This window comes from Thermovenabulum sp., from assembly GCF_049723235.1.
Taxonomy (GTDB): Bacteria; Bacillota; Thermosediminibacteria; order Thermosediminibacterales; family Thermosediminibacteraceae; genus Thermovenabulum.
On sequence record NZ_JBNARB010000009.1, the window covers coordinates 1 to 82,227 of the forward strand.

92 protein-coding genes and 2 other annotated features are annotated in these 82,227 nt (G+C 40.0%); of the genes, 50 read left to right on the forward strand and 42 right to left on the reverse strand.

Annotated elements, in window-relative coordinates:
* From ACPLOV_RS05975 to ACPLOV_RS06070, 20 genes are all read right to left on the reverse strand, one after another.
* The coding region (locus ACPLOV_RS05975) for a tetrahydrofolate dehydrogenase/cyclohydrolase catalytic domain-containing protein (protein WP_424910813.1) at positions 1–364 on the reverse strand (364 nt) is incomplete at its 3' end.
* Positions 365–378: 14 nt separating this feature from the next.
* Complete coding sequence (locus ACPLOV_RS05980; protein WP_424910814.1) at positions 379–1,014, reverse strand: cyclodeaminase/cyclohydrolase family protein; 636 nt, start codon at positions 1,012–1,014, stop codon at positions 379–381.
* 27 nt (positions 1,015–1,041) lie between these two features.
* A complete protein-coding gene (locus ACPLOV_RS05985) occupies positions 1,042–2,721 on the reverse strand; it encodes a formate--tetrahydrofolate ligase (protein WP_424910815.1) in 1,680 nt (559 codons plus the stop codon).
* Positions 2,722–2,790: 69 nt separating this feature from the next.
* A complete protein-coding gene (gene gcvH, locus ACPLOV_RS05990; protein WP_424910816.1) occupies positions 2,791–3,171 on the reverse strand; it encodes a glycine cleavage system protein GcvH in 381 nt (126 codons plus the stop codon).
* Between the two features lie 22 nt (positions 3,172–3,193).
* The gene (locus ACPLOV_RS05995; RefSeq protein ID WP_424909521.1) at positions 3,194–4,000 is read right to left on the reverse strand and encodes a formate/nitrite transporter family protein; all 807 of its coding nucleotides are present in this window, start codon (positions 3,998–4,000) and stop codon (positions 3,194–3,196) included.
* Positions 4,001–4,141: 141 nt separating this feature from the next.
* The gene (locus ACPLOV_RS06000; RefSeq protein ID WP_424909522.1) at positions 4,142–4,288 is read right to left on the reverse strand and encodes a hypothetical protein; all 147 of its coding nucleotides are present in this window, start codon (positions 4,286–4,288) and stop codon (positions 4,142–4,144) included.
* Positions 4,289–4,302: 14 nt separating this feature from the next.
* Positions 4,303–5,454, reverse strand: a complete 1,152-nt coding sequence (locus tag ACPLOV_RS06005; RefSeq protein ID WP_424909523.1) for a uroporphyrinogen decarboxylase — start codon at positions 5,452–5,454, stop codon at positions 4,303–4,305.
* Positions 5,455–5,524: 70 nt separating this feature from the next.
* The gene (locus ACPLOV_RS06010) at positions 5,525–6,217 is read right to left on the reverse strand and encodes a DUF1638 domain-containing protein (protein ID WP_424909524.1); all 693 of its coding nucleotides are present in this window, start codon (positions 6,215–6,217) and stop codon (positions 5,525–5,527) included.
* A 116-nt stretch (positions 6,218–6,333) separates the two neighbouring features.
* Positions 6,334–7,620 (reverse strand): adenylosuccinate synthase, encoded by a 1,287-nt coding sequence (locus ACPLOV_RS06015; RefSeq protein WP_424909525.1) that lies wholly within the window; start codon positions 7,618–7,620, stop codon positions 6,334–6,336.
* A gap of 12 nt (positions 7,621–7,632) precedes the next feature.
* Positions 7,633–9,024 (reverse strand): NAD(P)/FAD-dependent oxidoreductase, encoded by a 1,392-nt coding sequence (locus ACPLOV_RS06020; protein ID WP_424909526.1) that lies wholly within the window; start codon positions 9,022–9,024, stop codon positions 7,633–7,635.
* A gap of 115 nt (positions 9,025–9,139) precedes the next feature.
* Positions 9,140–10,486, reverse strand: a complete 1,347-nt coding sequence (dnaB, locus tag ACPLOV_RS06025) for a replicative DNA helicase (RefSeq protein WP_424909527.1) — start codon at positions 10,484–10,486, stop codon at positions 9,140–9,142.
* Between the two features lie 6 nt (positions 10,487–10,492).
* Positions 10,493–10,939 (reverse strand): 50S ribosomal protein L9, encoded by a 447-nt coding sequence (gene rplI / locus ACPLOV_RS06030; RefSeq protein WP_424909528.1) that lies wholly within the window; start codon positions 10,937–10,939, stop codon positions 10,493–10,495.
* Positions 10,940–10,965: 26 nt separating this feature from the next.
* Entirely contained in the window at positions 10,966–11,904 is a 939-nt protein-coding gene (locus ACPLOV_RS06035; protein WP_424909529.1) for a YybS family protein, read from the reverse strand.
* 48 nt (positions 11,905–11,952) lie between these two features.
* Complete coding sequence (gene rpsR, locus ACPLOV_RS06040) at positions 11,953–12,177, reverse strand: 30S ribosomal protein S18 (protein ID WP_068747684.1); 225 nt, start codon at positions 12,175–12,177, stop codon at positions 11,953–11,955.
* 24 nt (positions 12,178–12,201) lie between these two features.
* Positions 12,202–12,654, reverse strand: a complete 453-nt coding sequence (locus ACPLOV_RS06045; protein ID WP_424910817.1) for a single-stranded DNA-binding protein — start codon at positions 12,652–12,654, stop codon at positions 12,202–12,204.
* Positions 12,655–12,665: 11 nt separating this feature from the next.
* Positions 12,666–12,953 (reverse strand): 30S ribosomal protein S6, encoded by a 288-nt coding sequence (rpsF, locus tag ACPLOV_RS06050; protein ID WP_424910818.1) that lies wholly within the window; start codon positions 12,951–12,953, stop codon positions 12,666–12,668.
* Between the two features lie 69 nt (positions 12,954–13,022).
* Complete coding sequence (locus ACPLOV_RS06055) at positions 13,023–13,241, reverse strand: DUF951 domain-containing protein (protein WP_424909633.1); 219 nt, start codon at positions 13,239–13,241, stop codon at positions 13,023–13,025.
* A gap of 7 nt (positions 13,242–13,248) precedes the next feature.
* Complete coding sequence (locus ACPLOV_RS06060; RefSeq protein ID WP_424909632.1) at positions 13,249–14,055, reverse strand: mechanosensitive ion channel family protein; 807 nt, start codon at positions 14,053–14,055, stop codon at positions 13,249–13,251.
* A gap of 14 nt (positions 14,056–14,069) precedes the next feature.
* Entirely contained in the window at positions 14,070–14,645 is a 576-nt protein-coding gene (gene yedF / locus ACPLOV_RS06065) for a sulfurtransferase-like selenium metabolism protein YedF (protein WP_424909631.1), read from the reverse strand.
* Positions 14,646–14,660: 15 nt separating this feature from the next.
* Positions 14,661–15,236, reverse strand: a complete 576-nt coding sequence (locus ACPLOV_RS06070; RefSeq protein ID WP_424910819.1) for a CvpA family protein — start codon at positions 15,234–15,236, stop codon at positions 14,661–14,663.
* A 131-nt stretch (positions 15,237–15,367) separates the two neighbouring features.
* Between ACPLOV_RS06070 and yyaC the strand changes: the two genes are divergently transcribed.
* A complete protein-coding gene (gene yyaC / locus ACPLOV_RS06075) occupies positions 15,368–15,952 on the forward strand; it encodes a spore protease YyaC (protein WP_424909629.1) in 585 nt (194 codons plus the stop codon).
* Here the strand turns inward: yyaC and ACPLOV_RS06080 are convergent.
* The 17 genes from ACPLOV_RS06080 to rpmH form a co-directional block, all read right to left on the reverse strand.
* Positions 15,942–16,802, reverse strand: a complete 861-nt coding sequence (locus tag ACPLOV_RS06080; RefSeq protein ID WP_424909628.1) for a diacylglycerol/lipid kinase family protein — start codon at positions 16,800–16,802, stop codon at positions 15,942–15,944. The genes yyaC and ACPLOV_RS06080 overlap by 11 nt on opposite strands.
* Positions 16,803–16,829: 27 nt before the next feature.
* The gene (locus ACPLOV_RS06085) at positions 16,830–17,195 is read right to left on the reverse strand and encodes a bactofilin family protein (protein WP_424909627.1); all 366 of its coding nucleotides are present in this window, start codon (positions 17,193–17,195) and stop codon (positions 16,830–16,832) included.
* Between the two features lie 19 nt (positions 17,196–17,214).
* Positions 17,215–18,153 carry a peptidoglycan DD-metalloendopeptidase family protein gene (locus ACPLOV_RS06090; RefSeq protein WP_424909626.1) on the reverse strand — a complete coding sequence of 313 codons (939 nt, stop codon included), beginning with the start codon at positions 18,151–18,153 and terminating at the stop codon, positions 17,215–17,217.
* 15 nt (positions 18,154–18,168) lie between these two features.
* Complete coding sequence (locus tag ACPLOV_RS06095) at positions 18,169–18,681, reverse strand: DUF4446 family protein (protein WP_424909625.1); 513 nt, start codon at positions 18,679–18,681, stop codon at positions 18,169–18,171.
* A gap of 41 nt (positions 18,682–18,722) precedes the next feature.
* Positions 18,723–19,418 carry a DUF554 domain-containing protein gene (locus ACPLOV_RS06100; RefSeq protein WP_424909624.1) on the reverse strand — a complete coding sequence of 232 codons (696 nt, stop codon included), beginning with the start codon at positions 19,416–19,418 and terminating at the stop codon, positions 18,723–18,725.
* A 91-nt stretch (positions 19,419–19,509) separates the two neighbouring features.
* On the reverse strand, positions 19,510–20,937 hold the full coding sequence (gene hydG / locus ACPLOV_RS06105) for a [FeFe] hydrogenase H-cluster radical SAM maturase HydG (RefSeq protein WP_424909623.1): 1,428 nt from the start codon (positions 20,935–20,937) through the stop codon (positions 19,510–19,512).
* Positions 20,938–21,099: 162 nt separating this feature from the next.
* Complete coding sequence (locus ACPLOV_RS06110) at positions 21,100–21,945, reverse strand: ParB/RepB/Spo0J family partition protein (protein ID WP_424910820.1); 846 nt, start codon at positions 21,943–21,945, stop codon at positions 21,100–21,102.
* Positions 21,938–22,699 carry a ParA family protein gene (locus ACPLOV_RS06115; protein ID WP_424908247.1) on the reverse strand — a complete coding sequence of 254 codons (762 nt, stop codon included), beginning with the start codon at positions 22,697–22,699 and terminating at the stop codon, positions 21,938–21,940. Before ACPLOV_RS06115 ends, ACPLOV_RS06110 begins: the two co-directional genes overlap by 8 nt.
* Positions 22,700–22,785: 86 nt before the next feature.
* Positions 22,786–23,583, reverse strand: a complete 798-nt coding sequence (gene noc, locus ACPLOV_RS06120) for a nucleoid occlusion protein (protein WP_424910821.1) — start codon at positions 23,581–23,583, stop codon at positions 22,786–22,788.
* Positions 23,584–23,679: 96 nt separating this feature from the next.
* A complete protein-coding gene (gene rsmG / locus ACPLOV_RS06125; protein WP_424908249.1) occupies positions 23,680–24,405 on the reverse strand; it encodes a 16S rRNA (guanine(527)-N(7))-methyltransferase RsmG in 726 nt (241 codons plus the stop codon).
* Positions 24,395–26,290, reverse strand: coding sequence for a tRNA uridine-5-carboxymethylaminomethyl(34) synthesis enzyme MnmG (gene mnmG, locus ACPLOV_RS06130; protein WP_424910822.1), 1,896 nt, complete (start codon positions 26,288–26,290; stop codon positions 24,395–24,397). The genes rsmG and mnmG overlap by 11 nt, the downstream gene beginning before the upstream one ends.
* Positions 26,291–26,302: 12 nt before the next feature.
* A complete protein-coding gene (mnmE, locus tag ACPLOV_RS06135; protein ID WP_424910823.1) occupies positions 26,303–27,685 on the reverse strand; it encodes a tRNA uridine-5-carboxymethylaminomethyl(34) synthesis GTPase MnmE in 1,383 nt (460 codons plus the stop codon).
* Between the two features lie 51 nt (positions 27,686–27,736).
* Positions 27,737–28,351: an RNA-binding cell elongation regulator Jag/EloR gene (gene jag, locus ACPLOV_RS06140; protein WP_424908252.1), complete on the reverse strand. Its 615-nt coding sequence runs from the start codon at positions 28,349–28,351 to the stop codon at positions 27,737–27,739.
* A complete protein-coding gene (locus ACPLOV_RS06145; RefSeq protein WP_424908253.1) occupies positions 28,351–28,980 on the reverse strand; it encodes a YidC/Oxa1 family membrane protein insertase in 630 nt (209 codons plus the stop codon). The genes jag and ACPLOV_RS06145 overlap by 1 nt, the downstream gene beginning before the upstream one ends.
* A 23-nt stretch (positions 28,981–29,003) precedes the next feature.
* Positions 29,004–29,234, reverse strand: coding sequence for a membrane protein insertion efficiency factor YidD (yidD, locus tag ACPLOV_RS06150; protein WP_424908254.1), 231 nt, complete (start codon positions 29,232–29,234; stop codon positions 29,004–29,006).
* Positions 29,218–29,574 carry a ribonuclease P protein component gene (gene rnpA, locus ACPLOV_RS06155; RefSeq protein ID WP_424910824.1) on the reverse strand — a complete coding sequence of 119 codons (357 nt, stop codon included), beginning with the start codon at positions 29,572–29,574 and terminating at the stop codon, positions 29,218–29,220. Before rnpA ends, yidD begins: the two co-directional genes overlap by 17 nt.
* 54 nt (positions 29,575–29,628) lie before the next feature.
* On the reverse strand, positions 29,629–29,763 hold the full coding sequence (rpmH, locus tag ACPLOV_RS06160) for a 50S ribosomal protein L34 (protein WP_068747706.1): 135 nt from the start codon (positions 29,761–29,763) through the stop codon (positions 29,629–29,631).
* A gap of 167 nt (positions 29,764–29,930) precedes the next feature.
* On the opposite strand from rpmH, the gene dnaA reads away from it, so the two are divergent.
* From dnaA to dapA, 17 genes are all read left to right on the forward strand, one after another.
* Positions 29,931–31,277, forward strand: coding sequence for a chromosomal replication initiator protein DnaA (gene dnaA, locus ACPLOV_RS06165; RefSeq protein ID WP_424908256.1), 1,347 nt, complete (start codon positions 29,931–29,933; stop codon positions 31,275–31,277).
* A 254-nt stretch (positions 31,278–31,531) separates the two neighbouring features.
* Positions 31,532–32,641 (forward strand): DNA polymerase III subunit beta, encoded by a 1,110-nt coding sequence (gene dnaN / locus ACPLOV_RS06170; RefSeq protein ID WP_424910825.1) that lies wholly within the window; start codon positions 31,532–31,534, stop codon positions 32,639–32,641.
* A gap of 3 nt (positions 32,642–32,644) precedes the next feature.
* Positions 32,645–32,860, forward strand: coding sequence for a S4 domain-containing protein YaaA (gene yaaA / locus ACPLOV_RS06175; RefSeq protein WP_424908258.1), 216 nt, complete (start codon positions 32,645–32,647; stop codon positions 32,858–32,860).
* Between the two features lies 1 nt (position 32,861).
* Positions 32,862–33,929, forward strand: coding sequence for a DNA replication/repair protein RecF (recF, locus tag ACPLOV_RS06180; protein WP_424910826.1), 1,068 nt, complete (start codon positions 32,862–32,864; stop codon positions 33,927–33,929).
* A 4-nt stretch (positions 33,930–33,933) separates the two neighbouring features.
* Positions 33,934–34,419, forward strand: a complete 486-nt coding sequence (locus ACPLOV_RS06185; RefSeq protein WP_424908260.1) for a DUF721 domain-containing protein — start codon at positions 33,934–33,936, stop codon at positions 34,417–34,419.
* A gap of 5 nt (positions 34,420–34,424) precedes the next feature.
* On the forward strand, positions 34,425–34,682 hold the full coding sequence (gene remB / locus ACPLOV_RS06190; RefSeq protein ID WP_424908261.1) for an extracellular matrix regulator RemB: 258 nt from the start codon (positions 34,425–34,427) through the stop codon (positions 34,680–34,682).
* A 15-nt stretch (positions 34,683–34,697) separates the two neighbouring features.
* A complete protein-coding gene (gyrB, locus tag ACPLOV_RS06195; protein ID WP_424908262.1) occupies positions 34,698–36,605 on the forward strand; it encodes a DNA topoisomerase (ATP-hydrolyzing) subunit B in 1,908 nt (635 codons plus the stop codon).
* Between the two features lie 20 nt (positions 36,606–36,625).
* The gene (gene gyrA / locus ACPLOV_RS06200; protein WP_424910827.1) at positions 36,626–39,052 is read left to right on the forward strand and encodes a DNA gyrase subunit A; all 2,427 of its coding nucleotides are present in this window, start codon (positions 36,626–36,628) and stop codon (positions 39,050–39,052) included.
* A 19-nt stretch (positions 39,053–39,071) separates the two neighbouring features.
* On the forward strand, positions 39,072–40,490 hold the full coding sequence (locus tag ACPLOV_RS06205) for an aminotransferase class I/II-fold pyridoxal phosphate-dependent enzyme (protein ID WP_424910828.1): 1,419 nt from the start codon (positions 39,072–39,074) through the stop codon (positions 40,488–40,490).
* Between the two features lies 1 nt (position 40,491).
* On the forward strand, positions 40,492–41,124 hold the full coding sequence (gene tmk, locus ACPLOV_RS06210) for a dTMP kinase (RefSeq protein ID WP_424910829.1): 633 nt from the start codon (positions 40,492–40,494) through the stop codon (positions 41,122–41,124).
* A gap of 17 nt (positions 41,125–41,141) precedes the next feature.
* Positions 41,142–41,465: a cyclic-di-AMP receptor gene (locus ACPLOV_RS06215; protein WP_424908266.1), complete on the forward strand. Its 324-nt coding sequence runs from the start codon at positions 41,142–41,144 to the stop codon at positions 41,463–41,465.
* A gap of 14 nt (positions 41,466–41,479) precedes the next feature.
* A complete protein-coding gene (locus ACPLOV_RS06220; RefSeq protein ID WP_424908267.1) occupies positions 41,480–41,902 on the forward strand; it encodes a YaaR family protein in 423 nt (140 codons plus the stop codon).
* Positions 41,886–42,686 carry an ATP-binding protein gene (locus ACPLOV_RS06225; protein ID WP_424910830.1) on the forward strand — a complete coding sequence of 267 codons (801 nt, stop codon included), beginning with the start codon at positions 41,886–41,888 and terminating at the stop codon, positions 42,684–42,686. Before ACPLOV_RS06220 ends, ACPLOV_RS06225 begins: the two co-directional genes overlap by 17 nt.
* A gap of 4 nt (positions 42,687–42,690) precedes the next feature.
* Entirely contained in the window at positions 42,691–43,530 is an 840-nt protein-coding gene (locus ACPLOV_RS06230) for a PSP1 domain-containing protein (RefSeq protein ID WP_424908269.1), read from the forward strand.
* A gap of 55 nt (positions 43,531–43,585) precedes the next feature.
* A complete protein-coding gene (locus ACPLOV_RS06235; protein ID WP_424908270.1) occupies positions 43,586–44,293 on the forward strand; it encodes a zinc metallopeptidase in 708 nt (235 codons plus the stop codon).
* A 54-nt stretch (positions 44,294–44,347) separates the two neighbouring features.
* Positions 44,348–46,111, forward strand: a complete 1,764-nt coding sequence (locus ACPLOV_RS06240; protein WP_424910831.1) for an NHL repeat-containing protein — start codon at positions 44,348–44,350, stop codon at positions 46,109–46,111.
* Between the two features lie 5 nt (positions 46,112–46,116).
* Positions 46,117–46,992 carry a 4-hydroxy-tetrahydrodipicolinate synthase gene (gene dapA / locus ACPLOV_RS06245; protein WP_424908272.1) on the forward strand — a complete coding sequence of 292 codons (876 nt, stop codon included), beginning with the start codon at positions 46,117–46,119 and terminating at the stop codon, positions 46,990–46,992.
* Between the two features lie 101 nt (positions 46,993–47,093).
* Here dapA and hslO read toward each other — a convergent pair whose 3' ends face one another.
* Positions 47,094–47,966 carry an Hsp33 family molecular chaperone HslO gene (gene hslO, locus ACPLOV_RS06250; protein WP_424908273.1) on the reverse strand — a complete coding sequence of 291 codons (873 nt, stop codon included), beginning with the start codon at positions 47,964–47,966 and terminating at the stop codon, positions 47,094–47,096.
* 350 nt (positions 47,967–48,316) lie between these two features.
* Between hslO and rsmI the strand changes: the two genes are divergently transcribed.
* Positions 48,317–49,168, forward strand: coding sequence for a 16S rRNA (cytidine(1402)-2'-O)-methyltransferase (rsmI, locus tag ACPLOV_RS06255; protein ID WP_424908274.1), 852 nt, complete (start codon positions 48,317–48,319; stop codon positions 49,166–49,168).
* A 45-nt stretch (positions 49,169–49,213) separates the two neighbouring features.
* Here rsmI and ACPLOV_RS06260 read toward each other — a convergent pair whose 3' ends face one another.
* Complete coding sequence (locus ACPLOV_RS06260; RefSeq protein ID WP_424908275.1) at positions 49,214–49,462, reverse strand: AbrB/MazE/SpoVT family DNA-binding domain-containing protein; 249 nt, start codon at positions 49,460–49,462, stop codon at positions 49,214–49,216.
* A gap of 118 nt (positions 49,463–49,580) precedes the next feature.
* Between ACPLOV_RS06260 and ACPLOV_RS06265 the strand changes: the two genes are divergently transcribed.
* The 8 genes from ACPLOV_RS06265 to ACPLOV_RS06300 all read left to right on the forward strand — a co-directional run bounded on the left by ACPLOV_RS06265 (position 49,581) and on the right by ACPLOV_RS06300 (position 58,417).
* Positions 49,581–50,540, forward strand: a complete 960-nt coding sequence (locus ACPLOV_RS06265; protein ID WP_424908276.1) for a DNA double-strand break repair nuclease NurA — start codon at positions 49,581–49,583, stop codon at positions 50,538–50,540.
* Between the two features lie 21 nt (positions 50,541–50,561).
* Positions 50,562–52,397, forward strand: coding sequence for an ATP-binding protein (locus tag ACPLOV_RS06270; RefSeq protein ID WP_424910832.1), 1,836 nt, complete (start codon positions 50,562–50,564; stop codon positions 52,395–52,397).
* Positions 52,398–52,437: 40 nt separating this feature from the next.
* Positions 52,438–52,644 (forward strand) — a binding site (T-box leader).
* A gap of 55 nt (positions 52,645–52,699) precedes the next feature.
* The gene (gene metG / locus ACPLOV_RS06275; RefSeq protein WP_424910833.1) at positions 52,700–54,625 is read left to right on the forward strand and encodes a methionine--tRNA ligase; all 1,926 of its coding nucleotides are present in this window, start codon (positions 52,700–52,702) and stop codon (positions 54,623–54,625) included.
* 7 nt (positions 54,626–54,632) lie between these two features.
* A complete protein-coding gene (locus ACPLOV_RS06280; RefSeq protein ID WP_424908279.1) occupies positions 54,633–55,397 on the forward strand; it encodes a TatD family hydrolase in 765 nt (254 codons plus the stop codon).
* A gap of 93 nt (positions 55,398–55,490) precedes the next feature.
* Positions 55,491–55,800, forward strand: a binding site (T-box leader).
* Between the two features lie 48 nt (positions 55,801–55,848).
* Positions 55,849–56,358, forward strand: a complete 510-nt coding sequence (locus tag ACPLOV_RS06285; protein ID WP_424908280.1) for a tryptophan transporter — start codon at positions 55,849–55,851, stop codon at positions 56,356–56,358.
* A 121-nt stretch (positions 56,359–56,479) separates the two neighbouring features.
* Positions 56,480–57,070, forward strand: coding sequence for a TatD family nuclease-associated radical SAM protein (locus ACPLOV_RS06290; RefSeq protein WP_424908281.1), 591 nt, complete (start codon positions 56,480–56,482; stop codon positions 57,068–57,070).
* 19 nt (positions 57,071–57,089) lie between these two features.
* The gene (gene rsmA, locus ACPLOV_RS06295) at positions 57,090–57,932 is read left to right on the forward strand and encodes a 16S rRNA (adenine(1518)-N(6)/adenine(1519)-N(6))-dimethyltransferase RsmA (RefSeq protein WP_424910834.1); all 843 of its coding nucleotides are present in this window, start codon (positions 57,090–57,092) and stop codon (positions 57,930–57,932) included.
* A gap of 14 nt (positions 57,933–57,946) precedes the next feature.
* Positions 57,947–58,417, forward strand: coding sequence for a ribonuclease H-like YkuK family protein (locus ACPLOV_RS06300; RefSeq protein ID WP_424908283.1), 471 nt, complete (start codon positions 57,947–57,949; stop codon positions 58,415–58,417).
* Here the strand turns inward: ACPLOV_RS06300 and ACPLOV_RS06305 are convergent.
* Complete coding sequence (locus ACPLOV_RS06305) at positions 58,407–59,198, reverse strand: glycosyltransferase (protein ID WP_424908284.1); 792 nt, start codon at positions 59,196–59,198, stop codon at positions 58,407–58,409. The two genes, ACPLOV_RS06300 and ACPLOV_RS06305, sit on opposite strands and share 11 nt — an antisense overlap.
* A gap of 99 nt (positions 59,199–59,297) precedes the next feature.
* Here ACPLOV_RS06305 and yabG point away from each other — a divergent pair, with 99 nt between their 5' ends.
* The 17 genes from yabG to ACPLOV_RS06390 all read left to right on the forward strand — a co-directional run bounded on the left by yabG (position 59,298) and on the right by ACPLOV_RS06390 (position 73,738).
* Positions 59,298–60,158 carry a sporulation peptidase YabG gene (gene yabG, locus ACPLOV_RS06310; RefSeq protein WP_424908285.1) on the forward strand — a complete coding sequence of 287 codons (861 nt, stop codon included), beginning with the start codon at positions 59,298–59,300 and terminating at the stop codon, positions 60,156–60,158.
* Positions 60,159–60,176: 18 nt separating this feature from the next.
* Positions 60,177–61,571: a stage II sporulation protein D gene (spoIID, locus tag ACPLOV_RS06315; RefSeq protein ID WP_424910835.1), complete on the forward strand. Its 1,395-nt coding sequence runs from the start codon at positions 60,177–60,179 to the stop codon at positions 61,569–61,571.
* 137 nt (positions 61,572–61,708) lie between these two features.
* Positions 61,709–61,981 carry a Veg family protein gene (locus tag ACPLOV_RS06320; protein WP_424908287.1) on the forward strand — a complete coding sequence of 91 codons (273 nt, stop codon included), beginning with the start codon at positions 61,709–61,711 and terminating at the stop codon, positions 61,979–61,981.
* Positions 61,982–62,042: 61 nt separating this feature from the next.
* Positions 62,043–63,047 carry a hypothetical protein gene (locus ACPLOV_RS06325; protein ID WP_424908288.1) on the forward strand — a complete coding sequence of 335 codons (1,005 nt, stop codon included), beginning with the start codon at positions 62,043–62,045 and terminating at the stop codon, positions 63,045–63,047.
* 194 nt (positions 63,048–63,241) lie between these two features.
* The gene (locus ACPLOV_RS06330) at positions 63,242–63,898 is read left to right on the forward strand and encodes a CAP domain-containing protein (protein WP_424910836.1); all 657 of its coding nucleotides are present in this window, start codon (positions 63,242–63,244) and stop codon (positions 63,896–63,898) included.
* A 159-nt stretch (positions 63,899–64,057) separates the two neighbouring features.
* Positions 64,058–64,282 (forward strand): hypothetical protein, encoded by a 225-nt coding sequence (locus tag ACPLOV_RS06335; RefSeq protein WP_424910079.1) that lies wholly within the window; start codon positions 64,058–64,060, stop codon positions 64,280–64,282.
* A gap of 67 nt (positions 64,283–64,349) precedes the next feature.
* Positions 64,350–65,972 (forward strand): DUF3794 and LysM peptidoglycan-binding domain-containing protein, encoded by a 1,623-nt coding sequence (locus ACPLOV_RS06340; RefSeq protein ID WP_424910837.1) that lies wholly within the window; start codon positions 64,350–64,352, stop codon positions 65,970–65,972.
* A 149-nt stretch (positions 65,973–66,121) separates the two neighbouring features.
* Positions 66,122–66,976: a 4-(cytidine 5'-diphospho)-2-C-methyl-D-erythritol kinase gene (gene ispE / locus ACPLOV_RS06345; protein WP_424910016.1), complete on the forward strand. Its 855-nt coding sequence runs from the start codon at positions 66,122–66,124 to the stop codon at positions 66,974–66,976.
* Positions 66,977–66,993: 17 nt separating this feature from the next.
* Positions 66,994–67,689, forward strand: a complete 696-nt coding sequence (locus ACPLOV_RS06350; RefSeq protein WP_424910017.1) for a GntR family transcriptional regulator — start codon at positions 66,994–66,996, stop codon at positions 67,687–67,689.
* Positions 67,689–68,438 (forward strand): NTP transferase domain-containing protein, encoded by a 750-nt coding sequence (locus ACPLOV_RS06355; RefSeq protein WP_424910018.1) that lies wholly within the window; start codon positions 67,689–67,691, stop codon positions 68,436–68,438. The genes ACPLOV_RS06350 and ACPLOV_RS06355 overlap by 1 nt, the downstream gene beginning before the upstream one ends.
* A complete protein-coding gene (gene purR / locus ACPLOV_RS06360; protein WP_424910838.1) occupies positions 68,435–69,238 on the forward strand; it encodes a pur operon repressor in 804 nt (267 codons plus the stop codon). Before ACPLOV_RS06355 ends, purR begins: the two co-directional genes overlap by 4 nt.
* 92 nt (positions 69,239–69,330) lie before the next feature.
* Positions 69,331–69,588, forward strand: coding sequence for a septation regulator SpoVG (gene spoVG, locus ACPLOV_RS06365; protein ID WP_424909603.1), 258 nt, complete (start codon positions 69,331–69,333; stop codon positions 69,586–69,588).
* A 126-nt stretch (positions 69,589–69,714) separates the two neighbouring features.
* Positions 69,715–71,118 carry a bifunctional UDP-N-acetylglucosamine diphosphorylase/glucosamine-1-phosphate N-acetyltransferase GlmU gene (glmU, locus tag ACPLOV_RS06370; RefSeq protein WP_424910839.1) on the forward strand — a complete coding sequence of 468 codons (1,404 nt, stop codon included), beginning with the start codon at positions 69,715–69,717 and terminating at the stop codon, positions 71,116–71,118.
* Complete coding sequence (locus ACPLOV_RS06375) at positions 71,099–72,040, forward strand: ribose-phosphate diphosphokinase (protein ID WP_424909601.1); 942 nt, start codon at positions 71,099–71,101, stop codon at positions 72,038–72,040. Before glmU ends, ACPLOV_RS06375 begins: the two co-directional genes overlap by 20 nt.
* 106 nt (positions 72,041–72,146) lie before the next feature.
* Positions 72,147–72,779 (forward strand): 50S ribosomal protein L25/general stress protein Ctc, encoded by a 633-nt coding sequence (locus ACPLOV_RS06380; RefSeq protein ID WP_424909600.1) that lies wholly within the window; start codon positions 72,147–72,149, stop codon positions 72,777–72,779.
* A gap of 4 nt (positions 72,780–72,783) precedes the next feature.
* Complete coding sequence (gene pth / locus ACPLOV_RS06385; RefSeq protein WP_424909599.1) at positions 72,784–73,353, forward strand: aminoacyl-tRNA hydrolase; 570 nt, start codon at positions 72,784–72,786, stop codon at positions 73,351–73,353.
* A gap of 73 nt (positions 73,354–73,426) precedes the next feature.
* Positions 73,427–73,738, forward strand: coding sequence for a hypothetical protein (locus ACPLOV_RS06390; RefSeq protein ID WP_424909598.1), 312 nt, complete (start codon positions 73,427–73,429; stop codon positions 73,736–73,738).
* 49 nt (positions 73,739–73,787) lie between these two features.
* Here the strand turns inward: ACPLOV_RS06390 and ACPLOV_RS06395 are convergent, their stop codons facing one another.
* Positions 73,788–75,011, reverse strand: a complete 1,224-nt coding sequence (locus ACPLOV_RS06395; protein WP_424909597.1) for a dicarboxylate/amino acid:cation symporter — start codon at positions 75,009–75,011, stop codon at positions 73,788–73,790.
* A 390-nt stretch (positions 75,012–75,401) separates the two neighbouring features.
* Between ACPLOV_RS06395 and ACPLOV_RS06400 the strand changes: the two genes are divergently transcribed.
* From ACPLOV_RS06400 to ACPLOV_RS06420, 5 genes are all read left to right on the forward strand, one after another.
* Positions 75,402–76,766, forward strand: a complete 1,365-nt coding sequence (locus ACPLOV_RS06400) for a PTS mannitol transporter subunit IICB (RefSeq protein WP_424909596.1) — start codon at positions 75,402–75,404, stop codon at positions 76,764–76,766.
* A gap of 72 nt (positions 76,767–76,838) precedes the next feature.
* Positions 76,839–78,917, forward strand: coding sequence for a BglG family transcription antiterminator (locus ACPLOV_RS06405; RefSeq protein WP_424910840.1), 2,079 nt, complete (start codon positions 76,839–76,841; stop codon positions 78,915–78,917).
* A 16-nt stretch (positions 78,918–78,933) separates the two neighbouring features.
* Complete coding sequence (locus ACPLOV_RS06410) at positions 78,934–79,410, forward strand: PTS sugar transporter subunit IIA (protein ID WP_424910841.1); 477 nt, start codon at positions 78,934–78,936, stop codon at positions 79,408–79,410.
* Position 79,411: 1 nt separating this feature from the next.
* The gene (locus tag ACPLOV_RS06415) at positions 79,412–80,566 is read left to right on the forward strand and encodes a mannitol-1-phosphate 5-dehydrogenase (protein WP_424908881.1); all 1,155 of its coding nucleotides are present in this window, start codon (positions 79,412–79,414) and stop codon (positions 80,564–80,566) included.
* Positions 80,567–80,673: 107 nt separating this feature from the next.
* Entirely contained in the window at positions 80,674–80,958 is a 285-nt protein-coding gene (locus ACPLOV_RS06420; RefSeq protein WP_424908880.1) for a CC/Se motif family (seleno)protein, read from the forward strand.
* 4 nt (positions 80,959–80,962) lie between these two features.
* On the opposite strand, the gene ACPLOV_RS06425 is transcribed toward ACPLOV_RS06420, so the two are convergent.
* Positions 80,963–81,736, reverse strand: a complete 774-nt coding sequence (locus ACPLOV_RS06425) for a helix-turn-helix domain-containing protein (RefSeq protein ID WP_424910842.1) — start codon at positions 81,734–81,736, stop codon at positions 80,963–80,965.
* A gap of 140 nt (positions 81,737–81,876) precedes the next feature.
* On the opposite strand from ACPLOV_RS06425, the gene trxA reads away from it, so the two are divergent.
* Positions 81,877–82,191: a thioredoxin gene (trxA, locus tag ACPLOV_RS06430; RefSeq protein WP_068747755.1), complete on the forward strand. Its 315-nt coding sequence runs from the start codon at positions 81,877–81,879 to the stop codon at positions 82,189–82,191.
* Positions 82,192–82,227 lie beyond the last annotated feature (36 nt).

Consider the following 82,227-nt stretch of genomic DNA (forward strand, 5'->3'; position numbering starts at 1 on the left):
AAAAGCAGTCTACGTCTTTTTGGGGGTCTATGTGGTATTTTATCTGGTCTTCAGAAAGGTGGGAGGGCAGGGGCCTCATTATGAGTATGCCGTGAGTATCCGGATCGTCGTTTAGTTCTTTTATTTTGTTTATTAGTTCCTTTTGCGGGATTTGTTCGGGAAGCTGAAGTACGCTTCCTTTTATTCCTATTTCTTCGCATTTTTTGAGGGCGCCTTTTATGTAGGCTACGGAGTCGGGTTTTTCTCCTGCTATTATTATTTTTAATGAGGGTATGTAGCCTTTTTGTTTTAGCTGTTCTACTTCTTCTTTTAGCTGCTGTTTCAGGGCTTCGGCTACTTCTTTGCCGGAAAGTATGACTGCCATCTTTTTCTGCCTCCTTATTTTTGGATTATTAGTTTTTGCAGGACTAGGCGGTAGGTTTCGTCGGCTATGGCTTCTGCCATCCCGCTTATTTTTTCTATGTGTTCTGTTGTTTTTTCTTTGAATTCGCTGTCCTGTATGCCGCCCAAGTTTATGTATACGTTGAGTTTTCCGCTTAATACGGCGGCTTTTAGAAGGAGCGCTCCCACTCCGGCATCGCTTATTGCAAGTTTGTTGCCTATGTCGGCAAGCCTCCTTTGAAGTTTGAGGGCTTCTAAGGAGTATTCCATTATTTTAACGGGAACCTGGCAGGCTTCTTTTAAGGCTTTTTCTAAGGCTTGCTGTTTTTTTTCTTTTTCTTCTTCGGTGTTTTTGGGCATTTTGTAGGCGGCGGCTACGCTGCTGAATACTTTTGCGTCTTCGTCTATGAGCAAAAGGAGTTTTTCCTGCAGTTCCTGCGTTTTTTGTAATATTTGTTTTATTTCGGATTCTACGTCTTTGTATTTTTCTTTTCCTACCGTCAGGTTTGCTACCATGCTGCCCAGGGCATTACCGAGAGCGCCGGCTAATGCAGCGGCGCCCCCTCCCCCGGGTACGGGCTCCTTTGACGATAGAGCCTCAGTAAATTGTCTTACGGTTTTTTCTATATACATTGGCATCCCCCTATCCCATTTTCTACTTTAGAAAAGCCCGGAAATCCTTCCGTTTTCGTCCACATCTATATTCTCCGCCGCCGGCCTCTTGGGTAGCCCCGGCATCGTCATTATCTCTCCGGTCAGTACCACGACAAAGCCCGCTCCAGCCGATACTTTTACGTTCCTTACGGTTATCCTGAAACCGGTGGGCCGCCCTAATAGCGCCGGATTATCGCTCAAAGAATACTGGGTCTTGGCCATGCATACCGGTAGATTGCCGAATCCTAATTTCTCCAAGTTCTCTATTTCCTTCTGTGCAGCAGGAGTATAATCCACTCCATCGGCACCGTATATTTCTTTTGCAATCGTCTCTATCTTTTCCTTTATGGAAAGTTCGAGAGGATATAAGGGAGCGTATCCGTTTTCTCCTTCCTCTATCAGCCTCAACACCTCATTGGCAAGGTCCACTCCGCCTTCTCCGCCCTTTGCCCATACCTCGGATAATACCACGTTTACTCCTAAGGCTTTGCATTCTTCTTTTAATAAAGCTAATTCTTCTTCCTTATCCGTAGGGAATTTATTTAATGCTACAACTGCAGGAAGCTTAAATTTCTTTGTTATATTTTCTACATGTTTTAAGAGGTTTGCAATTCCTTTCTTTAACGCCTCTAAGTTCACTTCACTTAACTTATCTTTTGTTACTCCACCGTGATGCTTAAGCGCCCTTATGCTGGCAACTATAACCACTGCATTGGGTTTAAGTCCCGCATACCTTGCTTTTATGTCCAAGAATTTCTCCGCTCCCAAGTCCGCACCGAATCCGGCTTCGGTCACCACGTAGTCGGCAAGTTTAAGTGCAAGCTTTGTGGCCATTACGCTATTGCAACCGTGGGCTATATTGGCAAAGGGCCCTCCGTGAATGAAAGCCGGCGTGCCTTCTAAGGTCTGAACTAAGTTGGGCATCAGGGCATCCTTTAAAAGGGCAGTCATAGCCCCGTGGGCTTTTAAATCTCCCGCGGTAACGGGTCTTCCATCGTAAGTGTAAGCTACTATTATCCTTGAAAGCCTTTCTTTTAAGTCCATTAAATCCCTTGAAAGGCAGAACACCGCCATAACTTCCGAGGCTACCGATATATCAAAGCCATCTTCCCTGGGCACACCGTTGGCCTTCCCGCCGAGCCCGTCGACTATGAATCTCAGCTGCCTGTCGTTCATATCCATACAGCGTCTCCACACAATACGCCGGGGATCAATGCCCAGTTCATTTCCCTGATAGATATGGTTGTCTATCATTGCAGCGAGCAAGTTATTTGCTGCTGTAACTGCGTGAATATCACCGGTAAAATGCAGGTTTATATCCTCCATTGGGACCACCTGGGCATAGCCTCCGCCGGCTGCCCCGCCCTTCACTCCGAAAACAGGGCCGAGGGAGGGCTCTCTCAGGCATATCATGGCTTTTTTGCCAACTTTTCTGAGGGCATCCCCGAGACCTACCGTAGTAGTGGTTTTACCTTCTCCCGCCGGTGTGGGGTTAATCGCGGTTACAAGGATAAGCTTCCCGTCTTTTTTATCCTTTAACCTTGCAAAGACTTTTTCGTAATGTACCTTTGCTTTGTACTTCCCGTAGTATTCAATTTCTTCCTCGGAGAGGCCAATTTTTGATGCTATATCCTTTATATGCTCTAATTTGGCCTCCTGAGCAATTTCAATATCGCTTTTGTACATTTTGCATACCTCCATTTTTAGTAATTTTTTTGGTAAATATTAGAAAAATAATTGACACTAAGTCAATTATTAAATATTAATTTTTTCTAAATATTCCCGGCGTTCTAAAAGTTTTTCGAGTTCCGATGGTTCGCTTAGCTTTACTTTTATCAGCCAGCCTTTATCATACGGTGATTCGTTTACCAGTTCCGGACTATCTTCCAGCTCTTCATTAACCGCGATTACCTCCCCGCTCACCGGTGAATAAAGGTCCGATGATACTTTCCCGGATTCGATAGCACCAAAGATACCGTCTTTTTCTACCTTATCACCTGCTTGCGGTAAATCCACGTATAATATTTCTCCCAGCTCCTCCTGAGCATAATCCGTAATGCCTATAATACCCGTATCTCCTGTTACTCTAACCCAGGTATGTTCCGGATGGTACTTAATATCATCTGGAAAATGCATGATAAAACCTCCTGATATTAGTTTAAACATTTAGACTGGTTTTTTCATCCATTTTTTCTCGTTTTTTAACATAAGCTATATAATACATTAAAGGTACAAATATCGCTCCTCCCACTACATTTCCGAGAGTAACGGGAATGATGTTTTTAAATAAAATATCTCCCCAGCTTATGTTTAACCCTCCATATTTTGCAAGGGGCAAAAAGAACATATTGGCTACACTATGCTCGTATCCCGAAAGTACAAAAAGCATAATCGGAAACCAGCAGGAAAAGATTTTTGAAATTATATCCTGGGATGCGGTAGCCATTAAAACTGCCAGGACTACCAGGATATTGCATAAAATCCCTCTTATAAAAGCCTGAGTAATTCCCAAGGAAATTTTGCTTTGTGCGATGGAAAAGGCCATATTCATAACGTTATCCTTTATTAAGCCACTATTTGCAATTAAATACGCAAGTGCCACAGAACCCGCAAAATTTGAAAAATATACCGCAATCCAATTCCTGATAAGAGCGTAAAACGTTATTTCTTGCTTTAAAAATGCAAAGGTCATCAGGTTATTTCCGGTAAACAGCTCGGCTCCGCATACCACCACAAGCATAAGGCCTACCGGGAATACCATAGCGCCAAAAAATTTCATCAGACCCGCATCGATATTTTTCAATGTCTGCATTATAGTAATACTGCCAAAGCCTCCAAAGCCTATGTAGATTCCGGCGAATATACCCAGGGCCACCATCTGTTCGATGGAAAGCTGGGCTTTTTTAATACCATTAGTCACTGTCAAATTAATGGTTTCTTGAGGAGATAAAAATCTTTTTTCCAATATAAACCCCCTTTCATTTAAATATTTACATGTATATACATTTTCATGATATCACATAATTTTATAATTTGTCAATATTATAAAATTATTATAATTTTACAACATTGATATTATTCATTAATTAAAGCTATTTTTTACTCTTTACATCAGCAAAAACATAATAAAATTAAAAATCGAATCTTCTTCCCTTCGAATATTTGGTATAATGAAAGATTCCTCTTCCGGGGAAATTTTGTACTCCTCAATGTAATCCTTTTCACCTTTGTAATACTCCGAAAATATTTCCATTTGCTTTCGCCTCCTTAATAAACCGCATATTCCCTTACAAATCTGTTAACCGCAATTATATTCTCGGGTTTTGCATCTTTCAACGCCATGGGGAGCTTATCAAAGTTAAAAATAAACCCACCTCCCGGGGCTAAAATATCTACCAGTTCCCTGGCCACATTAACGCATTCCTGGGGAGTGCCCGTCCTCAATATGGAAATGGGATAAAGGCCCGTTATTATATATTTTTTGCCGAGCTTATTTTTAATTAAAAGAGGATCTCCGTATTCAAACCACATTTTTACTCCTCGAGGGAGCTCCGATAAGTAATCCAAGTATCGCATCCAATCCTGTTCTAAATAAAGGTCTACTCCCACATTTTTTTCCACAAGTCCTTCTACCAGCTTTTTAAAGGTAGGCCAGAATAATTTCTCAAAATCAGAAGTGCGAAGATAGGGAGGCATATGAAGGGGTATGAACGTCCTTTTATAAATCGAGGGTTCCCTGGGAATACCCGCTTTTATCATTAAGGGAAGAACCGCTTCACAGGCTTCTGACACTTTTTCGGGAATTTTTCTGATATCCCTCACCATCCCGGTAAACCCTCTTATTTGGTCGGCTATAAAATCAAAGGGGGCTTCTGTCAATGCGCTCATTCCCTCTATGCTCAAACCATATTTTTGAGCGGCTTTCGATGAGAACGTTTTTATTTTTATCGTGGAATTAATATATACCCTGTAAGCCTTTGCAAAAACCAAAGCTTTTTTTTCAGCGCTGTCGTTTAATTTCTCATATATTCTGGGAAGGACCTTTTCGATTATAAATTTATAGGGGTCCTGGATAAGTTCATCATATTCTTCTGCCTGCATTGCACTTACTTCGGGATGCTGAATGAAACCTTCCGAACCCATAACAAAGTTTTTAGCTCCCAGCAATCTGTACATCAGCGGAAACCTTAAAATTACCGTGGGCACCACATCGCTTTCTAAGTCTTTAGATACCCTGTCAATTACTTTTTCCAGTAAATCTAAATTCCACTGGGCTTCTTTTAGATCAAGTCCCGAATACTGGATTGCATAGGTTATCTCTACCTTTGTAGCTACAGGCACCCTTTTGGGTATTTTCCCTTCATATATGTCCTTAAAAATTTGAGTCCTTTCCTCAATCATCTTCTCTTTATCTTCCATACAGTCGGAGCTCACCTCCTTTGAATTATCATTATTTTTTGAAATCTCGCCGTACAATATGTGTAAAATTCTATAAGACTATTGAATCCTGATGAAAGGAGTCTTTATCCGTAAATCCAAAATGTTCTACCGTTACCTTTTCTCCTTTCTTCACCACGCAAAAATCTTGGTCATAAGGACCTTTCAAAAGTTTAACCAAAAACCAGATATCCCCTTTTTCCAGCACAAGTTTCAGCGAAGTCATTCTCGCGATTTCTTCAGCCTTTGGAATATATTCCGAAACATCGTATGCCCCCGTATCAATGAGCATTAAATACTTGTAGTTTTTAAGCATAATCTCAAAAATCATTTTAGTTTTTTTAAATCCGTATTTTTTTAAAGCATTTTCAAATTCTTTGCTAATGCTTTTGGAACTCTCTATCCACCCTTTGGTAAGAAAATAAGTTTCTTTTACCCTCTCGTACTTTTCGCCGGGCTTGCTCATGACCATTGAAATACAATCCTCAGTCTTGGGTATTATTAAATTGGCGGTGGAAGCGTGTATCCCCACAAGCCCATTTCCACAGCAGCCATATGCAAATAGCAGGTTATCGGCATCCTTTACCGAATCTACCGTTTCCTGAAGTTTTTTTCTAAGTTTATTAGGATCCGAATGATATTCGGAATCTAAAAAGATTACGGGATAAGTGCAGTTGGTCAATGCATAAGCTAAATTTAATTCATCCCTCAGGGTCTGGCAAGCTATTACTACATTATTCAACAATTATTCACCTCCGATATATCTTTATATTGTTTTCTACTTTAATAAAAAAAATTCCTGCAAGTAATCACTTACAGGAATTATATATTTATAAATTCGGCTTTATTCCATTTTTATATCTAAAAAAGATTCGTTATTTCAAAACCCTGCTCCCTTCCGGGCCCTATGGATATAAAGGCTGCTTTCACCCCGGTTAATTCTTCAATTCTTTTTACATATTTTATCAGGTTATCGGGCAGCTCTTCGATTTTTTTGATTCCTGAGACTCCTTCTTCCCAGCCCGGGAGCTCTTCGTAAACGGGTTCACATTCGGCAAGGACATTTAAACTTGCCGGGAAGTCGGTGAGGATTTTACCTTTATACCTGTATCCCACGCAGATTTTTACCGTGTTTATACCTCCCAGTGTATCAAGTTTAGTTATTGCAATATAGGAAAGGCCGTTGACCTTTACCGCATAACGAAGCATAACTATATCCAGCCAGCCGCACCTTCTTGGTCTTCCTGTAGTGGTGCCGTATTCATATCCTTTTTCCCTGATAAAATCACCGGTGGCATCAAATATTTCGGTAGGGAAAGGTCCTTTCCCCACGCGCGTGGTATAGGCTTTAACCACTCCCACAACTTTATCAATAAATGTCGGACCTACGCCGGCACCTATGCATACCCCTCCCGCCACCGGATGAGAAGAGGTTACATAAGGATATGTCCCCAGATCCACATCGAGAAGGGTCCCCTGAGCGCCTTCATACAGTATTTTTTTATCGTTTTTAGAAAATTCATATATTATTGATGTGGTATCGCATACCATTTCTTTAATTTCTTCCCCGGCTTTCAGGTAAAGGTCAATTATCTCTTCTTTATTCACGCCCTTTTTCCCGTATACTTTCTGAATTATCTCATTTTTTATCCTCAGGTTCTGTTCTACTTTTTCTTCAAAGTATTTTGGTTCCAAAAGGTCGCATACCCTTATTCCCATTCTTTCGGCTTTGTCCACATAAGCGGGGCCAATACCCCTTCGGGTGGTTCCCAGCTGATATTCTCCCTTATGTTCCTCTATAACTTCATCTAAAAGTTTATGATAGGGCATTATTAAATGTGCCCTGTCGCTAATTTTAAGTCTGCTTCTCACTTCTATTCCGTAGCTTTCCAAATACCTTATTTCTTCCACCAGAGCAACGGGGTCTATCACCATGCCGTTCCCCAGGATGCATATCTTCCCGGGGTGGAGTATTCCGGAAGGAATCAGGTGAAGTTTATATCTTTTATCGTCTACCTCCACCGTATGGCCCGCATTATTCCCTCCCTGATACCGTACCACCATATCAGCCCGGGATGCTAAGAAATCCACTATCCTGCCCTTTCCTTCATCACCCCACTGGGCTCCTATGACCACTATCCCCGGCATAACATCACCTCGTTATCCTTTTAATATCCTGCTGATTATTTCTCTTGCCACAATAACTCCAGACACCGAAGCCTGGGCTAAACCTCTTGTAACACCAGCCCCATCTCCCGCAGCAAAAAGATTTTTTACCTGCGTTTCCAAGGATGAAGAAAGGGCGGGTCTTGATGAATAAAACTTCACTTCTACCCCGTAAAGTAGAGTGTGATTGGAGTTTACTCCCGGCACCAATTTATCCATTGCCTGAAGCATTTCCAAAATGCTTACCAGATGCCTGTAGGGGAATACTAAGCTGAGGTCCCCCGGAGTTGCCTCTTTCAGCGTGGGCTCCACAAGACCCCTTTTTATTCTCTCAGGGGTGGAACGCCTGCCGGACAAAAGGTCTCCCAACCGCTGGACTATAACCCCTCCGCTCAGCATATTGGCAAGGGTAGCGATGTACTTACCGTAGGAGATAGGCTCTTTAAAAGGTTCCGTAAAGGTCTTGCTTACCAGGAGAGCAAAATTTGTATTTGTGGTTTTCCTATCCGCATAACTGTGCCCGTTGACGGTAATTAATCCGCTGTTGTTTTCTATGACCACTTCACCGTAAGGATTCATGCAAAAAGTCCTTACCTTGTCATCGAAGGATTTGGAATAGTATACTAATTTGGATTCGTATACCACATCCGTCAGGGGTTCCATTACCACCGAAGGCACTTCTACCCTGACACCTATATCCACAGGATTAATTTCCATATCCAGTCCAAGCCTGACAGCTTCCTTGGCAAACCATTCAGCACCTTCCCTGCCGGGAACGGCTACAATGTAATTCGCAAAGTAATTATCCCCCTTAACCGTCTCCACGCCTACTGCCCTATTTTCTTCCACTAGTATCTTTTTTACTGGAGTAGAGGTTAATATTTCTACCTTACCTTTAAGGTAATCGTACATCTTTTTCAGAATCAGCCAGCATTTTTCCGTACCCAGGTGTTTTACCTTTGCCGGTATTAATCTCAAATCGGCAGTTGCGGCCTTCTGCTGAAGCTCTTTAACCTTATTCTGATCCGTACCGTGCACAATCTCCGTAGCGCCAAAGCTTAAAAATATTCTATCTATATAGCCTATAAGCTCGGATACCTCTTCTTTCGATATATATTCATCCAACCAGCCGCCAAATTCGGTGGTTAAGGTTAATTTTCCATCACTGAAAGCTCCAGCACCACCCCATCCATTAACTATGGAACAGGGATCGCAGTGCATGCACTTTATCTTTTTTTCCTTTGAGGGGCATGCCCTGTGCTCTATGTCCTTTCCCTTTTCTAAAATTAATACCGATGTATTCGGCGCTTTATCCACAATTTCCAGAGCGGCAAAAATACCCGCAGGCCCCGCTCCAATAATAATTACATCGTAGTTTTTTTTCATCTCGCATCCCCGCCTTATGCTTTTTCGAAAAAACCCTAATAAATATAACAGAAAAAATTTTTTTAGTCAATTATATATGAATAATTTATGAGTTGTTTCTTAAAATATTCGCATTTTATGTCATTTCATTTTGCCTATATTTTTCCACGCTTACAAACTTAGTATACTGGGATAGCCACAGGAGCTCTACTTTTCCGGTAGGGCCGTTTCTCTGTTTTGCTATAATAACCTCTACGATATTCTTTTTGTCGGTATCCGGATTATAGTAGTTTTCCCTGTATAAAAATGCAACCAGATCGGAATCCTGCTCTAAGCTTCCCGATTCCCTGAGGTCGCTTAAAACCGGACGATGGTCAGCCCTGGCGTCGGGAGCCCTTGAAAGCTGGGATAAAGCAAGCACGGGCACGTTTAATTCCCTGGCCATAGCTTTCAAGGAACGGGAAATTTCCGAAATTTCCTGCTGCCGGGTTTCCGACTGATTTCTGCTGGATATCAGCTGAAGATAGTCAATTACCACGAGCCCCAATCCTTTTTCAGCTTTTAGTCTTCTGGCTTTTGCCCTGATTTCCAAGCTGGTAATTCCGGGAGTATCATCGATGTAAATAGGAGCTTCCGAAAGAGGCCCCATTGCCCTGGCAAGCCTTGGCCAATCCTCCTCCTCTAATTTTCCGGTTCTTAATTTATGGCTGTCTACATTGGATTCAGCGCAAAGCATTCGCTGAACCACCTGTTCCTTTGACATCTCAAGGCTGAATATGGCCACCGGTATTTTATACCTTATAGCCGCGTTTTGCGCGATATTCAGCGCAAAAGCGGTTTTGCCCATGCTCGGTCTTGCCGCAACTATTATCAGGTCCGATGGTTGCAATCCCGATGTCATAGAGTCCAAATCCGGAAAACCGGTGGGCACTCCCGTTATCCCGCCTTTTGTATGATAAAGCTTTTCGATTCTTTCAAAGGTGGAAAGGAGCAAATCCTTTACGTGGTAAAAATTCTCCACCCTTCTTTTCTGGACTATATTGAATATTTTTCTTTCGGCTTCATCCAGAATTTCTTCCACATCTTCTTTTGGCTCATAGGCAGAAGAAAGAATATGAGAGGCTGTTTCGATGAGCTTCCTTAAAAGCGCTTTTTCCTCAACTATTTTGCAATACTCAGCTATATTTGAAGGTGTAGGCACTATTTCGGTGAGGGTAGCCAGATAAGTGGCTCCTCCCACATCTTCTAACAACCTTTTATTTCTCAGAGATTCGGTAACGGTAATGAGGTCTACGGGATTTCTGTTTTCGTGAAGCTCGACAATGCATTCAAATAGTTTTCTGTGGGACTCCTTGTAGAAATCCTCGCTCTTTAACCTTTCCACAGCAACATAAATAGCCTCCCTGGAAAGAAGCATAGAGCCGAGGACCGACTGCTCTGCTTCAATATTGTAAGGAGGCACTTTGGAAAGGGCTTTTTCCATATATTATCACCCTTCAATTACGTTAATTTTAAACTTTGCTTCCACTTCCGGATGGATTTTTGCTCTGGCTTCATACACTCCAAGGGTCTTTATTACCTCTTGCAGTACGATTTTTCTCTTATCGATATCTATTTTAAGCTGTTCTTTCAAGCCCTCCGCAATGTCCTTTGTATTAATGGAACCGTATAATTTACCCTGTTCACCGGCTTTTACCTTTAATGTAAGAGTGTAATTTTCTATTTTTTTGGCAAGTTCCAGGGCTTCTCTTTTTTCCCTTTCCTTTTTATTCTCCACCGCCTTTTTTTCCTGTTCCAGTTTTGCTATGTTTCCCGAAGAAGCCTCTATGGCTAAATTCTTAGGAAAGAGGAAATTCCGGGCATAACCGTCAGCTACATTAACCACATCGCCTTTTTTGCCCAAGTTTTTAACATCTTGAATTAAAATGACCTTCATTTTTCTCACCCCGATTATATATAAAGTTACAATTTTCTAAAATTCATTAATATATCAAACATTCCGGCCCAGGCTACTATTTGCGCAAAGAAAGGATTGAAGAACACCAAAAAGACCGCAAGAACCCTTAATGGTTTTGACACATTGTACTTGCCAAAGTAAAAGGCAAGGAGGGAAAAGCCTTCTATAAAAAAGGCAAAGTAAAATACCAGCTGCAGATTCATCCCTATGGTTTTCAATATTCCTACAGGCCAGTAAGGTTCAAGGAATGAAAGCAATATCCCTATCATGAAAAAAAATACCGTAAAGGACGGAAGCTTCCACTGCCAGAAAGGGGTGAAATCCTTAATCCTGCTTCCTAACCTTGTTATTACAAGCTTTGCCACACTGTAATTTAAAAAGGAGTCTACCACGGAAGCGAGCACAAATACCCCGGGGATTGCCATTGAAAGAAGGTTTACTGCCTGCTTAAAGTTTTGTGTGGTCTGTTCTACTAATTCTTTATTCATGCCCATGGATGTATAAAATTTTGTTACCTGTTCCACGGATTCTTTCAATGCAGTAATTTCTTCATTTATAGGGTTAATCCCCATTACATAAAGGGAAATAACAATCAAAACCACCTTGGCTATAAGGGAAGCCACGGTGCCCACCGCTAAGCATTTTTCGGCGGAAAAATCCTTGCTTATAGCCCACCCTAAGGCTATCCCTATAAGCCCAAATCCCAGAATTACGGTAAGAGCCTGTAGAGGCCCTTCCAGCATAGCTACTATGATACCCGATACGGCTGTGGCAAGGATGCTTATTTTCAAACCATGCCTTATGCCGAGAAGGATTATGGGTACAGGCCAAACAAGGCTTGCAAAGGTCCCCAGAATCGGTATATAAAGCGAAAGTAAACTTAGAATAATGGTAATAGCTGATAGAAGCGCTCCTTCAACCAGTGCCCTGGTATTGTTTTGCATAAATTTTCCCCCTTTTGGCTTAAAAAAAGAGAGGGATTACCCCTCTCTTTATTCCGTGGTAAACGGCAGTAAAGCCATGTTCCTGGCTCTTTTAATGGCAACGGTAAGCTGCCTTTGATGTCTTGCACAATTACCTGTAATCCTACGGGGCAAGATTTTTGCTCTTTCGGTTATAAATTTCCTCAATCTTGCCACGTCTTTGTAATCAATATAATCTATTTTATCCACGCAGAAACTGCAGACCTTTTTCTTCTTGTTCTTTTTCGCCTTCACCCTCTATCCTCCTTTTCTTAATACTCAGAAGGGCAAATCTTCTCCGGCGTTTAAATCATCACCGAAATCAAAATTCAAATCTATATCCGGGTCGTTAAATCCTTCTTCAAAAGCACCCGTTTGGGGTTCGGGTTCCCTTTCCTGGGAATCTGTTGCCTTAGGCCTATCTAAAAATTGTATTTCTTCAGCTACCACTTCGGTAACCCATTTTCTTGCACCGTTTTGAGTCTCAAAAGACCTGACCTGCAGCCTTCCGCTAACCCCCACGAGCCTGCCCTTTCTAAGGTTGCTCGCACATTGTTCGGCTAATTTTCTCCAAACCACGATGGGAATAAAATCCGTATCCCTTTCCCCTTTTTGATTCAAAAAGGGCCTCGAGACGGCCAGCGTGAAGGTAGCCACAGCTACCCCGCTCCCAGGGGTGTACCTCAGTTCGGGGTCTTTTGTAAGCCTTCCGATTAAAATAACCTTATTCAAATTTTACACCCCTATCTATCCTTCCGGATAACGATATGCCTTAAAACGCCGGTGGTAATCTTCAAAAGCCTTTCCATTTCCTGCACCGCCGATGGGTCTGCAGTAAAGTTCATTATTACGTAATACCCTTCCTTGCGGCGCTCAATGGGGTAGGCCAATCTTCTTTTTCCCCACCGTTCAATCTCCTGTACCTCTCCCCCTCTGTCGGTAATTACGCTTTTGAATTTTTCGATCAAAGAGTTGGTGGAATCCTCATTCAAATCGGGGTCGAGGATGTACATGGTTTCATAGCTCCTCATCTTTTCACCTCCTCGGACATTTGGCCCCGGAATTTCACCGGAGCAGAGATGCTCTTGCGTATTATATCATTATTCTGTAAGATTTTCAAGCTCCCCGGGTCCCATACTTTTTATTATCTTTTTAACACCCTTTTCGAATTTGGGCCTCGGGATCATAACTTTTCTTCCACATCCCAAGCATTTTATCCCTATATCGGCTCCCAGCCTCCATATTTCCCACTGAAAGCTTCCGCAGGGGTGCTTTTTTTTCATTTCAACTACATCACCGAGATAAAATTTCAACCGCATCACTCCTTTAAGCACCTTTTAGCGGGGCTCTAAAATAAGCAAAGCTTATTTTTTCCTTTTCAAAACGTTCCTTGATTTTCTTCCTGATTTCCCTTTCTACCGCCCACTGCTTAAGTGGAGTTGTTTTAGATATTATGGTAAATTCGATTCCTTCCGGTCCAAAATCCGTAATACCTAAAACCTCCGGGCCTTCTTTTATGTACTCCAGGGTTTTAATTTCCTCGCATATTTCCCTGAGAATGCTAAAAACCCTGTCTATATTTTCTTCATAGGATACCTTCACCTTCACGAGTGCCCTCATATTGCCCCTCGTGTGGTTTGTCACCCTTTTTATCTCCCCGTTTGGTATTATATGTAGCTGTCCGCCAAAATCCCTGAGTTTTGTAATTCTGAACCCCACCTCTTCTACAAAGCCCTCCACTTCTTCTGTTTCAATGTAATCCCCCACCTGGTATTGATCTTCAAACAAAATGAAAAATCCCGCAATTACATCTTTCACAAGACTCTGGGCTCCAAATCCTACCGCAATGCCGCCAATGCCCGCAGCGGTTAGTAGAGAAGAGGTGTTTATACCTGCCAGGTCCAGAAGTATCAGGAGGGCGATGAAATATACAGTGTACTTTAAAAGGCTTTTCAAAAGTCCTCCTAAGGTTTTTATTCTGTTCTCATTTGTCTTAATGATTTTTGTCTGCCGGTAAAAAAGGCCATCAATGAACCGGTTTAATATTTTTACAAGGAATACCGATAAAATTATCACATAAAGCATTTTCACGTAATTTGTGTTCAAAAACCTTAGCTGAGTCCAAAAATTCATGTAGGAAACACCCTTTATATCGTAATGGTTTTAAATAAAGTCATTTTTTCTACTATTGTGTACATATTTGTAACGCTTCCCACCTGCAGTTTCTCTTTAAGGTTATAGTAATCCAGGCAGGTACCGCAGGAAAGTATACTTACTCCTTTTTCTTCAAGGGTTTTTAATATTCCCGTCATTTCTGAACCCTCGGTGGTCAAAAAAACTCCGCTGTTAACAAACATTATGGATTCGGGTAGTTTTTGCGATTCGCTCAATGCATATAAAAAACTTCTCATAAGTAATTTCCCGAGCTCTTTTGAACCTTGTCCAAAAGTATTCCTGCCAATCAGCACCACATAAGCATCTTTTTCCTTAGTTGTATCTTCTTTTTTTTCTTCCTTATGGGCAGTTAAATAAAATAGTCCTTCCTTTTCTTCCGCTTTTACGGAAAATCCTCTGCTTTTTAAAAACTTAGTTACATTTTCTTTTGACACCTCATTATCTACGATTACATTTATATCTTCAATATTAACATTTTCTTCCAGTGCGTTTTTAGTCATAATAACAGGTTCCGGGCATTTTCTCCCCCTGCAGTCCACCCTTATCATTTTTTCCCTCCTTTTTTAAATAAATTTTATAACCTTCGGAAATATTGTATCAATAACCTTTAGCTGATTCAATATTTTCGATCCGTTGAGCACATTCCACAGGTATCTATTGGTGAAAATTGTGAAGAAGGGCTGAAAAACTGTTGTAACTATGGAAAGCCATAAAGCAATAGCAATAAGGGATAAAAAAGCTCCGGACAGCCTGTTTAAAAAAGACATTTTTGTTTGCTTTGTTAAGCCCGCTATAAAATATTCAGCCACGGTAAAAATTATCTGTATTCCGGCAAAAATCACAAGAAAAGCTATTGCATTTAATGCCATATCCAAAATCATTTTATGATTTAATATGCCGGCCGGCAGGGAATCGGAAGGTAATCTCTCAATACCCAAATTAAAAACCTGAGCTAATCTTCGTTCCAGGCCGAAATTTTTTGAAAGAAAATCTACAGTGTTTTTCTGATAAAAAATAGCAGCATAGATTGAAATTATTATTCCCACTACATTTATAGCAGAAGTTACAATCCCTCTTGTGTATCCATCTATAGCTCCTTTTATAAAAATAAAAATTAAAAGAATATCGAGGAAATTCATAAAAAGCATCTCCTCTAAAAAAGGATACTTATTAATAAGATATGCATTTTATGGAATTTTGTTACAAAAATGAATAGATTTTTACTATTAATGTCAATAATATTAAAAAATGCTCTTTTGGGAGGTTCCCGATGATAATACCGCAGTTATTGCGAACCGACGAAATAAGGGTTCATATAGAAAATCCTCTTGCTTCTGAAATCCTTTCAAGAGGCATATGGAGAATTTTAGAAGAGGAATGGAGGCAGCAAAGCGAAATTGTTTTTTTATGTATCGGAACCGATAGATCCACAGGTGATTCCTTAGGACCAATAGTAGGAAATTTTCTTTTAGAAGATCCTGTTATTCAAAAAATCCCCCTTGTCAGCGTTTTCGGATGTCTGAAAGAGCCGGTTCACGCCGGAAATCTCGAAAAAGTATTGCAGGAGCTGAACGATTCGAAGGAAAAACCTTTTATTATAGCCATAGACGCTTCCTTAGGAAGGCTTGAAAATATCGGCACTATTAAGCTGGGTAAGGGACCGTTAAAACCCGGTGCCGGAGTAAAAAAAGAATTACCTCCCGTTGGAGCTTTTCATATTACGGGAACCGTCAATTTTGGAGGTCTCATGGAGTACTTAGTCCTGCAAAATACGAGGCTTTATATAGTCTATGAAATGGCAAAGGTTATCTCGGATTCCATACATAAAGGAATAATCCTTTATTTCATGAAATAATATTTATAGCCCCCGGCCAGACTTCAAAGGTTTTTGGCGTAACCCCAATTATATCCCCATCGGTGTGAACCAAAATCGGGGATTGGCTTTTTATTGTCACCTTCTTTCCCCGGAAGGTTTCGTACGACCGATGGGTGGTATGCCTTCCTTTGAATACTTTTGGTAAAAATCTTAATATCTCAAGTTTACTAACCTCATTTACAATCGAAACATCCAGATGCCCGTCATCCGGCTGAGCGGTAGGGCATATCATCATACCGCCGCCGTAATACCTGCCATTGCTAACCGTAACAAGCCACACCCTTTTTTTTAACACTTTCCCATCCAGAATAATTTCCACTTCCTGAGGTTTAAACCTTAAAAGGGTCTTTATTACTGCAAATATATAGGCCGCGCTACCCTTTAAAAACTTAACTTCATTATTTACTGAGTCCGCTACGGAGGCATCCAGCCCTGCCCCCGCTGCGTTAATGAGTATTTCACCGTTACAGCTTATAACATCTACCTTTCTGGTGTTACCCCTTTTAATCAATTCTAAAGATTTCTCAATATCTTCGGGAATACCTACAGTCCTCGCAAAATCATTACCTGTCCCCGCAGGTATTATACCTAATTTTGCATCTTTACCGGCTAAGGATTTTACAATATCCCTTATGGTTCCATCTCCACCTACCGAAACTATGGCGTTAAAACCCTGTTCCCAGGCTTTTTGCGCTAAATAAGTAGCTTCTCCTGCTCGGCTGGTAAAGCAGTAATCGTATTCTATATCGATCTTTTTTTGGATTTTAGACCAAACCCCTTTAGCCCTTCCTCTTCCTGCTACCGGATTTATTACAAAAAATACCGACAACCGTTATTTCTCCCCTTCCTGCATTTTTTATCCGTTTTCCGTCCTTATCATTTCGCATTTACCGTTAAATTCAGCGCCCTCTTCCACTATAATCCCTTCAACCTTCACATCTCCGATTACCTTCCCCGAAGTTTTAATATATAGTTTTCCTTTCAAAAATATATTGCCCTGATATTCGCCCGCTATTACGGCATTGTTAGCCTTTATCTGGGCTTTTACCTTAGATCCTTCCGATATTATTATATCGCTTTCGCTTTCTATCTCGCCCTCCATTGTTCCATCGATTTTAAGGACCCCGCTTGAAATTATCTTACCCTGAAATTCAGCGTTTTTTCCTATAATCGTTTCTACCCTGTCTTTCACCGAATTTAATTCTTCCTTTTTGCCGAACATAAATTCCCCCCTGTTTTCATCAATCCTGATCGGATTGTTTTTTTATGTAAGTTAAAGGATCGATAAATCTTCCATTATGTAAAAGAGAAAAATGAAGGTGAGCACCGGTGCTTCTTCCCGTGCTTCCCACTGCAGCTATATCCTGGCCCTTTAATACTTTTTGTCCTTTTCTTACAAGTATTTTTGAAGCATGAGAATACATGGTCTGAATTCCATTATTGTGATTAATAATCACCGTATATCCATATCCCGCCTTGTATCCGGCAAATATCACTACTCCGTTTGCCGCCGCTTTAATTTTTGTACCGTAAGCTGCCGAAATATCAATTCCGTCGTGAAACTCTCTACCTCTGCCAAAAGGGTTTTTCCTGTAGCCAAAGTAAGAAGTTATTTCACCCTGCACCGGCCATAGACCCGGGATGGAGTCTACCCTTTCCTTCAGTTCCATTAAAGCCTCTGAAAGATTTTTCAGATTTTTTTCCTTTTCCGCTAATTTTTCGTTTAGATCGTTTAGTACCAAAAGTAATTCTCCTCGATTTATATCCCCGCGGCTGGAAAGCCCCGTAGTTTTCTGCTGTAGAAGCCCGTAATCTTGTATTTTAAATGTATTGTCCTTTAATACCTGGTTTAATTTACCTTCCAATTCCTCTATTTTGGACAATTTTTTTTCCACCTCATTTATTTTGTCTTCTAATTGTTTTTTCTGCTGATTGTATTCTTTTATTTTATGTTCCATTTCCTTGTAATTTTGATTTTCCTGTAAGAGTTTATAATTTTCCGATTTAATGAGATTTATGTATCTTATCAGGTTAAAAGTTAAAAACAGAATAAGAAACAAAGAAAATATCACGCCATATTTAACTATGGAAATTTTTTTAGAATCCAGAAAGAAGGAAAGGGTTTTTTTATCCGAATGGGGAACTATCATTATGGTCATGCTATCTTTCTTTTTTTTCATATATCATCCTCCCGGCTATTCGGAGAGTGCCTTTTGTAAAACCTTTTTCTCCTCTTCACTTAACAAATACGTACTGGTTCCACCGCTGATGGGCTTTAAATACACCCTGTTCTCATCCCTCCCGTAAATGCTGGTTATTATAAATCCATCATTATTCCCGTTTAACAGGGCAATGCTGAAGCTAAGGTCGCTTCCCATATTTTCAAAAGCATTATACCTGATGGCGTGAAATTTTTGTAATGCAGCCTTCGATCTTTCTTCAAAATCTTTTACTTTTTTTTGGATCTTAACCCCCTCTTCCTTTGCCTCTTTTACATCCTTGGCTATCATCATCAAAATTTCCTCCAGGTTTTTTCCATCCATTCCCCTTGTAAGTGCCTGATATTTCTTCATAATTTTTGTCAATTTTACGCTCACAGCAATAAAAATTATAAGTGCGGCAATATAAAGGAAAACAGTTATTAATATAAGTGTATCGATATTTTCTCCAATTAGTCTCTTTACTTCCTGTATGTACTGTAGCTGCATTTTTATTTGCCTCCCTTAGGTCTTTAATTTTATCAATAATATTAATAAAAATTAAATTTTATGAATAAATAAGTTATAAATACTGCTGTAAATATTGCGGGCAGAAGATTACCCACCTTTACTCGAGATTTCCCTGAAAGCATGTTTATGCCTATGCCGAATATTAAAAGACCTCCCGTAGCGGTCATTTCTCTAATTATTTCCTGGGTTAAATACGCTTTAATAAATCTTGCAGATAGCGTTATCGCTCCCTGGTAGATAAAAACCGGAAGGGAGGAGAAGGCCACTCCTATACCTAAGCTGGAAGTGAAAACAATAGACGAAACCCCGTCGAGTATTGACTTAACAAAAAGAATACTGTGGTTTCCGTTCAAGCCGCTTTCAATGGAGCCCATAATAGCCATGGCTCCCACACAATATACTAAACTTGCCGTTACAAAAGCCTTTGTAAACTCTCCTTCGGATTTAGAAAACTTCTTTTCAATCCTTCCTCCTATTTTATTAAGTCCTTCTTCTATTTTTAAAATTTCGCCGATGATTGCTCCGGTAACTATACTCAAAGTAACAACCAGTAAGTTATTTGTCTTGATGCTCATGGATATTCCTATAAGCATTACCGTAAGGCTAAGCCCCTGCATCACCGTTGACTTAATATCTTCGCTGAAACTGTTTTTTAAAAAATATCCCAAGAGTGAACCTAAAAGTATTGATACGGAATTAACTACCGTGCCCAGCAATTTTTATCCCCCAATTCTTTTTGTTATAACTTTTCGTCTTTAAATTAAAAGTTTTTACGAAAAAACCCGGGGATTTTTCCCGGGTTTTTCACTAAAAGTATAGATCCCTCTCCCCCCGTTCCAATCGCAATAATTTTTCAATAGTCTTTTTTCTGATGGTTTCGTCAGGAATATCCATTAGACTTTTTTGAATTACTTTTTCTCCTATTGCTTTTAATTTTTCATCGGCGTAATCCATCAGAAATTCTTTAAAAGTCAAAATGGCATTCGGCTGGCAAAGGTTCTGTATGTTCCCGGATTTTGCCAGTTCCATGAACCTATCGCCGGTTCTCCCCATTCGGTAGCAGGCAGTACAATAACTGGGCAAGTACCCCTGCTGGCAGAGGGACATCAATACCTCGTTGGGAGTCCTTTTATCTTCTACTTCGAATTGATAACAGGCATTTGTTTCTTTTCTGCTGATTTCGTCGTGATATCCTCCCACACCCGTACATGATCCGGCGCTTATTTGAGAAATACCTACCGAAATAACCTCTTCTCTAAAATCCGGCTTTTCCCTGGTCGAAAGGATCATTCCCGTATAGGGAACGGCAAGTCTTACAATAGCTACAATTTTCTTGAAATCTTTATCGCTTACCAGATACGGGAAGCTTTTCAAATCGACCCCTTTAGCCGGCCTCAACCTGGGGAAGGAAATGGTATGCGGTCCCACCCCGTACTTCTCATCCAAGTATTTGGCGTGCATTATCAGCGCCACCACTTCATATTTAAAATCGTAAAGGCCAAACAGCACGCCCAATCCTACGTCATCTATACCCCCAAGCATGGCTCTGTCCATAGCAGTAGTGTGATAATCATAATCGCTTTTTGGACCGGCAGGATGCATGTATTTGTACGTTGGTCTATGGTAAGTTTCCTGAAATAGTATATACGTTCCAATTCCAACCTCTTTCAATTTTTTATAATTTTCCACCCTGGTGGCGGCTATATTTACGTTGACCCTTCTTATACTGCCGTTTTTTAACTTAGTATCGTACACGGTCTTAATTACTTCCAGAGTATAGTCTATCGGGCAGTTTACCGGGTCTTCCCCCGCTTCTAAGGCAAGTCTTTTATGCCCCATTTCTTCCAGTATTTGCACTTCTTCCCTGACTTCTTCCATGGTCAGCCTTCTTCTCTTGGCATTATTATCTCTTCTGTAACCGCAATACCTGCAGTTGTTTACGCAGTAGTCGCTGAAATAAAGAGGTGCAAATATGACTATCCTGTTACCGTAAATTTTGTTTTTGACTTCCTTAGCAACCAGGTATAATTCTTCCAGTAACTCCTCATCTTCCAAATAAAGTAGGCTTGCCACTTCATTAATATCTAAGCCTTTTGCTTCTCTCGCCTTTTCAATTATCTCCCTTATTTCGCTTTTTGTAGCTTTTTCTCCTCTTTTCAGAGCTTCTAAAATTTTCTGATCATCAATAAAATCTGCCTTTAAATTTTCAGGATCCTCTTTTAATACATACTCCATTACTTTCCCTCCTTAATTTATTGATTTTTAGTGACAATTAATCACCTTTATCCTCCCGGAGGGAAAGCCGTTTTTAAAATTAACATAATTTCCTCCCCCCTTCGTTCAGGAATTTCCCTCCCGTCAGGATATAATTTAAAAAGATGTTTCACGTGAAACAATTTATAGTGTTATTAATTCAATTATCCTCTCCAGCTCTTCCTTAGAGTAAAATTCTATTTCAATCTTGCCTCTTTCTTCATTACCTTTAACCGTTACTTTTGTTCCCAATGCAGAACGCAAAATTTCTTCAATAACATTGAACCTGTTTTCTTCATTTCTTTTTTCTTTATCAGTTTTTCCCTTTATTTTATCTTCTCTCGTCTTTTTAATAAATTCTTCGGTTTCCCTTACTGATAATCCTTCTTTTGAAATCTTTTTAGCCAGTAACAACCTTTCTTCGGAATCTTCTAACGATAATAGAGCCCTTGCATGCCCTGAACTAATTTCCCCCTTAATCATCATACTTTTTATCTCATCGTCCAAATTCAATAATCTCAATGTATTTGCTATAAAAGGCCTGCTTTTGCCGAGCTTTTTTGCCAGTTCCTCCTGAGTTAACCCGCATTGCTCTATTAAAGTCCTGTAGGCTTCAGCTTCTTCAATAGGATTTAAATCTTCCCTCTGGATATTTTCAATTAAAGCGACCTCCATTATTTCTTCCCTGGTTAACTCTTTTACTACAGCAGGAATTTTTTTTAAGCCGGCTATTTTTGCTGCCCTCCATCTTCTTTCACCGGCAACTATTTCATACCCTTTTTCGGTTTTTTTCAGTATAATAGGTTGTATTATTCCGTGAGTTTTTATGGATTCGGCGAGTTCTATTAGTTTTTCTTCATCAAAATTTTTCCTTGGCTGATTTTCCCGTGAATATATTTTATCTACATCTATCTCTATTAGATTCTCTTCTTTTTCTTCATCTACAGGGATTAAAGCCCCGAGTCCCTTACCAAGAGCCTTCTTAGGCAATTCCGAGCACCTCCCTTGCCAGTTCCATATATACTTCGGATCCTCTGGATTTGGGGTCATAGGCGATTATTGGCTTTCCGTGGCTCGGCGCCTCACTCAACCTTACATTCCTGGGGATTATTGTTTTATATACTTTATTTCTAAAAAATTTTTTCACTTCTTCCACTACCTGTATGGATAAATTTGTTCTGGCATCAAACATAGTAAGTAAAACCCCTTCAATTTCAAGGGTTTCATTTAATGATTTTTGAACCAATTTTATTGTATTCATCAGCTGGCTTAAACCTTCTAAAGCATAATATTCGCATTGTATGGGTATCAAAACCGAGTTGGCAGCCGTTAGGGCGTTGATTGTAAGAAGTCCCAGAGAAGGAGGACAATCAATGATAATATAATTATACCGATCGCTTATATTTTCCAAGGATTTTTTTAACAAATACTCTCTTTCTTCCATCATAACAAGTTCTATTTCAGCTCCGGCTAATTGAATATTCGAAGGGATAATGTAGAGGTTTTTATATTTAGTATCCATGATATTTTCTTCAATTGGTTCACCGTTAATTAAAACATTATACAAGGATCCCTTTAATTTTTCTTTATCAATTCCCAGGCCGCTGGTGGAATTCCCCTGCGGGTCTATATCTACTATCAGGACTTTTTTCCCTAAGGAGGCTATACAGGAGCTGAGGTTCACAGCAGTGGTAGTTTTACCCACTCCACCTTTTTGATTTGCAATTGCTATAATCTTTGCCATCCTTTCACCAACCCAGTTTTATTATAATAATTATTTCTATTTTATCATTTTATTTCCTTCTATTAAATAAAAAAAATAATGGTTCACTACCTCTTGGGTATTTGAACCACCAGCTCTATATAATCCCCTTTATCGTATTCCTTATATTCCGCACTAAGGCCTGTGTCTTTTATATTCGATACTAATTTTTTAATCGAATTAACAAATATCCTGATATCCTTTATTGCGATTTTAAGATTTTTTTTCTTATTTTTCTCTTTCTGTTTTTGCTTTGTTATATAGGATTCCACTAATTCTTCAGTTTGCCTAACATTTAAGCTCTTTTCAACTACTTTTTTGATTACCTCCCTTTGCATTTCTTCTTCGGGAAGTTTTAAAAGGGCTCGAGCATGTCTTTCAGTCAGGTTTTCCTGGGAAATAATTTTCAAAATATCAGGTGGTATCTTCAATAAACGTATTTTGTTAGCTATGGTAGACTGGCTTTTCCCTATCCTCATTGCCAATTGTTCCTGAGTTAGACCATGTTCTTCCATGAGAAGCCTGTAGCCTTCCGCTTCCTCTATAAAATTCAAATTTTCCCTTTGCAAATTTTCTATTAATGCCATTATAGCGGTTTCGGTTTCCTTAGCATCTCTAATAATAGCTGGAATTTCCTTCAATCCCGCTATTTTGCTTGCTCTCCATCTTCTTTCGCCAGCAATTAATTCATAGTTTGTTTTTCCAATTCTTCTAACTATTATCGGCTGCAGAACACCATAATTTTTTATGGATTCGGTCAAATCTTTAAGGGAATCATCATCAAAATTTTTTCTCGGCTGATAGGGGTTGGGCTTTATCGCATCTACCGGTATATTTACTATCTCATTTTTCTTCTCCCCCCACACCAATTACCACCGCCTTACATTTTTTCTATTTATTTTTTATAAATTCTATTCTTTTTAGAAATATCCTTCTTTACTGCTAAAAAACAATTTATTCTTTTATTTTATCGGTCTCTTTTCAGGTATACCCGGCCTTCGAGGGTATTTATCCGGTGTCTTTGTTATCTTTCTTATTACTATAATTTTCCTTTTATACCCCGACGGCAAATCGTAGGATATTACATCTTCAATTTTTCCACCCATTATTTCCATTGCTTTAAGCGAACTATCTATTTCCTCCTTTGCCTTTTCCCCCTTCATTGCCAAAAAAAATCCTCCCACCTTCACAAAAGGAAGGCAAAATTCGGCTAAGGTGGAAAGGTTGGAAACCGCCCTTGCTACGGAGTAATCGTAATTTTCCCTGTGTTCACTATTTCTTCCTAAATTTTCCGCCCTATCGTTTATAACACAAATATTTTTTAAATCCAATTTTTTAATAACTTCCTCGAGAAAATCCGTCTTCTTTTTCACAGAATCAAGAAGAGTAATATTCAAATCATCTCTAACAATTTTTAATATTATCCCCGGTATTCCGGCTCCCGTTCCGACATCAATCAATTTTCCCGATTCGCTTAAATTAAACAGTTTAAAAAGATAAAGGGAATCTACTATATGTTTTTCTGCAAATTCCGTTTCATCTATTACAGAAGTTAGATTCGTTATTTCATTATGCTTTATAACTTCCTGAAAATATTTTTCCAGAAGATATAGTTTTTCCTCCGTCAAAAGAATTTCACATTTTAAAAGTTTTTCTTTAAGTATCTCTCTCATAACATTATTCTTCACTTTCTTTTTCCTTTTTTCTTTTTTCCGACTCCAAATAAATCAGTAAAATGGATATATCCGCAGGATTCACGCCGGATATTCTGCTGGCCTGTCCGATAGATTCGGGCCTAATTTTCTTTAGCTTTTGCTTTGCTTCCGTCCGAAGTCCATAGATTTTATCATAGTCAATATCGGGAGGAATTTTCTTATTTTCCAGCTTTTTAAAAGCCTCTACCTGTTTTAACTGCCTGTTTATATATCCTTCATAGGCAATTTCCACTTCCACCTGTTCGATTATTTCCTTTGGCAAATCCGGTCTATCCTTATCGAATACCTTTATCTTCTCATAGTCCAATTCCGGCCTTTTCAATAAGTCCTCCAAGGTTACCGGGGTGTTTATCGGACTTGTTCCTATTTTTTCGAGTTCTTCATTTACCTCCTGATTTGGCGTAATCTTAATATTTCTCAATCTTTCTATTTCTTCCTCTATCATCTTCTTTTTCTTCAAAAACTTCCGGAACCTGTCTTCACTTATTAATCCTATTTTATATCCTATTTCAGTAAGCCTCATATCCGCGTTGTCATTTCTCAAAATCAGCCTGTATTCCGCCCGAGAAGTAAGCATTCTATAAGGTTCGTTTGTACCTTTTGTTACCAGGTCGTCTATCAATACACCTATATACGCATCGGATCTTTTCAATATCAAAGGTTCTCTATCCTTTAATTTTAACGCTGCGTTTATGCCAGCAATTAAACCCTGGGCAGCAGCTTCTTCATAACCCGAAGTTCCATTAATCTGGCCTGCCATATACAATCCTTCAATTTCTTTTGTTTCCAGGGTCAGCTGCAGCTGCGTAGGAACTACGTAATCGTATTCTATAGCGTATCCGGGTCTCATTAGTTTCACGTTTTCCAGACCTTTAATTGATCGCAACATCATAACCTGTACATCCTCGGGTAAACTTGTGGAAACTCCCTGAACGTACATTTCATTGGTATTGAGCCCTTCCGGCTCAATGAATACTTGATGGGATTCTTTATCTGAAAATCTCACTACCTTATCCTCTATACTCGGACAGTATCTTGGTCCGACACCTTTTATATCTCCTCTATACAGGGGAGCCCTGTGGAGATTTTCGAGGATTATCTCGTGGGTCTTTTTTGTAGTATATGTCAGCCAGCAGGAAACCTGAGGTCTATTTAACACTTCTGTTTCGTAGGAAAAAGGAATCATTATTTCGTCTCCCGGTTGCTCTATCATTTTGGAAAAATCTACTGATTTTTTATGAATTCTTGGAGGCGTTCCCGTTTTGAACCTGCCCAGTTCAAAACCCAAGTCCAGTAAACAATTGGATAGTTCGTTTGCGGGAAATAGTCCGTTGGGGCCACCGCTGTAATTAACATCTCCGATTATTATTCTGCTTCTCAAATACACTCCGGTAGTGAGAATAACGGCATTGGCGTAATAAACTCCTCCCGTTCGCGTAACAACTCCCTTTACCTTCTTATTTTTTGTAATAATTTTTACCACTTCACCCTGGACTATATCCAGGTTTTCTTGACTTTCTAAGGTATATTTCATTGAAAATTGATAAGCCTTTTTATCCGCCTGAGCCCTTAATGCCCTTACAGCAGGACCCTTCTTCGTATTTAGCATTCTTACCTGAATTAATGTTTTATCGGTGTTTTTAGCCATTTCGCCACCCAGCGCATCTATCTCCCTCACCAAGTGACCTTTTGCAGGACCTCCTATGGAAGGGTTGCACGGCATCATAGCAATACTATCCAAATTTATTGCGAATACCACCGTTTTCAATCCCAGCCTTGCACAGGCAAGGGCAGCCTCACAACCGGCATGTCCTGCACCCACAACTGCCACATCATAATATCCAGCAGTATATTCCATATCACTTCACCTTCATTTCCCTATACAAAAATTTTCAAATATAGCATCGAGAATATCCTCTTTAACGCTGTCCCCGGTAATCTCACCCAAATATTCCCATGCTTCTCTTATATAAATAGCGCTTATTTCCATTGGGAGATTGTTTTCTACAGTAATTTGTGCTTCTTTCAAACTTTCTATTGCTTTGTTTATTGCTTCTATATGTCTTTGAGCTGTAATTATTATACCTTCTTCCAGGGAACCCACTTCATTAACGATTAATTCGTAAATTTCCTCCCTCAACAATTCTATACCCTCATCTCTCAGTGCCGATATTTTTACAATTCTTTTCCCCGGCAGAAGTTCTTTCACCTTTTGCTCATCTATTTTTTGTCCCAGATCTATTTTGTTAAAGATGATTAGAAGCCTTTTTTCCCTTATATTTTCTATTATTTTGTAATCCTCTTCCTCTAATTCGCCAAAAGCATCCACCACAAAAAGCACCAGTTCGGCTCCCTGTACCTTTTCCATTGCCCTCTCCACACCTATTTTTTCTACAGGGTCCTTTGTGTCTCTTATACCTGCTGTATCAATTATTTTAATGGGTATTCCTTTAACATTTATATATTCTTCAATTACATCCCTTGTAGTTCCTGGTATTTCGGTGACAATCGCCCTTTTTTCCATAAGCAGGGCGTTTAGGAGCGAGGATTTTCCTACATTAGGTTTGCCAATTATAACCGTTGAGATTCCTTCTCTTAATATTTTCCCGGCACCAGCCTTTTCTTTTAAATTATTCAATCTTTCAATATTGTAATATATATTTTTAAGAATAATATCTGGTGAAGCTTCGGGTATCTCCTCTTCAGGAAAATCGATATTTGCTTCTACTAAGGCAATAACGCTTAACAGGCTGTCCATTATTTCCTTTATTTTTTCCGAAATTTTACCCTTTAACTGGTCCACCGCCACTTTAAGGGCTTTATCGGTTTTTGCCCTTATTATATCTATCACGGCTTCTGCCTGGGAAAGGTCAATCCTTCCGTTTATAAAGGCTCTTTTTGTAAATTCACCGGGTTGTGCAAGCCTTGCCCCATTTCTTAATACCAAATTTAATATCTTTCTCACAGCGGTGAAGCCCCCATGGGAGTGAATTTCCACCATATCCTCCGTGGTATAGGAATTTGGGGCTTTAAATTTTACCAGCAATACCTCGTCCACTACATATTTTTCTTCATCATCATATATATTCCCGAGATACATTGTCCTGGGCTTCATCTCTTCAAAGCTTATCTTGCTTTTTGGGTAAAATAATTTTTTTGCTATCTTAAAACTTTCTTCACCGCTAATCCTTATTATTCCTATTCCGCCTTCACCCATCGGTGTTGAAATGGCAGCAATAGTATCTTCCTTCATTTTCAAAAACCCCTTTATTTGTAATATGACCTCATGGTATAAACCATGAGGTCATTTCAAGGATATTACAACCCTTCTATAAGGTTCTTCTCCCTCACTGTGAGTCTTAACGCGTGGATCGTTTTGCAGTGTCTTATGAATAATTTTTCTTTCGTAAGGAGGCATGGGTTCCAATTTAATGCTTTTTTTTGTCTCTTTCACCCTCTTTGCCATTTTTACGGCAAGTTCCACCAGTGCTCTTTCTCTCTTCTCCCTATAATTTTCTACATCTATTACTATTTTTATGTATTCATGCCATCCCTTATTAGCAACTAAATTTACCAGGTACTGAAGAGAATTTAAGGTTTCCCCGTGTTTCCCTATTATTACTCCCAATCCTCTTCCTTTTACATTTATTTTGAAAAAATCTTCTATTTTTTCAGTCTCTATTTCGGCATACAGGTCTAATCTTATTAATAGCCCCTTTAAAAATTTAACGGCTTTTTCTTCCGGCCTTTCCTTTAATCTGACCCTAACCCTTGCCTGTTTTGACAAAATCCCAAAAAGGCCCCGGCTTCCCTCTTCTAAAACCGTTATTTCCACTTCTTCCCTTTTCGCACCCAATTCCCTCAGGGCACACTCCACTGCCTCCTCTACCGTTTTACCCTGCTTTTCAATTTCTTTCATTACTTTGCCCCCTCTCCTTTAGAGGCTGTCGGTCTAACAATAATTAGCTGCTGAATAATTTGAATTATATTACTTACCACCCAGTAAAGCGCCAGTCCCGACGGAAATTTTAACGCCATCCATCCAATGAACCCGGACATAACAATATTCATTGTACTTTGCTGCTGGTCTGCTTTTCCCGGCGTAGTCATCTTTGAAGATAAATAAGTAGTCAAAGCAGCAAGTACAGGCAGGATGTAGGTTTTATCGGGAGCTCCCAGATTGGTGATCCATAAAAACCCCGTATTTCCGAAATTATAATGCTGTAATAAACTAAACAGTGCTATAATAAATGGGAATTGAATTAACAGGGGAAGACATCCTCCCATAGGGTTATAACCGTGTTTTTTATAAAGTTCCATTAATTCCTTGTTCAATTTCTGGGGGTCATTTTTGTACTTTTCCTGAAGTTTTTTCTGTTCGGGGGCAATTTCTTGCATTTTCTTTAATGAATTAAACTGTTGAAAACTAAAGGGTAAAAGAACAATCTTAATAATCACCGTCAGAATAATAATAGACAAACCGTAACTTCTCGTATAAATATAAAGGAAATCCATCAAACTTTTCATTATATTTTCTAAAAAAGCCACACAGAGCTCCTCCTTAATTTTTTTTATTCCACGGGGTCATATCCGCCGGGATTAAACGGGTGGCATCTTAAAATCCTTTTTACCGCCATCCTGATTCCTTTTATAACCCCGTATTTCTCAATGGAAATCTTTGCATATTCGGAACAGGTGGGATAAAACCGGCAGGTTCTTGGTTTCAAAGGCGAAATATACCTCTGATAAAGTATAATAATAAATATTAGAAATTTTTTGCCGGCATCATTCAATCTGTTCATTTTGTTCCACCCATAATTCCATCTTTTTTAAATTTTCCACAACTTTGCTTTCAATTTCCCAGTAATTGTATTTCGTTATTTCACTTTTTGCGGAAATTACTATATCGTAACCGGGCTTTATTTTATTGTAATTTTTTCTTAAAATCTCCCTTAAACGCCTTTTAACCTTATTTCTCACAACGCTTTTTCCGATTTTTTTGCTTACCGAAATTCCGAACCTGGAATATCCTATCCTGTTTTTTTTTGCGTACATGCTAAAAAGAGGGCATACCATTCGCCTTCCCTTTTTATAAACCAAATTAAATTCAAAATTTTTTGTTAATCTAAGGCGCTTTTCCAAATCCTTTTGCCCTCCGAAAAATCCAGCCTTAGGCCGCATTGATTTTCTTGCGGCCTACGCTGTTAATCTTTTTCTTCCTTTTAACCTTCTTCTTTTAATTACATCTCTTCCGCTCTTTGTCCTCATTCTCTTTCTAAAACCGTGAACCTTTTTTCTGTACCTGTTATTAGGGTTATAAGTAGGTTTCAAAGCTTCACCCCCTCGGGAATAAAAAACTATATAGATTATAGCTTAATTATTTGATAATTGTCAAGAAAATAGATTTTTATTGAATAAAAGAGTATATTTTGCTATCATTTTATTAGCCTTCTATGGCTTTATTTTCTTTTTTTATTATCCGAGGAGGTTTCACTTTTATGACCGGAAATCTTTCTGATATTTGGCAACATGTCCTGAAAATTCTCGGGAGTGAATTGAACAACGATGTAACCTACAATACTTTTCTTAAACCCACAAAGCTCGTTTCTTTAAGTGAAGGTATTGCGATAGTCGAGGTTCCCAATGATTTTATAAAAGGTGTCCTGGAAAAACGATATCTCAATTTATTAAAAGATATTCTTACATCCATTCTCAACTCCGATATATCCCTCACTTTTTCCGTAAGTGAATCTTCTACAGCAGAGAATAATACAGGGGTTCAAATAGAAAAAGAAATCGTTAAAACCTCTGATGACGGTCAATCTAACCTGAATCCCAAATATACCTTTGACACCTTTGTGGTGGGAAACAGCAACCGGTTTGCCCATGCAGCATCCTTAGCCGTAGCCCAATCCCCCGCAAAGGCTTACAATCCTTTTTTTATATACGGCGGGGTGGGGCTTGGAAAAACCCACCTGATGCACGCTATAGGCCACTACATTTTAGAGCATAACCCGTACTGCAAAGTAGTATACGTTTCTTCTGAAAAATTTACAAACGAACTTATTAACTCCATTAGAGACGATAAAAATGTAGAGTTTAGAAATAAATACAGGAATATTGATGTTTTACTAATTGACGACATCCAGTTTATTGCCGGTAAAGAAAGGACTCAGGAGGAGTTTTTCCACACCTTTAACGCCCTTTACGAAGCCAATAAACAAATAATAATTTCCAGCGACAGACCCCCAAAAGAAATACCAACATTAGAGGAACGCTTAAGATCCCGTTTTGAATGGGGACTTATCACCGATATTCAACCCCCCGACTTTGAGACAAGGATAGCTATTCTACGAAAAAAGGCTTTAATGGAAAACCTTACCGTACCCGATGAAGTAATCAATTTTATTGCCGAGAAAATTGAAACAAATATCCGAGAGCTGGAAGGAGCCCTTATAAGGATAGTAGCCTACTCTTCTCTGACAAATAAACCCATTGACCTATCCTTAGCCGAGTTAGTATTAAAGGATCTTCTTCCCAATACAAAACAAAAGAACGTAACCATATCGGATATTCTCCATGCGGTAGGCGCTCATTTTTCCATAAGAATTGAAGATTTTAAATCTAAAAAGAGAACGAAAGAGCTGGCATACGCAAGACAGATTGCTATGTACTTAGCCAGAGAATTAACCGACTATTCCCTTCCTAAGATAGGAGAAGAGTTCGGCGGAAGGGACCATACTACGGTGATTCACGCCTGTGATAAAATTGCAAAAGACATGGCAAAAGACAAAGAACTCGCTTCTATATTGGATACTTTGAAAAGAAAAATTATCAACGGTTAATTGTGGAAAATTCCTTTACATCTTCTGAATACTTTGTGGATTTTTGTGGATAATTTTACGGGTAATCCCCTTTATGTTAATTATTAATAATAAGTTGTACCCCATATCCACAAGTTATTAAATTCTAAAAAACCTTATTTGAAAGTTATTCACAATATTTATCCACATATCCACAGCACTTACTACTACTCCTACTAAAGATAAATCCCTCTATGAAAAATAAAAAAATTAGTATAAGTGAGGGAGTGTATAAAATGATTTTTTCTATAGAAAAAGATAAAATCACCGACATTTTGAATACGGTAGAGAAATTTGTTCCAAATAAAACCACAATACCCATACTTTCGGGTATAAAATTTACTGCAAAAAATAATACCTTAATCCTTACGGCCACGGATTTGGATATAGGTATAGAGACAGCAGTTAGTGCAGATATTATTGAAGAGGGTAGTGCTGTTTTACCTTCAAAAGTGTTTTTAGAAATAATGAGAAAACTTCCAAAGGGAAATATATTTTTTAACAAAAAAGAAGATAAGATAACGGTGGAATCGGGAGAGATAAAATTATCCTTACCCTGCTTTGAACCCTACGATTTCCCGGAAATAATTCCCGAAAAATCCTTTCCTCTTTTAAGGATTTCCCATGAAGTGTTTAAAAAAATGGTTAAACAGACAATTTTTGCGACAGCTGAAGAATCCCTCTCAAGACCTGTTCTTACCGGAGAGCTCCTGGAAGTTAAAGAGGGAAGGTTTAATATAGTGGCTTTGGATGGTTTTCGTATTGCCTGGAGATGGGAAGATGTAGATGCAAAAGATTTTAGTATAATAGTTCCCGGAAAAACTTTATCCGAATTTTCTAAAATAGATTTAGAGGATGAGGATAAAGATTTTGAATTACATTATTCCGACAACCGGGTTATTTTTAAATCAAAGGCGAAAACCATAACTTCAAGGGTTTTAGAGGGAAAATTTATTGACTACAGGGAAATTGTAAAAGTTGAACCAAAGGTTAAGGTGACATCAAATACCGATGAGCTTTTGGAAAGCATAGAAAGGGCTTATGTTTTTGCAAAAGAAGGTAGTAAAAACAACGTAGTAAAACTGGATATCAAAAAGGATGTAATAACTGTAAGTTCCGAGTCGGAAGCGGGGATTTTCACTGAAAACGTGAAATGCAAAACATCGGGGGAGGATTTACTGGTGGCTTTTAATGCAAAATTTTTAATTGATGCTTTAAAATCCATAGAATATCCCGAAATATCTATGGATTTCGGTGGAGAGGTAAATCCGATGATAATTAAGCCCTTGAATGTGGAAAATCATATAAACTTTTTACTTCCCATACGCTTGAGGAGTGAAGGGTAAAGTATGGATGTGATAATAAAAACGGATTGGATAAAACTGGATTCGTTTTTAAAATGGGCAAATTTAGTGTCTACCGGAGGTCAGGCAAAAGTTTTGATACAGGAAGGCAAAGTCAGGGTAAACGGAGAAGTAGAAACAAAAAGGTCGAGAAAAATTTACCCGGGGGACGAAGTGGAGGTAGAAGGGATAAAGTATACGGTAAAAGGCGGGAGTGAATGATTTGAAAATAGTAGAACTCCGTCTTTGTAATTTCAGGAATTTTAAAGAACAGCAATTTTTTTTTGGAAATATCAATGTAATTTTCGGGAAAAATGCCCAGGGAAAGACAAATATACTGGAAGCCATTTATTACCTGTGCAATTTCAGGCCTGTAAAAACAACTAAGGAAATAGAAGTTATAAATTTCGATAGCGATTTTTCTTACATAAAAGGGATTTTTGAGGATAATGGAGACTTAATAGACAGGGAAATTTTTTTAAACAGGGACGGTACAAAAAAGATAAAAGAAATGGGTTTTGAGATAAAAAAGGTAAAGGATATATCCAGCAGGATAAGAACAATTTTTTTTTCACCCGACAATCTTTCACTGGTAAAAGGAAGCCCATCTGTCCGGAGAAGGTTTTTTGACTCATTAATTTCCGAAATTAAACCGGCTTATTACAATTATTTAAAAGATTACTTCAGGGTATTAATGCAAAAAAATAAACTGATTAAAAATCAAGATAGAAAGTTTTTCTATAACAGAGAACTTGTAGAAGTATTCAATGATAAGATTATAGATTTTTCTTCAGTAATTGTTAAAATGAGATTGGCATTTTTAAAAAAATTTATACCCTTTGTTAACGAATTTTACGCAGATTTTTCAGGAAATAATACATTAATTGACTTAAAGTACAATTCCCCTATTGCCGAGGTAGGGGAATTTTCGATAGATGACATAAAATTGAAGATAAAAGAAGAGATGAAAAGAGGGTATCAGGGCCCTCATACGGATGATTATATATTTTTGTCGGGCGGCAGGGAAATAAAAAGGTACGGTTCCCAGGGAGAGATAAGGACTCTGGTTTTAGGCCTGATTTTCAGCAGGGGAAAAATTATATATGAATATGCAGGCAAAAGGCCTATAATTTTGCTGGATGACGTGCTTTATGAATTAGATTATAATCGGAGGGAGAATTTATTGAAGGGCGATTACGGTCAATTATTTATTACGGCAACCGATATAAAAAACCTTCCCGATGAAATTTTAAAAAGGGCATCTCTCATTTGCCTTCCCAAGGAAGGATGATTTGATGGAAAAAATAAGTGATGTATTAAAAAAAAGGTATAAAATTTTGGATGTCAATTTGAAACTGACCGAGGCAATAATAAGAATTTACTACAAAGATATAGTCGGTCAGGAAATTTATAAAATTTCGGAACCTATGGCCTTAAAAGGGAAGACCCTGTTTCTGGGAGTAAAAAATTCCGTTTGGGCTCATCATCTTTTATATTTTAAAGAGGAAATAATAAAAAAGATAAACAGCAGATTTGGCAAAAGGGTGGTAAAGGATCTAAGATTTGTGGTTTCCTGGGAAGAAAAAAACAGAGAGGAAGAAAAATATAATGAATTTAACGAGAACCTTTACATTCCGTTAGATTTGACTAATGTAAACCTTCCCGATGAAAAAACTGCGTGGATTGATAGGGTATGTGCTGATATAACCGATGAGGTATTGAAGGAAAAATTAAAGGAAATTATGAAAAAAGACGTGATTTTTAAAATGCAAAAGAGGTGAGTTTTTTGTTTATCCATATAGGTAAAAATACGGTGATAAAAAGCAGGGACGTCATAGCAATTTTGGACAGCAGTACGGCTAAATCTGCGGCTACATCGGAGTTTTTACAGATAGCAAAGGAGGAAGGTTTTATAAAAAGTGAAGAACAAGAGGGCAAGTCTATAATAATAACGGAAAAGAATATATATTTTTCACCTATTTCTTCCATTACCCTGTTAAAAAGGGCTAATATTCTGTTAGATTTAAATGATTACATTGTTTGATACGGGGGTTTTAAAATGGATAAAAAACTGGTTTACGATGAAACAAAAATTGAAGTACTGGAAGGGTTGGAACATGTAAGGTTAAGGCCGAGCATGTATATTGGATCTACTGACATCAAGGGGCTTCACCATCTGGTTTTCGAGGTGGTGGATAACAGTGTGGATGAAGCTTTAGCGGGTTACTGCAAAAATATAGAGGTTGTTATAAGAAAGGATGGAGCAATTAGTGTGGATGATGACGGAAGGGGAATTCCGGTAAAAATCCATCCGAAAGTAGGTAAACCCGCATTGGAAGTGGCTTTAACCCGGCTCTACGCCGGAGGTAAATTTGGAGCCGGTGGCTATAAAGTTTCCGGCGGGCTTCACGGAGTGGGAGTATCCGTTGTAAATGCCTTATCGGAATGGCTTGAGGTGGAAGTAAAATGGGACGGCTTTTTATACAGGCAAAAATACGAAAGGGGTAAGCCCGTTACCGAAGTTGAGAAAATTAAAGAAGTGACCGGTACGGGTACTAAGGTCACATTCCTCCCGGATAAGGAGATTTTCGAAGAAACTAACTTCAATTTTGATATCCTCGCTCAGCGTTTGAGGGAACAGGCTTTTTTAACGAAAGGCCTTAAAATAGTTTTGAGGGATGAACGCACCAATAAAGAACAGGTTTACCATTACGAAGGAGGAATAGTATCCTTTGTCAAGTATTTAAACAGGAATAAGGATGTACTGCACGAAGAGCCGATTTTTATGAGTGCCGGTAAAAAGGACGAATGGGAAGTAGAGGTGGCGATTCAGTACAACGATTCCTATACCGAAAACGTATTAAGCTTTGCCAACAATATTAACACTTTAGAGGGAGGCACTCATTTAATTGGATTTAAGACCGCACTGACCAGGGTAATAAACGATTATGCAAGAAAAATTAATCTCTTAAAAGAACAGGACCAGAATCTGTCCGGAGACGATATAAGGGAAGGTTTAACGGCGGTAATAAGCGTTAAATTAAGAAACCCCCAGTTTGAGGGACAGACCAAAACGAAGCTGGGGAATAGCGAAATGAGAAGCATTGTCGACCAGGTGGTAAGCGAGGGGATGTCAAAATTTTTAGAAGAAAATCCCTCCATAGCAAGGACGATTGTAGAAAAAGCAATAAGTGCGGCGAGAGCAAGGGAAGCTGCAAGAAAGGCGAGAGAGCTGGTAAGAAGAAAGAACGCTCTGGATAAAACCACCCTCCCCGGAAAACTTGCGGACTGCAGCGAAAAAGACCCAAAATTATGTGAATTATATTTGGTGGAGGGAGACTCAGCAGGAGGTTCGGCGAAACAGGGGAGGGATCCAAAGTTTCAGGCTATACTTCCCCTGAGGGGTAAAATATTAAATGTGGAAAAGGCAAGACTGGACAAGGTGCTTTCCAATGAAGAAATACGGGCAATGATTATGGCACTGGGTACAGGAATTGGAGATGATTTCGATATCGATAAGTTGAGATATCATAAAATTATACTCATGGCCGATGCGGATGTGGACGGTGCTCATATTAGAACCCTGCTTTTGACGTTTTTTTACAGGTTTATGCGTCCCCTTATCGAAGCGGGAAAGGTCTACATTGCTCAGCCGCCCTTATATAAGATTTCTAAGGGGAAGGAAACTCATTACGCTTACAGCGATGAAGAATTAAAAGCAATTCTGGAAAAGATGAAGGACAAGGATAAGGTTGAGATAAAGAGGTTTAAAGGTCTCGGTGAAATGAATGCGGACCAGCTATGGGAAACCACCATGAATCCTAAGACGAGGACAATTTTGAAAGTAAATTTAGAGGACGCCATTGAAGCGGATGAGATATTTACGATTTTAATGGGGGAAAAGGTGGAACCGAGAAAACAGTTTATATTTGAACATGCTCAAGAGGTAAGAAATCTTGATGTCTAAAATAGAACGGGGGTTTTATAATGGCTGAAACTTACGGGAAAGTAATGCCTGTGGCTATAGAAGAAGAAATGAAAAAGTCTTATATAGATTATGCCATGAGCGTAATTGTAGGAAGGGCTTTGCCTGATGTAAGGGATGGATTAAAACCAATACACCGGCGAATCCTGTACGCCATGAGCGAACTTAACCTGACTCCCGACAGGCCCCACAGAAAATCAGCGACAATTGTGGGAGATGTGATGGGAAAATATCATCCCCACGGAGATGCGGCAATTTACGATGCAATGGTGCGAATGGCCCAGGATTTTTCCATCAGGTACCCTTTAATAGACGGACATGGGAACTTCGGCTCGGTGGATGGAGACCCGCCGGCGGCCATGAGGTACACCGAGGCCAGGCTTTCAAAAATTGCCTTAGAAATGCTTTCGGATATAGACAAGGATACGGTGGATTTTATTCCTAACTTTGATGAAACCTTAAAAGAACCCAGGGTTTTACCATCTCGCTTTCCCAATCTTCTCGTAAATGGTTCATCGGGAATTGCGGTGGGAATGGCGACGAATATTCCGCCCCACAATCTTTCAGAAGTTATAGACGGCACTATCATGATGATTGAAAATAAGGACGTTACCCCACAAGAGCTAATGAAGGTAATAAAAGGCCCGGATTTTCCAACGGGGGGAATTATCGTAGGAACTGAAGGAATAAGAGAGATGTACACCACGGGAAGGGGATCAATTGTCATAAGGGCAAAGGCAAAAATTGAGGTGGAACACGGAAGGGAAAAAATTATAATTAACGAAATTCCCTATATGGTAAACAAAGCAAAACTTATTGAAAAGATTGCAGAACTGGTGAGGGATAAGCACATAGAAGGGATTACCGATATAAGGGATGAAAGCGATAGAAACGGCATCAGGGTAGTAATTGAAATAAGAAAGGACTCCAGTGCTAAGGTGATATTGAATAAATTATACAAACATACCCAGATGCAGGTCACCTTTGGGGCAATAATGCTGGCACTGGTTGACAACAGGCCAATGGTCTTAAATTTAAGGGATATAATATATTACTATCTTGAACACCAGAAGGATGTTATTGTACGCCGTACAAAGTATGAATTGGCGAAAGCCCGGGAAAGGGTACATATCCTTGAAGGTTTGAGGATAGCCCTTGCAAATTTAGATGAAGTGATTTCGCTTATCAGAAAATCAAAGGATGTTCCAACGGCCAAGGAAGGGTTAATAAAAAAATTTAACCTTACCGAAAAACAGGCTCAGGTAATTCTCGATATGAGGCTGCAGAGGTTGACAGCCCTTGAGAGGCAAAAAATTGAGGAGGAATACAAAGAATTACTGCAGAAGATTGAATACTACGAAAAAGTGCTTTCCGATGAGAAAATGGTCCTGGGAATAATAAAAGAAGAGCTTCTGGCAATAAAAGAAAAATTCAAGGATGAGAGAAGGACGGCAATTGTGGAAGATATCGAAGAAATAAGCGAAGAAGACCTGATTGCCCAGGAAGACGTGGTAATCACCATGACTCATTTAGGGTATGTAAAGAGGATGCCCCTTTCAGGTTATAAAAGCCAGAGAAGGGGCGGTAAAGGGGTAAATGGAATCACCACCAGGGAAGAAGACTTTGTAGAAAAAATCTTCGTTGCATCCACACACCATGTGCTCCTTTTCTTTACAAACTCAGGAAATGTGTACAGGTTAAAAGCCCACGAAGTTCCGGAAACCAGCAGAACCGCAAAAGGAACGGCAATTGTAAATTTAATTAATTTAAAACCGAAAGAAAAAATCACAGCCGTTATTCCTATTAAAGATTTCGATGAGGCAAATTACATTGTAATGGTAACCAAAAACGGTCTTATAAAAAAGACACTTCTTTCGGAATTTAAAGCCATGAGGAAGACGGGAATTATAGCGATTAATTTGAATCCCGAAGATGAATTAATTGGAGTAAACCTGGCCAATGATGAAAATGAGGTAATCCTGGCTACATTAAAAGGGCTGAGCATCAGGTTCAAGGTTAAGGACGTTTCACCCTTGGGAAGGTCTGCTAAGGGTGTAAAAGCCATGTCCCTTCAGGAAGACGACAGGATAGTAGCCTTTGATATGGTTGTTGATGACAGGGATGTGTTTATTATAACCGAAAAGGGATTTGGAAAACGCACTCCCATTAGCGAATACCGGCTGCAATCAAGGGGTGGAAAGGGCATTATAACGCAAAAGATTACCGAAAAGACGGGATACGTGGTTTCTTTGAGGACCGTATCCGATAAAGACGATATAATAATTTCTACGGCTAATGGTATGATGATAAGATTAAAGGTGGAAGGAATACCCGTGACGGGTAGAAACACCAGGGGAGTGACATTGATTAAATTGGAAAAAGAGGATTCGGTTTCGGCAGTGGCGGTGGTGAGCGAGGAAGAAGAATAGGAAAAAAAGGGGAATGGGAATGTTTAAAGAAGATGCTCCTTTAATGAATCTTTTAAAGGAGTACGTAAAAAAAGACCCCGTAAGATTTCACATGCCCGGACATAAAGGTAAGTTTATATTTTCCCTCCAGAAATTGCTCTCCGAGAATTTATATAAATTTGACGTAACGGAAATCCCAGGTTTTGACAATTTGCATCAACCGGAAGGGATTTTAAAACAATCCCAGAGGAATTTAGCATCTTTGTATGGTTCCAGGAGGTCTTTTTACTTAGTAAACGGGGCCACCTCCGGAATAATTGCAGCTATGGCTTCCTTCCTGAAAGAAGGGGATAGGGTATTAGTTCCCAGGAATTCCCACAGGTCGGTTTTAAACGGCATTATTCTTACGAGATCCGACCCCGTTTACTTAATTCCCGGGGTGGATACCGAACTGGGTATATGTCTTGATGTTCCGGAGGAAAAATGGGTTTCGGCCATTGAAAAGGAGAAAAATATAAAAGCATTGCTGGTAACAAATCCGAATTACAACGGGATATGCCCGGATATCGAAAAAATAATAAAAACTGCCCGAAAAAAGAACATCAAAACAATAGTAGATGAAGCCCACGGACCTCATTTTAAATTTTCAAAAAAGCTTCCCCCGTCGGGTGTAGATTACAAAGCGGAAATTACCGTTCAAAGTCCGCATAAAATGCTATTATCGCTCACTCAGAGCGCCTGGCTTCATTTTAACGGCCCCGGAAAGGAAGAGGAGGTGATAAGGGAAAATCTCTCCCTTATTACCTCCACGAGCCCCTCTTACATTTTGATGGCTTCCCTGGAACTGGCCGTAATTTTTTTAAAAAAATTCGGAGCAAAATTTGTGGAAAAAGGGGTGGAACTTGCAGAATTGGCAAGGAGGGGGATAAACCGGTTTACACCCTTTTACTGTCCCGGTGTGGATTACGCTAAGAGCAAAGGTTTTTTCTACGATGTTTCCCGATTAATAATTAACACTTCTTCCTCGGGTTATAGCGGATTATATGTAGAAAAAATTTTAAGAAAGCAATATAATATTTTTACAGAGTATGCGGATTTGAATAATATATACCTTCTAATCACAGGAGCTAATTCAAAAAGAGATGTTTTGAAACTTATAAAGGCTTTATCTACTTTCAGGAAAAAGAAAGGCAAAATTTTCCCGGTAGGAATTTTAAAAAAGCTCCCCGAAAGGATTTTGTTACCCCATGAGGTATTTTTAGGGGATTTTGAATATATCCCCTTAAAAAATTCCCCGGGCAGAATATGCAGAAACCCGGTGATACCCTATCCGCCGGGAATTCCGGTTTTAAACCCGGGGGAGCTGATTACTAAGGAACATGTGGAATTATTGGAAGAGCTCGTGGCAAATAATTATATCTGTCAGGGTATAAAAAATAAATGTATTGCGGTGGTGTAAAATGGGTAAACAGGTTAGAAAAGGGAAATTCATTACAATTGAAGGAATCGACGGTGCTGGCAAAACCACTCAGGTGGAGAAACTGTGTGAGTACATCAAGAATAAGGGTAAAAGGGTTATTCGGGCGAGAGAGCCCGGGGGAACAGCCCTCGGAGAGCAGTTAAGGAAGGTGCTCTTGGACCCGGACAGCAATCCGGTTTCTACGGCTGAGGCCCTTATATACGCCGCATCCAGAGCACAAATACTGGAAAAATTAGTTATTCCTGCTATAAAAGAAGGATTTTTTGTAGTATGCGACAGATTTGTGGATTCCAGTTTGGCTTACCAGGGTTTTGCCCGGGGCCTTGGCTTTAACAGGATTCTTCAGCTAAACAAATGGGTTTTAAACGGCTACTGGCCGGATATCACCTTTGTACTGGATGTAGATCCGGAAATAGCTCTAAAAAGACTTACCCGGGGTAAGGATAGACTGGAAAGGGAATCTTTAGAATTCCACATCAAGGTAAGGGAAGGTTTTTTAAAGCTTAAGGATGAATTTCCAGAAAGAATCAGGGTAATAGATGCATCAAAAAGCAAAGATGAAATCTTTAAAGACATTGTTATGGAGCTGGAAAGGTCGGGGATTTTCAATTAATTAAAGGAGGGCCATTTATGAAATTGATTATGGCCGTGGTGGATGACAATGACAGCATCAGGGTGGTGGAGGAGCTTACCAAAAAAAATATTGGTGTAACCAGGCTTGCAAGCACCGGAGGTTTTTTAAGAAGAGGTAACACCACCTTATTGATTGGTTTGGAGGAAGATAAACTAAAAGAGGTTTTAGACTTACTGGAAAAAATTTGTAAACCGAGAAAGCACGTGGTGACCATATTCCCCGGGGTTCCCGGAGAAACCTTTGCTCCCTACCCCGTGGAGGTTACGGTAGGAGGGGCTATAGTTTTTGTTTTGAACGTGGAAAGGTTTGAAAAAATATGATAAGGGTAAACAGGATGTCTGAAGAATTGGGCTTGAATTCAATAAAGGTCGAGAAAAAAAAGAGCGCTGAAAAAGAATTCGGCGAGTACCTGAAGAAAAGCAGGGAAACCTATTCGAAAGAAGAACTAAATTTAATGTTTAAAGCTTTAGATGAACAATCGAAAAAACTTGTAAAAAATCAGACATTGGAGGATTTTAAAAAATACAGAGAATTACTAAAAAATTTTATAAAAAAATGTTTGGATATGGGACTGGATATCTTTGAAGAAAAGAATTTTTCCCGATTTGGCCGGCAGAAGGTTTTGACAGCGATAAAAATTATTGATGAAAAGGTGATGGAACTGGCACAGCAATTTTTATCCGAGCACAGGGATGCCATAAAAATTCTTTCTCTTTTAGATGAAATAAGGGGGCTTATCGTTGACCTGTACACGTGATTTATTTCACGCCTATATTTTGGTTGGGCCTGTGGAAGAGACTAAAAGAGAGGCTATAAACATTGCAAAGATTGCCAACTGCCTGCAAAGAAACGGGGAATTTTGCGATAACTGCAAAAACTGCAAAAAAATTACAAAAGGTGTGTTTGCTGACCTCCGGGAAGTAAAACCCGAAGGTTCTTCTGTAAAAATAGAGAACATAAGGGAAATAATTTTCGATTCCTATTTAACTCCCGTGGAAGGGAGAAAAAAGATTTACATCGTATACGATGCGGACAAAATGACTTTAGAAGCTCAAAACAGCTTCCTGAAAACCCTGGAAGAGCCGCCCTCCGAGAGTATATTTTTGCTCCTTTCCCAGAATATAAAAAACTTAATACCTACAGTTGTTTCCAGGTGCAGGGTCATTGAAAAGGTAAAACCTTATGAAAAATACGATATTAGCGAAGAATGGGCGGAAAAACTTATTTATTTGGTAAAAGAAAGGTCGTTTACCTTAGAAAAAATTGATATCTATAATCAAATATGCGCATATGAAGACAAGGAAACGCTTCTGGAATTTATTTTAACATTGTATAGAGACATTCTGGTGGCAAAGACTAATAGTAAAGTGAGATTATTTAATGAAAATTACCGTAATTTAATAATAAACCTTTCCGATTTATACAGCATCGGTGAAATAATCGGAATAATAGACAGGATAAATAAAACCATAGAATATATAAAGTCAAGGGGTAATGAAAACCTCGGGTTTTTCAATTTGCTCCTTGCCCTGTGGAGGTAGAAATATGGTAAGGGTGGTAGGCATTAGATTCAAAAAGGCCGGGAAAATATACTATTTTAACCCCGGTGAAATACCTTTGAACATTGGGGATAAGGTTATAGTAGAAACGGCAAGGGGTCTTGAGTACGGCGAAGTGGTGATAGGGCCAAAAGAGGTGCCGGAGGAAAGCCTGGTATCGCCTTTAAAAGATGTTATAAGAAAGGCTACCTTGGAGGACGACAGGATTTTTGAAGAAAACAGGGAAAAAGCAAGGGAAGCAGAAGTTATAGCCGAAAAGAAAATCCAGGAGCACGGCCTTATTATGAAATTGGTAGATGTGGAGTATACCTTTGACCGATCAAAATTGATATTTTATTTTACAGCGGATGGAAGGGTGGATTTTAGAGAGCTGGTAAAGGATTTAGCAGCAATATTTAAGACCCGAATTGAACTAAGGCAAATAGGGGTAAGGGATGAAGCAAAGATGGTGGGCGGCTTAGGGCCGTGCGGAAGGGTAATATGCTGTCATACATTCCTGGGGGAGTTCGACCCGGTATCAATTAAAATGGCCAAACAGCAAAACCTTTCGCTTAACCCCGGGAAGATATCGGGTCTATGCGGCAGGCTAATGTGCTGTTTAAAATACGAGTGCGTAAATTATCAGCAGGAAGGTATGGAGGAAAATTCCTTTGAAAAGGAAAAATTTGAACTGGGTAATGAGGTGCTAACTCCCTTAGGTGAAGGTATAATTACGAGTATTAACGAGCAAAAGGGAATAATTGAGGTGGAATTAAAGGATACAAAAGAGATAAAGGAATTTCCTAAGGAGGAAGTAGTAAAAAATGATGTTGAAATAGGTGAATAAAACATATATTATTAAATAAAATCTAAAAAAAATTACCCTCAAAGGGGGAATAAGGATGTTTTACCCGTATTTCTGGGGATACGATCCCACCTGGATAATCTTATTGCCCGCTTTAATCCTTGCTTTTTATGCTCAAGCTATGGTCTCTACAACTTTTGAAAGGTATTTGAGGATACCGGCCCGGATAGGTCTTACCGGTGCCGATGTGGCAAGAGAAATTTTAAGGCGAAACGGAATATACGATGTTTCCGTGGAGATGACGAGGGGCAGGCTTTCCGATTATTACGATCCGAGGAATAAAGTTCTAAGGCTTTCCCCTGAGGTTTACAGCGGGCGTTCACTGGCAGCTCTGGGTGTTGCAGCTCATGAATGCGGTCACGCCATACAGCACAGAGAAGGATACGCACCGTTGGCTTTGAGGAACTCCATAGTGCCCCTTGCTAATATAGGGTCACAGATGGCTTTTCCGCTTTTCTTTATAGGGTTATTGATGAATGCGAATACCCTTTTAACCATCGGGATATTGCTTTTCAGCCTTGCGGTGCTGTTTCAACTTTTTACCCTTCCGGTAGAATATAATGCCAGCAGCAGGGCTGTTGCGGTACTGGAAGGACAGGGATTTATAGCTCCGGATGAAACCTACGGAGTGAGAAAGGTGCTAAACGCAGCAGCTCTGACCTATGTGGCTGCCACACTTATGGCGGTTATGCAGCTTTTAAGACTTCTTGCGATAGCAGGCTTTTTCAATCGGGACGACAGGTAAGGGTAATTTTTTACCCTTACTTTTTTTAAATCTTTTTATTGGAAGGGATTAACAATGTGGGTTGTAAAAAAAGGAATATTATTTGTGAGTATATTCACTATTATTTCCTTAATGGTGTTAACCTCATGTGCCCGGCAGGCCCTGGTAAAATTTGAAGATGGCTACGGCAGCGTTTTACTGGAAATACCGGGGCTAAAAGAAAATATACCCTATTATCCGGTGAGCTCTGCTTTGGACGATGAGGGAAATATTTATATACTGGATCAGATTTCTACCGCCGGGAGTGTTTTTGTATTTGATAAAAATTATAACTTTAAAGAAAAATTTGCTCCCCTTGGCGGAATAGAGCAGGAAAATGTGGACATTGCGGTGGATAAAGAGGGTGCCGTATATATTGCTGATCTGGGAATGGGAGAAATAATAAAGTACAAAAATGAAAAGGAAGTAAAAAGAATTAAACCCGATGATAGCTTTTTCCCCAGGGCTATTGCGGTAAATTCAAAAAATGAACTTATAGTTTTAAGTTATGATAAGGTATACGTGTTTAATTCGGAAGGAGAGATTTTGAGAAAGTTTGGTGAAAGCGGAAGGGGAAAGGGGCAATTTATGACCTATGGCTCCGAATTTTATATAGGCCCCCTGGGGATTGCTGTGGATGAACAGGACAATATCTACGTTGCCGATACTTTAAACAAAAGGCTGCAGCAGTTTACACCGGATGGTGCGTTTACAAAGGATTACCCTTTAGAGGATGAACCCCAGGATGTGGCGGTGAATGAAGAGGGAATCTTTGCTCTGCTCAAGAATAAAATAGTAAAAATTGATTTTAAAAAGGGCAGTATAAAGGAATTTTATAAAATAGCAGAGAATAATGAGGATTTTTCTTTTTCAAGCCTTTTCGGGAAAAAGGACAAACTCGTCATATGCTTACCCGATGATAAAGGAGTAGTGTTTTTCGAAAAAGGAAAAGAAGTAAAGGTAATAAAAAATAATGACAAAGAAAATTTCCTTTTTCCCCATCACGTTTATGGGGATAAACAACATATTATAGTTGTAAGCGGGAATTTTTACGAAAAGACAGGTAAAGTCCAGGTTTTTAAAAAGGATGGTAGCTTTTTATATAACCTGTCTTTACCCGGAGAGGATTTTATTAAGCCAGTGGATGCGGTAATTATAAAAGATAAAATTTACGTTCTTGATTTAGACAGGGTCCATATCTTTGATAAGAATGGAAATTACATAAAGAGCTTCGGAGAACGGGGAGAAGAAGAAGGTAAACTGGGAGTATTTGATAATTACGGAGATTTAATGGGGCCAATGGATATTGCCGCGGGAGAAGATAATAATCTTTACATTGCCGATACCTTTAATGACAGAATAAATATATATGACGCAAATGGCAACTTTTTAAGACAGATAGAAATACAGGAACCAAAAGAAATAACTTTTGATGAAAAAGGGAATATGTACGTGCTTAAAAACGGTATTTTCTCCTTAGTGAAATGGGATGGGATGAGTTTTAAAGAGGTGTTGAACGATAGGTTTAAAGAACTTTTTTATGAAGACGAGAGAAATCCGGAAGATTCCGGAATTCAAGGAATTGCAGTAAAAAATGGCAAAATATATTTATCCAATACGGGAAATCACAAAATTGAGGTATTTGACCTGAAAGGCAACCATATAGAAAGCATAGGGGGGGTTGGATTTGAGAAAGGAAGGTTTAATACCCCCAAGGGCATTTTTATAGACAATGAGGATAATTTAATAGTTGCCGATAGTGGCAATCACAGGTTAATATTATTAAAAAAAGGGAGGTAAGTTTTATGGATTTCGGGAAAGTGATTACCGCAGCAGTAACTCCTTTCGATGACGAATTAAAGGTAGACTACGATGCTTTCCAAAAACTGATCGATTACCTCATAGAAAACGGCAGCGACTCTATTGTGGTTACCGGAACCACGGGAGAATCCCCCACCTTAACCGACGAGGAAAAGTTGAAGCTTTACAGGGCGGCGGTGGAGGCTTCAGGAAAAAGGGCAAAGATAATTGCAGGAACGGGCTCTAACAATACGGCAAAGAGCATTGAACTTTCGATTAAAGCTCAGGAGTTAGGGGTAGATGGGCTTTTACTGGTGGCCCCTTATTACAACAAACCTACCCAGGAAGGACTCTACAGGCATTTCAAGATGATTGCGGAAAGCGTAAAAATACCGTGTATGCTTTACAATGTGCCCGGAAGGACATCGGTAAATATTGAACCGGAAACAGTGGCAAGGCTTTTGGAAGTTAAAAACATAGTCGCTCTTAAAGATGCCGGAGGGAACCTTGATAAAACAAGCCTTACAAAAAAACTTGCTCCAAAATTAGATATTTATAGCGGAGACGACAGCATGACACTGCCGATGCTTTCCATAGGGGCAAAAGGAGTCGTTAGTGTAGCATCTCATATTGCGGGTAAAGAGATAAAGGAAATGATTGAAAGCTTCGAAAGAGGAGAACTGAAAAAAGCCTTAGACCTACACTTAAAGCTTTTTGATTTGTTCAAAACACTATTTATTATCACAAACCCCATTCCCGTAAAGGAAGCACTGAACCAAATGGGAATAAAGGTAGGAGGATTAAGGCCGCCTCTTTGTGAAGCCGACGAGAAAACTAAAAAGGCCATAAGTGAATGTTTAAAGGCATTGAATAAAATATAAAATAACCCCTTTGATGGGGTTTTTTATATAGCTATGCAGCTTATTTTAAGATGATGATCTTATCAGCAATTAGATTCCAAAAGCGTATGGGGTAAAAAGGTTTATGTGTAAAAAATTTCTTGGATATCTTTTTCATTAAAGCGATAAGCTTTTTTACAATAATTGCAAACCAGTTCCACCACTCCGCTGGATTTTAATATATCTTTTACTTCCTCTTCCCCTAAGCTGATAAGAATTTTTTCTATTTTTTCCTTTGAACAGCTGCAATGGTAATTCAGCACATGCCTTGCTGTAAAGGTTAGCTCAAAATCTTTCAGCAGATTCTTCAATATGTCTTCAGGTGAAAGTTGCTCTTCTATCAATCGGGTTACAGGTTTTGTGTTTTTTAGCTGTTCCTCAATAGAGGCTACGGCTTTTTCCTCTGCCTGGGGTAAAAGCTGAATAATAAATCCTCCCGAAGCTTTTATACTGCCGTCCGTATTAACAAGAACACCCAGTGCAACGCTGGAGGGTATTTGTTCGGATTTTGCAAAATAATAGGTCAGGTCTTCGGCAATTTCACCTGAAACCAATGGAACCTGTCCTACATAAGGTTCTTTTAATCCCAGGTCCTTTACTACGGTCAGGGTGCCCGTGCTGCCTACTATTCCTGCAACATCGAGTTTACCCTTTTGATTTAACGGAATGTGGGCTTCGGGGTTTCCGATAAATCCTTTTACATTGCCTTTAGAATCGGCATGAGCTACGATTATTCCTGCACTACCCCCTCCATCGACCCTGAGGGTTATCGTATCCTTTTCGCCCTTCAGCATAAGACCCATCAATGCCGATGCGGTAAGAAGGCGGCCGAAGGCTGCGGAGGCGGTAGGAAGGGTATTGTGGATAATCCTTGCTTTTTCGACCAGGTTTGTTGTACGTCCGCAAAAAGCAAGGATGCCTGCTTTTTCATCTATTGCTCTTACAACATAATCCATATGCCATCCTCCTTTGATGTAGCACATAAAATTATTTTGTAACAAAATCCAAATAAAATCAATAAAAAAAGCACCGGCAAATTCTCCGGTGCTTGAAATTTTTTTCACTCAATTTCATCCGTATTTTTCGACCGCTTCTATAACCGCGCTAATGTTTTCTAACTTCAAAGAAAATCCATGATTTTATCCCTTCTTCATAACATTTTTTAAAGGGCGTTAATCCTAATCGGAAGAATAATTATACCAATGCATCAAATTAAGTTATAATATTATAAGTAAAATCAATATATACTGGTTAATTTTTATAGGTAATATCGGAAAATATCTTGCCGAAAGCGGGAGGAAAAATAATGGAGCAAAAAAAGGGCAGGCTGTTTTTATGCCCTACCCCCATAGGAAACCTGGAAGATATCACCTTAAGGGTTTTAAAGATATTAAAAGAGGTGGAAGTTATAGCAGCTGAAGACACCCGGGTTACAAGAAAGCTTATGAACCATTACGGCATAAAAAAGCCTTTGATTTCCTACCACGAACACAATAAAACTAAAAAAGGTGAAGAAATAATAAAATTATTGCTGGAAGGCCGGGATGTGGCTCTGGTTTCGGACGCAGGAACGCCTGGTATTTCCGACCCGGGAGAGGATCTTGTAAAGGCTGCCATAGAAGAAAATATAGAAGTTGTTCCGCTTCCCGGGCCATCGGCTTTTGTTACGGCTTTAATAGCTTCGGGCTTTTCCACCAGAAGATTTGCTTTTGAAGGTTTTCTTCCCAAAAAAGATAAAGAGAGAGAAAAAATACTTGACGACCTTTCAAATGAAAAAAGAACCATAATATTTTACGAATCGCCTCATAGAATAGTTAAATTTTTAAGGGAACTTAAAGAAAAAATGGGGGATCGGAGGATTGTCATTGCCAGGGAGCTAACCAAAATGCATGAGGAGTTTTTCCGGGGGACGGTAGAAGAAGCTCTTTTAAAATTTAATACAAAAGAGCCAAAAGGAGAATTTGTCATTATTATAGAAGGGGTTTTAGAAGAAGAGACAAATGATACTCCTGATGAAAATGTGAAGGAAAAGGCATTGGAAAAGGTAAAGGAATACGTAAAAGGCGGAATGGCAAAAAGCCAGGCGGTAAAAAAGGTTTCGAAAGAGTTTAATATATCGAAAAACGAGCTTTACAGCGATATACACAGGGAGAATTGACTTAATTAAAAAGGCAGGTGGATTTCCTTCCTGCCAGAATTTTTCTTAAGGGTTATTAATTTCGTTTATGCATTTTTTGCAAATATTTTTTCCTTTGAAATTCAACAATTCTTCAGCGTCAGCGTTTCCGCAGAAGATGCAGCCGGGTTCGTACTTCCTTAAAATTATTTTGTCGCCATCCACATATATTTCAAGAGGGTCTTTTTCGGAAATGTTTAAAACCCTCCTCAATTCTATAGGGATGACTACTCTGCCCAGCTCATCGACTTTTCGGACGACCCCCGTCGATTTCACAAATTTCGCCCCCTTTCGACAAATTTTTCTTAACAAGAATATACCATTTATGTAAAAAAGAGTCAATGTTTGTTTATTTTTACACAAGGTTTAAGGTAATTTAGAAAGGGATGACACCATGGAAAGGATAAGCGAGGATTTTAAAGAAAAAATTAAAAAGACCGCAGAAATGCTGAAAAACAGGGGATTAAAAAAGCCCGGTGGGGAAGTTATTAGAAAGCTCATTAAAGAAAATTCTGTAGGAGAATTTTTAAAGGCACAAAAGCTTCAAGAAAAGGATTTGGATAAAATTAAACTGGAAGGCGGAATAGCAGGAGTTGATGGCTCAATAAATAGTATCGGAGGTGTTTATCCTTATTTAATTTTTGTCAAAAGAGCTCTCGGCATTTCTTCAGAAAAAAGCCGGGAAGAAATTGAGCTTTCCGAAGTGGATTCCCCTTTACTTATGGAGGAACAAATTAAAGAAGAAGAGTACAGGGCATTGCAGAAAAAACGGCTTGCCGAGCTGGAAGCGGAGGCGGCCAAGCAGGTCTTAATAAAATTTCGCCCGAAGGTGCTTTTTTTGGATGGCTCTTTAGTCAGGTTTAAAATTGAAGCAAAAAGTCGTTTTGACCAAATAAAGGATATAGCGTTAAAAAACGATGTCGTAATAGCGGGGCTGGTAGAGGGTATTTCTACCTCGGTAATCAGCGGATCTATTAATAAAGGGCTTCCCCTGGAATTCAAGTATGCCGCAGACTGGGAAATACTTATGGGAGCTATGGATGTGGGGGAATTTTTAGAAATTAAATCCGGAGTTTTTAAGGAAGGTTTCAGGACGCTTTTTATGAGGAGCTCCCTTGATCCCAAACCCATAGGGGTGGATATTCTGGAAGAACAAAAGGATTTTACTTACTTTATTGCCAACCTGGTTTACACTTTGACTCCCGAAAACGGCAGAGGGATACCCCTCTGGATGGATATTGTGGATAAAAAGGTCAAAATTACCGATTCTTTTATGGAAGCCGTGATTAACGGTTTTTTAGGAGAGGATTTTACTGAAATTATTACACCTAAGAGGGAAAAGAGAAATCCTTAGTTAAGAAGGGAGAAGGGAAAAATGAACGTTGTAGGTCTTACAACCTCCCATGAGGTTTATATAGCTTCAAAGGAGCGAAAGTTTAGAATAAACGAGTTAATACTTATTGAGGATCCCAATCAAGGCCCGGTAATAGGGGAGGTATCGGAAACCTTTTCTTATAACAGGTACATACCTTTTTCTTTGAATCACGATTTTTTTGATGCTAAGGTAGTGGAATCCTTGAAAAGGCTGGGTTACAGCATTGATGAAGAGGAAATAAATGTGGCAAAGGTTAAGCTGATGACCGAAACTACTTATCCCATTGTTACAGGCTCTAAGGCGAGGATACCTGATTTTTTTGAGGTTAAAGATATACTTGTAAGGGGAAGTAAGGAGGATGGCCTTGTCCTGGGCGAAATAAAGCATACCGAGGAAACAGCACAAACAATGGGAGAAGAGTTAAAGGGACTATTTTATATACTTAACAAAGGGAAAACCGAAAAAACAAAAAGCGTGCCCTTTATATTAGACCTCAGGTCTTTTCAGCAATATCCGCATATCGGTATTTTCGGGGGTTCCGGCTCGGGAAAATCCTTTGGTATGAGGGTAATAATGGAGGAATTGATGAGGAAGAGAATACCTTCTATCATACTGGATCCCCATTACGAAATGGATTTTTCCACCTCTTCAGATCTCGGGGAAAGGCCGGATTTCAGTGATTGCTATCAGAAATTCCAGATCGGTGAGGACATAGGTGTAGAATTTTCAGCATTGACTACAAGAGACCTCCTGGATCTTTTGTCCGCCGTTAAACCTTTGACCGAGGCAATGTCCAGTGCTGTGGAAATCCTCTTTAAAAGGGGAGATTCCTACGCCAGTTTTTCCTCAAGGGTCGAAGATCTATGCGAAGCTTTAGAGATGGGCAAGGCAAAGCTGGATAAAATGATCGCATTGGAAGGAATAAAGGAAATCGAGAAAGAAAAATACAGACGTTTAAGGGAGCTGGTGGAAGAGTATTCCAATATTCCCCTTCCCTCCGTTCAGGGTATTTCCTGGAGGTTGAGAAGGCTTTATTACTCGGGGATTTTCAGCCACGATATAAACCCGGTAATAAGAGCGTTAAAGTCGGGTAAACTTTCGGTAATACAGGGGCCTATTTGGCTTTTACAGGTGTTTGCAACTTACATTCTTTCAAGTTTGTACAGAAAAAGAAGGGATTACAAGGATGGAGAACTAAGGGGAGAAAAAAACTTTGAATATTTTCCACCCTTTGTCGTCGCCACGGATGAAGCCCATAATTTTGCACCAAAAGGTTATGATGCCCCCAGCAAGGGCATAATAAAAGAAATAGCGCAGGAAGGGAGAAAATACGGGGTATTCCTGGTATTGGCAACACAAAGGCCTACCTTGTTGGATGAAACCGTTACCGCTCAGCTCAATACCAAAATAATATTCAGGACGGTAAGGGGCAACGACATCAGCACACTGATGGAGGAGACGGATTTGAGCTCCGAGGAAGCAAAAAGGCTTCCCTATCTTCCCTCGGGGGATGCTTTTGTCTCCACTCCGCTTTTCGGCAGGACCATCGCGATTAGGGTAAGGTATCCTTACTCCATGAGCCCTCATTTGAAAAATCCGTTTGACGAGCTAATAGAAAAAAGCAATCAGGAGATGGAAGAATACTATGAACTAATTAAAAAGGAATTGCCAATTTATGAATCAAATCTTTTGAGGGTTGCGAAAAATATAAGTTCGCAAAATTCGAAGGTTGTAATGGAAGTTAATGCTTTAAAAAATCTTTTAGAAGAAATGGTTAAAAAGGGAAAAATAAAAAAAGAGGAATCTCCCTTCGGCAGTTTCTATACCGAAGCTTGACAGGGTGCGGAAAAACTGGTATATAATAGATAAACTCCATAAGACTTCAATGAAGGGTTGAGTAGGCAAAAATAAAGGCCAAAGAGAGCCGGGTAAGGTGAAAGCCGGTGCCTGCTTTTTGCCGAACATGGACCTGGAGAAACCTTTGCCGAAGTATTTTCAGGTAAAGGCGGGTATAAGCCCGATAAAGCTAAAAAGGCCGAAAAGGCGAATTAGGGTGGGACCGCGGGTTACCCTCGCCCCTTTGTGGATGGCGGGGGTTTTTTAATTTTAAGATTATAAAGGAAAAAGGAGGGCAATCAATGGAAAGAAAAACTTTTTATATTACAACTCCAATTTACTATCCCAGCGATAAACTCCATATAGGGCATTCCTATACAACTGTTGCAGCCGATGCTATGGCCCGCTTTAAAAGGCTTACCGGCCACGATGTTTTCTTTTTAACGGGAACCGACGAACACGGTCAAAAGATCCAGAGGAAAGCCCAGGAAAAGGGAAAGACTCCAAAGCAGTACGTAGATGAAATAGTAGATTGGATAAAAGAATTATGGAAGATACTTGACATTTCTTATGATCATTTCATAAGAACTACCGATGATTACCACGTGAAAGGCGTTCAGGAAATTTTTAGAAGGCTTTACGAAAAGGGGGATATTTATAAGGGCGAATACGAAGGATGGTACTGCACGCCCTGCGAATCCTTTTTTACCGAAAGGGAGCTGGTGGAAGGCAAGTGCCCCGATTGCGGCAGGGATGTGGAGCTGGTAAAGGAGGAGGCTTACTTTTTCAGGCTGTCAAAATATCAGGACAAGCTAATTGATTACATTGAGAAAAATCCCGATTTTATACAGCCCCCATCCAGGAAGAATGAAATGTTAAATAACTTTTTAAAGCCGGGGCTGGAGGACCTTTGCGTATCAAGAACAAGTTTTGACTGGGGGATTCCCGTTACCTTTGACGAAGGGCATGTGGTTTACGTGTGGATCGATGCCCTTTCCAATTACATCACGGCTCTCGGGTATCCTTTTAATAATGAGCTTTTTAATAAATTCTGGCCGGCGGATGTGCACTTAGTAGGGAAGGAAATAGTAAGATTCCATACCATTATTTGGCCGGCTATGCTTATGGCTTTGGACCTTCCCCTCCCTAAGAGGGTTTTCGGCCATGGATGGCTTATTCTGGAAGGCGGTAAGATGTCTAAATCCAAGGGTAACGTGGTAGATCCGAGAGTGCTGGTGGACCTTTACGGCGTGGATGCAATCAGGTACTTTTTATTGAGGGAAATTCCTTTTGGAGCGGATGGCAATTTCTCCAACGATGCCCTTATTGACAGAATAAATTACGACCTTGCCAACGATTTGGGGAATTTGCTTTCCCGGACCGTAACAATGCTGGAAAAGTACTGTGAGGGCAGGATACCTACCTTCGGGGAGTTCACAAAAGAAGATAAAGAACTCATCGATATGGCAAAATTCCTTCCGCAAAAAATAGAATCCTTGATGGACTCCTTTGAGTTTTCAGAAGCCTTAAAGGAAATCTGGCAGTTCATTGGCAGGGCAAACAAATATATTGACGAAACGGCACCCTGGGTACTTGCTAGAGAAGAAGGAAAAAGAGAAAGGCTTAATACCGTTCTTTACAACCTGGCCGAATCCCTGCGGGTGATTTCCATCCATATATCACCTTTTATGCCCAATACGCCCGGTAAAATCAGAAAGCAGCTGGGGATTCCCGAAGATATTTGTACCTGGGAAGCGGCAAAAGTGTGGGGATTGCTGCCCCCGGGAGCAAAGATAGGGCAAAAAGAGATCATTTTCCCGAGAATCGAAAAGAACACGGAAAACGATAAAAAAACAAAAGAAGAAGAAACCATGGCAAAGGAAAATCAAAACCTGGAAGGGATGAATGTAATTACAATAGAAGATTTTGCAAAAATAGAGCTGCGTGTGGCAGAAGTGATTGAAGCGGAAAAAATCCAGGGAGCGGATAAACTTTTAAAACTTCAGGTTAAAATAGGAGAAGAAAAGAGGCAGATAGTAGCAGGGATAGCCAAATTTTACTCACCCGAAGAGCTCATAGGCAAAAAAATAGTAGTTGTAGCAAATTTGAAACCTGCAAAACTGAAGGGAGTGGAATCCCAGGGGATGCTGCTGGCGGCTTCCATTGATGATAAACTTTCAATAATTACTGTAGAAAGGGATATACCGTCAGGGGCGAAAGTAAAATAAGGGGCTGATGGCTTTGTACTTAGACGTTCACGCTCATATAGACGATGAGGCTTTTAACAACGATAGATCTCAATTAATCGAAAAAATAAAAAGAGAAGGGGTTTTCTTCATTAACGCCGGGGTTGACGTAGAATCCAGCGCCTTGTCGGTAGAACTTTCAATACACGAGAACATATATGCAGCCGTGGGGGTTCACCCCCACGAAGCTGCAAAAACTAATAAAGGCTTTATTGACGAGCTAAAAAGATTTTCAAAGAATTCAAAGGTAGTAGCCATCGGCGAGGTAGGGCTGGATTACCACTACAATTTTTCGCCTAAGGAAAAGCAGCTGGAGGTTTTTAAAGAACAGCTTTATTTAGCGGGTGAGCTCAATCTTCCGGTGGTGGTTCACGACAGGGAGGCCCATGAGGATGTGCTAAAGCTGCTGGAAGAATTGGGAACCAAGAAGGTCATACTCCATTGTTTTTCAGGGGACCTTTATATGGCAGAAGAGGCCTTAAAAAAAGGGTATTATTTCTCCTTCGGAGGTTCGATGACTTTCAAAAAAAATGAACAGGGAAGGGAAATAATAAAAAAACTGCCGGCAAAAAGAATTTTCCTGGAGACCGATTCTCCTTACCTTACACCCGAGCCCTTTCGCGGTAAAAGAAACGATCCTACTTTTATAAAAATCCTTTACGATTATTATGCAAAATTAAAAGAAATGGGGTTATACGAATTAAAAAAGTTAATGCAGGAGAATGCCGCAGAGTTTTTTGGGATTTACATTTAAAATAAAAAAATTTTTATAAAAAAATTTTAAAACTATATTGCTTTTTTTTGAAAAATGCATATAATATTTTATAAAACTGAAACTTTAATTTAGTAAATTTCGATGAAGGGGAAAAGTAGCCTTACCGAAAGGTTAAAGAGAGCTGCCGGCGGTGGAAAGGCGGTACCGAAAGGTAGGGTGAATGGGCCCTGAAGATGCGGCGGCGAAAGGAAAAAAGTAGCTGCTGCCGGGTAAGCCCTCCGTTAAAAAAGGGGCATGGTATCGCCGATACGGCCGTACCAGAAAAGGGAGTCCTGCTTTCAGGTGGCAATCACGGCATTTCGTCCTGATGGGTGAAATGCCGTTTTTTGTTATATGCGGGACTAATAAGGGTGGCACCGCGGATAAAGCATCCGTCCCGGAGGGGATGGGTGCTTTTTTTATTAAAAAAATTTAAAGAAGGGGGATTTTTATGAAATTAAGGGATTCTATCTTAACCGCTCTTTTAATGGCTATCGGCTATGTTTTACACCAGGTGACTCCGCCCATTGTTGCCGGGATGAGGCCCAATTTCCTTCTTGTTATGCTCTTCCTTTCGATTTTTATTAACCCGAAACCCGCTAACGCGCTTCTCGCAGGTTTTTTAGGAGGTGTATTTGCCGCCCTTTCCACCACCTTCCCGGGAGGGCAGATTGCAAACATCGTGGATGAACTTATTACAGCTCAGGTGATTGCATTACTTGTCAGGGTTACTCCCAATTTAAACCGGCAAATAGCGGTACCTCTTTTCACCCTGCTGGGAACCATGATAAGCGGAGCAATATTTTTATCGGTAGCAATGATAGTGGTGGGAGCTCTTCCGACCGCCTTTTCTACCCTTTATACGGTAGTTGTTTTGCCTACCGCTGCCATAAACACCGTGGTAGGTGCAATATTATATAATTTGACAAGAACAGCTCTGAGAACGGTAGTAAAATTTTAGGTATTTTTTTTGAATTGCCCCGGTAAAATGGGGCATTTTTTTATTTAATTTTTCATTGTGTAGAATTGTAATTTGTGTTAAAATAGCATAGAAAAATCCTAAGAGAATGGGCGGGGCGATTATGATAGCATATAAGATAGGAGATTCACTGTATTTAAACATCACCAACCGTTGCACGAATAAGTGCAGCTTCTGTATAAGAAATTTTGCAAAGGGTGTCGGTGGTTACGATTTATGGCTTGAGAAGGAACCGACTACGAAGGAAATAATTGAGGCAATCGGCAATCCCGAAAATTATAAAGAAATAGTTTTTTGCGGTTACGGGGAGCCTCTTTTGAGGCTTCAGGTGGTTTTGGATGTAGCGTCTTATATAAAGAATAATTTTCCTGGAATTCCGGTTAGAATAAATACAAACGGGTTAGGAAATTTGATTCATGGAGAGGATATAACCCCTCAATTCAAAGGTTTAATTGACGTGATCTCCATAAGCCTTAATGCTCATAATTCGGAAACCTACGATAGGATTTGCCGCTCCGATTACGGTGAGGAGGCTTTCTATGCCGTACTGGAATTTGCAAGAAAATGTAAAAATTATGTTCCCAGGGTGGTTTTAACCGTTGTAGAACTTCCCGAAGTGGATATAGAAAAAACAAGAAAGATTGCCGAAGAATTAGGTGTAGGGTTTAAGGTCAGGAAATTCGAAAAAAGTTAACCCGAGAAGGTGGTAATTTTTGAAAATAAAAGAGATTATAAAAAAGTACAATATAAGGCCGAGTAAAAGGCTCGGCCAACATTTTTTAATGGAAGAATCTTTTCTTTATAAAATGTTGAAAGCAGCTCAAATAAATGAAGATGATGAGGTGCTGGAGATAGGCTCCGGGCTGGGAGTACTGACCCTGAAACTTTCCGACTATTCAAAAAAAGTGGTCGCAGTAGAAAAAGATCCTTCGCTTATAAAAATTTTAGAAGATTTGGTAAAAGACAGGAAAAATGTTTGTTTGATTAACGAAGATGTGCTAAAATTAGATTTAAACAGGGTAAAAGAGGATTATTTTGAAAATAATTGTTTTAAAATTGTTGCTAATCTGCCATATTATATTACGAGCCCTATTTTGATGAAGATAATCGAATCTAAGGATATTATTTCTAAAGCCGTCTTAATGGTTCAAAAAGAAGTAGCCCAAAGGCTGGCATCGCCTCCGGGCAGTAAAAGCTACGGGATACTCAGCGTGGCGGTTCAGCTGTACTCCGATGTGGAGATCGTCGATACTGTAAACAGGGGAGCATTTTTCCCACCTCCCCAGGTGGATTCAGCCATTGTAAAACTCGACATCAGGAAAGAAGCAAAAGTGGCAATGCCCGATGAAAAAACCTTCTTTAAAATTGTGGAAGCTGCTTTTTCCGAAAGGCGTAAGACCTTAAAAAATTCGTTAAGGAATAATTTAAATCTGAGCAACGAGGATATAAAGATGATACTAAAAATTTCGGGTATTGATGAAAATAGAAGGGCGGAAACGTTGAGCCTACAGGAATTTGCATCAATTTGTCGGGTTTTTATGGATTTGAAAAAATGAAAGGATGGGATACAATGTATTTCATAAGCCCGACAAAAGGGAGACTATCCCTTAAAGAAACCGTAATGGATATTATCGCTTATTTAGAGGAAGACCCCGAAGCGCGGTACAAACTCATAATAGGTACCGATTCCCAGGAAAAAAACAATACCTGTTTTGTCACGGCAATTATAATTCACAGAATTGGTAAGGGAGCCAGGTACTATTACAGGAAAAGAATCATGTCCTTAGTAAAAAATTTGAGGCAAAGGGTCTATATTGAAACCTCTTTGTCCCTGGAAGCGGTCAATGCCATAAAAAATGAGCTTTCTAAGACAAATTACCAGAACATGGATGTGGAGGTACATGTGGATATAGGACAAAACGGGGATACGAAGGAACTTATTAAGGAAGTTGTGGGTTGGGTTATGGGAAGCGGCTTCAGGGTTAAGATAAAGCCTCAAGCTTACGGTGCTACGAAGGTGGCGGACCGATTTACGAAATAAAACTTTTTAATATATCAAACCTTCTTTCACCGTGGTATCCAATAAATTCCCGGTTGTTAATGATACGGGAAGGCAAAAGACCTTTGTATAAATTAAGAGCTTGTATAATATCGCCGATGATGGTATCGGCCATTTTTTTTGCATGACTAAAGCCGCGAAGCTTAGAACCTGGCTCCTCCACCCGCATAATTGAGGGAGCAGCTACCTTCAGACCTTCTTTTACCGCAAAAACCGACTCTAAAGGAGGTATTGCAAAATAGCAGAAATCAACACTTTGTAAAAATTTTCCGGATACCGCGTGAGGACCGTGGGAAGGTATAGCTGTATACACCTTATGGTACAGGTTTAACGTCTCGTTAAACAGTCTTTTATAATAATAAAGCTCCAGGGAAAGCCGGTTTTCTTTCAGATAATCGGGGTAAAACCTGGTTAAAGAAAGATCAGCCTTTTCTTTTTCTATTGATTTAATCAGGTTTTTAAGCTGGCGATCCATTTTCCCTTCCATATCTCCATCCACAAAAATTACGCACTCCGCCCCGTCTTTATAGGCAGTATAGGCTCCAACAGCTTTGGGCACGTCATACCCTAAGGCTTCTTTGAAATGGATAATTTTTATTTTACCTGCGAAAGAGGTGCTCAACTTTTGTACTTCATAAAGCGTATTATCCGTGGAACCGTTAATTACGGTAATAATTTTATCTACTCCTATTTTTATCAAATTAATTAAGACCTTTGAAATTCTCCCCTCCTCGTTTTTTGCAGGTACTACAGCAGCAATCACGAAAAGCCCCCCAATTTAATTAACATGCGGCTTTATGTTAGCATATTATGTAATAAAAATTAAAAGTGTGAATAAAGAAAATTTAAGGGGGTGAAGGGGATGGCAAAGGTTAGACCAGGAGATATCGTAAAGAGGATTTCTTACGGAGGGGATTTACTTTTTAAAGTGGTAGAGGTTCATGAAGAAAAAAATATGGCCCTTTTGAAGGGCATTAACATAAGGGTTTTAGCCGATGCGCCGCTGGATGATCTAATATTGCCCACTAAAAATGAAGTAAGGGAATACAGAATCAATCTTATAAAAACCTATAACGAATGTTTGGAGAGGGTTTTTTACAGGAGGGAACTGGAAAAAGAAAAAAACTACACCAGGAATGAAAGGTCAGAGAACGGCTTTTTTTGTATGCCGGTAAAGGTTCTTCACTTGGACGGTGATGAGGATTACCTGGAAATATGCCTGAATACCTATAAACAGTTAGAAATAGAAGCTGTGGGTTTTAATATTTCCGAAAAGGATCAACCAAAAAATATAAAGAACCTGCTATTTGAGTATGCACCGGATATTCTCGTGATTACCGGGCACGACGGCCTATTAAAAAATGCGAGGGATTACAATAATGTAAATTCGTACAGAAACTCAAGGTTTTTTATAGAATCGGTAAAAGAGGCAAGAAAAATACAGCCATCCAAGGATGAGCTGATAATCTTTGCCGGGGCGTGTCAGTCTTACTATGAAGGCCTTATAAAAGCCGGTGCGAATTTTGCAAGTTCTCCCCACCGGGTTTTTATACACGCCTTAGATCCCGTTATGGTAATTGAAAGGGTGGCCTTTACTCCTATATCAAAAATAATCTCTCTGAAAGAAGCCATTGAAGCGACGATTACGGGCACAAAAGGAATAGGTGGCATCGAAACCCGGGGCAAGTACAGAGAAGGGCTCCCGCGTTCTCCTTACGAGTAAAGCAGGCGGTGATGAAAAATGGAGCAAGGGTTAATGCTAAAGGTTTTTGATTCAAGGATGAAAAAAGCTTACCAAATGGAATTAGAGGACTACGTAAAACATGCTGTAGCATTTGCGATGCCCGCCGATTTTCCTTTAGAAGCCCTGAAGTCTCAGGCGGTTTGCTGCAGGACAATTGCCGTAAGGAGAATGAGAATATTCGGCGGGAGCGGGTGCACAAGGTACCCCGAATACGATGTGTGCACCGATCCAGGACACTGTCAGGGATTTTCGGATAAATTGGAGGAAATTCCTGAAGGCATAAAAAAAGCCGTAGAAGAAACCTCAGGATTAATTTTAACCTACAACGGAAACCCTGTAGAAGCCTTTTATCACGACACCTGCGGAGGATATACGGAAGATTCGGAAAATGTCCTGGGAAATAAGATAAGTTATTTGAGGAAGGTAGAATGTGGATTCTGCAGCGACTCGCCCCATTACGTTACCCGCAGGATTATTACCATAAAAAATTTAAAAAAAAAATTGGGGGTTAACTTCGACTCGGCTGCCGGCAAGGTGGATATAAAGGGAATCTTTGAGGAAATAAAAACAACGGGAGCCGGGCGGATAAAAAGGATAAAGGTAGGAGACAGGGAATTTTCCGGAGAAGAAATAAAAGAACTGCTTTCGATAAACTCAAACAAATTTAACTGGAAGGTGGTAGCTATCGCGTTAGAAATTATGGGAAAAGGCCACGGACTTGGAATGTGTCAGTACGGGGCAAGAGGGATGGCCTTAAAAGGGCAGGATTTTGTGAATATACTAAAGCACTATTTTACGGGAACGGAAGTAGAAAGGATAAAAACGCCTTCCAAAGATAATCCGCTAATTTTAAAAAAAATTGCAGTGGATCCCGGCAAGGGGTCCGAAGACGATTTATGCGGGCCTATGGGGTTATCGGAAGGATTTATTAATTACGAAATGGCAAGGGCTTTGCGAGAAATACTTACAAAAGAAGGGGCAAAAGTGATCCTCACCAGGAATAATAATGAAAAAAAAGACCTCATGGAAAGAATAAGGGTTATTAATGATTTTGATCCGGACCTGCTTATCAGCCTTCAACAAAGTTTTTTGAAGCCCGACAGGGAAAGGTATGTGGAAATTTTTTACCTGCCGGGGGATAAAGAAGGCAAAAGACTTGCTGAATGCATCAAGGAAGCTTTTATCTCAGATCTAAATGTTCAAGCGGTATCTTATGAGGCGGACCTTTTCCTGCTGAGAGAATCCAAATGCCCCGGCGTAATGATTTTTACTTCCAATTTAAACTGTCCCCAGGAAGAAAAAAGGATATCGGAAGAAAAGTATAGAAAAAATGTCGCGGAGACAATTTTTTCGGGGATTATCCTATATTATTACGGCCTCACGTTAAAATAGGCCGTTTTTTGTTTATAATATGACATTTGACAAAACATCATAATACTGATAAAATATTCTATTTTTTATTTGACATTTCGGACAAGGGGTGTTATAATACAATCGTGTATTTTGTATAATAAAGAGGTGAGTTTAATTTGGTAAAAGATAATGCTCTCCTCAAAATAAAAAAAAGTATTGAACCCTTTGTGGGGAAAAAGGTTAAAATAAAAGCCAACAGGGGTAGAAAAAAGACTTACGAGAAAATAGGTATTCTCGAAAAGGTTTATCCCAATATATTTGTGATAAGGATTGAAGAATCTCCCGAATTTATAAACAGGGTTTCATACAGTTATTCCGATGTATTAACCGATTCCGTTGAGCTGATATTCTGTGCGGGTAACGGCAAGGCGGTGAAAATTAAGCATTAGGGCGCAAAAGCCTCCCTCATGAATATTATAATTATAAAGATTCATGGGGGAGGCAGTTTTTATGGACCGAACCGAAAGAATATTAAGAAAATATACAAAAGAGCTCCTGGACCTTCAAAATGTGGTGGGAGTGGGTATCGGTTATAAAACCGTTAAGGGTGAAAGAACGAATAAAAAATCCCTGCTGGTACTGGTTAAGAAAAAAATCCCCCGGGAGGAATTGAGAAAAGCAGAAATTATCCCCGAAAGGGTAGAGGATGTGAACACGGATGTCATTGAGGTGGGAGAAATAAAACTCCTGGGGCTAAGGACGGAAAAGTTAAGGCCTGCCAGGCCCGGCGTCAGCATAGGCCATTATAAGGTTACCGCGGGCACCTTTGGAGCGCTGGTAAAGGATGCGGTTACCAAGGAGCCTTTAATCCTTTCCAACAATCACGTTCTTGCAAATTCCACCAATGGCAGGGATAAAAAGGCAAGCCCCGGTGACCCCATCCTGCAGCCCGGAGCCTATGATGGCGGTAAAAACGAGGATGTCATAGGACACCTTTTCAGATTTATCCCCGTAGAGAAGGATATGACTCAGGTGGAATGCCCTGTGGCCAAAGCCGGGGAGAGGATTCTGGACAAAGCCGTAAAAATCCTGAGGCCAAACTACAACGTAAGGTTTTATAAAAAGAAAGCCATGCAAAACTTAGTGGATGCTGCCCTGGCAAAACCCGTTCACCCTTCCTATGTGTCCGATGAAATTCTGGAATTGGGTAAGGTAAAAGGCGAAGCCCTGCCGGAACTGGGGCTTCCCGTCGTGAAAAGCGGACGGACCAGCGGAGTTACAAAAAGTGAAATAAAAGCGACAAATGTGGTAATAAAGGTAATGCTCGGCGATAATGAAGAAGCGACTTTTTACGAACAGATACTTACGGGCCCTATGGCAAAGCCCGGAGATAGCGGTTCCCTGGTATTGACGGAAAAAAACGAGGCGGTGGGTCTTTTATTTGCAGGCTCCGAAGAGGCCACATTAATAAATCCAATAATAAATGTCATGAAGCTTTTAAAGTTTACTTTTTAAGGTTACAGGACCTCTTATTACCATCCTGTTTCATTTTACCGCTACATTTATTTATTTTATATAACGGTTATGGTATTTGAAATTAAAAAGCCTCAGGGCTTTTTTTTTATTTATTTATCAGAAAACCGGGTTTGTGTACGGCATTTTGGTTTTTTATAATTAAAAAAAACTAATAAGTACAAGGAGGTAGAGGTATGAAAAACATGAAAAATAAGGTAATTGGGTTACTACTGGTGTTCTCTCTTTTTATATCCTCCACGGCTTTTGCGGCAACCAGCATAAACATAAGTTTTAATGTGGGAAAATTGTTGCCGGGGGTAAAGTACGTTTTTTACATAAAATATAACGGCATTACCTACCTGAATACCCTTTTAAAAAGCATTGAAACAAAGGCCCCATCTTCTACAAATAGCGGTGGCTCATCAAATACCGGGCAATCCCAGAGTACTTCAGTCGTTCAGGGTTTGACAAAGGATGAAAAGCTAATGCTTGACCTGGTGAACAATGAGAGGATTAAGGCGGGACTAAAGCCTTTAGAAATAGATATGAGGCTTGTGGATATTTCCAGGAAAAAGAGCAAGGATATGATTGAAAAAAATTACTTTGGGCATATTTCCCCTACCTACGGGTCTCCCTTTGATGCATTAAAAAATGCAGGAATATCCTACAGGTATGCGGGAGAAAACATCGCTGGGGCACCAACGGTGGAAAAAGCTCATCAGGCTTTAATGAACAGTCCCGGCCACAGGGCAAACATTTTAAATCCTAACTTCAATAAAATCGGCATTGGAATCGTTGACGGGGGTCCTTATGGCAAAATGTTTACCCAGACCTTCCTAGGGACTAATTAGGGAAAACTCTGTGGAAATGTGCATTAGATGTGAATAACTCTGTGGATAATGTGGATAAAAGCAGGCAATAGCCTGCTTTTATTTTTTTTTGAACCTTTATTTTAACAAAATAATATATTAGTATTATAACTTCACCACCCTTTAAAAGGGGGAAGGATCATGATGGAAAGCATAATGGCCTTTATAATTCTAATGGGTATTGCGGTAATATTATTTTACTTGTATCTTTTAAGATTTTTTAAAGAAAACATTTATGAGGATTTGGAGAAAAGATTATCCCCTGGAAAAGGTAATGAGGGGGATGTAAAGGATGAAGGGACCATAAAAAATAATGTAAAGAATGAGGCCAAGATACCTGAAATCGAAGAAGAATTAAAATTGTAACATATTTACGAATAGTGACATATATTAATAAAAGTAAAGGGAGTATTTTATTGAAGGGAGGAATAGTATGGGAGTCGTTTTAACAAAGGAAATAGTCAGGGTAGACCAGGTAGTAGGAGAAGACAAAGCCCAGGCAGTAGTAGAGGGCATAATAAACCTGCCAGCAGGAAAACCAGATATCAGCCGTGTAATTTCAGTAAAGGCCGAAGTAGATTTAGATTCGTTGAAGATTAGCATACTGGACGGGAAAATAATGGTAGAAGGCGAATTAGAAGTGGATGCCATGTACGTCGCCAACATTGCTTCCCAGCCGGTTCATGCGGTGGAAGGCAGAATATCTTTTAGCTTCTTTGCCAAGGTGCCGGGCGCTAAAAAGAACATGGCGGTAAAGGTCATGCCCAAAATAGAATACAGTAAGTTTTCCTTCGACCCGCAGAGGCCCCGGGAGATATCCGCAAGCTTTGTAATCCAATTCCTGGTAAAAGTGCTGCAAAGGGTTGAGGTGGAAGTCGCTGTAGATGCTACCGGACCCGCAGACCTGCAGGTATTAAAGGAAACGGTGAAATTGGATCACATAGTAGGAGACGCTTCTTCCCAGAGCATTGCCAAGGGAGATATTGCCGTTCCCAACGTAAAACCCGATATCCTGGAGATAATTAAGGTCCAGGGCACGGCCAGGACCACCCAGGTAAAGGTTCTGGACGGTAAAATAATCGTGGAGGGAGTCCTGGATGTAGGAGTCCTTTACGTAGCCAGGGTTCCTGAAAACCAGCCCCAGCAGCCGGTGCATTTCCTGGAAGGCCAGATACCTTTCACCACCTTTGTAGAGATACCCGGAGCCAAGGAATCCATGACCAGAATAGTCAGGGTAGAAGTAGAACACATAAGAGGACGGAAGAAGGACGATAGAACCGTTTCCGTGGAAGCGGTAATAAAGGTAATGGTCAGAGTATACGAGACAAAGGTACTGGATGTAATTACAGACCTCTTCAGCCCCTCAGAAAAATTAGAGGTTAAAAAGATAGAACTCAAAGTAGATCAGGTGGTGGGTGAAAACGAAAACCAGATAATCGTAAAAGAAACCGTCAATGTGCCCGATCCCAAACCCGACATACTGGAAATTTATTCTACAAATGCTACTGCCCGAATTGACAATGCAAGGATCATCGACAGCAAGGTGATAGTTGAAGGAACATTGCTGGTAGAGACATTGTATGTGGCCAGGGTTCCTGAAGGCCAGCCCCAGCAGCCGGTGCATTTCATGGAACATGAAATACCCTTCACCACCTTCGTAGAGATTCCCGGTGCCGAAGAGAATATGATGCTGGACTTCGATTTGATAGTAGAACACATTACTGCAAGCTTTGATCCGTCTTCGCCCAGAAAGATGGAAGTAAGGGCAATTATAAAATTATTTGCAAAAGTGACGGAAACAATAGAAATTGAAGTGGTTACCGAAGTAATCGAACCGGAAGAGGAAGAAAAGCCCGAAAAACCTGAAAAGCCGGAAAAACCAGGGGAAATGCCGCCAGAGAAGCCATCCCTTACCATTTATATAGTTCAAAAAGGTGATACCCTCTGGAAGATAGCAAAACGCTACAATGTGACGGTAGACTCCATAGTGAAGGCAAACAATCTTGAAAACCCGAATATGATAATGCCCGGCCAGCAGCTAATAATTCCAAGGTAAAATTTCAGCCCGCAATTGAAAGCGGGCTTTTTATTTTTATATTATAATAAAAACGTATATATAAATAATTTCGTTAAATTATTTGTTTTTGAAGGATTTTTAAATAAAATGTGAAATATATATTTAGGGACGAAAAGGCGGGGATAATTTTGCACATATTTGAGATTGATGTAAAAGCAAAAATCAACCTGACATTGGATGTTCTTTACAAAAGGCAGGATGGTTACCATGAAGTGGAGATGATAATGCAGACGATTTCTTTAAGTGACAGGGTCAGTATGAGGTTACTTCCTAAAAAAGAGATAAGAATTCTCTGCGAAGCCCCCGGAGTACCTTTGAATGAAGAAAATACAGCTTATAAAGCGGCAAAATTGATGATGGATAAATTTAATCTGGATGCTGGATTAGAAATAGAGATCAAGAAAAATATTCCTGTAGCAGCCGGACTTGCGGGTGGGAGTGCCGATGCGGCTGCCGTATTGATGGGCATTAATGAGATTTTTGATTTAAAAAAAGATTTGGGGCAGTTGATAAAGCTGGGTAAAATAATTGGAGCTGACGTTCCTTTTTCGATAATGGGGGGAACGGCCGTAGCCAGGGGCATAGGAGAAAAACTGGAGCCTTTGCCCGGTTTAAAGGACATAGTTGTTTTACTGGTTAAACCCCCTTATTTTGTTTCCACAAAAGAAGTATACAGTAGACTGAATGTAGGAAATATAATAAAAAGGCCTGACACCATCGGTATTATAGATAAAATAAAAAGAGCGGATGTCCGGGGGATTGCAGAAGGCCTCTGCAATGTTTTAGAAGAGGTTACCTTTAAAATGCATCCGGAACTTTTTGGGATTAAAGAGGCGATGAAGGAAAGGGGAGCTCTGGGCAGCCTGATGTCGGGGAGCGGACCCACGATATACGGCATTTTTGAAAGCCTTAAGGATGCTCAAAAGGCTGCTGAAAAGTTTAATGGCTACAAAAATACTGTGATAATTACAGAAGTAAATTAATTCGGGGAGGGGAAATTTTGGCAGGCAGATTTAAGACAATAAGATTGGACAATTATAAACCGCTGAGGGAAATTGTATTTCAGGCATTAAGAGAGGCTATAATTTCCGGCGAATTAAAGCCCGGCGAGAGGTTGATGGAGGTTCAGTTAGCGGAAGAGATGGGGGTATCCCGAACTCCTGTAAGAGAAGCTATAAGGAAACTGGAACTTGAAGGGCTTGTGGTGATGGTGCCGAGAAAGGGGGCCTACGTGGCGGGGCTTTCTATGAAGGACGCCGCCGACGTTTTTGAGGTAAGGCAGAGTTTGGAAGGACTTGCTGCAGCCTTAGCTGCCGAAAGAATTACCGATGAAGAGATAGAATCTTTGGAAAGGGTGCTCCTTGAAATTAACGATGCCGCGGAAAAAAATGATATAAACCTTATAATCCAGAAGGATGCGGAATTTCACAATATCCTTTTTAAAGCCAGCAGAAATGACCGACTGGTGCAAATAATAAACAATTTAAAGGAGCAGATTGACAGGTTCAGGATACAATCCTTTGAAAATCCGGGTAGATTGAAGAAATTGATGGAAGAACACAAAAAAATAGTGGAAGCAATTACCGAGAGGAATGTGGAAAAGGCAAAAAAACTTGCCGAGGAGCATATAGAAAAAGTGGAAAATAATGTTATGGATATTTTAAGAAAACAAATGGATATTGGAGATGATAATTAATGAAAGCTCTTATCCTTGCCGGGGGGACCGCGGAGGATAGTTTAAAGGATAAAGGAGATAACAAGGCGTTTATTAAGATAGCCGGAAAGGAAATGATATTATATATTGTAGACGTGCTTAAGGAAATTAAAACGATTGATGAAATTTTTGCAATAGGACCTGAAAAATTGAAGGAAATATCGAAAGGAGATTTTAATGTAATAAAGGAAGAAGGTTCCCTTTTTGAGAATGTTAAAAAGGGATTATCTGTTTTTTCGGAGGAAGAAGAAATTCTTATCCTTACCTCCGACATCCCGATGATTACAAAAGAGGCCCTGGAGGACTTTATAGTGCGGGCTAAGGATACGGGTGCGGAGTTTTGCTATCCCATCGTGAAAAAGGAGGTCAACGACAAAAAATTCCCCGGGGTAAAAAGAACCTACGTAAAGGTGTATGAGGGGTCTTTTACCGGTGGGAATGTGGTTCTGGTAAAGTTAAACGCCATTAAAAGGGCTATCGATAAGGTGGAAGGGTTTTTTAAGTACAGGAAAAATCCTTTGAAGCTTTCTATGATTTTCGGCCCCGTTTTTCTAATTAAGTTCTTGCTCGGCACTCTGAGAATACAGGACCTGGAAAAAAGGGTATATGAGCTTTTTGGCGTGAGGGCAAAAGCTATAATAAGCGAATACCCGGAAATCGGAACGGATGTGGACAAAATTAGCGACTTAGAAATTGCAGAAAAGGTGCTCGCAAGAGGGGGCGGATTATGAGGAGAAGTCAGAGATTGGTTTTAATTACGAAACATCTTACGGAAAACCCCAATAAAATAATTCCTCTTAAATTTTTTGCAGAAAGGTATAATGCCGCAAAATCTTCGATAAGCGAGGATTTAAACATTATTAAGACTTCCCTTTCTTCTTCCATGGAGGGGGTTTTGGAGACCCTTCCCGGAGCGGCAGGGGGAGTACGATACCGGGTAAAAAACTCTAAGGATAAAATACAGTCTCTTTTAGAAGAACTCTGCGAACTTATAAGCGATAAAAGCCGGTTGATTCCGGGGGACTATATATATCTCACGGATATAATATTTTCTCCCGAATACTCCTACCGCATAGGAGAGGTAATAGCCGAGAAATTTTTAGAAAAAGAGCCTACATGCGTGCTTACAGTGGAAACTAAAGGGATCCCGCTGGCTTTAATGACCGCAAGGGCTTTAAATGTGCCTCTGGTGGTGGCAAGAAGGGATATAAAGGTGACTGAAGGCCCGTCGGTAAATATCAGCTACGTATCCGGCTCCAGCGGAAGAATTCAAAACATGGCCCTCCCCAAAAGGGCTTTATCGGAAAAAGCAAGGGTTTTAATTGTGGACGATTTTATGAAAGGCGGGGGTACCGCAAGGGGAATGACGGAGCTTGTCCGGGAATTTAATGCCGAAACCGCAGGTATAGCTGTTTTTATTTCCACCGAAGAGCCCAAGGAAAAACTTGTTAAAAATTACACTTCACTTCTTGTGCTGGAAAAGGTGGAAACCCTGGGAGGAATAATCAGAATTCGCCCGGGAATTTTTTAAAAAATCTATTAAAAATTATTAAAAATCAGAAGGACTTTGTCCATTTATATAGAAATACAACTTAAAGGAAAATATTTTTGGAGGTGCGGTTTTTGGAAATTACCGATGTAAGAATTAGAAAAATCCAGGAAGAAGGAAAGATGAAAGCCATTGTGTCAGTGACATTTGACAATGAATTTGTGGTACATGATATCAGGGTTATCGAGGGGGACAGCGGGCTTTTTATAGCAATGCCCAGCCGCAAGACCGCCGATGGACAGTTCAAGGATATTGCTCATCCTTTGAATTCTTCCATGAGGGCTAAAATCCAGGAGGCTGTCCTGAAATCCTATCAGGCTGCAATTAGTTAAATTGAAGATAGAAAATTTAAAAATATAGGGCAAATCTGTCCCTATGTTTTTTTTTTGACTTAGATTTCTTAAAAAGGCTCTTTATGATATATTATAAAAGGTAATATTTTTTCAGGAGGGTAGTGTATGGGTGAATTTTCTGCGGTTATCCTGGCTGCGGGTGAAGGGACCAGGATGAAATCGAATACCCCGAAGGTTTTACATAAAATATGCGGTTATCCCATGCTTCATTATGTTATTAACTGCGCAAGAGGGGCCGGAGCGGATGAAATAGTGGTCGTAGTGGGGAGAGGAGCTGAAGAGGTAAAGAAAGCCTTTGAAAACGAAAATGTAAAGTTCGTTCTACAACCGGAACAAAAGGGTACGGGACACGCTTTAATGCAGGCAGAGGAAGAAGTAAAGGGCAGCAAATATATAATGGTTTTATACGGCGATATGCCCCTTATAAAACCTGAAACCTTGAAAAATCTCTTCAATTTTCATATAGAAAATCAGCCTGCAGCTACGGTTTTGACGTGCGAGTTTGATAACCCTTATGGATATGGAAGGATAATAAAAAAAGAGGGCAGGGTAGTAGCCATAAGGGAAGAAAAGGATGCAAAAAAAGAGGAAAAACTAATAAAAGAGATAAATTCGGGAATATACTGTTTTGAAACTCAAAAGGTTTTTTCAGCCTTGAAGAATGTGAAAAACGAAAATCGCCAGGGAGAATATTACCTTACCGATGTGGTGGAGATATTTAACAATGAGGGAGAAAAAGTGCTGGCCTTTAAAATAGAAAACCCTGATGAGGTTCACGGGATAAACGACCGGGTGCAGCTTGCAAAAGCCCGGGCAATAATGCAAAAAGAAATAGTGGAAAATTTGATGAAGGATGGAGTTACCTTTATCAATCCGGAAAGCTGTGTCGTGGATGCAGGGGTGAAAATAGGAAGGGATACGGTGATCTATCCCGGTGCGGTTATTGAAGGCAAAACCCAAATAGGAGAAAGCTGCTTAATCCTGGGGAACAGCGTAATAAGGGATTCAAAAATAGGCAACAATGTGGAAATATTATCCAGCTTTGTGGTAGAAAGCGAAATAGGAGACGGAGTAAAAATAGGGCCATTTGCCAACCTGAGGCCGGGCACCAGACTCTCTTCCCACGTAAAAATTGGGGATTTTGTTGAAGTAAAAAACAGCACCGTAGGAGAGGGAACAAAAATTCCCCACCTTTCTTATGTGGGGGATGCGGAAATAGGAGCAGGAGTGAATATTGGCGCCGGGGTAATTTTTGTCAATTACGATGGATACAAAAAACATAAGACGGTGGTTCAGGATAATGCTTTCATAGGGTGCAACTCCAATCTTATTGCCCCCTTAAAAATAGAAGAAGGCGCTTATGTGGCGGCGGGTTCTACCCTCACCAAGGATGTGCCCGGCAAAGCCTTAGCAATTGCCAGAGCTAAGCAGGAAAATAAGCCGGGGTGGGTAGAAAAAAGAAAGAAGATTTTTGAAGGAGGAAAAACAAATGGCGGAGAACAAGCTTAAAATTTTTACAGGGAATGCCAACCCGGATTTAGCGAAGGAAATAGCCCAGATACTGGGAGTAAATGTGGGCGATGCGGTTGTCAATACCTTCAGCGATGGCGAAATTCAGGTGAAGATAAACGAAAGCGTAAGGGGCGCCGATGTGTTTGTTGTTCAGCCTCTTTCCTATCCTGCCAACGACCACATAATGGAACTTCTGATAATGCTTGATGCTTTAAAAAGAGCGTCGGCCTGGAGAATAACGGCGGTTATACCCTATTACGGTTACGCAAGACAGGACAGAAAGATCCGCGCCAGGGACCCCATTACGGCAAAACTGATTGCCGATATCATTTCCACTGCCGGAGCCCACAGGGTTTTGACCATGGACCTACACGCAGGGCAGATACAGGGATTTTTCAACTTCCCGGTGGATCATCTGCTGGCAGTGCCGATCCTTGCGGATTATTTCAGAAAAAAGGAGATTGAGGATCTGGTGGTTGTCTCACCGGACTTAGGAGGAGTAACCAGGGCAAGGGAGCTGGCAAACAGGTTAAATGCTTCAATAGCCATTATTGATAAAAGGAGACCGGAGCCCAATGTGGCTGAAGTTATGAACATTATCGGAAATGTCAAAGGGAAAACAGTAATTATTATTGATGATATAATAGATACCGCAGGCACCATCACTCTGGGCGCTGAAGCCTTACTGGAAAGAGGAGCAAAAGAGGTTTATGCCTGCTGCACTCACCCGGTGCTTTCCGGCCCTGCAATTGAAAGACTGAGAAAGTCAATGATAAAAGAAGTTGTAGTAACCAACACGATAGCTTTGGATGAGGAAAAGAAAATAGAAAAAATTAAGGTACTTTCGGTAGCTCCCCTTTTTGCCGAAGCGATAAACAGAATTCATCAACATCTTTCGGTGAGCACGTTGTTTGATTAATTGATTTTTGAAAACATTCAAATATTGATTATTTGTTAAAAAGGGGATATACTATTATATATGCATAGAAGCCATAATATTCCACAATTTTGAAAGGGGGATTTATATGGCACAGGTTACCCTGAAGGTTGCGGAGAGGAAACTGGATAGTAAGGGTACGCTCAGGGCTTTAAGAAGGGAAAGAAAAATTCCTGCGGTTTTATATGGTAAAAACATAGAAAATAAATACCTGGCAGTGGACGAAATGGAGTTTTTAAAAGCCATTAAGGGGCACGGGGAAAGCGTCCTTATGGACCTTATCCTTGGAAACGAAAAACACACCGTAATTATTAAAGAAATTCAAAGGGATCTTCTAAACAATGTAATAAATCACATAGACTTTTATAAAGTTTCCATGACCGATAAGGTAGAGGTGGACGTGCCCATCCTATTAAAAGGCGAGCCGGAAGGAGTAAAAATGGGCGGAGTTTTACAGCACCAGCTGGATGAACTTACCATAGAGGCTCTACCGCAGGATATACCCGAACATATCGAAGTGGATATTTCCCATTTGAAGATAGGCGATGTTCTTACCGTAAAGGAAATAATCCTTTCCGACAAAATAACCGTGCTCGACGACCCCGAAGAAATTGTGGTAGCGGTTCTCGCACCCGCCGTTGAGGAAGAGGAAGGAGCTGGAGCCGCTGAAGGCGAACCTGAAGTGATAGCAAAGGGTAAAGAAAAGAAACAAGAGGAGTAAAAAGATGTATTTAATTGCAGGCCTGGGTAATCCGGGAAAACAATACGAAAAAACGAGGCACAACATTGGCTTTATGGTGCTGGACCTTATAGCCGAAGAGCTGGGGACAGTAATAAACAAAATTAAGTTCAAAGCCATTTACAGCGATGTTTATTACAAAGAAGAGAAATTAATACTTTTAAAACCCATGACATACATGAACCTGTCGGGTGAAAGCGTTAAAGAGGCAGTAAGTTTTTACAAACTGCCTCTTTCCAGCTTAATAGTTGTATACGATGATATGGACCTGCCCCTCGGCAGAATTAGGATAAAAAAAGGGGGCAGCAGCGGAGGACACAAAGGGATAGAATCCATAATATACCAGCTGAATTCTGAAGAATTTACGAGGATACGGGTGGGAATAGGAAAACCAAAACCCGGTCAGGATACAATAAGTCACGTTCTGGGCACTTTTCAGGAAGACGAAAGGGATAAAGCGAGAGAAATTATACAGCTTGCGGCCAAAGCCGCTTTATGCGTGGTAGAAAAAGGCATAGAAAATGCGATGAATGTTTACAATGGCATTAAATTATAAAAAAAATTTACATAAATTACCGGGAATTTTATTAATTAAACAGGGCATCCTGAATTTTAGAGGAGGGATGCCCGTGTCTGTTATAAAAAAATTGTTTTACGGGATGGGTCTTGCTGCTCTTGCCTACATGATTATGCCGGATAAAATGAAAAAAAAGGTAGAACCCATGGTTTCTAAAAGAATGGATGAGGCAAAAATGCTGGCAGAGAAAGGCAAGAACATGCTAAAAAAAAACTTTAATGAAAAAAAGGAAGATGTCATGGATAAAATTTGTGGCGATGAGGCTCCTGAAAAAGAAGAGGTGGATCTGAAAAAGGAAATTGAAGAACTGAAAGCCACGGTTAAGGCACTGCAAAATGAAATTAAGGATTCCCGCATATATTAAAAAATTAAGCTGGCCGGAAAACTTCGGCCAGCTTTTTCGTTAAATTTTATTATAATTCTTTAGCCACGTCCGGGTTAAGTTCTCCTTCGGTAGCCGCAACCACCACGGAGCCGGCAATATCACCGGTTACATTGATGCAGGTCCTTGGCATGTCTAAGATCCTGTCAATACCGGCAATCAATGCAATACCTTCTAAGGGGAGACCTACCGACTGCAGCACCATGGATAGCATGATAAGGCCTGCACCGGGAACGCCGGCAGTTCCTATGGATGCAAGGGTGGCGGTAAGAATAATGGTAAGCTGCTGGGATAGGGTGAGGTTTATTCCGAAAATCTGGGCGACGAAAAGTGCGCAGACTCCCTGGTACAATGCCGTTCCGTCCATGTTGATGGTGGCTCCTAAGGGCAGGACGAAGCTGGATACGGATTTTGAAACCCCAAGATTTTTCTCGGTGACATCCATGCTTACGGGAAGGGTAGCGGAGCTGCTGCAGGTGGTAAAGGCTACCAGCATAGCAGGGGCCGCCCCTTTGAAAAATTTTGCCGGACTCATTTTGCCGAATATTCTCACAAGGGTGGAGTAGACTATGCCTGCATGGAGAGCAACTCCGAGATAAACAGCTATTATAACCTTTAAAAGGGGTAGGAGCACTTTGGGACCGTTGGCGGCTACAACAGGCACGATAAGGGCGAATACACCGATGGGAGCATATTCCATTATGATCCCGACTATTTTATAACTCACTTCTGCGAGGCTCTCAAAAAAGCTGAGCACCGGCTTTCCCTTTTCCCGGGCGATGGTGATTCCTATTCCCAGGAACAGGGCAAAAGCGATGATTTGAAGCATGTTAGCATCCACCATAGCTTTTACCGGGTTTGTCGGAATGATGTTTAAAAGGGTTTCTACCACCGATGGAGCCTTATTTACCTCTACCTTTGCGTTAGAAGGAAGAGTAAGACCGAAGCCCGGATCGATAATGTTTCCAAGGATTAGACCAAGGGTTACGGCAAAGGCCGTAGTCAAAAGGTAGTAGGTCAAAGTTTTTACTCCAATCCTTCCAAGCCTTCTTACATCACCTGTGCTTGCTGCTCCTACAACTAAGGATGAAAGAACCAGCGGGATGATGATCATCTTAATGAGGTTAAGGAATAGGTCGCCGAAAGGCTTGATATAGGTTTTTGCTGCGTCGGGTGCTGATTGGAAGAAGAGTCCCACTATTATACCAACTATAAGTCCTATAAAAATTTTGGTGGTTAAACTGAGCTTCTTCACGCAAACACCCTCCTCTTTCTTTTTTTATTTTTTAGGTTTAAATAAAAAATTTAATTTAAGGATAAAACTTTTAAAAACTCGATCACCTTGCTTCAAAAAACACAATTTCTCAATAAAATATTATACAATGCAACCCACTAAAAACAATAAAATACCACAAAATACTACACAAAAGTAAAGACAAATATGAAATATTACAATATTTTACCCTATTAAGACAAAACTTTTGGTTTAAAATTATTAAATAATGTCACCAGAACATACGTTACCCGGTAAATATGTTTTCCTTGAAAATCAACGTTCGAAGGTATATCATAAAATCGGAGAAAGTCAAGTATTAATTAAACAATGTCACCAATTAATGGTGACAAAAATTAAAGGAGGTAGGCCATGAGGACAAAAATTCAAAGCTTTGGGCGATTTTTAAGCGGGATGGTCATGCCTAACATCGGGGCTTTTATAGCCTGGGGTCTCATAACGGCCTTTTTCATTCCTACCGGGTGGTTACCCAATGAAAAACTGGCAAAACTCGTTGGCCCAATGATTGTTTACCTGCTCCCCATTTTAATTGGCTACACCGGCGGCAAGATGGTTCACGGTGTTCGCGGCGGAGTAGTGGGTGCCGTGGCGACGATGGGCGTAGTTGTGGGTGCTGACGTTCCGATGTTTCTGGGTGCCATGATTATGGGACCGCTCGGGGGATATGTAATTAAAAAGTTTGATGAAGCTTTTCAGGACAAAATTCCAGCGGGTTTTGAAATGCTTGTAAACAACTTTTCTGCCGGTATCATAGGTATGATTATTACTCTGCTCGCATATCTCGGAATCGGTCCGGTGGTTCAGGCCTTAAATAACTTCCTTGCTTCAGGAGTTCAGGCGATAGTAAACGCAAAACTTCTGCCCCTTGCATCCTTATTTATAGAACCCGGTAAAATCCTCTTTTTAAATAATGCAATAAATCACGGAATTCTTGCACCCCTTGGAGTACAGCAGGCAGCCCAAACGGGCAAATCCATATTCTTCCTATTGGAAACAAACCCCGGTCCCGGCCTTGGAGTGCTCTTAGCTTACTGGCTGGTGGGTAAAGGCATAGCAAAGGAATCCGCTCCCGGTGCTATCATTATACACTTTTTGGGCGGTATTCACGAGATTTACTTCCCCTACGTTCTGATGAACCCAATACTGATTTTAGCGGTAATTCTCGGAGGAGCAACCGGTGTATTCACCTTTGTGGTAATGGGCGCAGGGCTTGTGGCTACTCCATCTCCCGGAAGCATATTTGCCGAGCTTGCCATGACACCTAAGGGGGGATATATACCCGTTCTTTCGGGTATTGCACTGTCCGCTCTCGTATCCTTCCTAATTTCCTCGGCCCTCTTAAAGAGATTTGGCCAGGAAGAAGGGGATTTGATTGCAGCCCAGGATATGGTGGATCAACTGAAAGGAAAGCAAGCCTTCCATGCGGTAAAGAAAACCACCAGCGTAAAGAAAATTGTTTTTGCCTGCGATGGCGGAATGGGCTCTTCTGCTATGGGTGCTACCGTTTTAAGGAAAAAGATTCAGGAGGCCGGTTTAAAGGTAGAGGTTGTTCATTCGGCTATTAATGAAATTCCGCAGGATGCCGATATAGTTATTTCCCATAAAGAACTAACCGAAAGAGCAAGGGAAAAGGCTCCCAATGCGGAGCACATATCCATAGAAACCTTTGTAAATAATCCCGTTTACGATGAAATAGTAAAAAGGCTTTCCAAGTGATATAATAATCTAAAATAAAATAAAGTAACGGCAGATGCCGTTACTTTAAATTTTTTGGTACGGTGATGAATTATGCCCGATGAACTGGAAGTAAGAGAAAGAAAGATCTTAGAGCTCTTGATGCAGGGTCCTAAAACCGCCCAGGAGCTCGCCGATAGACTTTTGGTATCCCGAAGGACGATATTAAGAGATCTGCCGTCCTTAGAAGAAAAACTTAAAAATAGAGGGATTTTTCTTGTAAAAAAAGCCGGAAAGGGTCTGGAGCTAAGAGGACCCGATAGCGCCATCGAAAACCTGTCAAAAGAGCTTTCTAAAAAAGCGCCTTCTGAAGACAGGCTTCCCGCAAAAGAAAGACAGATACTTGTGCTTTTAAACCTTATTGAAAAAAAGGGGATAGAAAAATTATACACCTTTGCAAGAGAACTCAGGGTAACGGAAGCGACCATAAGTTACGACTTAGACCAGTTAGAAGGGATACTGGGGAAATACGAGCTTAAAATAATAAGAAAACCGGGGCTTGGAGTATTTTTAGAGGGAGAAGAGAAAAATAAAAGGGCACTACTGGCAGATCTTATTTACGAACAGTTTAACGAAACCGAGTTAATCGAGCTTTTAAAATCCAGGTTCGGGGGAAAAAATGCCCGGGAGGAAGATTCCGGGGATATAATAGACGAGGTAAAGTTGAGGCTTTTAAAGTTTATTGAGAAGGATTTGATAAATGATATAGAAGAAGTTCTAAGGGAAATTACGGAGAAATTCGAGATAAAACTGGCGGACAGTGCTTTTGCGGGGCTTTTGGTGCATATTGTCTTATCCGTGGCAAGGCTGAAAAAGGGCGAAAAAATTACAATGGATAAGAACATCCTGGCAACCCTGGAAATTACCAGGGAATTCCAGATAGCAAGAGCTCTTGGGGAAAGGATGAAGGAACAGGGGATTTTCGAGATTCCCGAGGAAGAGCTCGGATATATTACCATGCACCTTCTGGGGGCAAAACTCAGAGAAAAAGAAGGATTTGACGAGATTTTCTACTTCATCAACGATGACGAAGCATTGAAGATGGCGGAGGAAATTTTCATAAATGCCGGTAAGATCCTTCAAAAGGAAATTCATAAAGACGATAAGGCTGTTAAAGACCTTGCCCTGCACCTGAAACCCGCAATTGCAAGATTGAGGCTAAAGATGGATATAAGAAACCCTTTACTTTTTCAGCTCAAAGAAAAGTACAGCGGTTTGATGGAAATCTGTAAAAGAGCTGTTGAACCTTTGGAAAATAAGCTTTTAATTAAATTTCCCGAATCGGAAATAGGATTCATTGCAATGCATGTGGGAGCTGCCGTAGAGAGGATGAAAAGGGACAAAAAATACAGCGTTATACTCGTCTGCCCCACCGGTATCGGAAGCTCTAAAATGCTATACAGCAGGGTAGAAAAAGAACTTCCGCATTTAAAAATCCTGGATGCAGTTTCCCTTCTCGACCTGGACAGGGCATTGGCAAAATACTCCGGGGTGGATCTTATAATATCTACAATACCGATTGAATTACCCCGGGTCAAAACGATCAGCGTTTCCCCCCTTCTCACAAAAAGCGAAGTGGAGAAAATAAATACCCTCTTAAAAGAAATAGAAAAAGATTCAGCAGAAACTGAAAATGCTAAAGAAAATCCAGAAGGCCCGGAGTATGATTTAAAAGATGTGATATTTAATCTGATAGAGAAAATGGTTTTTATCAAGGAATTAGAAGAGAAAAATATAGAAGGGTTAATGGATGAAATTATTAACTATTTTAATGACGTGGTAATAGACGGGAACCTTTTGAGGGAGGATTTAAAAAAGAGAATGGAGCTGAGCGGCTGCGGAGTTCCTGGAACGGGGGTATACCTCCTGCACGCCAAATCCCGTTCGGTAAATGAGCCGGTATTTGGGGTTTTTGGAACAAAGGAGAAAATGCTTTTAAAAAACATGGATGGACAAAAGGAAAATTACCAGGACTTTGTCCTGATGCTTTTACCGCCGGAGGGTTATAAAAAAACCGCAGAAGTTTTCGCGAAGATAAGCGTTCTCATACTGGAGGATAAGGAGTTTTTAAAAGCATTAAAAGGGAATAACGAATCGCTATTTATAAAAATACTGTTAAAGAAGCTTAAATAGGAGGTTTTAGGTAAAAATGGTATTCGGGTTTTTAAAGAAAAACAATACTCAAGACAAAAACAGCGAAATAATAAAAGAAAGCATGATAGTGGTGGATGCAAAGGTCAGGGATAAGTTTGAAGCAATAAAAATGGCGGGAGAAATCCTGGTAAAGGAAGGATATGTGGAACCTGAATATATAGATGCCATGTTTGAAAGGGAAAAGATGCTCTCCACCTATATAGGCAATTTCATAGCCATACCTCACGGTGTGGGAGAGTCAAAAAAATACATTAAAAAAACCGGCTTATCGGTAATTCACGTGCCCGATGGAGTAGACTTTGGAGATAATAATATAGTTTATCTTGTTATTGGCATAGCTGCCCTTGGAGATGAACATTTAAACATCCTGGCCAATATAGCCACTCTTTTTGAAAATGAAGAAAAAGTCAAGAAATTGATTCAAAATCCATCCAGGAAAGAAATTAACGATTTTTTAAACGGGAGGATCTGACATGAAAAAGGCGGTTCATTTTGGAGCTGGGAACATAGGAAGGGGATTTATCGGGCTTTTGCTTTCCCAGTCGGGTTTTGAGGTTACCTTTGTGGATGTGGATAAGGAACTCGTGGATTATTTGAATAAGCACGGCAGGTATAGTGTGGTGGAAAAGTACGGTGAAAAAGAGACGGTTATCCCCGTAGAGGGGGTCAAAGCGGTAGTTTTTGAAGAGGAAGAGGAAATTATAAAAAACATTGCTGAAGCAGATATTATTACCACATCCGTAGGACCAAAGGTACTGGAAGTAATTTCAGGAGTGATCAAAAAAGGGCTTCTTAAAAGAGAAAAAGAAAACCTTGAGCCTGTAAATGTAATTGCGTGCGAAAACCTCATCAGGGCATCTTCTCATTTAAAAGAATATATACTAAGGGATTCGCAAAAAGAGGAACGGGAAATAATAACAAAAATTGCAGGGTTTCCTGACGCTGCGGTAGACAGGATAGTTCCGCCCCAGGAGCGGGATTATTCTAAGGTAATGGTTGAGCCTTATTTCGAATGGACCGTGGAAAAGCCGGGTTTTAAAGGAGAAATTCTTGAAATAAAGGGCATCACCTGGGTGGAGGACCTTGAACCCTATATCGAAAGAAAAATTTTTATATTAAATGCCGGCCACGCGGTTTGCGCGTATTTGGGTTATTTAAAGGGTTACAGGACCATCGAGGAATCCTTACAGGATCCTGAGATCTTAAGTACCGTAACCGGTGCCATGAGGGAGTCGGCTTATTACCTTTCAAAAAAATTCGCTTTTGAAGGATTAAAAGAATATATAAAAAAGACCTTAGATAGATTTAAAAACAAAGCGTTAAAAGACAGCGTCGAAAGGGTAGGAAGGGAGCCATTGAGGAAGCTTTCAATTAATGAAAGATTGGTAAGGCCGGCCAAGGAAGTCGCCGATTTAGGAGCAAAACCGGTAAACCTTGCAAAAGGAATTGCTGCAGCCCTTCTCTTTGACTATCCAGAAGACAAAGAAGCCTTGAGGCTGAAGGAAATGATAGAAAATCAGGGGATAAAATACGTTATAAATTATGTTTTAGGTTTATCGAGGGAGGATGCGGATTTAATCCGCCTTATAATGGAAAATTATAATAATCTTTTGGGCGAAAAAAAATAATAAAATAGGGGACTTTATTAATAGCCCCTATTTTTATTTTTTTAACTTTTATATTGACAGCGAAAATTTATAATAGTATAATTAAATTAAATCAGGAGGTGAAAATAATGGCAAATATAATAATAGATGAAAGGGCTAAAAAATACCTGGAAGAAAAGGGACTTTCCGAGGTGACCGTTAAGTTAGAAAAAATCGGCGGAGGATGAGCGGGCTGCAGATATATACCTGCCGTGTATGCGGGTTCGCCTGCCGATGCCTCCAATTACGATGTATATGAAGCAGATGGAGTAAAAGTTTATGTAAGTCCCTTTATAGATGTGAGCAGGGGTTTAAAGATTTATCTTTCGGGCTTCAGCCTGTTTAAAGGCCTTGCCGTTGCCCCCGCTTATTAAAGAATCAAATTTTCCTGTGGGATTTATAAAGTTCAATAAAGCGCAGGATAAAGCTCAATTCTTCAGGGGTACAGTCGGCCACCATTTCCAGAACCGATTTTACCTTTGGGTCCAAAAAAAGCTCTTTTAATGCCGGGTTCATTATCTTAAAGATATTTTCCGCTCCATCGTCGTCGGTTACGAAAAAACACGGGGTTACGGATAGGGCCTGGGCTAATTTCTCTAAGGTTTTAATGGAAGGTTCTACCTTTCCGTTTTCTAACTGTCCTATAAGGGCGGGAGAAACCCCGGCTTTTTTAGCCAGCTCTACCTGGGTAAGCCCCCTTTCGGTCCTGAGTTTTTTAAGTTTTGCACCGATGTTGTTACCGCCATTCAATAATTCTTCAGGTTTTATATCGAGGAATTTCGTAAGACCGGTAAGGGTGGAAAGGGAGGGGAGAACATTTCCTTTCTCAATCTGACATAAATAGGAGGCGGAAATACCGGCTAATTCAGCGAGTTCTTCCAGGGATAGATTTTTGCTTTGCCTGAAGAGGCGAATTTTTTCTCCTATGGATAAGGGCTTTTCGGGGTTGCTAACTTCACCCGCATTGTTAAAAAAGGCTTCTACGGATACGTTAAGAGCATCGGCAAGTTTCTGAACAACTTCTAATGATGGCTTCTTTTTACCCGTTTCTATTTCGCTCAAATAGGATACCGAAAGCCCTGTTTTTTCCGCAAGTTCTTTTAAAGATAATTTTCGGTTTTTTCGAAGCTGGCGTATTAAAGAACCTTCCATAACCATTCTCCTTTAAGAATACTTTAACAAAATTATAGTATAAATTTAATAAATGGTCAAAGGGAAAGAATTGTTTACTTTTTAAAATATAAGGGGCATAATAAAGTTAAGAAAATTTAAATTTAAAAGGAGGAACTAAAATGAAACCCGTAAATGTTACCGATGCCAATTTCCAGGCTGAGGTTTTAAACTCTGATTTACCCGTGCTTGTAGATTTCTGGGCTGCATGGTGCGGACCCTGCCGTATGATGGGCCCGGTAATTGACGAGATTGCCGGTGAATACGAAGGAAAATTAAAGGTCTGCAAGATGAACGTGGATGAAAATCCCAATACCCCGACAAAATACGGTATTATGAGCATTCCCACCCTTATACTTTTCAAGGATGGGGCACCTGTTAAAAAGCTCATCGGCTTTAGGCCCAAAAACGATATAATCGCCGAACTTGGAATATAAAAAGACCGCAAAAAGCGGTCTTTTTTTTGTGGAGTT

What these genes read in the sequence shown, in the direction of transcription:
- hslO (WP_424908273.1), bottom strand. Translation starts at nt 47,966, where the DNA reads ATGGATTATGTTGTAAGAGCAATAGATGAAAAAGCAGGCATCCTTGCT.
- gyrA (WP_424910827.1), top strand. Translation starts at nt 36,626, where the DNA reads ATGGCTGAAACTTACGGGAAAGTAATGCCTGTGGCTATAGAAGAAGAA.
- ACPLOV_RS06020 (WP_424909526.1), bottom strand. Translation starts at nt 9,024, where the DNA reads ATGAAAAAAAACTACGATGTAATTATTATTGGAGCGGGGCCTGCGGGT.
- purR (WP_424910838.1), top strand. Translation starts at nt 68,435, where the DNA reads ATGAGGAGAAGTCAGAGATTGGTTTTAATTACGAAACATCTTACGGAA.
- glmU (WP_424910839.1), top strand. Translation starts at nt 69,715, where the DNA reads ATGGGTGAATTTTCTGCGGTTATCCTGGCTGCGGGTGAAGGGACCAGG.
- dnaN (WP_424910825.1), top strand. Translation starts at nt 31,532, where the DNA reads ATGATTTTTTCTATAGAAAAAGATAAAATCACCGACATTTTGAATACG.
- ACPLOV_RS06340 (WP_424910837.1), top strand. Translation starts at nt 64,350, where the DNA reads ATGGGAGTCGTTTTAACAAAGGAAATAGTCAGGGTAGACCAGGTAGTA.
- hydG (WP_424909623.1), bottom strand. Translation starts at nt 20,937, where the DNA reads ATGGAGTATGTATTAAAAGAGGATCCTGAAAATTTAAAGGCAGATTTT.
- ACPLOV_RS06240 (WP_424910831.1), top strand. Translation starts at nt 44,348, where the DNA reads ATGTGGGTTGTAAAAAAAGGAATATTATTTGTGAGTATATTCACTATT.
- ACPLOV_RS06400 (WP_424909596.1), top strand. Translation starts at nt 75,402, where the DNA reads ATGAGGACAAAAATTCAAAGCTTTGGGCGATTTTTAAGCGGGATGGTC.
- rplI (WP_424909528.1), bottom strand. Translation starts at nt 10,939, where the DNA reads ATGAAGGTCATTTTAATTCAAGATGTTAAAAACTTGGGCAAAAAAGGC.
- yedF (WP_424909631.1), bottom strand. Translation starts at nt 14,645, where the DNA reads ATGATAAGGGTGGACTGCAGGGGGAGAAAATGCCCGGAACCTGTTATT.
- ACPLOV_RS06285 (WP_424908280.1), top strand. Translation starts at nt 55,849, where the DNA reads ATGAAATTAAGGGATTCTATCTTAACCGCTCTTTTAATGGCTATCGGC.
- ACPLOV_RS06290 (WP_424908281.1), top strand. Translation starts at nt 56,480, where the DNA reads ATGATAGCATATAAGATAGGAGATTCACTGTATTTAAACATCACCAAC.
- pth (WP_424909599.1), top strand. Translation starts at nt 72,784, where the DNA reads ATGTATTTAATTGCAGGCCTGGGTAATCCGGGAAAACAATACGAAAAA.
- ACPLOV_RS06230 (WP_424908269.1), top strand. Translation starts at nt 42,691, where the DNA reads ATGGTAAGGGTGGTAGGCATTAGATTCAAAAAGGCCGGGAAAATATAC.
- ACPLOV_RS05985 (WP_424910815.1), bottom strand. Translation starts at nt 2,721, where the DNA reads ATGTACAAAAGCGATATTGAAATTGCTCAGGAGGCCAAATTAGAGCAT.
- ACPLOV_RS06090 (WP_424909626.1), bottom strand. Translation starts at nt 18,153, where the DNA reads ATGAAAAAAAAGAAAGATAGCATGACCATAATGATAGTTCCCCATTCG.
- yabG (WP_424908285.1), top strand. Translation starts at nt 59,298, where the DNA reads ATGGCAAAGGTTAGACCAGGAGATATCGTAAAGAGGATTTCTTACGGA.
- ACPLOV_RS06185 (WP_424908260.1), top strand. Translation starts at nt 33,934, where the DNA reads ATGGAAAAAATAAGTGATGTATTAAAAAAAAGGTATAAAATTTTGGAT.
- ACPLOV_RS05980 (WP_424910814.1), bottom strand. Translation starts at nt 1,014, where the DNA reads ATGTATATAGAAAAAACCGTAAGACAATTTACTGAGGCTCTATCGTCA.
- ACPLOV_RS06215 (WP_424908266.1), top strand. Translation starts at nt 41,142, where the DNA reads ATGAAATTGATTATGGCCGTGGTGGATGACAATGACAGCATCAGGGTG.
- ACPLOV_RS06375 (WP_424909601.1), top strand. Translation starts at nt 71,099, where the DNA reads ATGGCGGAGAACAAGCTTAAAATTTTTACAGGGAATGCCAACCCGGAT.
- metG (WP_424910833.1), top strand. Translation starts at nt 52,700, where the DNA reads ATGGAAAGAAAAACTTTTTATATTACAACTCCAATTTACTATCCCAGC.
- ACPLOV_RS06270 (WP_424910832.1), top strand. Translation starts at nt 50,562, where the DNA reads ATGAACGTTGTAGGTCTTACAACCTCCCATGAGGTTTATATAGCTTCA.
- ACPLOV_RS06205 (WP_424910828.1), top strand. Translation starts at nt 39,072, where the DNA reads ATGTTTAAAGAAGATGCTCCTTTAATGAATCTTTTAAAGGAGTACGTA.
- gcvH (WP_424910816.1), bottom strand. Translation starts at nt 3,171, where the DNA reads ATGCATTTTCCAGATGATATTAAGTACCATCCGGAACATACCTGGGTT.
- ACPLOV_RS06405 (WP_424910840.1), top strand. Translation starts at nt 76,839, where the DNA reads ATGCCCGATGAACTGGAAGTAAGAGAAAGAAAGATCTTAGAGCTCTTG.
- ACPLOV_RS06235 (WP_424908270.1), top strand. Translation starts at nt 43,586, where the DNA reads ATGTTTTACCCGTATTTCTGGGGATACGATCCCACCTGGATAATCTTA.
- ACPLOV_RS06060 (WP_424909632.1), bottom strand. Translation starts at nt 14,055, where the DNA reads ATGAATTTTTGGACTCAGCTAAGGTTTTTGAACACAAATTACGTGAAA.
- ACPLOV_RS06115 (WP_424908247.1), bottom strand. Translation starts at nt 22,699, where the DNA reads ATGGCAAAGATTATAGCAATTGCAAATCAAAAAGGTGGAGTGGGTAAA.
- ACPLOV_RS06055 (WP_424909633.1), bottom strand. Translation starts at nt 13,241, where the DNA reads ATGCGGTTGAAATTTTATCTCGGTGATGTAGTTGAAATGAAAAAAAAG.
- mnmE (WP_424910823.1), bottom strand. Translation starts at nt 27,685, where the DNA reads ATGAAGGAAGATACTATTGCTGCCATTTCAACACCGATGGGTGAAGGC.
- rsmI (WP_424908274.1), top strand. Translation starts at nt 48,317, where the DNA reads ATGGAGCAAAAAAAGGGCAGGCTGTTTTTATGCCCTACCCCCATAGGA.
- mnmG (WP_424910822.1), bottom strand. Translation starts at nt 26,290, where the DNA reads ATGGAATATACTGCTGGATATTATGATGTGGCAGTTGTGGGTGCAGGA.
- ACPLOV_RS06300 (WP_424908283.1), top strand. Translation starts at nt 57,947, where the DNA reads ATGTATTTCATAAGCCCGACAAAAGGGAGACTATCCCTTAAAGAAACC.
- ACPLOV_RS06085 (WP_424909627.1), bottom strand. Translation starts at nt 17,195, where the DNA reads ATGTTCGGCAAAAAGGAAGAATTAAATTCGGTGAAAGACAGGGTAGAA.
- gyrB (WP_424908262.1), top strand. Translation starts at nt 34,698, where the DNA reads ATGGATAAAAAACTGGTTTACGATGAAACAAAAATTGAAGTACTGGAA.
- yidD (WP_424908254.1), bottom strand. Translation starts at nt 29,234, where the DNA reads ATGAACAGATTGAATGATGCCGGCAAAAAATTTCTAATATTTATTATT.
- ACPLOV_RS06070 (WP_424910819.1), bottom strand. Translation starts at nt 15,236, where the DNA reads ATGAATTTCCTCGATATTCTTTTAATTTTTATTTTTATAAAAGGAGCT.
- tmk (WP_424910829.1), top strand. Translation starts at nt 40,492, where the DNA reads ATGGGTAAACAGGTTAGAAAAGGGAAATTCATTACAATTGAAGGAATC.
- dnaB (WP_424909527.1), bottom strand. Translation starts at nt 10,486, where the DNA reads ATGGAAAAAGCCCTTTCCAAAGTGCCTCCTTACAATATTGAAGCAGAG.
- ACPLOV_RS06035 (WP_424909529.1), bottom strand. Translation starts at nt 11,904, where the DNA reads ATGCAAAACAATACCAGGGCACTGGTTGAAGGAGCGCTTCTATCAGCT.
- yyaC (WP_424909629.1), top strand. Translation starts at nt 15,368, where the DNA reads ATGATAATACCGCAGTTATTGCGAACCGACGAAATAAGGGTTCATATA.
- ACPLOV_RS06380 (WP_424909600.1), top strand. Translation starts at nt 72,147, where the DNA reads ATGGCACAGGTTACCCTGAAGGTTGCGGAGAGGAAACTGGATAGTAAG.
- yaaA (WP_424908258.1), top strand. Translation starts at nt 32,645, where the DNA reads ATGGATGTGATAATAAAAACGGATTGGATAAAACTGGATTCGTTTTTA.
- jag (WP_424908252.1), bottom strand. Translation starts at nt 28,351, where the DNA reads ATGAAAGAAATTGAAAAGCAGGGTAAAACGGTAGAGGAGGCAGTGGAG.
- rpsF (WP_424910818.1), bottom strand. Translation starts at nt 12,953, where the DNA reads ATGAGGAGCTATGAAACCATGTACATCCTCGACCCCGATTTGAATGAG.
- ACPLOV_RS06265 (WP_424908276.1), top strand. Translation starts at nt 49,581, where the DNA reads ATGGAAAGGATAAGCGAGGATTTTAAAGAAAAAATTAAAAAGACCGCA.
- ACPLOV_RS06280 (WP_424908279.1), top strand. Translation starts at nt 54,633, where the DNA reads ATGGCTTTGTACTTAGACGTTCACGCTCATATAGACGATGAGGCTTTT.
- dapA (WP_424908272.1), top strand. Translation starts at nt 46,117, where the DNA reads ATGGATTTCGGGAAAGTGATTACCGCAGCAGTAACTCCTTTCGATGAC.
- ACPLOV_RS06330 (WP_424910836.1), top strand. Translation starts at nt 63,242, where the DNA reads ATGAAAAACATGAAAAATAAGGTAATTGGGTTACTACTGGTGTTCTCT.
- ACPLOV_RS06220 (WP_424908267.1), top strand. Translation starts at nt 41,480, where the DNA reads ATGTCTGAAGAATTGGGCTTGAATTCAATAAAGGTCGAGAAAAAAAAG.
- spoIID (WP_424910835.1), top strand. Translation starts at nt 60,177, where the DNA reads ATGGAGCAAGGGTTAATGCTAAAGGTTTTTGATTCAAGGATGAAAAAA.
- ACPLOV_RS06410 (WP_424910841.1), top strand. Translation starts at nt 78,934, where the DNA reads ATGGTATTCGGGTTTTTAAAGAAAAACAATACTCAAGACAAAAACAGC.
- ACPLOV_RS06095 (WP_424909625.1), bottom strand. Translation starts at nt 18,681, where the DNA reads ATGCAGCTACAGTACATACAGGAAGTAAAGAGACTAATTGGAGAAAAT.
- ACPLOV_RS06015 (WP_424909525.1), bottom strand. Translation starts at nt 7,620, where the DNA reads ATGCCGGGGATAGTGGTCATAGGAGCCCAGTGGGGTGATGAAGGAAAG.
- ACPLOV_RS06415 (WP_424908881.1), top strand. Translation starts at nt 79,412, where the DNA reads ATGAAAAAGGCGGTTCATTTTGGAGCTGGGAACATAGGAAGGGGATTT.
- ACPLOV_RS06325 (WP_424908288.1), top strand. Translation starts at nt 62,043, where the DNA reads ATGGACCGAACCGAAAGAATATTAAGAAAATATACAAAAGAGCTCCTG.
- ACPLOV_RS06335 (WP_424910079.1), top strand. Translation starts at nt 64,058, where the DNA reads ATGATGGAAAGCATAATGGCCTTTATAATTCTAATGGGTATTGCGGTA.
- ACPLOV_RS06005 (WP_424909523.1), bottom strand. Translation starts at nt 5,454, where the DNA reads ATGGAAGATAAAGAGAAGATGATTGAGGAAAGGACTCAAATTTTTAAG.
- trxA (WP_068747755.1), top strand. Translation starts at nt 81,877, where the DNA reads ATGAAACCCGTAAATGTTACCGATGCCAATTTCCAGGCTGAGGTTTTA.
- ACPLOV_RS06425 (WP_424910842.1), bottom strand. Translation starts at nt 81,736, where the DNA reads ATGGAAGGTTCTTTAATACGCCAGCTTCGAAAAAACCGAAAATTATCT.
- dnaA (WP_424908256.1), top strand. Translation starts at nt 29,931, where the DNA reads ATGACCGGAAATCTTTCTGATATTTGGCAACATGTCCTGAAAATTCTC.
- ACPLOV_RS06355 (WP_424910018.1), top strand. Translation starts at nt 67,689, where the DNA reads ATGAAAGCTCTTATCCTTGCCGGGGGGACCGCGGAGGATAGTTTAAAG.
- ACPLOV_RS06000 (WP_424909522.1), bottom strand. Translation starts at nt 4,288, where the DNA reads ATGGAAATATTTTCGGAGTATTACAAAGGTGAAAAGGATTACATTGAG.